Here is an 83,974-nt window from a genome sequence, read left to right as displayed (position 1 = left end):
CCTGATGACCATAGCAAGTTGGTCCCACCCCTTCCCATCCCGAACAGGACCGTGAAACAACTTTGCGCCGATGATAGTGCTGCAACCAGTGTGAAAGTAGGTTATCGTCAGGCTTGTTATTCGAAAAAACCCCCATCGGTGATCCGGTGGGGGTTTTTTTACGTCCGCTGGATTGAGCGATGCCAGCGTTTGCCGGGTTTTTGAAAGGGATATCTTGTCTGCTGTGCATACACTGGAACAATTACACACTGGCCAGCTGGCCGGCGTGCGTCGCCTGACGCTGTCCTGCGGCTTGAGCGACTTCCCCCGTGAGATATTCGACCTGGCCGACAGCCTGGAAATCCTTGATTTGTCGGGCAATGCGCTGTCTTCCCTGCCTGCCGATTTGCCACGGCTGCACAAGCTGCGCATCATTTTTTGCTCGGATAATCTGTTCACCACCTTGCCGACCGTGCTCGGTTCCTGTCCTGCGCTGGAAATGATCGGTTTCAAGGCGAACAGGATCGACCATGTGCCAGCCGCAGCCTTGCCGCCCAGGCTGCGCTGGCTGACCCTGACCGACAATGCCATCGAAGTCTTGCCGGATGAGCTGGGCAAGCGCGGTGCGTTGCAGAAACTCATGCTGGCGGGAAATTGCCTGGCCAGCTTGCCCGCCTCCCTGGCCAATTGCCGCCAGTTGGAACTGGTGCGCATTGCCGCCAACCGTTTCACGGCGCTGCCCGACTGCCTGCTGTCTTTGCCGCGCCTGAGCTGGTTTGCGTACGCGGGTAACCCGTTCACGGAAGTGCGCGAACTGGCGGCCCTGACCGATGCCGGCGCGGCGGGTGTGGCCTGGCCCCGCCTGGCATTGGCGCAGCAGCTGGGCGAGGGCGCATCGGGCGTGATTTACCGTGCCCGCCTCGATGGGCGCGATGATGTCGCTGTCAAAGTGTTCAAGGGGGCGATGACCAGCGACGGCTTGCCGCGCAGCGAAATGGCCGCCTGTGTCGGCGCGGGTGCGCACGCGGGCCTGATTCCCATCCTGGGCACCCTGGACGGGCATCCGCAAGGGGCGCCTGGACTCGTCATGCCGTTCATCGATGCCGCTTTCCGCAACCTGGCGGGACCGCCCAGCCTGGCGTCATGCACGCGCGATGTGTATGCCGATGGCGTGCGCCTTGATGCGCCGCAAGCGCTGGCCATTGCCCATGGCATCGCCTCGGCTGTGTGCCAGTTGCATGCGCGTGGCATCGTGCATGGCGATTTGTATGGCCACAATATCCTGCATGCGGATGGTGGCGCTTGCCTGCTGGGCGACTTTGGTGCGGCGTCCATGTTTGCGCCCGGTACGCCGCAAGGGGACTTGCTGCAGGGTATAGAGGCGCGCGCCTTTGGCGTGCTGCTGGGCGAGTTGATCGCGCATTGCGCGACGCCCTTGCCCGGCCTGCAGGCCATGATGGATGCTTGCCTGCAGGAAGAGGTATTGCGGCGGCCACAGTTCGAGGTGATCGAGCGGGCATTGCGAAACATGCTTCCCGCATAAAAAATGGCGCAGCCTTCGCAGGCTGCGCCATTTTTATTTCAAGCTGAGCATATTCAGCCTTGGACTGCTTTTTCCGGCAGGGCGATCTGGTTGTCGACGCTGAACTGGTAGTCCTTGAAGACGTGTTCGGCCGTCAGGATCTGGTATTCGCCGTTGTCGAGCTTGTGCGTGGTGTCCTTCAGGCGATACGTGTAATGGCCACAGGTCCAGCAGTTGAAGTTGCGCATGTGGGTGCACAGGCACGTCTTGTCCATCACGACGACGGTTTTTTGTTCCGGATGGGCCGCCACTTCGCGGTTGTACGAGTTGATGTACGCGCAATTGCCCGTCGCGTCGAGCAGGTAGCCATACGATTCGCAGCCTGGACGGATGCCGGCGCCGATGGCGGGCGTGTTCTTCAGCATGCGCATCGGGTAGCCCGTCGGCGAGACGCCGTTGACGATGATGTCTTCTTCCGAGGCCTTGTAGTATTCCTGCTTGACCTTGTTTGGCAAGCCGCATTCCTCGGTGACGGTGAAGCGCGTCGCCACTTGCACGCCAGCTGCGCCCGCTTCCAGGAAGGAGACGGCATCGCTGCCCGTGAAAATGCCGCCGGCGGCGATCAGCGGGATATCCAGCTGTTCCGTCTTCAGGTAGGCGAGGATTTCAGCGGTAATCGTGTGCAGGTCGTAATTGGCCCAGTCCATGCCGAAACCCAGGTGGCCGCCGGCCAATGGTCCCTCGACGATGATGAAGTCGGGCAGGCGGTCCAGCTTGGCGTTCTTGCGCAGGAAAATCTGCAGGGCGCGCACGGACGAGACGATGATGCCCAGCTTGGCATCGCGGAAACGCGGATGGTCGGCGATCAGTGCAAACGAGCCGAAGTGCAAGCCGGCCGACAGGGTGATGCCGTCGATGCCCGCATCCAGCGCCGCATTCAGGCGCACGCGCAAGGTTTCACGGGGGCCATTCATGGTCAGCTTTTCCATGCAATTGACGAAAATCAAGCCATCGCCTTTTTTCGCTTCCATGGTGCGGCCGATATGCAGGCGCTGCGCTTCGGCCAGGCGGCCCAGGTCGAACTGCACCACGGCCTTGTCGCTATTATTGATGTTGAACTTGTACAGTTTCGTCTTGTCTTTGACGAAGGTGGTGTCGAAACGGCGATCCGACACGTCTTCCACCATGGCATCGGAGATATGGCCGATACCGTTCAGCCGGGCCGCTTCCAGGGCCAGCTCCGAGGTGGAAATATCCACACCCATTCCGCCTATCATGATGGGCACATATTCTTTTTTGCCAAATCGCAGGCGGAAATCATCAACACGTTTCATTGCTATCCTTAGACTACCGTGGTTATCACTGAGCCAGATGTACGGTCAAGCCCGCTGCCGGTCGGGCGCGCGGGCGCATGTAGCTGTGCGCAGCTTCAATTCTACCCCAAGCGGGCAGGCTCTCCGGGGCGGCTTGCCAGCATGCTGGTGCAAGCGCGGGCCGGATCGCGCGCCGCATCGAAATTAATCGCGGAAATTGTTAAATTCCAGCGGCATGTCGGGCACGTCCTTGCGCAGCATGGTCATGGCCGCCTGCAGGTCGTCGCGCTTGGCGCCCGTGACGCGCACGGCTTCACCCTGGATGCTCGCTTGTACCTTCATCTTGCTGTCCTTGATGACGCGCACGATTTTCTTGGCATCATCCGATTCGATACCATTCTTGATCTTGATGATCTGCTTGACCTTGTCGCCGCCGATCTTCTTGATGTCGCCTTCGTCGAGGAAGCGCACATCGACCTTGCGCTTGGTCAATTTGTTGGTCAGTACGTCGCGCACCTGACTGAGCTGGAATTCCGAGTCCGCAAACGCGGTCAATTCGTTTTCTTTGTGTTCGACGCGGGCGTCGCTGCCCTTGAAGTCGAAGCGGGTCGTGATTTCCTTGTTGGATTGCTCGACGGCATTCTTGACTTCGATCATATCGGCTTCGGAGACTACATCAAATGATGGCATGGTCTGTTCCTTTTCTTGTTAAAGCGAGCGCGCGCTCGGCGCACTGGGCCTTGGCGGCTGATTCTGCGCCATGGGACGGCCCTGTTAAAGATGCGACATTTTAACGGACAACGGGCAAGTCGCCCTTGTCCTGAGGTGGTTTTTTGTCGCTTTCGCTCTATAATCGAGCAAAATTCCCCTATCCCATGCATCCAGAGCTCACCATCGAACATAATTACTCCCTCCAGCGCCTGAATACCTTCGGCATCACGGCCAACGCGGCCGCCTACGTACGCATCACTTCGCAAGCCGAATTGCAGGCCGCGCTGCAAGATCCCGCCTTGTCCGCCATGCCGCGCCTGATACTGGGCGGCGGCAGCAACATCGTCCTCACGGGCGACTTTCCCGGTGCCGTGCTGCACATGGCCACGCGCGGCATGCGCCTGGCGCAGGCGGACTTCGAGACCATCCTCGTCACGGCAGCCGCCGGTGAAAACTGGCACGACTTCGTGCAGTGGACCCTGGCGCAAGGCGTGGGCGGGCTGGAAAACCTGTCGCTGATCCCCGGTACCGTGGGCGCGGCCCCTATCCAGAATATTGGCGCGTATGGCGTTGAAATCAAGGATTATCTGCATAGCGTGAGCGTCATGCACAGCGCCAGCGGCATCGTCTTCGACATGGACCGCGACGCCTGCCGTTTCGCTTACCGCGACAGCATCTTCAAGCAGGCGGACGGGCGCGAGCTGATCGTGCTGGAAGTGACGTTTGCCTTGCCTGCCGAGTGGCAGCCGAACTTGCGCTATGCGGAACTGGCGCAGGCCGTGGCCGAGCGCCATCTTGCCGAACCGACACCGCAACAGGTGGCCGACACGGTGATGGCGATACGCCGGCGTAAATTGCCCGACCCGGCCGTGATCGGCAATGCGGGCAGCTTCTTCAAGAATCCCGTGGTGTCGCGAGAGCAATGTCTTGCCTTGTTGGAACGTTTCCCCACCTTGGTGCACCATGCGCAAGCCGATGGCACGGAAAAACTGGCGGCCGGCTGGCTGATTGATCAGTGTGGCTGGAAGGGAAAAAACCTGGGGCCCGCGGGAGTGTATCCCAAGCAGGCGCTGGTTCTGGTGAATAATGGCGGCGCTCGTGGCGCGGACATTACCCGGCTGGCGGCAGCGATACAGGATGATGTAGAGGCGAAATATGGCGTGCGCCTGTCGCCCGAGCCTGTGTTTGTTTAATTAAGCAAAATGGCAGACGTAATCGAGCGTCTCCAGCGTCTCAATATCAAAATGGCTATTGCCCGGCACCTTGAATTGCGTGCCTGCGGCATAGCTGTTCCACTCCGTCGCGTCGGCCAGGCGGATCTTGCACAGGCCACCGACGATTTCCATCGTTTCCGGCGCGCCCGTGTTGAAGCGCAGCGATGACGGGAAAATCACGCCCACGCTTTTCTTCGTGCCATCGGCCAGGATGACATTGTGCGAGACGCACTTGCCGTCAAAGTAGATATTCGACTTTTTGACGACGCTGACATTGTCCAGTTGTGTGCTCATGCTTCACTTTCCTTCAGTTAAAAATCAGTCTTCGACGTCAGCGGCGCTCAACACGCTGTTGCGTCCGCCGCGCTTGGCCGCGTACAGTGCCTGGTCGGCGCGGTTGATCAGTTGCTCGACCGTCGAGTCCGGGGACGGCACGATGGTGGCCACGCCGATCGAGATGGTGACGATGCCCGAGCTTGTTGCCGGGTTCTCGATCTGCAAGCCCTCCAGGTGACGCCGGCACGCTTCGGCGATCAGCAACGCGCCGGCCGCTTCTGTTTCCGGCAGGATCAGGGCGAATTCCTCGCCGCCATAGCGGGCTGCCAGGTCGGCCGGGCGTTTCAGATGTTCCGTCAGCACGGCGGCGACTTTTTTCAGGCCCAGATCGCCCGCCAGGTGGCCAAAGTGATCGTTATAGCTTTTAAAATGGTCGATATCGCAGAACAGCAAGCTCAGCGGCGTCTTGTCGCGCTGGCCCCGCTGCCATTCGAATTGCAAGGTTTCATCGAAGCGACGGCGGTTGGCGATGCCCGTCAAGCCATCGAGGGCGGCGAGTTTCTGTAATTCAATATTCGCATCGGCCAGGTTTTTTTGGCTTTCGCGCAGGAAGCGAAATGCCTGGTCGCGCTGCAGGCGGCTGATGTGCGCATTGGAATGGTAGCGTATGCGCGCCAGCAATTCCAGGCGGTCCGGCAGTTTCACCACGTAATCATTGGCGCCGACGGCAAAGCTGTGGGCCTTCAGTTTCGGGTCATCCTTGGCCGACAGCACGATCACCGGCACATGCGCCAGCGCCGCGTGTTCGCGGTACAGTTGGATCAGCGCGAAGCCGTCGATGCCCGGCAGCACCAGGTCTTGCAGGATGACGGTCGGTTGCAAGCGCAGCGCCGTGTCCAGCGCCTGCGTGGCGTCGGTCACGTAATGAAACTCGATATCCTGCTGGTCGCTCAGCATGCGCCGGATTGCCTCAGCAATGATCAACTGGTCGTCCACCAGCAGCACGCTGACCTTGAATTCGGTCAATGCGGGCTCATGCAGGGTGAAACTGGAGGAAAATTCTGGCATTGCATTCTTTTCAGATGTTAGGGGAGGACTCCCACCCATTGTTGAGTTTTGCGCCCAGGCGGTTGCGCAGGCTGGCGCCTATTCTATCCAATGGCAGGATTTGCTGCGCTGCATCGAGTTCGGCTGCCGCGCGCGGCATGCCATACACGGCACTGCTGGCCTGGTCTTGCGCTATCGTCGTCTTGCCCGCGCGGCGCATGGCCAGCAAGCCATCGCCGCCATCGCGGCCCATGCCTGTGAGCAACACGCCGATGGCATCGCCGCGCCAGTGCTGTGCCACGCAATGAAAGAAGACATCGACGGAAGGACGGTAAACATAGTCGCGTGGTGCCGCATCGTAACCCAAACGATAATTTTGATCTAGCAGCAGGTGGTCATTGGTCTTGGCGACCAGCACGCTGCCTGCCACCAGTTCGTCGCCCTCGGCGATCACGCGCACCGGCATCTCCAATTGATCGTCCAGCCATTTGGCGAAGTGCGAGGCGAAGGTTTCATCGATATGTTGCACCACCACGATGGCGCAGCCGGGCGGCGCCGTCCAGCCGGACAGCACCTTGGCTACCGCTGACGGCCCGCCCGTCGAGGCGCCGATGGCCAGCAGGGTCGATACCTGGCCGTCGCCCCGTTCGCCGCCATTGCCGTTTGCCTGGCGCGGCGGCGGCGCTTCGGTGCTGTGGCGTATCAGCTTGCCGATGGTCTTGATTTTGGCCAGCAGTTCGCTGTCGCCGCCCACTTCCCCCTGCAGCACGGGCGTGGCCGTGACGTCGAGCGCGCCGGCGCCCAGCGCGCGGAACACCTGGTTGACATTGTCCTGCGGGCGTCCCGTGACCACCAGGATGGCGCACGGGCTTTGCTCCATGATCAGGCGCGTCGCTTCCACGCCATCCATCTCCGGCATGTTCAGGTCCATCAGGATCAGGTCGGGACGGTTGGCCTCGCACATGCGCACGGCCTCCAGTCCCGTGCGGGCGATCCACAGCACCTGGTGCTCCTGCGTGCTGGCCACTACCCGGCGCAGAGCTTCGGCGGCCATGGCGACATCGTTGACAATGGCAATTTTCATGAAGTACGACTCATAAGCGGGCATCTCCTATCAGGTCGGCCACCGCGTCGAGCAAGGTCTCGTCGTGGAAGCTGCCTTTGGTCAGATAATAATCGGCGCCGGCGGACAGGCCGCGCGCGCGGTCTTCCGGGCGGTCCTTGTACGAGACGATCATCACCGGCAGCTTGTGCAGGTGCAGGTCCTTCTTGATCAGCGAGACCAGTTCGATGCCATCCATGCGCGGCATGTCCACGTCGGTGATCACCAGGTCATACTCGCCGCTGCGCACCACGTTCCAGCCGTCGATGCCGTCGATGGCCACGTCGACCTCGAAGCCGCGCGCCAGCAGCAGCTTGCGCTCCATTTCGCGCACCGTCAGCGAATCGTCGACGACGAGGATGCGCTTGGCGCGGCGCTGCTGCGCGTGGCCGGCCTGCGCCAGCTGGTGCAGGCCGCCCTCGTGCAGCAGTTTGTCGATCGATAGCAGCAAATCGGGCACGTCGAGGATCAGCACCGGCTCGCCGTCGTCGAGCAGGGCGGCGGCGGAAATGTCGCGCATCTTGCCAAAGATCGGATCGATGGCCTGCACCGCCAGGCTTTGCTCGCCGCGGATGGCGTCGACCACCAGCGCATAGCTCTGCTTGCCGCGCCCGATCACCACTACTGGCAAATCGTCGGCGCTGCTGGGCGTTTCGCCCAGCTCCAGCACCTGCGCCGCCGACACCAGGCCCAGATGCTCGCCCTTGAGTTCAAAGAATTGCTTGTTTTCCAGGGTATGGATCGCCGCTTGCGGCACGCGCACCACGCTTTCCACCTTGACGATGGGGATGGCGTAGGCCTCGCCCTGGATGTCGATCACCAGCGCGCGCACGATCGACTGCGTCAGCGGCAGGGTAATCAGGGCGCGAAACCCCCGTCCCGGCTCCGATTCCAGGCGCACCGTGCCATTTTGCTGGCGTATCGTCTCGTGCACGATATCGAGGCCCACGCCGCGTCCGGACAACTGGTTGGCCGTCGCTTTCAGGCTGAAGGCGGGCAGGAACAAAAATTCCAGCAGCTCGCCCGGCGACAGCGCGGCGGCCATGGCGGGGCTGGCCATCTTGCGTTCGATGACGGACTGGCGGATTTTTTCCAGGTCGACGCCGCGCCCATCGTCGCTGATCTCGATGCTCAGCATGCCGGCGCGGTGGCGCGCTTCCATGCGTATCGTGCCCATTGCGGCCTTGCCCGCGTCGATGCGCTCGTACGGGCCTTCCATACCATGGTCGATGGCATTCCGGAGCATGTGGTTCAGCGGGCTTTCGATCTTCGCCAGGATGTCGCGGTCGACCAGCGTGTCTTCGCCGTCGATCTCCAGCTGCACTTCCTTGCCCAGGCTGCGCGCCAGGTCGCGCACCATGCGCGGGAACGCGTGGATGCCCTCGCGGAAAGGGCGCATGCGCAGGGCCAGCACTTCGTCGACCATGCCTTGCGAGACGGCCAGCAGGCGCCGCTCATAGGTTTCGATGTCGGCGATGTGCTCGAGCATGAACTGCTTCAGGGGCTGCGTCTTGTGCAGCGCCAGCAGGGATTTTTCCATCAGGCCCGGGTCGCCCGAGCGGGCAATGGCCTCATGCAGCTGTTCGATGGCGGAAAACAGGCTGCTCTGGTTGCGCTTGAAGCGCTGCAGGGCGCCGATGAACGGGTGCATCTGGTGCGCATTGATGCGCGATTCGCTGGCCAGCGACAGCAGTTTGTCGAAGTTTTGCGCCTGGGCCTTGGCTGGTGCGCCGGCACGCGGTGCGGGCGCGGCTGCCGACTCCACTTCCTCGCCCGCCAGGCCGCCGGCCACCGTCGCTTGTAGTTCGGCGGGAAGCGACGGCACAGGCGAAGGCAGCGAGGGCAGGGCCGGCAGCTCCGGCAGCTCGGCGATGCCGGCGATGGCGTTCAGGGTCTGGTCGATCTGCGTCGCATTGGCGGCCAGCCACGCTTCGGCGCCCGCATCGTCCAGGCGTGACAGCTGCACGATCAGGTCGACGCCCGACAGCAACACGTCGACCCGCTCCGGCGTGAGTTTCAAGCGGCCATGCTGGGCGGCGACAAAGCTGTCTTCCATGCCGTGCGCCAGTTGCACCACCACTTGCAGGCCGACGATGGCGGCCGCGCCCTTGATCGAGTGCGCCGCGCGCATCATCGATTCGACGGCGGCCGCGTCGCCCGCATGGCGCTCCATGGCCAGCAAGCCATCGGTGAGAATCTGGGTCTGGCTGTCCGCCTCCATGCGGAACAGGTCCAGCATGGAAAAGGCACTCAGGTCGCCGTGCTGGTCCTGGCTCATCGTAATAGTCTCGCAAGTTGAAAGCCGATCAGCGCCGTGTCCAGGCAGCCGATGCGCATGTCGCCCTCGGTGATGACACCAGACAGATAGCGCGACAGGCCCTTGTTGATGGTGGCCGCAGGCGCTTGCACGGTGCTTGAGGCGTAGCGCACGATGCCGTGCAGGTCGGCCACGGGCAGCGCGTAGGCTTGCTCTTCCCAGCGCATCAGCAGCAGGCGCGCAAAGGTGTGGCGGCCGCGGGCCGGCGGCGCACCCTGTTCGTCGATGCCCAGCAAACTGGCCAGCGACATGCACGGATACAGCTTGCCGCCGATATTGACGATGCCAGACAGGCCGCGCCCGCTGCGGTGCGGCAGCACGTGCGGTTTAGCCTGCGGCGCGACGGCGTCGAACACGCGCGTGGGCAGCGCCAGCCATTCGCGGCCGATGCGAAACACCAGCGCCGAGCTGTCGCGCACTTCGCCGCCCGTATCGATCTGGCGGAAGTGGCTGGCCCAGTCGCGCTGGTAATGTGCGTCCACGGGCCGCTGCAGGTTGCGCTGGGCGGCGCCCGCATACACGTCGCAATTGCGGCAATGCACGTTGGCTGGCAGCTTGGGGCAGCTCTGGTCGCCGACCACGCCGATATGGTTCCAGCAGTCGTCGATGGCGGCGGGGGACTCGGTGGCGATGAGGTTGGTCATGCTTGCCCCTTAGTTGGACGCCTGGCGGCGCTGGTAGATGCGCGCCGCGCGCGCCTTCAGGGTTGCGGCGGCCGTGTGGTTGCCATTGCGTTCGGCCAGCAGGGACAGGTGGCACAGCGCCTCGTAATGGTCCGGCTGCAAATAGATGCAGCGGCGCCAGTAATCGTCGGCCAGGTCCATCTTGCCGGCCAGTTCATTGATCATACCCAGCATGAAATACGCTTCCGCCGCCTCGGGCACGCGCGCCAGGTGGGCGTGGCATTTTTCGCCCGCCTCGCGCAACTGGCCACGGTCGGCCAGCAGGCGCGCTTCGGCCAGCAGATCCGCAGGTGGCTGCGGCGCCTGCACCGGTACGGGGCGCGGACGCGCCACAGGAGCAGGGACGGCGCGCGTCGGCGCGGGCCGTGGCGCGGGCGGCACGCTGCGCAGCGCGCGCGTCGGCGGCAGGGCGGCCACCTGGATCACGGCGGCCGGTGGCGTGGCTTCCTTTTTCAGCGCGAAGGCCTGGCGGAACTGCAGCGGTGCAAAGCCGTTCTGGCAGAACGACGGCACTTCCGCATAGCCGGCCAGCAGCATGCCGTCGTCGGCCAGCAGGGCGGACAGGTTGGCGATGGCCGCGCGCGTGGTCGGCTTGTCGAAGTAGATCAGCAGGTTGCGGCAAAAGATGACGTCGTAGTGGCGGCTATAGGTGGCGGTATCGAACTGCAGCAAATTGCCCTGCCTGAAGGTCACCTGTTCGCGCAAGGCGTCGATGATGCGGTAGGCGTCGTCGGCCACGTGCGTGAAATAGCGCTCGCGGAAGGCCACGTCCTGCGCGCGGAAGGCATTGCGGCCATACACGCCCGCTTGCGCACGCTCGATGCAGCCGGGACTGAGGTCATACGCGTCGATGCTGAACGCCTGTTTCGGCACGCCGCCGTCGCGCAGCGCCATGGCCATCGAATACGGTTCCTCGCCGCCCGCGCACGGGATCGACAGGATGCGCGTGGCGCGTCCCCGCGCCCAGCGTTCCTGCACCAGTTCGACGGTGGCGTAAAACGCCTGCGGGTCGCGGAACAGCCACGATTCCGGTACCACCACCAGTTCGATCAGCTGCGTCATTTCGGCCGGCGTGAGCGCCTGCAGGTAGGCTGCACTATCGCCAAAGCCCGTTTGCTCCATGCGCTGGCCCACGGCCCGCTCGGCCACGGCTTTGGAGACGGACAGGCCGGTCACGCGGCGCAGCAGGGCTTGTGCCGTCATGCCGCGCTCGCGTCTTGAAACAGCAGCGCACGCACGTCGGGCGGCAGCAGGTGTGCCAGCTCGACCAGCTGCACGATGCCGTCGGCGTCGCTGGCCACCTGGCCCAGGAACGGCGCCGTCGCCACGCCGCTGTCTTCAAGCTGTTGCGGGTCGATGTCGGCGATGCCGCGCACCTGCGAGGCCATCAAGCCCAGCGCATGGGTGGCGCCGCCAGGCGCGCGGTAGTCGACGATGACGATGCGCGTGTCGAACTGCGCGGCGGCGGCCGGCAGCCCGGCCAGGCGCGACAGGTCGATCACGGGCACGGGCGTGCCGTGCAAGTCCATCAGGCCGGCCACATAGTCTGGCGTGAGCGGCAACTGTTTCAGTTCCAGCAGCGGCAGCACGCGCACGATGCCGGCCAGGGGCAGGCCATAGCGGTCGCGTCCGATGTGAAAGAGCAGCACTTTCATGGGGTCAGATGTTGACGGCGAAGGTCGACACGCTCGACTGCAGGTCGCCCGCCGCATATTGCAGCTGGTGCACCGCCTCGCTGGTGGCTTTCAATGACTCCACCGTTTGCTGGGTGGCGTCGTTGAGCTGCATCATGGTGTCGGAAATCTGCGAGGCGCCTATCGCTTGCGATTGCATGCCTTGCAGTACGGCATCGAATTGCGGCGTGAGCTTTTGCACCTGGTCCATCACGGACGACAGCTGCTCGGCCACTTGCCGCACTTCGCCCACGCTGCGGCGAATTTCCTCGGAAAATTTATCCATACCCATCACGCTGGCCGACACGGCCGACTGCATTTCCTTGAGCATTTGCTCGATATCCCAGGTGGAAACAGAGGTCTGGTCGGCCAGGCGGCGAATTTCAGTTGCCACCACGGAGAAGCCGCGGCCCGCTTCGCCCGCCTTTTCCGCCTCGATGGCGGCGTTCAGCGAGAGGATATTGGTCTGGTCTGCCACCTTGGTGATGGTGATCAGCACGCTATTGATATTGCTGGCCTTTTCCGACAGGGCGGCCAGCTTGGCGTTGATGGAATCGGTGGCCGAGACCATGTGCTGCATGGTCGAATCCATGCGCTTGAGGTTGTTTTGCGCTTCGGCCGTGGCATTCGTCGTGTAGTCGGCCACGGCCGTGGCGTCTTCCATGGTTTTGAGCAACTGGCTCGTGTTGGCCGAAATTTCCTTGGTGGTGCTGAGGATTTCCACGCTGGTTTGCGCCTGCTCGATGCCGGTCGCTTCCTGCTGGCGTGCCGAGGCGGCGATTTCCGTGGCCGACGTCGTGACCTGGATGCCGGCCTTTTGCACATTGTTGAGCAGGCTGCGCAGGTTCTCGAACATCTTCGCCAGGCCGTTGCCCAGCTGGCCGATGGCATCGCTGCCCGTGATGCCGACCTTGCCCGTCAGGTCGCCCGAGGCCGCTTTTGAGACCACTTCCAGCAGCGAATCGACCTTGGCGCGCAAGGTATTCGTGGCCGCCAGTTCATTGGCCTGGTTGTCCTGGATGGTTTGCGCCATGCGGTTGAATTCTTCCGTGACCTTGCCCAGCTCGTCGCGCGAGAGGATGGCGGCGCGCGCGTTCTGCTCGCCGCCGGCGATGCGCCCGACGGCATCGGTCAGGTTGTTCAGCGGACCGAGGATGGAACGGCCCAACAGGAAGGAAATGCCCAGCGCCAGCACCACGCACAGCAAGCCGCCCAAGGCCAGGGTCAGCATCATGGTTTCCTGCAATTTTGTCGTGTTGGCCGTGCGCTCGGCCAGCAAGCGGGACTCTTCGGCAGCGACTTCATCGAGCAGCTTGTTCGCTTGCGCGACGGCGGGGTAGCCGGTCGGCGGCATGCTGCGCGCCACCGCTTCCGTGGCGCCCGGGCCATTGCCCAGCGCACGGCGTTTTTCGATCAGCGGATTGATCCAGTCCTTGACCCAGGTCGTGGTCAGCTGGTCGATCTTGCGGAAGCGTTCCGACTGCTGCTTGTTGTCGACCGTCATGGCGATGGCTTTTTGCGTGTGCTGGCTCAGCACCTCCGTTTCATCCGTTTCCGGCGTCAGCGAGGCTTCGTTGCCGGTCAGGATGAACCCGCGCACCTCCACCTGGATTTGCAGGATGGAATTGTGGATCTTGTCGATCTCGACCAGCACGTCCATCGTGTGGCGGTCCCATGCATTGGCTTCCGACAGGCGCGAAAAGCTGTTGTAGGCGACGCCCAGCAGGATCAGGATGATGGCCACGATGGAGCCGAAGCCCAGGTACAGTTTATTCTTGATACTCAGGTCTTTGAACATGGTGGCTCCGGAAGCGGGAAGTTTCGACTAAATTGCACTGTAGCATTTTGCCACGGGGACAGCAAAACGGGGGGCAATCCAGGGGGGCGCAGGGGAGTAAATCACGGACGAGTGCGTTCCAGACGTAAAAAAGCCGCCCGTGGGCGGCTTGGGTTGGCGCGGGAGGGGTTGCCTCCCGGCAGGGGATTACTTCTGGCCGCGTTTTTCGCGGGCGATGGCGGCGATGCGCATGCGCAAGGCGTTCAGCTTGATGAAGCCGCCGGCGTCGGCCTGGTTGTAGGCGCCGCCATCTTCGTCGAAGGTGGCGATGTTCATGTCGAACAGCGAATCCGTTTTCGAATCGCGCGAGACGACGATGACATTGCCCTTATACAGCTTGATGCGTACCCAGCCGTTCACGGTTTCCTGCGTGTGGTCGATCAGGGTTTGCAGTGCAACGCGCTCGGGCGCCCACCAGTAACCGTTGTAGATCATCGACGCGTAGCGCGGCATCAGGTCATCTTTCAGGTGGGCCACTTCGCGGTCCAGGGTGATCGATTCGATGGCGCGGTGGGCTTTGAGCATGATGGTGCCGCCCGGGGTTTCATAGCAGCCGCGCGATTTCATGCCGACGTAGCGGTTTTCCACCAGGTCCAGGCGTCCCACGCCATGCTTGCCGCCCACTTTGTTCAGTTCGGCCAGCACGGTGGCGGGCGACATGCGCACGCCGTTGATGGCGACGATGTCGCCTTTTTCGTATTCGATGTCCAGGTATTCCGCTTCGTCCGGCGCCTTTTCAGGGCTGACGGTCCAGCGCCACATGGTCTCTTCCGCTTCGGCGCTCGGGTTTTCCAGGTGACGGCCTTCAAAGCTGATATGCAGCAAGTTGGCGTCCATCGAGTACGGCGCGCCGCCGTTCTTGTGCTTCATGTCGATGTCGATGCCGGCGTCTTCCGCGTACTTCAGCAGTTTTTCGCGCGACAGCAGGTCCCATTCGCGCCATGGGGCGATGATTTTCACGCCAGGTTTGAGCGCGTAGGCGCCCAGTTCGAAACGCACCTGGTCGTTGCCCTTGCCGGTCGCGCCGTGCGAGATGGCGTCGGCGCCGGTGGCGTTGGCGATTTCGATCAGGCGCTTGGCGATCAGCGGACGGGCGATCGAGGTGCCCAGCAGGTATTCGCCTTCGTACACGGTGTTGGCGCGGAACATCGGGAAGACGAAATCGCGCACGAATTCTTCGCGTACGTCTTCGATATGGATGTTTTCCGGCTTGATGCCGAATTTGATGGCCTTGGCGCGCGCCGGTTCCAGTTCTTCGCCCTGGCCCAGGTCGGCCGTGAAGGTGACGATTTCGCACTGGTAGTTATCTTGCAGCCATTTCAGGATGACGGAGGTGTCGAGTCCGCCGGAATAGGCCAGGACTACTTTTTTAATGTCGCTCATATTGCTTCCAGTTGTCGTTGTCGATGTATGTATTGCGATGCTGCCAGAATGGTTGCAGTGCCTGGCGAATTAGTTGATTTTACCCAGTAACAGGTATTCGATCAGCGCTTTTTGCACGTGCAGGCGGTTTTCCGCCTCGTCCCACACCACCGATTGCGGGCCGTCGATCACCTCGGCGGCCACTTCCTCGCCGCGGTGGGCGGGCAGGCAGTGCATGAACAGCGCGTCGGGCGCGGCGCGGGCCATCTTCGCGCCATCGACGATCCAGCCGTCGAAGGCGGCAATGCGGGCCGCGTTTTCCGCTTCGTAACCCATGCTGGTCCACACGTCCGTGTTGACCAGGTGCGCGCCTTCGCAGGCGTCGGATGGATTGGCGAAGAAGGTGTAGCGCTCGGTCTTGACTTGCGCCAGGTCAATGTCGTAGCCCTTCGGCGTCGACACGTTGACGTGGAAGCCGAACACTTCGGCCGCTTGCAGCCACGAGTACAGCATGTTGTTGGCGTCGCCGATCCAGGCGACGACCTTGCCGGTGATCGAGCCGCGGTGTTCGATGTAGGTGAAGATGTCGGCAAACACCTGGCACGGGTGGTGTTCATTGGTCAGTCCATTGATCACCGGCACGCGCGAGTTGGCGGCGAAACGCTCGATGATTTCCTGGCCAAACGTGCGCACCATGATGATGTCGCACATGCGCGACATGACCTGGCCCGCGTCTTCCACCGGCTCGCCGCGCCCCAATTGGGAATCGCGCGTGTTCAGGTAGATGGCGGCGCCGCCCAGCTGGTGCATGCCGGCTTCGAACGACAATCGCGTGCGGGTGGAGTTCTTTTCAAAGACCATCACCAGGGTGCGGTCGATCAGTGGATGGTAGATTTCGTAATTCTTGAACTTGCGCTTGATCAGATGGGCGCGTTCGATCACATATTCATACTCTTCCAACGTGAAATCGGAGAACTGGAGGTAGTGCTTGATCGGTTTTTTTGTCGACATAATGACCACTTGAAGATGCGCAGGCCGCCGGCGGCGTGCCTTTCCCGCCGGGTTGCATCAGCGTACAACATCTCGTCTGATGGCTGCCTCGCCCGGCGCGCTGCTGTGTTGATCGGTGCCCGTGCCTGTTTGTCGCGCGGGTCGATGCGGTTTGCCAAGTTGTAAATCATGCAATGGCAGGGACTTCAGCCATTCAATTATAAGGGTTTTGCTTTTAGATTGGAAAGACTGGCCGGACGGGTACTTGTGTAGACAAGTGGCCGCGTCCAGCCAGGCTCTTGCCGGCTCAATAGATGTTGGCCGGGGTGGCCGCATCGATCTGCGGCGCCAGCAGGGGCAGATCGAGCGTGAAACGCGTACCGGAGGAGCTGCTGGCCACCTGGATGGTGCCGCCCAGCAAGGCCGTGACGATGTTGTAGCTGATCGACAAACCCAGGCCGCTGCCGCCCTGGCCCAGCTTGGTAGTAAAGAAGGGGTCGAAGATGCGCGACAGATGCTGTTCGGCGATGCCGCCGCCATTGTCGGCAAAGACGATCTGCACGCGCGCCCCATCGAGCGTGGCGGACAGGCGCATGCAGCCCGCGCCGGCGCCGCCATTGTTGGGCGCGGGAGCGAACGCGTGCAGCAGGGCGTTGTTGATCAGGTTGGTGACCACCTGGCCGAACGGGCCCGGATAGCTGTCCATGGCGATGCCGAATGCGATGTCCGTCTCGATGCGGTGGCCCGAGCTGCGGATGCGGTTCATGACGGTGGCGATGATTTCATTGCTCACCTGTTGCAGGTCAAACTGGCGCCGCTGTTCGGTGGTGCGGTCGACGGCCACCTGCTTGAAGCTGTTGACCAGGTCGGCCGCACTGTGCAAGCCGCGCATCACCAGCGCCGACGCCTTGCCCGCATCCTCGATGAAGGCGGCCAGGTCCGAGCGGCGCAGGCCGGGACCGTTCATCATGCGTTCCACGTCTTCCGTCTTTTGCTGCATGGTGCTGGCGATCAACAGACTGTTGCCGATCGGGGTATTGAGTTCATGCGCCACGCCGGCCATCAGGGAACCGAGGGCGGCAAGTTTTTCCTGCGACACCAGTTGCGCCTGGGCATCTTGCAGCTGCCGGTAGGCGCTGGCATTGTCGAGCGCGATGGCGCCATACGCGCACAGGGTGCGGAAGATCAGCCGCTCGCGTTCGCCGTAGGCATGGGCATGGCAAGCCTGCACCGTCATCACGCCCAGCACGCGCTCGCCCACCGTCAAGGGCACGTACAGCACGCTCTGGTTATGCAGGGTGCCGGGCACGGTGTAGGCGTGGCGTTTGGGCGGTACCTGGTCGATATACACTTCGCGCCGGCCTAGCAGGCAGCGCACGGAGTAGGCGCGTGGATTGCTCAGTGGAATGGCGTTGTCGGGCAGGGGACGGCCCGCTTCCATGCCGTGCGCGCGGCGCAGCGCCGTGCCTGCCGCATCGAGCATGTAGACGGCGAAGGTGTTAACTGGCAGCAAGGCATGCACGTGGCGGTCCAGCACCTGGAACACGGCGCTGGCGTCCAGGTGGGTGGTGATTTCCTGGCCGATGGCCGACAGCCGTTCCAGGGTGTCGCTGGTCTGTTGCAGCACTTCGGCGCGGCGCGCTTCGGAGGCGGCCAGTTCGCGGTGGTGATAGCCTTCCGAGCGCGCATGTTCCGTCTGGTGGTAGACCTGCATGGCGGTGGCGCGGTTGCTGGCTTGCTGGGTGTGGCTTTTTTCGCGCGCCACGCCCGCAGCGAGGGCGATATCGTAGGCGCGCGCATAGTCGCCTGCATGCGCGTATTCGCGCGCCAGCGCATCGAGCAGTTCGCCGGGCGGCACATAGCCGTCGATGGAAGCGGCTACCTGCAGCGCCTGGTGCAGGAAATGCAGGGCCGGATTGCGTTCCTGCATGCCTGCCGGCGGCGGCAGCTCGTGGCGCGCATGCAGCATGGACAAGACGCGTAGCGCCGCCACCTGGTGCATGGCGTCGCCCTGCGCCGTGGCCAGCTGGCGCGCCCGCTCGGCTGCCTGCAACGCTTCGTCCGGGCGGTCCAGGTAGGACAGCGCGTGGGCGCTGCCGCGCTGCGCCATGCTGCGGAAATCTGCCTGGCCCAGCGCTTCGGCGCGCTGCGCCAGGCGGCTGAAGGCGTCGAGCGCCGTGTCGTAGTCGCCCTTGTCCAGACTCAGTTCGCCCAGGTGGAACAGCGCGTTGGCATACGTGCGCGCACCCGACACGGGCGCCAGGATGTGCAGCGCTTCGCGCAGCAAGTCTTCGGCGGCGGCCAGGCGTCCCAGCTTGCGCATGGTTTCGGCCGTATGCGTCTGGCAGGCGCCGATGCTGCGCGGCCAGCCGGTGGGGCGCGCGAGGTCCAGCGCGCACTGCATCCATTCGAGGGCCGATTCGTTGTCGTTAAGGCTGGAGAAACAGTCCCCGATATTGATGGCGGCCGTGATGGCACCGCGCAGCTGACCGCTTTCCAGCGCCGCTTCATAGCTTTGCATGTAGTGGCCGGCAGCCGCGCCCAGGTCGCGCGACGTATGCGCCAGCAAGCCACGGAAGTCATGCACCCAGGCGGCCAGCGGCGCAGGCAGCTTGCCGCTGGCGCTGTCGGCCTGGAAGTGCTTGCCCCAGCGCGCTTGCGCGGCTGGCGCATCGCGCAAGACGGCCCAGCGCGCCGAGGCCGCGTCGGCCAGGCGGGCGCGCATCGCATCGCCGGCGCCGCGCGCTTGCTCCGCCGCGGCCAGCAGTTCGGCATCGCAACGGGCATGGTCGCCCCGGTCGACGGCGATCGAGGACAGCAGCCAGTGGGCGTCGGCGCAGCCGACGGCGTCGCCGTGCGCGTCGCAGGTGGCGCGTGCCGCCATGGCCAGGCTTTCCGCGGAGTCGAGCGCGCCTTGCAGCCACGCTACTTCCGCCTGCACCAGTTGCAGGCGCGCGCGCGCCTTTTCCAGTGCTGCCGCTTCCTGGCCGCCCAGCGGCAGCAGCAGGTGCGCTTCCTCGCTCAGTTGAATTGCTCTAGTGCAATCACGCTGGCGCAAATGCCAGGACAGCAACAGCAGCAGCGGTACGCGCCCGGCGCCGCGCAACGGCAGCAATGCGCTTTCCCACTGCGCTACGTCATGTTCGAGCGCGAACATTTCCATTCAAGCATTCTCCCCGCCAACAGTAGCGCCAGCCTGCGACCGTACAGGCCATGCGTCATGGCATTGTAAGCTGCATTCAGGGGAATTGTTCAGTGCGCCGGTCAGAATTATTCATCTGGCATGTTGCCACCGGCGGGGGCGATTTGTCCCCGGCGTTCGATGGCTGACCAGGCGCCTGCTGGTGCTGCGCGCGCTATTAATACAGCGTCTGTGCCGATTCGTGCAGCAGCTGGCCATACAGGGTATGGCGCATCTTGGCGATCTTGCCTTCAGACAAGGCTTGCAGGATGGCGCATTGCGGCTCGATCAGGTGGCGGCAGTTGTAGAACTTGCAACCGCCCAGGTAGGGCTGGAATTCGCGGAAGGCCCGTTCCAGCATGCCTTCGGACAAGTGGTACAGGCCGAACTCCTGGAAGCCGGGCGAATCGATGATGGAGCTGTTGGCGCCCAGTTCGTCCAGTTTGTACAGGCGCGTAAAAGTCGTCGTGTGCTTGCCCGTGTCGAGCGCGGCCGAGATTTCGCGCACGGCGATGTCCGCGTCCGGCACCAGCAGGTTGATCAGCGACGACTTGCCCATGCCCGATTGGCCGATCAGGATCGACGACTGGCCCGCCAGCAGCGGCGCCAGGGTGGCCACGGCGTGCTCCGGTTCGGCGCGCGCCGATACCTCATCGACGGGATAGCCCATCGAGGAATACGGCAGCAGGCGTTCGCGCGCGCGCTCCAGCGAGGCCGTCACGTCCGTTTTATTCAGGATGATGCGCGCCGCGATGCCGGCCGCGTCGGCCGCCACCAGCGAGCGCGAGATCAGGTCGTCGGCAAAGCCCGGTTCCGTTGCCACGACGATGAACAGCTGCGTCAAATTGGCGGCCAGCAATTTCGATTTGTACTGGTCCGAGCGGTACAGCAGGGTCTTGCGTTCCTCGATGCGGTCGATGACGGCCTGGTCGTTGGAAGTGCGCGTCAGGTGCACGATGTCACCCACGGCCACATTGGTCTTCTTGCCGCGCGTCACGCATTGCAGCTTGGCGCCATCCACGTCGGCCAGGTAATGGCGGCCGTGGGCGGCGATGATGATACCCGTCAACTTGCCTTCGCTCATGGGGTCACCTGGCTGCTCTGGTAGATGAGGTCAGCCTTGGCGGCGCAGATGAAGTCGTTTTCGGACAGGCCGCCGGCGCCCTGGTTGACCGAGTGCGTATCGTAGCGCACGGCGCAGGTTTTGTAAGTGATGATGAGCTCCGGATGGTGGTCTTGCGTATGGGTCATATAGGCCAGGGCGTTCACGAACGCCAGGGTCTGGTAGTAATTCTTGAAGCCGAAGTCGCGGCACAGCTTGCCATTTTGCACCGTCCATTGCGGCAGCAGGGCGTGCAGGGTGGCGATGTCCGTGTCGCCCAGCGCCTGCTGGCGCGGTGCGCAGGACAGTTGGGCCAGGTCTTGCGAAGTCGATGGCGTATTCATGTCGTAGCCCCTTTCAGGTGGCGGATGCGCACGCTGGCCGGCGGGTGCGAGTCGTAGAAGGCCGAGTGCAGCGGGTCGGGCGTCAGGGTTGACGCATTGTCTTCATACATTTTGACGAGGGCCGAGACCAGGTCGTCCGCCTGCGTGTGCGTGGCGGCAAAGGCGTCGGCTTCGAATTCGTGCTTGCGCGAGCTGAGTGAGGTCAGCGGTCCCAGCAGAAAAGTGAAGACGGGCAAGGCCAGCATGAACAGCAGCAGCGCCAGCGCATCCGTCGGCTGGCCCGTCAGTGCCAGGGTGACGGGATCGATGCCCAGGCCCGCATAAAACCATGGCTGCGTCTTCAGGAAGCCCAGCAGCGCCAAAAAGCCCAGCGAGATGACGAACATCACGGCGATGCGCTTGACGATGTGCTTGAGCTTGAAATGGCCCAGTTCATGCGCCAGCACGGCTTCGATTTCCTGCGGCGCCAGGCGCGACAGCAGGGTGTCGAAGAAGACGATGCGCTTGTTGGCGCCAAAACCCGAGAAATACGCATTGCCATGGGCACTGCGCTTCGAGCCGTCCATCACGAACAAGCCTTTCGAAGCGAAACCCACGCGCTGCATCAAGCCTTCGATGCGGCTTTTCAGCGCTGCATCGGCCAGGGGTGTGAATTTGTTAAACAGCGGTTGAATAAAGTTCGGATAGATGATCATCATCAGCAAGGAGAATGCGCTCCAGACGATCCAGGCATAGAACCACCACAGGTCGCCACTTTTCGCCATCAAGACAAGAATGACCCAGAGCAGCGGCAGGCCAAGTACCGCCGTGATGCCTATGTTCTTGAGCAAATCCGTGAAAAACAGGCTCTTGCTCATCATGTTGAAGCCAAAACGTTGCTCCAGCACAAACTGCTGGTAGTACTCGAAAGGCAGGTCGATCAGGCCGGAAATGGCCGCAAAGGCGGCGATCAGGCCGATCTGGTACAGCATGGGCGAGCCCGCTCCCATCCATTCATTCAGGGACAGCGCCAGCCACTGCAAGCCGCCCAGCAAGGTGAAACCGATCAGCACGGCGTAGTTGACCAGCAAGGTCAGCAAGCCGAACTTGGTTTTCGCCACCGTGTAGTCGGCCGCCTTCTGGTGCGCGGCCAGGGGGATCTTTTCCGCGAATTCGGGCGGGACAGCGGCGCGGTGCGCCAGCACGTGGCGAATCTGCCGCGAAGCGAGCCAGAAGCGCACGGCGAGGGTCAAAACGAGGACGGATACAAACAAAATCGAAAACGCGAGTGAATACATTCTGTGCCTGTGAGAAAATGGCTGATTATTTAGTTTGATTAGGCCAAGAGAGAATTATGTCACAAGCGACCGACTTAACTGCATCCACCCCCGCATCCGTTGTCCCGGCACGTCCAAATGAGATGAACCTGGTCTGGGTCGACATGGAAATGACGGGCCTGGAGCCCGATACCGACCGCATCATCGAAGTGGCGGTGGTGGTGACGGACATGCATTTGAACCTGCTGGCCGAAGGCCCCGTGTTCGTGATCCACCAGTCGGATGAAACCCTGAACAAGATGGATGCCTGGAACAAGGGCACGCACGGCCGCTCGGGCCTGATCGACAAGGTGAAAGCGTCGACCGTGACGGAAGCGCAGGCGGAAGCGGAACTGATCGCGTTCCTGAAGAAATACGTACCGGCAGGCAAGTCGCCCATGTGCGGCAACACCATCGGCCAGGACCGCCGCTTCATGGTGCGCGGCATGCCGAAGCTGGAAGCGTTCTTCCACTATCGCAATGTTGACGTATCGACACTCAAAGAGCTGTGCAAGCGCTGGAAGCCGGAAATCGCCACCGGCTTCAAGAAACACCAGAAGCACACGGCGTTGGCCGATATCCTGGAGTCGATCGAAGAGCTGAAGTACTACCGCGAAAATTTCATCAAGTTATAATTTTTCGCACGATCCAAAGGCGAGGGCGGACCAAGCGCCATCCTCGCCCTGCCATTCCAGCGCAAACGGTCCCGTTTGCCGCAAGTCCGTGATCCACACTGTTTCGCCTGGCTGGCGGAAATATGCCGAGCACTGCCCGAACGGCTGTCCCAGCCGGCACAGCACCAATCCCTCGCCCGCCACGGCGCACCATTGCTCATGGATATCGATCAAGGCCACGGCCGGGTCGCCATAGAACTCGCCCAGACTGGCTTGCCGGCCATCGGCAGCGATCACGCTGGCCTGTTCATACGCATGCTGGACAATGTATTCGGCGCTGCGCGCCAGTTCGCGGCGACTCATGCGCTCTCCACGGTGGGCCAGACGGTTTCCTGGTCGGCGCGCGCCTCGGCGATCAGCCATTCGCAGAATGCATGCACGAGGGGCCGCGTTTCCGCCTGGGGCGAGCGCAGCAGGTAATAGCAGTGGGGACCGCGCACCGCGTGTTCGAACACGCGCACCAGGCGGCCCGCTCTTAAATCGTCGCCGATCAGGGGGCTGGCGGCAATCGCCACGCCTTGGCCGCTGGCGGCCGCGTCCAGGCATAAATACGTGTGCGAAAAGCGCGCGCCGCTGTTGCCGCTATTGCCGCTGTAATGCACGCCGCAGCTGTGCAGCCAGCGCGTCCAGTCGATTTCGCCGGGCAGGTGCACTTCCGGTTCGTCGTGCAGCAGCGGATAGCGCAGCAGGTCGGCGGGCTGGCGCAGGCTGGCCGCGTTGGCGCGAAAGCCGGGGCTGCAGACGGCGGAAAACCATTCTTCCATGAGTAAATCCACTTTCAGGCCCGGATAGCGGCCCGGTCCCAGGCGGATGGCCACATCGACGCCATCACGCGCCAGGTCGACCGGGTGCATCGAGGCCAGCACGCGCAGTTCGATCTGCGGGTAGCGGTCGCGCAGCCGGCCCAGGCGCGGCATCAGCCAGCGTGAGACGAGCGAGCTGGTGGCCGTCACCGTCACCACCTTGTCATCGCCCTGGCGCCGGGCCTGCTCGGAGACGTCGGCCAGTTGGTTGAGGATGGGGCCCAGCGAGGCCGCATAGCGCTGGCCGGCGCTGGTGAGCACCACGCCGCGCGGCAGGCGCTGGAACAGCACGACGCCGAGCCACGCTTCCAGCTGTTTCACGTGGTGGCCGATGGCGCCGGCCGAGACGTGCAATTCTTCGCCCGCGCGCTGGAAGCCTTCATGGCGGGCAGCCGCCTCGAAGGCGTGCAGGGCGGCGAGTGGGGGCAAGGGACGTGACATGGCACTCTTCAAGGGAATTGAGCCTCAGTATTATTCGGTCTATCCGTGAAGAATATTGGTTTGTTTCATTTTGCGCAAGCGAATATGATGCCGTCACTGCGTGAAGTGACCCGCAATAGGATTCACGCATGTATTTCACGTACGCATCACCTTCCAGCCTTGCTTGGCATTAATATTTACAACGCCTGGGAAAACCGTCGCGATACGCAGCAGGTTTGCCCAGGGGTACTCAAAGAGGTTTAGTCATGTCTGATCGCCGCGCCGTTGCGCTGGTGTTGCTGTCGGCCGCCGGTTTCGGCAGTTCCGCAGTGTTTGCCAAGGCGGCCTATGCGTCCGGGGTCAACCCGTCGACCATGCTTGCTTTGCGTTTCGTCATCGCCGCCATGCTGTTGCTGCCGCTCGTGTGGCTCGGTGGCTGGCGCTTGCCGCGCGGCCGCCTGCTGGCCGGCTACATGCTGATGGGCTTGATGTACACGGCCCAGTCGCAAGGCTATTTCAATGCCCTGATGTATGCCAGCAGCGGCCTGTGCGGCATGTTGCTGTACGTGTATCCCGTGCTGGTGACGATCCTGGCGCTGGCGCTGGGCTGGGAAAAGCTGGACCGGCGCATGCTGGTGCTGATGGCGCTGGCGATTGCCGGCATGGCCATCACCCTGGGCGGCAAGCTGCAGGGCCAGCCCATCGGCATCGCGCTGGCATTGATGGCCGCCGGCGTGTACGCCGTGTACATCCTGTTTGGCAACAGCCTGTCGAAAAGCCGCGAGAATATTCACCCATTGGCCGCTTGCGTGGTGATCCTGGGCACGGCTGGCCTGTCGAATACTGCGATTGCCCTGTGGCAAGGTGTGGCCTTTCCGGGCACGCCGACGGGCTGGCTGGCCGTCAGCGCCATTGCCCTGTTCTCGACGGCCATCGCGATTGCCGCCTTCTTTGCCGGCGTGGCGCAAATCGGCGCGGCCAAGGCATCCATTATTTCCACGTTTGAACCTGTGATCACGATGGCGTTCGGCGTGACCATGCTGAAAGAATCCGTCAGCGGCACGCAATTGCTCGGCGGCGCCATGGTGCTGGCCGCCGTCGTCTTGCTGGCGCAGCGGCCCACTGCCAAGCCGGCAGCCATGCCGGGCGTGCAGGCCAGCGCCTGATCCTGTTTTTCCTGAACTGATCGGCTGTATCGATCGGTCTCCTTTGGCGCCGCGACGGGTTTCCTGTCGCGGCGCTTTTTTTTGCACATAAAGTCTTGATTGCGAATGATTCTCATTTATAATTGACTTCAAGATTCCCCCACCACCAGCCAGCCCTCCGCATGCCAGCCAGTGTTCGCCTTGAAAGGAGACACCGTGTCGAGCACGTTCCCCATTTGCAATACCGAACTGGTCGCCAGCGAATTTTCCCGCCTGCGCCGCGAAAAGAAGGCCCGCCACCGCGACATCGCCGAGGAACTGGGCATAGCCGAAGGCGAGCTGATCGCCGCGCATGCGGGCCTGTCGCTGGCCGATGGCGCCTTGCTGGGCGCCGTGCGCCTGCAGGCCGACTGGCCCGCCATCATCGGCGCGCTGGAACCGCTGGGCGAAGTCATGGCGCTGACGCGCAACGCCTCGTGCGTGCATGAAAAGACGGGCGTCTATCGCAAGGCCAGTCACAACAACCATGTGGGCCTGGTGCTCGGTGGCGACATCGACTTGCGCGTGTTTTACCGCCACTGGGCGCATGGCTTTGCCGTTCGGGAGATGGGTGAGAAGGAAGTGCAGCGCAGCCTGCAATTCTTCGATGCGGCCGGCCACGCCGTGCACAAGATTTTCCTCAAGCCGCAAAGCGACCTGGCCGCCTATGACGCGCTGGTGACGCATTTTGCCGACGCGAACCAGGCGGCCGGCATTGCCGTGACGGCACCGGCGGCCCCGCCGGCCGAACTGCCCGACGCGCAGATCGACGTGGCCGGTTTTCGCGCCGCCTGGGCCGATTTGCGCGACACACATGAATTTTTCACCGTGCTGAAAAAATATGCGGTCTCGCGCCTGCAGGGCCTGCGCCTGGCCGAGGCGCGCTTCGTGCAGCAGATCGACAAATCCTGCGTGCTCGACCTGCTCAACGATGCCGCCCTCGAAAAAGTGTCCATCATGGCCTTCGTCGGCAATGCCGGCATGATCCAGATCCATTCGGGTCCCGTGCACAAGATCGCCGTGATGGGGCCATGGATCAATGTCCTCGACACGCGCTTCAACCTGCATTTGCGCGAAGACCATATCGCCAGCGCCTGGGTGGTAAAAAAGCCCACGGTCGATGGCCTGGTGACGTCGGTGGAACTGTTCGACGCCAGGGGCGACACCATCGTCATGTTCTTCGGCGAACGCAAGCCGGGCGTGCATGAGCTGTGCGAATGGCGCCACATCGTCGAGCGCGTCGTGCAGGAGGGCGAACTATGCGCCGCATGATCGCCGCCAGCGTGGCGCGCCGCATCGCGCTGAAAAAAATGGGAGCGGGAGCGCTGGCGCTGGCCGCGCCGATGCAGGTGCTGGCCGCAGTGTCCGACGCGGGTAAACCTGTGGCGAAAGCGCGGCGCATCGTCAGCGTGGGCGGTGCCCTGACGGAAATCGTCTATGCGCTCGAGGCGCAGGGCGAACTGGTGGGCGTCGATACCACCTCGCTGTATCCGGCCGTGGCGCAACAACTGCCGCAGGTGGGTTATGCGCGCACCTTGTCGGCCGAGGGCGTGCTGTCGCTGGCCCCCACGCAGCTGATCGCCACCGAGGAGGCGGGGCCGCAAGCGGTGCTGCGTCAGGTGCGCGACGCGGGCGTGCCGGTGGCGGTGCTGAATGCGAATAACAAATTCGAAGGCTTGCTCGAGCGCGTGAAACAGGTGGGCCAGATCACGGGCCGGCCCGATCCGGCTGCGCGCCTGGCGCAAGCCTTGCAACAGCAGTGGAACGGCGCCTTGGCCAAGGTGCGCCAGCGCAGCCAATCACCGGTACCATCAGCCGTGCGCGTGCTGTTCATCCTCGCCCATGCGCCGAACCAGGTGATGGTGGGCGGGCGCGAGACGGGCGCCGACGCCATGCTCGCGTATGCGGGCGCCGTCAATGTGATGGGCGGGCAGGGCGGATTTTCCGGCTACAAACCGCTCACGCCGGAAGCCGTGATCGCCGCGCGGCCCGACATCGTGCTCGTCACGGACCAGGGCTTGAAGGCTTCGGGCGGCGTGGACGGCATCTTGAAACTGCCAGGACTGGCGCAGACGCCGGCCGGGCGCAAGCACCGCATCGTCTCGCAGGAAGCCATGCTGCTGCTGGGCTTTGGCCCGCGCATGCCGCAGGCGCTGGCCGACCTGGACGCCGCGTTTGCGCAAGCCATGGCGGCATGAACGTGCGCGCGATGACGCCGGCAGAGTCCTGGCGTTTGCCACACTGGAGCGCTGGCGGGCTGCTGGCCGCCGCATTGCTTTGCGGCTTGCTGATCGCCGTGCAGGCGGGTGCCGTGCCGGTGGCCCTGGCCGACTGGCTGGCGCCATTTCAATCTGGCGACGCGGCGCTGTCCGGTGGCGCCTATGTGCTGTGGCATATCCGTTTGCCGCGCGCCCTGTTTGCCATCCTGATCGGCGCCGCGCTGGCGCTGGCCGGCGGCCTGACGCAAGGGTTGTTTCGCAATCCGCTGGCCGACCCGGGGTTGCTGGGCGTGAGCAGCGGCGCCGCCTGCGCGGGCGCGGCCACCATCGTCTTCGCCGCCAGCCTGCACGTGGCGCCCGAGCTGCGCGTGTGGCTGCTGCCGGGGGCCGCGTTTGCCGGCGCCATGCTCATTTGCGTGCTGCTCGACCGGGTTGCCCGCTGGGCCACGCCAGGCTCCATCGTCGGCCTGCTGCTGACGGGCGTGGCGCTGAACGCCATCACGGTGGCCGTCATGGGCCTGTGTATCTACCTGGCCAGCGACGACCAGTTGCGCACCCTGACTTTCTGGACATTGGGTTCGCTGTCGGCGGGCAGCTGGCGCCAGGTGGTGGCTTTGCTGCTGGTGCTGGCCGGCGCGCTGTGGGCCACGCGTTTCCTGATGCGTTCATTGAACGCGCTGGCGCTGGGCGAAGCGCAAGCCCTGCATGTGGGCGTCGACGTGGGCCGCTTGCGCACGCAGGTGATCGTGCTGGTGGCCGTGCTGACGGGCTTTGCCGTCGCATGGTGCGGCGGCATCGGCTTCATCGGCCTGATCGCGCCGCACCTGGTGCGCACCTGGCTGGGCGCCGACCAGCGCAAGGTATTGCCGCTGGCGATGCTGATGGGCGGCTTGCTGTTGCTGTTGGCCGATACCCTGGCGCGCACGGTTGCCATTCCCGCGGAAGTCCCTGTCGGCATCTTCACGGCCTTGCTGGGCGGGCCATTTTTCCTGATGCTGTTGCGGCGTTTCCGCCACGCCAGCGCCTAGAGGTGAACATGACACCCATACTGGAACTATCCTTCGCCACCACGCAACTGGGCCAGCAGTATTTCGGCCCCTTCAACGTGCGCGTGGTGCCGGGCGAGCGCATCGCCATCCTTGGTCCCAGCGGCGCGGGCAAGTCGACCTTGTTGAAACTGATGGCGCGCGAATTGCATCCGCAGGCGGGCCAGGTGATATTCGCGGGCCGGCCGCTGGCGCAGTGGCCGCTGGCCGAACTGGCCCTGCGGCGCGCCGTCCTGCCACAGGCATCGAGCGTGGCCTTCGGATTGCAGTGCGCGCTGGTGATCGGCCTGGGAAGAGTGGCGCGCCTGGTCGACCCGCAACTGGAACGGATCGTGCAGGACGCCGCCGCCCTGGCGCACGCCGCGCATTTGCTGGGCCGCCGCCTGGATACCCTGTCCGGTGGCGAGCAGGCCAGGGTGCAGCTGGCGCGCATCTTCGCGCAGATGTGGGATGTGCGCGATGGCTTGATACTCGTCGACGAACCGCTGGCGGCGCTCGATCCCGGCCTGCAGTTCGATTTGCTCGACAGCTTGCAGCAGTTTTGCGCCGCGCGCGGCCACGCCGTCATCGCCATCCTGCACGACATCAATCACGCCTTGCTGGGCTTCGAGCGCCTGCTGCTGGTGCGTTCGGGCCAGCTGGTGGCCGATATCGCCAGCGATGCCGGTGCCGTGCCCGCCCTGGCCGCGCTGTACGGCATCGCCCTGACGACGGCGACCAGCAGCGATGGCGACGTGTGCGTCATCCCCGCCAGGAGCGCCGTGCGCCGGGCCGCCTAGATTGCTACCACACGTCCGCCGCGCGCGGCCGCGCCATCTGGCCGCTACCGAGCAGCCACACCATCAGGGCCTCGGCCTGTTCGCGCGTGGTCGCCACCTCCTGCAGAATGCCGAAGGCTTTCATGGCGCCGGCTGCCATCGCCTGCAGGCGCGCGCGCTGTTCCGCATCCGCCTCGACCGATACCAGACCCCGGCAAATGGCGGCCAGCGCCACCTTGTTGTGCTTGAGCCACAGGCCGCGCCGCTTGCGGTCGACGTGCGCTTCGTCGCTGCGTTCCGCTTCGAACAGCATGACGAACGGTACACCGTGGCGCAGCAGGGCGTCCATGTCGTTTTCCCACAGCGGGGCATAGCCGGTGACGGCCGTTTCGGGGCGAAAGCGCACAATGGGAAAGTCGCTGACGTCGTGGATGGAAAAATGTGCGGGATTCGGTTTCATGGCGTGCTTCCTTGCGAGGTGGTTGAAAAGGCTTGCCAGCCGCCGCCCAGCGCCTTGTAGACCTGGACCAGCGACAGCGACGCGGTGGCGCGGCTGTCGACCAGCGCCGCTTCGTTGTTCAATAAGGTGTTTTGCACATGCAGCACGTTGAGCAAGTCCGTGCCGCCCTGGCGGTATTGCAGTTCCGCGCTGCCCAGCGCGCGGCGTCCCTGTTTGACGGCTTCATCGAGGCTGGCCTGGCGGCGGGCGTTGGCCTGGTAGCCAGATAGCGCATCCTCCACCTCGTGCCAGGCGGCCAGCACCGTCTGGCGGTAGGCGATGGCCGCTTCCTGCTGCTGCGCCTCGCGCAATTGCAAGTTGCCGCGCAGGCGGCCGCCATCGAACAGGGGCACGCTGAAGCCGGGGCCGAAGGCAAAGCGCCTGGCGTCCCAGCCGATATCGGACAGCTGCATCGCTTGCAGGCCGACGCTGCCCGAGAGCGTGATGCGCGGATAAAAATCGCCTTGCGCCACGCCGATGGCGGCAGTGGCCGCGTGCAGCTGCGCTTCGGCGCGGCGGATGTCGGGCCGCCGCTCGGCAAGGCTGCTGGGCACGCCCAGTTGCACTTGCATCGCCACGGCCGGAATGTCCTTGCCCTCCGCCAGTTCCGCCCGCAGCGACTGCGGCGGCAGCGCCAGCAAGAGGGCGAGGGCATTGCCCAGGCGCGCTTCGCGCTGCTGCAACGGCGGCAGGCGCGATTCGATGGTGGCCACATGGGCCGCCGCCTCGGCTTCGTCGAGCTGCGTCGCCGCGCCTTCGCGCAGGCGGATGCGCGTCAGGTTCAATGTATGGCGGGCGATATCGAGCAGTTGCTGTGTGATGGCCAGGGTCTGCTGCGCGCCGCGCAGCTCGATGTAGTCGCGCGCCGTCTCGGCCAGCACGGCCAGCAGCACGCCGCGCTGCGTTTCCAGCGCCACGTCGACGCGCGCGTCAGCCGCTTCCACTTCGCGCCGCACGCGGCCCCACAGGTCCAGTTCCCAGGCCGCGTCGAGATTGCTTTGCCACAGGCTGTAGGCGGCCTGGCCGTTGTTGCGCGACGGGTCGCTCAAGCCTTGTTCGCTGTTGCGCGCACGGCCATAGCTGCCATTCGCGCCCAGGGACGGGCCTTGCGCGGCGCCGGCCACACCGCGCGCGGCGCGGCTCTGTTCCAGGCGGCTGCTTGCCGCCAGCACGTCGAGGTTGGCGCCGGCGGCGCGCTGCAGCAGGGAGGATAAAGTCGCGTCGCCAAAGCTGTCCCACCAGCGCTGCTCGATGGCGCCATCCTGCTGCGCGGCGAAACGGGCATCCTGCGCCTGGCGCCATTGCTGTCCCAGATCGTTGTTCGGGCGCTGGAAGTCGCTGCCGACGCTGGTGCAGCCAGCCAGGCCCAGGGCTGTGATGAAGATCAGTGCTTTCATCGCGCGCTCACCTGTTGCAGCTGTTGGCGGCGCATGGCCGTATCGATGCGCACTTCGGCCGACATGCCGACGCGCAGGCGATGTTCGCCATCCTGGCCGGGATCGAGCGCGATCCTGACGGGGATGCGCTGCACCACCTTGGTGAAGTTGCCGGTGGCGTTCTCCGGCGCGATGGCGGCAAACGTCACGCCCGTGGCGGGCGCGATGCTGTGCACCGTACCGTGCAGGAGTACGCCCGGATAGGCGTCGACGGCGATGCTGGCGCGCTGGCCCTGGCGCACGTGGGTCAGCTGGGTTTCCTGCAGGTTGGCGACGACGAAGCTGCGGTTCAGGGGCACCACGGCCATCAGGCTGGCGCCGGGAGCCACCAGGGCGCCGACGCGCACGGCGCGGCGTCCCACGATGCCGTCGATGGGGGCGCGCAGCTGCGTATGCGACAGATCCAGTTCGGCGCGTAGCAGGCTGGCGCGGGCGCGCAGCAGGGATGCTTCGGCCGCGCCTTGCTGCGCCTGCAAAATGTCCGTCTGCTTGCGGGTGGAGACCAGGGCGGCGCGGTTTTGCGCCAGGCGCGCGCGGCTCACATCGAAGCGCGATTGCGCCTGCTGCGCGTTCTGCACGCTGCCCGCACCCTGGCCGGCCAGGTGCGTTGAGCGGGCCAGTTCCTGCTGCGCCAGTTTGTCTTCCGCCTGGTTGGCGTCGACCAGGGTGCTGGCCTGCTCGATCACCGATTGCTGGCGCTGCAAGGTGGCGCGGGCATTCGCCAGCTGCGCTTCGGCGCCGGCGACGTCGGCGCGGGCCGAGGCGGCGGCGGCCTGGTAATCGCGGTCGTCGATGCGCGCCAGCAGCTGGCCCGCCTTGACAGTCTGGTTGTCTTCCACCAGCACTTCCCGCACGATGCCACCCACCTTGGGGGAGAGCACGGTGTAGTCGGCGCTGACAAAGGCGTCGTCGGTGGTTTGTTCGTCGTCACGGGCGAACAGCAGTTGCCAGGCGCAAAAGGCGAGGGCGCAGGCCAGCAAGGCCAGGCCGAGAAGAAAGGCGCGCGAGCGCAGTATGGGTTTTTGCATGGTGAAGCTCTTTCGTGAAGTAAAAGTCAGGCGGCGCGCGGCGGATAGACGCGCGTCGGCAGAATGGGAATGATCAGGATCATGGCCAGCGCGATGGCGGCCACCGTGAGGTACAGGTCGGACGAGGTCAGGGTGACGACTTGCGCATGCATGCGCTGCGCCAGGCCAGGATCCAAACCTGCCATGTCCACGCTGGCCGGCAGGTTGCCCAGGCGTTCGCTGAGCACCGTCGAATGAAAATGGTTGCGGCGCGTGATCAGCGCATCGAGCACGCCTGTGGCGACGACGGCCGACATGCCCTTGATGGTGTTAAACCAGGCCGAGGCGAAAGGGCCATCCTGCGGCGCCAGGCCCGTGGTGGCCAGCAGCAGCAAGGGAATCACGGCCATCGGTTGCGCAAAGATCTGCACCGCTTGCAGCAGGTAGAAATGCGTGCGGATCCAGTCCGGTGACATGCGCGCACCGAGCACGCAGGACAGGGCCAGCAGGGCCAGGCCGATGGCCAGCACCCAGCGGCAGTCGACGGCGCGCAGATTGCACAGGGCGGCCACCAGCGGCAGGGCGATCAACTGCGGCAGCGCCACCATCAGCATCACGGGTGCCGTCTGCAGGGGGCGGTAAGCGTGCACCTGCGCCAGGTAGGACGAGGGAATCAGGATCACGGCCAGCAGCACGAACAGCACGCCGCCCAGGGTCAGCAGGGCATGGCTGAGGTTGCGCTGCGACAGCAGCTGCAGCTTGAAAAACGGCAGTGGGTGCGACCACTCGTTGATGAGGAACAGCACCAGCAGCAGCAGGCCGCCGCCCAGCAGCACGCAGATCAGCGGCGAGGCGAACCACGCCAGGCGCTCGCCCTGCAGCATGCCGACCACCAGCATGCTGATGGCGGGCAGGCCAAGCAGCAGGCCGCGCCAGTCGAACTGGCGCAAGCGCTCCAGACGCAGCGGGTCTTGCGGCAAGCCCCAGGACACCATCAGCAGGGCGACGATGCTGCCCGGGACGACTTGCCAGAAGGCCCATTGCCAGCCCAGGTACTCGGTCCAGAAGGCGGCCAGCGGCGTGCCCAGGCTGGGACCGAAGGTGGCGCTCAGCGCATAGCCGCCCAGGCCATACAGCTTGATGTCCGGCGGCAGGAAGCGCAGCGCCACCGTCATCAGCATGGGCGGCAGGGCGCCGCCGGCCGCGCCCTGCACCACGCGCAGGAACATCAGAACGGACAGGTTTGGCGCGAATGGGCACAGCACGCCGGCGGCCATGCAGACGATGATGGCGCTGGCCGTCAGGCGGCGCAGCGAGAAGGTGACGGAGCACCATGGCGCAAACGCCATGGCCGATACCGAGGCGGCCGCATACAGGGCCACGAGCCAGCTGGCGTCGTCGCGCGCGATGCCCATGGCGCCGCGGATGTCGGCCAGCGCGACCTTGGTGATGTTTTCATTCAGGCCGGACACCAGCACGGCCAGCAGCACGCCGGCCAGGCCCGTGGCCAGGCGCAGGCCGAAAATGGGAGGTGCGGGTGGCGCGGCCGCAGGGGCGGCGCCGGGAAGGGGTACAGCGGACACAGGGAACTCCGTGGATGAGAATCAGTCCACGCAGTATAGGTAGCCGTTAATCTTGTGAAAATTGATCATTGATGAAGTCTGAGTTGCGTCTGGCGCAATGATGATGGGGGTCGGACCCTATGGGTCTGACCCCGGTCTTTGTCGTTGGGTTTGGCGTCTGGCGGGTGAGTTCAAATCAAACTCCCCCAAATCAAATGCTGGGGTCAGACCCGCAAGGGTCTGACCCCGTGCACAAATCCTTGATCATGCGGCGCAGCCAGCGGTGCGCATGGTCGTGGTCGAGGCGCGGGTGCCAGGCCTGGAACACTTCCACGCTGTCGACGGGAATCGGCAGTTCGAACGTGCGCAGCTTCAGGCCCAGGCGCTCGACGATGGGCAGCAGCGGCGTGGGCATCAGCGGCAGCAGCAGGCGCGAATCGGCCACGGCGAAAATGGCCGACTGGAAGTTGGGGCTGATCAGCGAGACCCGGCGCGTGTAGCCCCGCTCGGCCAGGATGGTGTCGAACGGGCCGCGCGCCAGGCCGCGCCGCGAGACGCTGATATGTTCGTACTCGGTAAAGCTGTCGAGATTGATGGGGCCGTTGAAGATCGGGTGGTCGCTGCGGGCGATGCCGACAAAGCCGCTGCTAAACAGCTGCTGCAGCTTGATGTCGGGCGCAAAGGCGCGCCGCGCGCTGATGTACAGGTCGATGCGGCCCGCGTGCAGGGCATCGTTTTCCGTGGCGCCATCGCCTTCGGGTACGAAGCGCAGCACCGTGTGCGGCGCATGGCTGGCCAGCAGGTCGCGCAGCTTGCCGCCATACGCGCCGACAAACACGTCGTTGGCGCACAGGCTGAAAGTGCGTTCCAGCGTGCGCAGGTCGACTTCGCGGCCGGAAGTGAAGATGGCGTGCGCCTGCTCCACCACGCCGCGCACCTGCTCGCGCAGTTCCAGCGCGCGCGGAGTCGGCGCCAGGCCGCGCCCGGAGCGTACGAAGACGGGGTCGCCGATGGCGTCGCGGATGCGCGCCAGGGTGCGGCTCATGGCCGGCGCGCTCAGATGCATGCGCCGCGCGGCGGCCACGGCGCTGCCTTCCTCGAGCAGGATGTCGAGGGCAACGAGCAGGTTCAGGTCGGGGAGTTTCATGCGGCAATTATAGCGCCAAGCAAGGAGCTTCCTGCGGTGGCAATGCCGTTCTTAAGGCCGGACAGACGCCAGGAAAATTACTCTTTTGCCTGCATGTCCATGCATGCCGGTGTCGGCGCCAGCTCTGCCTTGGCGCATTGCAGGGCGATGCAATGGCTTTTGCTCTCATCATCGGTACTGTCGCCGCAGGCCTGCAATGCAAGCAAACTTTCGGCTAATACTTTTTTGGATAGCATAAGCTCACCCTCGGTGACAACGCGTTCATTTTCTGCCATGGGGAGTGGTTGAACCGAGATTGTTTGTGGTGGCGCTATTTCCTCGTTCGTCGCGACGAAATTCTTCAAACGTGGAGCTGCGGACGGGGAAAGCTCCGTGCCGCTCGCAGCAGGCTCCGTCTCTGTAACCAGGCTCTTTGTCGAGGGGGCTTCCTTTTCCGCTCGTGGACCAAACGCAACAAAGCCGATGATAACAACGCCGATAATCATCAGGCCTTTGGAGAGGAGCCTGCGGATGGAGTAGCCCATGCCGGAGCGGCCTATACTTGAGAAGCCAATATTACGGTTCCCGCAGTTGGGACACTTTATGGATAGGTCTTTCCCTCTTGGGAACCACGTATATTCGCAATCCATGCACTTGTTCTCTATCCGCTTTGTAGTACTCATTTTCTACTGAGTCCCCCGAGTAATAGTAAAACAGGCTGGAATTTCCATGATGTGAAGAGGACCGGCCAGGACATGTGGCGGTCTGGCATGCGCTGTCTTGGAGCACAAATGAATGCACCGATTATTCTTGATTATAGGCAAGTAAAAAGACTGGCGCAATCGCCTGGCAACAACAGTGGCGGCGAGCGAATGGGGAGGGCTGCGAGGTAGAGAAATGCGCCAGGACAGCGCCCGGCGCAGGGTAACGCGATGGTATTACTCGGCTGCCGGCTCGGCGCCGCAGCATTTCTTGAACTTCTTGCCGCTGCCGCAAGGGCAGTCGTCGTTGCGGCCCACTTTCGGCTCTTCGCGCTTCATGGTTTGCACCGGTGCCTTGCGGCGCGGTACCCAGAAACGGTGGATGGCGGGCAGGTTCGCTTCCAGTTCCTGCGCCAGCTTGTGCGCCTTGACCGGGTCTTCCACCAGTTTCAGTTCTTCTTCCTTGATTTCGTCGGCGCCCAGCAGGTAGATCGGCTGCATCAGCTCGGCCACTTCGGAATCCCAGATCTCGTTCCACGAACCAGGACGCAGTTCCATGCCGTCCCAGAAGCCCCAGCACCAGGCTTCGGCGTCGATCAGGGTCTGGCCTTCGTAGTCGTGTTCGACGAACAGGGCTTCGAATTCCTTCGGCGCCACTTCAAACGTCACCAGTACTTCGTTCATGAAGCGCATGATCAGGTTGACGATGCGTTCTTCTTCCTTGCTGTTCTTGAATTTCGGTGCATCTTCGGCATCTTCGCCCCACACGCGCGGCAACCACTCGGCCGGCATGATCGGTTCCGGGCCGATGGCGACGGCCGTCAGATAGCCGTGCAGCATATCCATGGTCATCGCGTCTTCGGAGCAGCGCTCCGACAACAGGAATTGGTCTAGTTCGTCGAATTCTTTTTCTGATAATGGCTGTTCGAGTTGCATGGCTTGCTCTTTGATTGAATGTAAGGCGCCAGTATACGCCTAGCGGCGTTTCATCACCGAAGTGTTTGCACCGGCGGCCCGCGCGCGCCTTACAATGTCGCCTATGCACAATGAAAACCAGCCGCACGAGGACGACCGGCCCGTCCACCCCTTTTCCGCCCTGAGCCCCGATTGCGTGCTCGACGCCCTCGACAGCGTGGGCTTGCGCGGCGACGGCCGCCTGCTGGCCCTGAACAGCTATGAAAACCGCGTCTACCAGGTGGGCATCGAAGACGGCGCGCCGCTGGTGGCCAAGTTTTACCGTCCCGCACGCTGGAGCGATGCGGCCATCCTGGAAGAACACGCGTTCGTGTCCGAACTGGTCGAGCGCGAAATCCAGGTGGTGCCGGCGCTGGAGATCAATGGCAGCACCTTGCACCAGTACCAGGGCTTCCGCTTTGCCGTCTTTCCCCGCCACGGCGGCCGCGCGCCCGAGCTGGACGACCCGGCGACGCTGGAATGGATAGGGCGCTTCATCGGCCGCATCCACGCCGTCGGTGGGTTGTCCACCTACCAGGAGCGGCCAGCGCTCGATCACCAGACGTTTGGCGTCGAGCCGCGCGAGTTTTTACTGGAAGGCAATTTCCTGCCGCCCGAACTGCTGGCCGCGTATTCCAGCGTGGCGCAGCAGGCGCTCGATGGCGTCAAGCGCTGCTATGACCGCGCGGGCGACGTGGCCGTGCTGCGCACGCATGGCGATTGCCATGGCGGCAACGTGCTGTGGACGGATGCCGGCCCCCATTTCGTCGATTTCGACGATAGCCGCATGGGCCCGGCCATCCAGGACCTGTGGATGATGTTGTCGGGCGAGCGCGGCGACCAGGTGCGCCAGATGAGTGACATCCTGGCCGGCTATGAAGACTTTTGCGATTTCGACCCGCGCCAGCTGTACCTGGTCGAAGCGCTGCGCACCCTGCGCCTGATCCATTATTCGGCCTGGCTGGCGCGCCGCTGGGACGACCCCGCCTTCCCCGTCGCCTTCCCGTGGTTTAACACGCAGCGCTACTGGCAGGACCGTATCCTGGAATTGCGTGAACAGGTAGCGCTGATGGATGAAGCGCCATTGTGGCCTGTTTGACCTAAACGCGGGAAAAGGGCGGTAAACGCCCCTCTTCTTGCCGCGCTGATTTGCGCATGCCTGCTCGATAATGGTGGTAATAAATTCCCATAAGCAATGGAATTCACCCGAATAAGCGAGAAATCATGCAAGCACAGCAAAATCAGCGCCAGGCCGCCTCCCTCACCGTCGCGTATTCCGCTGACGACGAGTTCGACCAGGACAGCATGGTCTCGCTGCATGATTTCAAGGACCTGGAGCGCAAGGCCGATGCGCCAGCGCCGCTTCCTGCCGCTCTTGCCGCTCCCGTCACCGCGATGCCCGAGCCGCAAGCCGAGCCGGCAGCCGACGTTGATGGCAAGGCACCGGCCGCCGAACGCCAGAAAATGGAATTGAAGGCCATCCACGAGGCGATTGCCCGCGTGGAAGCGGAAGCGAAGGCCACCTGCGCCGCCGAAAGCCGCGCGCTGGCCGAGGCGCGCGTGCGCTCGCTGGCCGAGGACCGCGCCGCCATCGACGCCGCCGCCGCCGCCGCCGCACAGCAAAATGCGCAGGCAGCCGAAGAATCGATTGCCGCCAACCGCGAACGGCTCGATACCATGCGCGCCGCCGCGCAGGCCAGCGTAGCCCGCCTGGAAGCGGTCAAGCAGGAGACGGCCGAACTGCGCGCGCGCGTGGAGTCCGACAATGCCATCCGCCTGGCCGCCGAACAGCGTTCGCGCGCCGAACAGGAGAGCCGCTTGCGCGCCTGCGAGCAAGTGGCGGTGCAGTCGGAACTGGCCGAGCAGGCCGCCCGCGCCGCCGAAGAATTGCAGGTGCAGACGGAGCAGGCGCGCCTGCAAGCCGTCGAGCGCGTCGCCGCCGTGCAGGCGGCCAAGGAAGAAATGGTGGGCATCGCTTCGGCCGACGCCAGAGTCGCCGTGCTGGCGCGTGAACGCGAGCGCCATGCGCACGGTGCGCGCCAGACGGCGCAGATGCTGGCTGAAGCGGAAAGCGAAGCGCTGGACTTGACGGTGCAGCGCGAGCGCGCCGACCAGATCGCGCTGGAATCGGCCTTCAACCGCGCCGCCGCCGAAGTGCGCGCCCTGGAAGAAGCGCGCGCGCTGGCGCACCTGGAGCAGGAACGCGAAGCCATCGCGCTGGCGCAGGCGGAATCGGAACGCCATGCGGCGCAGTCCCTGCGTTTGCGCCTGCAGACGGAAAAGGAATTGCGCGACGCGGCCATCCACCGCGAGCGCCTGGAAATGGTCGCCGTCGCCAGCGCGCAGGCGCGCCGCGATGCCGATGTGCGCATCCTGGCCGCCACCGAGGCGCGCATCGAGGTGGACCGCCAGCTGCGCGCCGTGGCGCTGGCCCGCGTGACCGCCGAACAGGATGCGGAAATCGCCGGCCACGCCAAGCTGGAAGCGGAAACGGCCGCACTGGAACAGACCAAGGCACGCGAAGCGGCCGAGCAGGCCGCCGCCGTGGCAGCGGCCCGCGAACTGGAAGAGCAGCAGCGCGCCGCCAGCCTGGCGCAGGAACGCGCCGAACTGGCGCGCCAGGCGGCGGAACTGGCCGCCAGCCAGAATGACGCCGAGCAGGCCGAGATCGATGCAGGCAAGGCGACACTGGCTGCGCAGGCGCAGGCGTCGCAACTGGCGCAGGAAAAAGCCCGGCAGGCAGAGCGCCTGCTGCAGGCGGAACAGGAACGCCTGGCCTCCGAACAAGCCGCCCTGGCCGCCTTGAAAGAGAAACTGGAAGCGGAAGCGCTGGCGTTCAACGCGGCGCAGGAACGCATCGCCGCCGAAGGCGCGCAAGCCGAACTGCTGCGCGGCCAGCACGCGGCCGAACAGGCCTTGCGGGAAGCGGCGCAAAAGGAAGCCGACGCCATTCGCATCCTGATGGACCAGGCGCTGGTCGAGGGCGAGCAGAAAGCGGCTGCCGCGCAAGCCGTGCAGGCGCAGGCGCGCCTGGCCGTGGAACTGGGACAAGTGCATAGCGAGCGCGCCCGCGTGGAAGAAGACAAGGCGCAGGCGGCCGATGCGCTGCTGGCATCCGAGCGCGATTTCGTCGCGGCCGAACGCGAGTCGCTGGCCTTGATCGCGCAAAAACTGGTGCAGCAACGCCAGACCAGCGGTGCCGAAGAGCGCGCCTCGCAAGCCATCGCCGGTCGCCTGGAAGCGGAAAAGCAGGCGACGGCGGCCGCCGAAACGCGCGCCGCCATGGAACAGCAGGCGCTCGACGCCATGCGCCAACGCGAGCAGCTGGAACGGGCCGCGCAGCAGGCGGCCAGCGAGAAACTCGACGCGCAGCAAGCCTTGCTGGCCAGCGCCCAGGCGCATGCGGCCCTGCAGCGCAAGGCCGCCGAGACCACGCGCGCGATGGCCGCCGCCAGGCAGCAATTGCTGGAGCAGGACACGGCGCGCGCGCAGCAGCAAGAGCGCGAACTGGCCGCGCTGCGCGCCAGCCTGGAGCAACCGCAAACGGTCTTTTCCAGCTCGCTGACCGCCGCCCGCGCAAAAGCCGAACAAGTGAGCTCGGCCAGTTTGACGCGCGAAGTGATCGAGCGGTTAACGCAGCCGAATGACGCGGGAGCCGTGTGGCGTTCGCGCTGAGAGTCTGAGAACCCGATAACAGCCGGGGTCGGACCCTGAGGGTCCGACCCCAGTCCTGGGTTTGGGTTACGTCTGTAACTTCCTCAAAACTTCCGTCCCACCCCCAGCAAAATCACATCCGCATCGCGGTGATAGTCGGTGATGACCCGGTTCCACGCCACTTGCGCCACCCAGCGGCGGTCGAGGTGGTAGCGGGCTGTGGCCGATAGCAAGCCTGTCAGGCGCGTGCTGTGGCCCTGGGTGTCGCGCGCATCCCACGCCAGGTAGGGACCGCCACCCATGCCGAATTCCACCTTTTCATTGAGCGAACGGATCAGCCACAGCTGGGCGGCCACGCCGCGCCGGTGCGCCAGGTCGGCATTGCCTTCATCGAGGGCGGTGACCGTCCAATCCACGTATTTTCCCGCCGCGCGCCGGTATTCCAGGGTGAACGGACGCGCGCTTTCCGAGCGCAAGCTGTTGACGATGGTGTGGCCCGTCGATAGCGTCAATGTGTCGTCGTGGGCCCAGTTCTGCAGGTGCAGCTTGGCGCCCGGCACGCCGTCATAGCGGTAGCCGGCGCCGATCAGCAGGTGCGTGGTGTTGTCCTTGCCATCGGGCTTGATGCGGTTGAGCTGCGCTTGCGCATACCAGCGATTGTCGAACTGCCAGCGCGCCTGCAGGCTGACGATGGAGCCCCAGCCATGGTCATTGTCGAAGTTGTGCAGGCCGTCGTCGGTCCTGGCCGTGTCGAAGAAGAAGTAGCGGCCCGCGCCGGCGCCCAGCATCAGGCCCTGCTCCACTTTTTTCGTGCGCAGCCAGAACTGGCCCGCCATGCCGTCGCGGTGATGGTCTTCCGGGTGGCCTTCGTTGATATACGACAGGCTGACGGCGTTGTAGTTTCCCACCGGCTGCGTGTAGCTGACGGCGGCGACAAAGGTGCGCTCATTGGTCGAACTGACTTTCAGGGCGCCGGCCATGCCGGAGATATCCTGTGCCTGGGTGGAGAGGGAAAGCGAGACGGCCAGCAAGGCCAGGACAGGGTGGCAGATGCGCATGAAATTTCCGGTGATGATGCAGGCTGAAGGTTGGCTGGCTGGGCATCATGCGACGGCGCAATCATCACGCACATTTACTACATTAGTAAAATGTCTCAGTCAGAACTAATTGTCCTAGTGTATAAGAAAGTGAGAATGTGTGCGGCGCGCCAATGATGCGGCGGGAGGGGAGGCGCCGGCCTGGAAGGGCTGGCCGGCGCGATGCTGCTGGAGTTGCTGGACTTGCGGTCGTATTACTGTCTCTATTACTGGCTCAATACGACTTTGTCGGCAAAATATTCCGTCTCGCCGAAGCATTGCGTCGGCACGCCCTTGTGCTGGCTGTAGGTGACGAGGATGCGCTTGCCGGCGGCAGCCGACAATTGCTTCGCCACTTCCTCGTCGCGCACGCTGAACTGGAATTTTTCCGGGATGGTGCCCGGCAGCGCCGTCAGCAGCAATTCACCTTCCCATGTCTTGCAGATCCAGCCCCGCTTGGAGAACTTTTGCAGGTAGCCCGCCCGTTCGCCTTCCGAGTACGAGAAGCTGAGGGCCATCCAGGTGTAGGCGGCCAGCAGCAGGAAGCCGGCCACGAGGAAGATGACGAAGGCGAAGGTGACTTTTTTGGTCGTAGGGGTCATGGTAGGGTTGTTTAGGTAAAAGGATCAGTCCTTGCGGCCGGCTTTCCAGTTGAGGCCAAAGTTATATCTTTCGTCCATGGCCTGGTGCGCCGTGATTTTACCTTGGCCGCCGAAGTATTCCACCAATTTTGTTACCTGCAGGTTGCCGCCGTGGTTTTCCAGCATGGCGATGGCGCACATGGCGTGCGAGCTGTCTGTGTCGAGGCGCACTTCCACCGTCGGCTGGCCGGGGATCTCAATCGTCACGACGCCATCCGTGGCGGCCCAGTTCGGCACGCCTTCGTAGATGAAGGCGTAGACGAGCACGCGCTTGATCTGGTCGAAATGGGTGCCGTTGATGAAGATGTTTTCACCGCTGCTGACGCTGCCCGTGCGGTCGTCGCCTTCCAGGTGGATGTACGGCGGCCTGTCATAGGCGCCCCAGCTGTTGCCCAGCGCTTGCACGGCGCTCTTGCTGCCATTGCTCATTTCGAACAGGCAGCCGATGTCGAGGTCGATGCCGCCCGAACGGCTGGCCGGCTTGTTGAACAGCTTGCCGAGGAAGCCCGTGTCCAGTTTTGATGCGGGCGCCTGGCCTTGCGACGCGTTCTGGTTCCAGTTCAGGTTGACCCGGATGCGACCGTAACCGCCGCTGTCGCGCTTGTCGAGCGAAATCTTGTCGCCGCGTTTTTCCAGGCGGATCTTCGACAGCGAGATTTTATTCGCCGCTGGTGGCGGTGGCGCTGCTGGCGTGGACACGGGAGCCGGGGACGAAGAAGCCGCCTCGCTGCCGCCAAAGTGCTTCAGCAGCGCCGCCAGGCCGCCCGCGAAACCCTGGCCCACGGCGCCGAAGCGCCAGCTGCCGTCGCGGCGATACAGTTCGCCGATGATGACGGCTTTTTCGTCCTGGAAGTCATTGCCCGTGAAAGCGAAGGTGGCCGCCTGGCCCAGCGCCATGCTGGAGTTGCCCAGCGCGCGCATGCTGCCCTGTTCCGTCGCCGCCGTAAATACCAGCTTGTCGATCGAGGCGGGCAGACGGGAAAGGTCGACCTGGAAGGTGGAGCGGGGGCCGTTCAAGTCCACCGTGATGGCGTTGTCCGGCGCGCTTTTCTGGTTGAAGAACACCATGTAGCGGTCGTCCGACAGCTTGCCGGCCGCATCGACGCCGAAGCAGCTGACGTCCACTTCCATCGAGCCCGAAACGATATCGAGCGTGACGGCAAACGGGCCATTCAAGCCCAGGTCAGCCAGTTTGCCTTTTTGTCCGCGTGTGAAATTGGTCATGGTCGTGCAATCCCTTCGTCGCTTGAGAGTTGAGTCAATGAGGTAATTGGATGGTGCGCCGCGGCGCCATCGGCCGCATGGCGGATGCCGAACAGGCGCGCCTGTTCAATGATGCGCTGCGCCCAGCTGGAGTGGGTCGCCACTTCGCACATCGATTCCTGCATGCGGAACACGGCGGGACTATCCGGGTCGATGATGCGCAGCGCCAGTTCGATGTCCGACTGCGCCACCTGGTAGTGGCGCTCGATCTGCGGCACCTGGTCCGGGTGGATGGCCGTCTTGGCGATCATGCCGTGCGCCATGTCCTGCGCCACTTCGGCATCGAGCCAGCCGCCCTGCGACAGGTGCTCGAAGACGGGCGCCGTCAGCTGGAAGCCGTGCGGCTTGAAGATGGTCACCAAGCGGCCGATGACCTGGCCCAGCGGGGTCTGATAGATGGTGCCGCTGGTGGGGCGGCGCAGGCCCAGCAGGGCCAACAAATCATTGCCGCCGATGCGCAGGGCCAGGATGCGGCGCCGCACTTCCGGCGCCGATAAAATGATGCGGAACTGCTTCATTTCCTCGTCGTCGAACACTTCCGCCGTTTCCAGCGTCGGCATCAGCAAGTGATGCGTGTGGCGCACCAGCTCGAAATATGCGGCGAAGTTGTGGCGCGTGGATTTCGGCAGCACGAAGCCGCTCAATTTCTCGGCGCCTGGCATGCCCAGCACGCGCGCCAGTACCTCGAGATTACGCACGCGCACGAAGCGCAAGGTATCCGATTCGTCGCACATGTTTTGCAGCGCCAGCGACAGGTTGAACAGCGCGTAACTGAGATCGCGCTCGGCGATGGCGTCTTCGGTGCAAAGAATGACCGAACGCAAATGGCTGAATTTGTCGCCATTGGCGATCGCCAGCAAGTCCTTGTGCGTGGTCGGCACATACATGGAAGCGCCCAGCGCCGCCTTGTGTTCACTTTGTGGGTGTAGGGAGTTGTTATCCATCGACTGCGCTCCTGATAAGGGCGACCGCCTGGTAAGGCAGCGCCGGTTCTACTGTGACGGGTATGGCTTTTTCCTGCGCCAGAAGCAGTAAATGTGCCACGTCCGGCGCATTCGTGTCGCGCACGATCAGGCGTTCGGGCACGCGGCGCAGCAGCACGCGCGTCGCTTCGCCGATGCCTGGCTTGATCAGGTTGATGTCGCTGATGCCGTATTCCTGCTGCGCAGCGGCCATGTAGGCTTGCGAGCGCACCGCCATGGCTGGCGCATCGCTCGCTTCGGCCAGCGGGATGCCGCTGCTGGCGGCAATGGCCATGGCGTCGGCCACCAGGCCGTCGGCGAAATCGCGCGACTGGTCGTGCTGCTCGAACTGCGCGTAGTACACGCAGCCGTGGAAGTCGTCGGGGCCGATGGCTTCATTGAGCACGGATCGGCTGACCAGGCCCGAGACGGTGGCGTTCAAAATACTCGACGGGATCAGGTAGTCGCCCGACGACGCGGCGCAGGCGGCCGTGCCGGCCAGGTCGGACAGCACGAACAGGCCGCCGTCGATCGCCGTGCCGTGCGCCGCATTGAAATCGTTGACCGTCTGGCGCAGTTCGCGTGAAATCACGCCCTTGCCCGTCCAGCCGTCGACGAAGACGATGGAGGCGTCACTGTGGCCCTGCGCCAGGATGTACTTGAGGGCATTGGCATCGATGCCGCGGTCGCGGATGATGGAGACGGAATAATGGCTGCACTCGCGCTGGAACACCTGGCGCAGCAAGTGCCCCAGGATGACGCCCACGGGCGTGCCGGCGCGCGCCAGCGACACCAGCGTGACGGGGCCAGTGCGGCGCGCCGCGATCAGGGCTGCCAGGCGCAGGCAGTCGCGCGCCATCTGCAGGCGGTTGGCGGCAAATGCGCTCTGGAACAGGGCCAGGTAGGCTGGCGAGGGCAAGGATTCCGGCGACAGCATCTCGCTGTAGTGGCGCTGGCCGGACTGGATCAGCCGCTCTTTTTCGGCCAGGTCGAGGATGGGTTCGAGCGCCATCGGCGTGAGCAAAAACTCCACGTCTTCCTGGCGGTAGCTGCCGCTGAAATGCTGCGTGCTGTCGGTCATAGCGCCGCCACCGTGAGTGCCGCCAGCTGGGTGCCATTGGGGATGATGGCGTAGTCGCAGGCGGCCATGAAGCGCGCGTCCGAACGGCTGTCGCCCATGCCGAAGCTGAGAATGGGGCCATGTTCGGCTTCCAGCTCCGCGCGCAGGTAAGCCACGGCGCGCGCCTTGTTCAAGGTCTTCGGCAGCACGGCCAGGTTGTTGCCGTTGCGGTGGATGAAGTAGTCCGAACCTTCGGTGGCGATCCACTGCCGCAGCACTTGCTCTTCGATGTCGGCCAGGCGTTCGCCGCGCGCTTCATGGTCCTTGACGACGATGTAGAACGGCGTGTTGTAATCTTCGATCAGGCGCGCGCGCGAGGGCATGCCTGTCTTGACCTGGAAATCGTCGATGATGCGCATGGCGTCCTGCAGGCCGGGCAGCGCCGTCTGCATGTCGCTTTGCATCAGTGCCAGCCAGCCCGCGTCGAGCGCGCCGCCCGGCTGCAGCACGATGCCGCCGTAATCGAGCACGCTGTAGCTGGTAAACGGCAGGTCGACTCTGCGAAACGCGTCGCCATTTCTCGCCGTGGCGGGGATCAGGGTCATGCCGCTTTGTGCGAATTCAAAGAAGGCGCGCTGGCGCGCCGTCGTAAACGAACAGGCGTCGCCATTTTTCAAATAGGCGGCCGCTTGCAGGTCGGTCTCGCCCGGGCATTTTTTCGGGGTCTGGAACAGTGTGTCGTCCAGATCAACAAACAGGAATTTCTTCAATTTTGGTCTCTGACTGAAAGTGGAACAGGCGGCCATTCAACTGGCCGGCGAGTTGCATGAGGGCCGGGCTGGCCGGGGTTTCATGGCAGATGAAAACGTGCTGGTACTGGCCAGGCGCCACGTTGTACAGATAGTTGACGATGCCTTCACCGTAATTGTCGTCGCAGTGGACGATATGGCCGACGGAGCCCCACGACAGGATGGGCGAGCGCGTGGTCGATTGCACCACCACGTTCTTGCCCAGGCTTTCCAGCTCGCGCGCGAGCAGGAACGACGGGTGCATGAATTCGCCCGTGCCCAGCACCAGCACGGAGTCGCCGGCGCCGATTTCCTGCGCCAGTTGCACCGCCAGGCCTTGCGGCGGGGTCAAGGCGCGTCCCACGCCGATGCGCCCGAAGGCGGGGCTGGCGCCACGGTCCGCGTTCGCTTCGAAGCGCTGCGCGCTGGCCGCTACCGGAGCCGGCGCATCGCCGGCCTGGAAGGCGTAGTGGCCGGACAGCGCCGCGCCGACGGTGGTTGGCAGGCCGAAACGCTCACTCAAGCCCGCATTGGCGGCCTGGCCCATGAAATTGGTGATCACGCCCAGGTGCAGCTTTTCCAGCTGCGGATAGCGCGCGCGGCACACTTGCACCAGGTTGGCGAAGGTGTTGCCGGTCGACGCTTCATCGTCGATCAGCACCAGGCTGCGCGCGGTGGAAAACAGCGCGCTGGCCGCGTCCGACAAATGCAGGAACTGGCGTGGTGCGTGGCTGTGCGATTCCTCGAATTCGAAGAAGGGCACTGTACCCACGCGGTAGCGCGAGCTGTGCAAAAACAGCGCTTTTCCATTCGGATTGGCGCGCAACCAGGCTTCGAACACGCCCTGGCCCAGGCCGACGGCCGTTTCCGCCATGGCGATGAAGACCACGGGGCCGGGCAGGCTGGGGGGGATCTGCGCGGCCAGGTCGTCGTGGATGGCTTGCATGGCGCGCGGCGTGACGGGCCAGTGCTTGCCCAGCACTTTTGACAGGAACAGGAAGCCGCGCTTGGCGTTGGCGCGCGCGGCAAAGCCGATCAGCCAGTCCAGCGGAAAGCGCGCCTCGTCCACCTTCAGGGTCAGCTCGCCCGTGGGCATCTGCTGCTTGACGACGTTCATGGCAGCTCCACGGCGTAGGCGGCCTCGCCCACGCGCATGCCTTCGTGGATGGCGGGCATGCTGAGCTTGTCGAAGCCCTGGTCGAAACCGGCCAGCGCCAGGTAGGGCAGGTTGGGGCCGGCCGCGCACGCCATGCCGATGCCGCCCGACATGCGCGGGTTGATCTCCAACAAGGCCAGGCCATTCGCGCCCTCGCGGAACTGGATGTTGAACACGCCATTGAGGCGGTAGTCGCGCGCCAGTTTGTCGCAGGCGGCCAGCAAGTCGGCGCGCAGTTCGATCAGCTGGCCGCTGCCGGCCCCATGCAGCTTCTTGCGCGGCACGGCGCAAACGAGCTTGCCCTGGTCGGCGACGCAGTCGGCGCTGTACTCATGGCCATCGAGGTATTCCATCAGCAGCAGGGTCTTGAACGATGCCATCTGCGCCAGGCCCGTGCGCAGCTCCTGCGCATTGATCTGGTAGGCGGCGCCGGCCAGCAGCAGCTGGGCGCTGCTGCGCTCTTCATCGAGTATGGCAAAGCCCAGGGCATACACGGATTCGGACGGCTTGATGCACAGCTTGCGGTGCAGGGGGCGCAGTTCGGCGTAGGCGGCGTCGTATTGCGCGATGGTGGTCACGGCGCGGTAGTCGGCCGGGCGCGCCATGGGCAGGTCGAGGCCGTCGCAGAAGCGCGCCTTGTCGTGCATCAGGTCCAGTACCTCTTCGGTGGCCACGCTGAGCACGCGCGTGCCGAGGGCGGCGAAGCGCGCGCTGGCGCTGCCGATCAGGCCCGCTTCCTTGCCGGGCCAGAAAATCGTGATACCCCGCTCGCGGCAAAATTCCAGGCACCACTCGACATAGTTGTGGCCCGTCAGTCCAGACGGTTCGACCGCATATTCGTGTGCCGACAGGAAGGCTGCCGCGTGCGCGTTCGTATTGCTGCACACGATGTGATAGCGGGGCACACCGCCTGTGGCGGCCATGTCGGCCTCGCGGATCAAACGCATGGCCGTGCCGACCGAGGAAAATGTTTTGTTGAACCAGACTCTTTGCATGTACGGGGGACCGGGTAAAGAAAGGGGAAGCCGCGCGCAGGTGCGCGCGCGGGCAGTGTAGCTAGAAAAACTTAACCTGGCCTTAGAAAAACGCCAGCCCAAACCTGCTGCGCGTCGTGGACGCGGCCTGCGATGCTCACTGTGCCTCTGCACAGTTGCGCTTCTCGGCCACGTCCCCATCCGCTCGCGACGGTTTTGGCGGGCGTTTGGGAATCAGCCAGCTTTGCCGCTGGCTGTCCATTTCAGGAAGGCATCGCGGTTGCGCGAGCAGATGAACACCTTGCCCGAGCCGGAAAAGCGCAGCACGATGCCTTCGCCGCTGGTCACGCTATTGACGATATTGCCGAGGAAGCCGCCGATGCCGCCGCCGCTGGCGCCGCCGCCCGTGGTCACGGAAATCTCGTATTTCAGGCTATTGTCCCAGCACACCACGTGGGAATTGTCGATCACGACATCCTTGCCCGGCTCGACGTCGAGCTGGAACATGGAGCCGAAGCCCGACACCACCACCTGTCCCGTGCCGGCCGTCTCCATGACGAAGAAGCCGCCCGACTGGGCGAACAGCGCGTTGCCGAGGCTTTGCGTGCGCACCTTCATTTCCGTGCCCGAGGTGGCGGCGACAAAGGCGCCGTCGTTGAGCAGGTACTGGCGCGCGCCCACGTCGACCACTTCGATGGCGCCCGGCAGGGTAGGCGAGAGCAGGCAGTCGCCGCTGCCGCGCACCGCTTCGATGTGCTGCTGGAAGAACGATTCGCCGTTGGCGAAGCGGCGCATGATGGCGCTGCCCAGGCCGCCCGTCATCTTGCCCTTCAAGTCCAGCGCCGTTTCCATCATCACCATCGCATCCGATTCGCAATAGATGGTTTCGCCCTGCTTCATGCTGACGTGGAGGAAAGGATCGACGTCACCCGTGACACTAAATACTGGCATGATAAATCTCCAAAAAAAAGCCGCCTGATCTGTGCAGGCGGCAGTAATGATATGACATTAAGATAATTCACCTCGGAAAACCGTAGCGAGCAAGCTCGATTTCGGGTTAAGTCGCGCAGCTGTACGGAGGTACAGCGAGCAACGCAGGCCCGAAAGTGAGCGGCGCAGTAGGTTTAACGAGCGTGAATTTTAGGCATTGACGCCGAACGAGCGGGCCAGAGGACCGAGGCCGCCGTTGAAGCCCTGGCCGATGGCCTTGAACTTCCATTCGCCGTTGTAGCGGTAGATTTCGCCAAAGATCATCGCCGTTTCCGTCGAGCTGTCTTCGGACAGGTCGTAGCGGGCGATTTCTTTTTCGCCTTCCGCGTTCAGGCAGCGGATGAAGGCTTTCGAGACCATGCCGAAGTTCTGGCGGCGTGCGTCGGCGTCGTGAATGGTGACGGTGATGCTGATGCGGTCGATGTCGTTTGGCACGCGGGTCAGGTCGATTTCGATGCGCTCATCGTCGCCTTCGCCTTCGCCCGTGGTGTTGTCGCCCGTGTGGACGACGGAACCGTCGGTCGACTTCAGGTTGTTGTAGAAGATGAAGTCAGAGTCGCCACGGACTTTGCCGTCGCTTTTCAGGAGGAAAGCACTACCGTCAAGGTCGAAGGTGGCGCCGTCCGTCGAACGAGGATCCCAGCCGAGGCCGACGATGATCTTCTTCAGGTTAGGTGCTTCCTTGCTCAGGTTGACGTTGCCGCCTTTTTGCAAACTGATTGCCATGTGGTGCTCCTTAAAAAAATTAAACTCGATCATGCCTTCATGGGATGAGCGCAAGGCGCTCGTGCCATTACTCTCTCAACTGGGGGCGGAACCCCCGATTTCAAGCTTGTGCCGCGTGCCGTTTGCGATAGCGCAGGGACGACCACAGCGAGACCAGGATGAATGCCACGCCCGACAGGCCCGTGAACCACTCCGGAATATGGTACTTGACGGACGCCAGCATGATCAAGGCCAGGATGCCGATCGCATAATGGGCGCCGTGCTCGAGGTAGACGAATTCGTCCAGGGTGCCCTTGTGCACCAGGTATACCGTCATCGAGCGCACGAACATGGCGCCGATGGCCAGGCCCAGCATGATGATGACGACGTCGTTGGTGATGGCGAACGCGCCGATCACGCCGTCAAAGCTGAACGAGGCGTCCAGCACTTCCAGGTACAGGAAGCCGCCGATGCTGCCGCGCGCCACCGTTTTTACCAGGTCACCATTGCCGCTTTTGGCTGGCGCGGCGCCTTCTTCCGCGTCATCCTGCAAGTCCGGTTCGCCTTCTTCCAGCAAGCCGCTGATCCAGTTCACACCGATGTAGACGGCGATGCCGACGACGCCCGAAGCGAGCACGCTGTATTTTTCTTCCGCAGGGCCCATCGCCACGCAGGCGGCCACGGCGCCCATGGTGATCAGCACGGCCAGGCTTTCGGTGCCCAGCGCATTGACTTTTTCCTCGGCCCAGCCCAGCCAGTGCAATTCTTTCTCGTCGTCGAACAGGAAGTTCAGGAACACCAGCAGCAGGAAGGCGCCACCGAAGGCTGCCACTTGCGCATGGTTGTCCGTCAGGTGCTTGGCATACACGTCCGGCGTGGTGGTGGCCATGGTCCATACGTCGACCAGACCCAGGCCCGTGGCGACGGAAACGATGACCAGCGGAAACAGCAGCCGCATGCCGAAGACGGCCACGAGGATACCGACCGTGAGGAACAGTTTTTGCCAGAATTCATTCCAGTGACGCAAGACCGAGGCATTCACCACGGCATTGTCGAACGACAGCGACACTTCCATGACACCCAGCACGCCTGTGATCCACAGGGCATTGATCAGGCCGGGCATGCCGCCATGGCTGTAACCCCACCAGCCCGACACCGCCATCAGGATAAAAGTGACTAAAAAGGAAATTCTGAAATGCCGCATGAGGACCCCGTTGCAAGTATGAAAGACGTTTGATTATCCGCGCCGCTGTGCGCGCCGCGCTCAGTGTTGATATACGTCAATTGTTGTATATGCCATGATTTTATATTAGTTGCCGCCGGGGGCCGCGTTTTATAGGTTGACGCCAGACAGTTCTGCTGGCGCGGATGATCTGCGATAATTGCGGCGCGCCCATCCGGCTGCCGCAGTTTCTTGCACACTCTATACATATATATAAGAAGGAATACCCCGTGGATATCGCTTACCTCGTCACGCCCCTGATCGCCTGGATCCTGGTCGGACCGATCAAATTCCTGATCAACAGTGTCCGCACGCGGCAATGGGCGTTCGGCCTGGTCGGCAATGGCGGCTTTCCCAGCAACCACAGCGCCGTCGTGTCCAGCATGGCAACCCTGATCGCCTTGCGCGAAGGCATAGGCCACCCCGCCTTCGGCGTGGCCGTGACCCTGGCCTTCATCGTCATCATCGACGCCAACAGCCTGCGCCAGCACGTGGGCAAGCAGGCGGCGGCCATCAACCGCCTGGCCGGGGAGGCGGCCAGCGCCGCGCACAAGACCTTGCGCGAGCGCATGGGCCATACCCTGGTGGAAATCGCCGGCGGCCTGTGCACGGGCGTGGCGATCGGTTTCCTGATCAACTACGTGTTTGCCCGCTAAGCGCTCTTTCCCCTGAAACGCAAAACCCCGCCTTAGGCGGGGTTTTGCGTTTCAGGGCGTAAAAACTACGTTTCATCCATTGATTAAAGCATTACAGGAAACCGCCGATTGACATGCCCGGACACGCTCATGGATACTTTGGCGCTTGTGGTTTTAATAAAAATAAATGTCTGCTAACGCCTGCAGCCCTATCCGGGCCGCAGGACCGTCGCGGTGCTATCTATCCGGAGAATTACCCATGTTGCGCAAAACCCTGTTTGTTCTGGCAATCGCTTCTGCCCTGACCGCTTGCGGCAAAGAGTCCAAGGATCCCGGCAAGGGCGGCAAGGGCGCCAAGGAACAGGCGGGCGCCGCTGTCAATTTGCTCGTCTCCCCGGAGGACTTGCTGACCATCCAGAGCAATGCGCTGGCGTCGGGGCCCGTCATCACCGGTTCCGTGCAGCCCGAGCGCAACGCGGACTTGCGCGCCGAAGTGTCGGCCGTGGTGATCCAGGTCATGAAGGAAAACGGCGAAGTCGTCAAGCGGGGCGACGTGCTGGTGCGCCTGGATGAAACGTCCATCCGCGACAGCCTCAATTCGGCCGAGGAAGCCAGCCGTGCCGCCAGCCAGGTGCTGGAACAGTCCGAACGCATGTTCCAGCGCATGAAAACCCTGCGCGCCTCGGGCATGACCTCGACGCAGGCGCTGGAAGACGCGGAAATTCGCCGCAACAATGCGCAAAGCGATTTGTCCGCCGCGAAGAGCCGCGCCGCGCAAGCCCGCCAGCAGTTGCAGCGCACCCTCGTGCGTGCGCCGTTCGACGGCATCGTGAGCGAGCGCAAGGTATCGAATGGCGATACGGCGCAAATCGGCAAGGAATTGATCAAGGTTATCGATCCGACCAGCATGCGTTTGGAAGGCCTGGTGTCGGCCGACAAGATCGGCGTCGTCAAGGTGGGCCAGCCCGTGCTGTTCCGCATCAATGGGTATCCGGGCCAGGATTTCGCGGGCAAGGTGCGCCGCGTCGATCCTGCCGCCAACGCCGTCACGCGCCAGGTGGCCGTGCTGGTCGATTTCAACGACAAGGAACAACCGCGCGTGGCCGGCCTGTATGCGGAAGGGCGCATCGAGACCGACAGCATCAGCGCGCTGATGATACCCGACTCGGCTTTGGTGAAGGCGGGCGACGTCACGTACACGTGGAAGGTCAAGGACAAGGCCTTGCATAAAGTCACACTGCGCATCGGCGCGCGCGACGTGCGCACGGGCCAGTGGGAAGTGCAAAGCGGCCTGGCCAGCGGCGACACCGTGCTGCGCACGCCGGGTTCGACCTTCAAGGATGGGCAGAAAGTGGAATTGACGGCCGGCAAAGCCTTGCCCGCTGCCGCCGTGGCCAGCAGCAGCACCGCCGTTGCCGGTAAAGGAAACTAAGCCATGTTCCTTTCCGATTTCAGTATCAAGCGGCCCACCGCCACCATCGTCCTGATCCTGGCGATGATGTGCGTCGGCTTGCTGGCGCTCAAGAAACTGCGCGTCAACCAGAACCCGGACGTCGAAGTGCCCTTCATCGTCGTCAGCATTCCTTACCCTGGCGCATCGCCCGATACGGTCGAGCGCGAAGTGGTGAACCGCCTGGAAAAATCGTTGCAAAGCATTTCCGGCGTGACCGAGGTCAACAGCGATTCGAATGAAGGTTCGGCTACCATCTTCCTGAAGTTTTCCTTCAATACCAATTTGATCGAGGCGTCCGACAATATCCGCAATGCGATTGCCGCCGTGCGCTACAAGTTGCCGACGGAAATGCGCGAGCCTATCCTGCAGCGCATCGACCCGGCCGCCGAGCCGATCATGCAGCTGGCGCTGTCGTCGAATACGCAAAGCCACGCGGAAATTTCGCGCCTGGCCGAAGATGTGCTGTCGGACCGCTTCCGCACCGTCGATGGCGTGGCGCTGGTCAACGTGGGCGGTTCGCTGAAGCGCGAGCTGTCCGTGCTGCTGCGGGCGGAAAAATTGCGTGAATACAATGTGTCCGTCAGCGACGTCGTCACCGCCTTGCGCAACCAGAACACGAATGCCCCGGTGGGCAAGGTGCGCGGCATCCTGGACGAGAAAAGCATCCGCCTGGTGGGCCGCATCGAGTCGCCTAGCGACTTCGAGAAAGTGGTGATCAAGCGCCGCGGCGAGGAAATCGTGCGCCTGGCGCAAGTGGCCACCATCGAGGATGGCTTTGCCGAAGTCAACAGCCTGAGCATGCGCAGCGGCAAGCCCAACGTGGGCATATCGATTACCCGCGTGCGCGACGCTTCCACCGTCAGCGTGGCCAACAAGATCCGCGACATGGTGGCGGAAATCAACAAGACCTTGCCGAAAGGCACGATCCTGCAAGTGACGCGCGACGGCGGCGAAAACGCCCAGCATAGCCTGAACAATGTGATCGAATCGCTGGTGCTGGGCGCCGTGCTGACGATTTTCGTCGTCTACGCCTTCCTGAATTCGTGGCGTTCGACCCTGATCACGGCGCTGAGCCTGCCCACGTCCGTGATTGCCGCCTTCATCGCCGTGTGGCTGTGCGGCTTTACCCTGAACTTCATGACACTGCTGGGCCTGTCGCTGGCCATCGGCGTGCTGATCGATGATGCCATCGTGGTGCGCGAAAACATCGTGCGCCACATGCAGATGGGCAAGGACCGCCGCACGGCCGCGCTGGAAGGCACGGCCGAGATCGGCATGGCCGTGGCTGCCACGACGTTCTCCATCATCGCCGTCTTCATTCCCGTGGCCTTCATGCCGGGTATCTCCGGCGAATGGTTCCGTCCGTTTGCCTTGACGGTGACGTGCTCGGTGCTCGTCAGCCTGGGCATCTCGTTTACGCTCGACCCGATGCTGTCGGCCTACTGGGGCGACCCGGTCGAGGAACATGCGGCGCCGAAAAAGGGCATCGGCCGCGTGCTGGAAAAATTCAACCACTGGTTCGACCACCAGGCCGATCGCTATGGCCGCGTGATCGCCTGGGCCCTGCATCACCGCCGCTGGATGGCCGTCATCGCCTTCGGCAGCCTGGTGGGCGCCATCGCCCTGCACTACACGCATGGCGGCACGAGTTTCCTGCCGGCATCCGATTCGGGTAATCTGATGATCAATGTGCGCACGCCATCGTCGAGCAGCATCGAGTATTCGCGTCTGAAACTCGAAGCGGCGGCCGTGCTGGCGCGCACCTTGCCTGAAACCAAGGATACCAACAGCTCCATCAATGCGGGCGGCGGAAGAGTGTATGTCGACATCGGCAAGCGCAACACCCGCAAGCGTTCGGCCAAGGAAATCGCGGTCGAGCTGCGCGAGAAGATGTCGCGTCTGGTGGGCGCCGAATACGTGGTGCAGGATGACTTGAGCAATGGTTCGCAAAAACCGATCCAGGTGGAATTCACGGGTCCGGATTCGCGTAAACTCATGGAAATTACCAATGCCTACATGGACAAGCTGCGCGCCATTCCCGGCGCCGTCGACGTGGGCCTGTCCGAGCAAGACCCGAAGAACGAGCTGCAGATTGAGCTCAACCGTGGCCTGGCCAACTCGATGGGCATTTCCGTCAATGATGCGGCGCAATCGTTGCGCGTGGCGTTTGCCGGCGTGGAAGTGGGCGACTGGGTCGATCCGACGGGCGAAACGCGCGACGTGGCCGTGCGCCTGCATCCCGATGACCGCGTGGCATCGGAAAACATCGAGCGCCTGCCGATCAGCGTGACGGGCACGTCGCAAATGGTGCCGCTCGACCAGATCGCCACCATTACCATGGGCAAGGGCCCGTCCGGCATCGAGCACAAGAATGGCAAGCGCACGATCACCGTGTCGGCCAATGCACAGGGCCGCTCGAACGGTGAAGTGACGAGCGACGCCATGAAGCTGGCCAACTCCATCGACTTCCCGCCCGGCTACGGCCTGGCGCTCGGTGGCGCCGGCCAGGACCAGCAAGAGCTGTTCACGGAAATGTTGATCGCGCTGGTGATGGGTATCGGCCTGATGTATTTGATCCTGGTGATGCAGTTCGGTTCCTTCACGGCGCCGGTGGCCGTGATGATGTCCTTGCCGCTGAGTCTGATCGGCGTGGTGGTGGCGCTGGTGATCACCAACAACACCCTCAACCTGATGAGCTTTATCGGCATCATCATGCTGATGGGCCTGGTCGCCAAGAACGCCATCCTGCTGCTCGACGCGGCGCGCAAGCGCGAGGAAGAGGGCCATGGCCGCGAGGACGCGCTGATGTATGCGGGCCGCATGCGCTTGCGTCCCATCCTGATGACGACGTTCGCGCTGATCGCCGGCATGTTCCCCGTGGCGCTGGGCCTGGGCGAGGGCGGCGAGTTCTACCGTCCATTGGCGATCGCCATCATCGGCGGCACCATCACCTCGACGATTCTGACCCTGCTGGTCGTGCCGACCTTCTATGACAGCATCGAGATCGCCCGCGATGGCGCCGTGGCCAAGTTCCACCGCCGCGCCGCGCGCATGCCCGTGGCCGTGGCCATGATATTGACCTTGCTCGAATGCGTGCTGACCTTGCTGCTGGTGCGCTTCGTCTACCGCATGCTGAAAAAGGCCGTGCTGTTCCTGATGGGCCGCCGTACGCCGAAAGCGGCGTCGGTCAGCCTGCAAAAGTAATTCAGGCAGCCTCGGCTGCGCAATCCTTGTGCCAGGTCAAAGAGCCTTCTTCGGAAGGCTCTTTTTACGTCTGGTGCTCTACAATCGTAGAACGGGTGGGCGGCTTCGTCAGCCTGGTATCGGGATATTTTTGCGATATTTTTCAACGGCAATGTGGCACGGCAACGTATCGGACAAGCACCATGTTCTCCAGTATCCGGCAGCCCAGTCTGGGCATCCTCATGGCATGCCTGCTGGCCGCTTGTGCCGTCGGGCCGGATTTCCAGCGTCCTGCCGCCCCCGGCGGCGGTGACAGCTACACGCCGGCGCCCTTGCCGGCGCAAACGGCGGCTGCGCCCGGTCCCGCTGGCCAGGCGCAGCGCTTTGTACCCGGCCAGGATATCCCCGCGCAATGGTGGTCGCTATTCCAGTCACCGGCGCTGGACCAGCTCGTGCGCGGGGCCCTCGCGCGCAGTCCCGGCCTGGCATCGGCCCAGGCGGCGTTGCGCCAGTCCGATGAAAACTACCGCGCCCTGTCCGGCAGCCTGCTGTATCCCGAGGTGGGTGCGCAGCTGGGCGTGAGTCGTGAAAAAAACAGCAGCCTGGAAGGCAAGGGCGGCGTTTTCAATTTGTACAATGCCTCGGTGAATGTATCGTATGCCCTGGATGTATTTGGCGGCAACAAGCGCCAGCTGGAGGGGCTGCAAGCCCTGGTTGACTATCGGCAATACCAGCTGGAAGCGGCGTACCTGGCCCTGACGGCCAACCTGGTGACGGCGGCCATCCGCGAAGCATCCCTGCGCGGACAGCTGCAGGCCACCAGCGACATACTCGACGCGCAGCAGAAACAGCTGGACGTGATCGAGCAGCAATTGCGCTTCGGCGCCATCGGCCGTGCCACGGTACTGCTCCAGCGCAACACGGTGGCGCAGACGCGGGCCAGCGTGCCGCCGCTGGAAAAAGCCCTGGCCCTGACGCGCCACCAGCTATCCGTGTATGCGGGCAAGCTGCCCAGCGAGCCCGGCATGCCTGAATTCGACCTGGCGTCGCTGCACTTGCCGCAGGACTTGCCCGTTTCCCTGCCGTCTGCCCTGGTGCGCCAGCGCCCCGACATCCGCGCCAGCGAAGCGCTGCTGCAGCAGGCCAGCGCGCAGATCGGTGTCGCCACGGCAGCCATGTATCCCCAATTTACCTTGACGGGCAATCTTGGCGCCTTGGCGACCAGCTTTCCCGCGTTGCTGCATGGCGGTTCTTCCGTGTGGGGCGTGGCGGCCGGGCTGGCCCAGCCTGTTTTTAATGGCGGCGCGCTGCGCGCCAGGCGGCGGGCCGCCATCGCCGCCTACGAGGGCGCGGCGGCCGATTACCGCGCCACCGTGCTGGCCGCCTTCCAGAATGTGGCCGATAGCTTGCGGGCCATCGAGGCTGATGCTGCCGCCTTGCAGCAGCAAGCCGAGGTGGAGGCGCTGGCCAGCGAATCGCTGGCGCTGAGTACGCAGCAATTCAAGCTCGGTGCCATCAGTTATCTAACCTTGCTGGATGTCCAACGCACGTACCAGCAGGCCAGGGTGGGCCTGGTGCAGGCGCAGGCGGCCCGTCATGCCGATAGCGCCGCGCTGTTCCAGGCGCTGGGCGGCGGCTGGTGGAACCGGCCCGCGCTGGACAACGTTCCCGCCACGACCACCTTGCCGGTGGCGGCGGGCAGGAACTGAGGGGCGTGCAATACGACACCGCAATGGCAGCCGGAAGGAATGACAAGGAGCGCATCCATGACGAAACGCAATAAGCGCATGCTCATCATGCTGGGAGCGGTGGTGCTGTTGATTGCCCTGCTGGCGCTGGGATTTTTCCTGCACATCCGCCAGCTCATGGCCAGTTCGCCCAAGCCCACGCGGCAGACGGTGTCGGCGACCATCATCCGCAAGGTCGAGTGGCAGCCGCACCTGTCTTCCGTGGGCACCATGGTGGCCGTGCGCGGGGTCGACGTGACGAGCGAAATTGCCGGCCTTGTCAGGACGATCAACTTCAAGTCGGGCCAGGAGGTGGCGGCAGGGCAATTACTGGTGCAACTCAATGCCGATGCGGATATTGCGCAGCTGCGCGCCCTGGAGGCGGCGGCCGAACTTGCCGCGTCCGTGCTGGCGCGCGACCAGCAGCAATTTGCCGTGCAAGCGATCAGCCAGGCACAGATCGACAGCGACCTGGCCGACGTGAAAAGCCGCAAGGCCCTGGCCGCCCAGCAGGCGGCGCTGGTGGCAAAGAAAACCATCCGCGCGCCGTTTGCGGGAAAACTGGGCATCACCACCGTCAATCCGGGCCAGTACCTCAATCCCGGCGACAGGATCGTCACCTTGCAAACCATCGATCCCATCTATGTCGACTTCTATATTCCGCAAAAGCAGCTGAGCGGCCTGCAAGTGGGGCAAGCCCTGAACCTGTCCAGCGATGCACATGCGAACACGGCCTTTGCGGGCAAGGTCAGCGCCATCAGTTCCAAGGTCGACCCCGCCACGCGCAATGTGCAGGTGGAGGCCACGGTGGCCAATCCGCAACGGCAGTTGCTGCCGGGTATGTTTGCCAACGTCAACGTGGAAGTGGGGGCCAAGAAACAGTATCTGACTTTGCCGCAGACGGCGATCACCTACAACCCGTATGGTTCCACCGTCTTCGTCGTGCATCCGGCGCAGGCGCCCAAGGTCACGGCCCCCGGCGCGCCGCCGCCCAGGGCGGGTGAGCTGGTGGTGCGTCAGGTATTCGTGACGACGGGTGAAACACGCGGCGACCAGGTAGCCGTGCTGACGGGGCTCACCGAGGGGCAGCAAGTCGTCACCAGCGGGCAGATCAAGCTCAAGAACGGCAGCCCCGTGGTGATCAGCAACGTCGTCGAGCCGGGTAACAATCCGCAACCCACGCCGCAGGAACACTGAGGCGCCGCCATGAACTTCACCGATCTCTTTATCCGCAGGCCCGTGCTGGCCATGGTGGTGAGTTTGTTGCTGGTGGTGCTGGGGCTGCGCTCCCTGTTCAGTTTGCCCATCAACCAGTATCCGAAGACGCAGAATGCCGTCGTGACGATTTCCACCACCTACTATGGCGCAGACGCGCAGACGGTGGCCGGTTTCATTACGCAACCGCTGGAATCGGCCATCGCCCAGGCGCAGGGCATCGATTACCTGTCCTCGTCCAGCAGCAGCGGCATGTCGACCATCACGGCTACCTTGCGCCTCAATTACGACGCGAACCGGGCTTTGACGGAAATCAATACCCAAGTCAGTTCCGTGAAGAATCAGCTACCCGCCCAGGCGCAAACGCCCGTGCTGACGGTACAGATGGGGCAGACGACGGACGCCATGTACCTGGGCTTTTACAGCAAGTCCTTGCCGACGAATAATGTGACGGATTACCTGAGCCGCGTGGTCAAGCCCAAGCTCGACTCCGTCAGCGGCGTGCAGACGGCGGAACTGCTGGGCGCGCGTCTGTTTGCCCTGCGCGCCTGGCTGGACGCGGACAAGATGGCCGCGTTCGGCGTGACGGCGGCCGAGGTGAGCACCGCCCTGGGCAATAACAATTACCTGGCTGCGCTGGGGTCCAGCAAGGGCCAGATGGTGACCGTTCCCCTGACGGCCGGCACGGATCTGCATTCGGTGGAGGAGTTCAGGCAACTTGTCGTCAAGCGCAGCGGTGACTCCATTGTGAGGCTGGAAGACCTGGCCACCGTCGTGCTGGGTTCTGAAAACTATGATTTCAACGTGGCCTTCAGCGGCGTGCGCTCCGTCTTCATCGGCATCAAGGTGGCGCCGGAAGCCAATATCCTCGACGTGGCCGAGCGCGTGCGCGCCGTCTTCCCCGATATCCAGTCTCAGCTGCCGGCCGGCTTGACGGGCGACATCGTGTACGACTCCACGTTCTTCATCAATACCTCCATCCACGAAGTCATCAAGACCCTGGTCGAGGCGCTGCTGATCGTCACCATCGTCATCTATTTGTTCCTGGGCAGCTTGCGGGCCGTGATCGTGCCCGTGATCGCCATGCCGCTATCACTGATCGGCACGTTTACGGCCATGCTGGCGCTCGGCTATTCCATCAACTTGCTGACTCTGCTGGCCATCGTGCTGGCCATCGGCCTGGTGGTCGACGACGCCATCATCGTGGTGGAAAACGTGGACCGCCACATGAAGCAGGGCCAGCCGCCGCTGGAGGCCAGCCTGCTGGCGGCGCGCGAACTGGGCAGCCCGATTTTGGCCATGACGGTGGTGCTCATCGCCGTGTATGTGCCCATCGGCTTCCAGGGCGGCCTGACGGGCGCGTTGTTCACGGAATTCGCCTTCACCCTGGCCGGCGCCGTGGCCGTGTCGGGCGTGGTGGCCCTGACCTTGTCGCCCATGATGTGTTCGCGCTTCTTCCGCCCGGAACAGGATAGTGGCCGCTTCGTGCAAGCCATCGACCGCGTCTTCGGCAAGGTGCACGACTCGTATCTGCGCCTGCTGCACGCGCTGCTCGATACCTGGCCCGTGCTCATTGTCATGGCGGCGATTTTGATGCTGGTGCTGGGGTTGATGTTCAAGATGTCGCAGTCCGAGCTGGCGCCCGAGGAAGACCAGGGCGTCGTGCTGTCGCAGGTGGTGGGCGACCCGACGGCCACCTCGGACCAGATGCAAGTGTATGCCGAGCAAATCTACCAGGTGGCCAAGGCCATGCCCGAATACAGCCAGATGTTCCAGATCACGGGCGTACCGACTGTCAACTCGGGTTTTGGCGGCATGCTGATGACGCCGTGGAACGAGCGTGCGCGCAGCGCCCAGCAGGTGCAGCAGGACTTGCAGGCGGGCTGGAACAGGATAGCCGGCGCCCGCGTGGCCGCCTTCCAGTTCCCCGCCTTGCCCGGTTCCTCGGGTTTACCCGTGCAGTTCGTCATCGCTACCACGGAGCCGTTTGAAAACCTCGATACCATCGCGCAGCAGGTGCTGGAGAAGGCGCGCGCATCGGGCAAATTTTATTTCGTGGATACGGACTTGAAGATTGACAAACCGCAAGCCACCGTGGTGGTCGACCGCGACAGCGTCGCCGCGCTGGGCATGACGCAGCAGGATGTGGGGCAGGCCTTGGGCGCGGCCCTGGGCGGTGGCTACGTCAATTACTTTTCCATCGCCGGGCGTTCCTATAAAGTGATCCCGCAGGTATTGCAGGTCGACCGCCTGAATCCATCGGCCGTGCTGGACTTCCATATCAAGACGCCCAACGGCACGATGATACCGGCCAGTACCGTCGCGCATATCCGATACGACATCGTGCCCGAGTCGATCAACCGCTTCCAGCAACTCAACGCCGTCACGCTTTCCGGCGTGTCCGGCGCCTCGCAGGGCGAGGTGCTGGCCTTCATGCGCGATGCGCTGGCCCAGGTGGCGCCCAGTGGCTACACGGTTGATTATTCGGGCCAGTCGCGCCAGTTCGTGCAGGAATCGGGCGGCTTTATCGTCACCATGCTGTTTGCCGTGGTGATCGTCTTCCTGGCGCTGGCGGCACAGTTCGAGAGTTTCCGCGACCCCGTCGTGATCCTCATCTCCGTGCCGCTGGCCCTGTTTGGCGCGACCATGTTCATCTTCCTCGGCTTTGCGTCGATCAACATCTACACGGAGGTGGGCCTGGTGACCCTGATGGGACTGATCAGCAAGCATGGCATCCTGATCGTGGAAGTGGCGAATCAGCTGCAAAGGACGGGCAAGAGCAAGCGCGAGGCGGTGGAGGAAGCGGCCGCCGTGCGCCTGCGTCCCATTCTGATGACGACGGCCGCCATGGTGTTTGGCGTGCTGCCCCTGGTGATCGCTTCGGGCGCGGGGGCGGCCGGGCGGCACGCGATGGGGCTGGTGATTTTCACGGGTTTGTCCATCGGCACCTTGTTTACCCTGTTCGTGGTGCCGGCCATGTATCTGTTCCTGGCGGCGGACCACCAGGCGTTGAGTGCACGGGGCGCGGTGAAGGCGGCGCCAGCCCATTGATGCGCTGCAGCGGGGGCAATTGCTGCGCCGTGCAAGACAAAGAGCCTTCGTTGGAAGGCTCTTTGTTGCTGATTCCCTTGTTTGTTGCCGGGCTGCAGGGCCGGCCGCCGCAGCGGAGCGGGCGTCGCCTTTAGCTGCTGCGTGGCGGTGGCGTGGTGGTACCAGTCCCGGTGCCGGGCGTGGCGCCATTGCCAGGCGGGGTGGCCGGCGGCGTGGTCGTGCCGTCGGGGTTGGTAGTTGTGCCCGGTGCAACGGATGGAGTGGCGGGCGTGGTGGCGTCCGGCGTGGTGGTGCCGCTGGTGCCCGAGGTGCCGCTGCCGCCCGCGCCGGGCGTGGTGGCGGGCGTAGCTGGCTTGGCCGTGGTGGTGGACTCATTGTGCTTGTTGCAGCCGCCCAGCAGCGCGCACACGATGGCGGTGCCGAGGACAAGCTTGCTGGTGCTAGGGAGTGGAGCCGTCATGATTGTTCCTTTCTCGTTGGAAAGCTGTCGTGGTGATCCTACCTGCCAGACGGCCTGCCACAGCGCAGGCAGGCTGTCGTAGCAAGGCTGGCATCGCTTGCAACATTTAGAGTAGACAGGTGCGCGCAGGTTCACCGGATTTACAAATCAGCGGCCATTGGCGGGAGCAGAGGTGATCCGTTTTGATATGGCGCAAACGCGCCACGTGAACGGAATGGGCCGGGACAGGACGTCCCGGCCGCGGGCGAGAGCTTCTTATTTGGCGCCAGGGGCCTTGCTCACTTCCACTTCCCAATCCACGCCCGAGGCGACGTGGTGTTGGGCGGCAAAGTCACCCTGGCTGATGGCCACGGCCACGTCGAGCAGACTGTTCAGGTAGACCAGGGGCTTGCCCTTGGCGACGCCGCCAAACGTGTGCTCGAATGGCGCCGTGACCTTGGCCACTTGCTTGCCCTTGTGCAAAATACGCACTTGCAGCGGGTCATGCAGTTTCACCTGTAATTCGTCGAGCAGCGATTTCGGAATATTCGTCCACACATTGCCATATTTCACATCCAGCACGGGCACGATGCCGCGGATGGTATTGCCGTCGCGCACAGGTTTTTGATACGCGATCTTCACCACGGATTCGCTCGGCAAGGGTGGCCCCACCTGTTCATAGCTGATGGCACCGGACGCCAGGCGCGCACCCACATACGCGTATACGTCGCGGCCATGGAAGGTGTACGACTCGCTCGATCCCGCCAGGCGGTTGACCTTTTCATCGATTTCACGCAATTCGGCCACGCCGTCGCGCTCGGCGATCAGGGTGAACAGGCCATTGTCCGGCCCCACGAAGTAGCGGCCACCCTTGGTTTTCAGCACCACCGACTTGCGGTTGGTACCCACGCCCGGGTCGATGACGGAAACAAACACCGTGCCTTGCGGCCAGTAATTGGCCGTCTGGTACAGGCGGTAGGCGCCCAGCCAGATGTCGTAATCGGGAATCTGGTGCGTCAGGTCCGAGATGGTCAGCTTGGGATCGACGCCATAGGCGACGCCATGCATGGCCGACACGGCGCCGTCGGCCGTGCCGAAGTCCGTCATCAGCACCAGCGGTGCGGCAGCCTGGGCGGGCGACAGCAGGAGGGCGCTCAGGCAGGCGCCGGCGACGAGATGGGAGATTCGTTTGATGATCATGATTTATCCTTGTTCGTGTCAGAACGTGTAGCTTAATTTAGCGTAAAAGTAGGCGCCATTGACGCCGATGGGGTTGATGAAATTGTAGGGCTGGGCACCGCCATACGTGGCGTTATTCGTCTGGCGCACGCGCTGCGGATAGCGGTCGAGGATATTGTTGCCACCCACGCTCACCGTCAGTTGCTTGCTCAGTTTCAACTGGCCTTCCAGGTCCAGCGACCAGACGGCGCCGAAGCGCTGTGCGGGGATGCCGTCGATCAGGGGCGCATCGCCGTCATATGAAAAATCTTTCAGCTCGCCAAAGCGCGTGGCGCGCGCCTGCACGCCCCAGCCGGTTGCCTGCCAGTCGGCACCGAGGATCAATTTGCTGGTGGGGGACGCATGTTTGATGCGGAACAAACTCGTCTCTGTCAGCAAGGTCAGACTGGGATCGATGGCGCTCAATGCAGCGGAACTCTGGCGTACCTTGTCGAGGCTGGTCTTGTTCAGGTTCAGTGCCGCGTTCAGGTTCAGCTTGCCGGACGTGAAGGCCAGGTCGTGATTCAGCACCACGTCCAGGCCTTTTGTGCGCGTGTCGAGCAGGTTGGCCAGGTAGGCCACGGACTGGATGTCGCTGCGGCCATTCGCGCCCAGGTAGGCGGTGACGGCGTCGCTTTGCAAATCGCTCGAACGTGTGATGCGGTCGCGGATGCGGATCACGTAGGCATCCACCGTCACGCTGGTGGCGGCCGCCGGTTTCCAGGCCAGGCCCAGGGAGACGTTGGTCGATTTTTCCGGTTTCAGCTGTTGCGCGCCGAAGCTGCGCGCCAGCGGGTCGCTGGCCGGCAGCAGGGCCGATGTTTGCAGGGCCGTGCCATCGGCGTTGAAGTTCAGTGTGGCGAAGCGGAAGCCCGTTTGCACGAGGGCTGGTGCGCGGAAACTGTTCGATAGCGAACCGCGCACGAGGAAATGCTCCGTCACTTTATAGCGCGTGGACAGCTTGCCCGTGCTGGCGCTGCCGAAGTCGCTGTAGCGGGAATAGCGAGCGGCGGCGCCTACCAGCAGGCGCGGCGTAAGATCGCTTTCCACGTCCGCATACACGGAGCGGATTTGCCGGCTGCCGTCGTAGGCGTCCGATGGGCGCAAGCCCGGTCCCGCCTGCGCGCCCGGTGGCGCGTCGGTAAAATTGCCGGCCGCATACGAAGCGGGGTCGCCGGCCGAGCTGGTGTAGGTTTCGCGCATCCATTCGGCGCCTACCGCCAGGCTCAACGGGGCGGGCAAACCGATGTCGATGCTGCGCGTGGCATCCAGGTTCAAGGCGTTTTGGCGAAAGTCGAAGCCGGCGAGGTTGAAACGCGTGGGGCTGGCCGCGCCCAGCGAAGCGTTGACGGAGTGGCTCACGCCGTAGTCAAAGTGGTCGCTGCCGTGGCGCGCGCTGGCGTCCCAGTTCCACTCTCCGGTGCTGCCGCGCACGCCGGCCACGATGCTGAGGTCGCGCTTGTCGCCGTTGGTGACGGGGCGGTAGCCGTTCGGATACAGGGCCGGCACATTCGACGGGTCGCCCGGATAACGGAAGTAGGCGCTGCCGTCGGACTTGCGCTCGTTCAAGGTGGCAAACGAGTACAGGTCCAGGCCATTCGCCAGGGTGAGCTGGGTGTTGTAGAACAGGTAGTTGTTGTGCTGGCGCGAGTCGCCCGACTTGAACACCACCTTGCCATCGAGCGCCTGGTCGGCCGGCGTGAAGTTGTAGGAAGTCCAGCCCGCGTCGCTGGGGCCGGCCCGTTCCGTGGGCGAGCGGCGCCGCGTTTCCGCACCGAAGCGGAAGAACCCCGCTTCGCCCAGCGGCACGCCATAGTCGGCGTTGACGATGACGGTCTGGCCATCCGTCAAGGTTTGATTGGTCGGGTCGAAATGCGTGTGGTTGGCGCCATAGCTGACGGAGGCGGCGCCGCCCGTGCGCGCCTTTTTCAACACGATGTTGATCACGCCCGCGACGGCATCGCTGCCGTACTGGGCACCCGCGCCGTCGCGCAGGATTTCGATGTGGTCGATGGCGTTGGGGGGAATGGCATTGATGTCGACCGGTACGGTGCCGGCGAAGCTGCTTTCCGTGTCCAGCACGGCGCTCGTGTGGCGGCGCTTGCCGTTGATCAGCACCAGTACCTGGTCGGGCGCCAGGCCCCGCAACTGGATGCCGCGCACGGAGTCCGACGCGCCGCTCGACTCGATGCGGGGGAAGTTGATCGACGGCGACAGGTTTTGCAGGGCCGCGCCCACGTCGCCCGACGCCAGCGCATTGCTCACTTCGCGCGCGCCGAAACGGTCGATGGGCACGCTGCTGTCGAACACCGTGCGGTTGCGCGCGCGCGAGCCGACGACGGTGACCTGGTCGATGCTGGCGCCGGCCGTTTCATTGGCGCTGCCGGTGGTGGCTTGCGCTTCTTGTGCCCAGGCGGAGGGTACGCCCAGCATGGCGCAGGCCAGCACGATGGCGCGCAGCGGCGTGGCGGGAAGGGAAAGGGGGACGTATGAGTGGCGCAGGTGCACGGCGGTATCCTTTAAGCTTGTTCATCTGAAAACAATGGATGGAGCTTAAGGGAGGTTGTTGCCCAGGCGAACGATTCTTTATGGATATGCTTATGGCTATTGTTTCCATGCCGCGCGGCTCAGGGCGCCAGCTCAGGGTGCCAGATTACGCAGCAGTGCGGGAATCTCGGCCGGGATTTCGCGCGCCAGGTAGCCGAGGGTGCCGAAGCGCAGGGCCAGCTGTTCGCCCGCCAGCGCATGCAGGGCGATGCCCCAGGCGCAGGCCTGTTCCAATGGCGCGCCGCGCGCGGCCAGGCCCGTGATGATGCCGGCCAGGGTGTCGCCGGAACCCGAAATGGCCAGGCCGATATTGCCGCCAGCGTGCGCCCCGTGCATCCAGCTGGTGCCGTCGGGCATGGCGAGGATGGTCAGCGCGCCTTTCAGGGCGACGATGGCATTCCAGCGCCGCGCCGCGTCCACGGCGCAGGCATGTGGGTCGCCCAGCACGGCGTCTTTCGACAGGCCCATCAGCTGGGCCAGCTCGCCTGCATGCGGCGTCAGCAGCACCGCCTGGTCAAAGCGAAAGTGCGCGGGCTTGCGCACGACTTGCATGGTGCGTGCGTCGAGGATCAAGCGGCTGCCGGCAAACAGGGGCAGCAGGTGGCGCATCAGTTCGCAGCTGGCCGCCGTGTCGCACATGCCTGGCCCCACGAGCACGGCGTCCACCTTGCCGGCCAGCGGCGCCAGCTGGTGTTGCGCCTCGGGCCGGAAGCCGCCCAGCGCAGTCTCATCGAGACCGATGACCCGCGCCTCGGGCATGGCGATGGCCACCTGCGCCGCTACCGATGCGCCCGTCGCCAGGGTCAGCTTGCCCGCGCCCGCGCGCAGGGCGGCCGTGGCCGCCAGCAGGATGGCGCCCGGCATCTCTTCGGAGCCGGCGACGATCAGCAGGTGGCCGCGCACCTCTTTGTCGCCATCGGGCTGGGGCATGGGCAGGGGCCAGGAGCGCAGCAGGGAAGGGGTAATGGCGGTGGCGTCCATGCATGACCTCCGAAGATCAGGATTTGGGCGCGGCCGGCATGTCGGGCTGGGCCGTGACTTGTGTGCCGGCCGCTTCCAGCGGCGCGACGAAGTTGCACAGGTCCAGCTGCAGCTTGCCGTACCTGCCCAGGGCGGGGTTGAAGGCGTACGAAGTGATGCCGCAGTTGGGCACGTCGGCGGCCTTGTCGATGGCCAGGATGGCGTGTTCGTCGCAGCGTTCCAGCAGGTAGCGGAAGCAGTTGACGATGACCTGGTGGCCGACGATCAGCACGCGTTCGCCCCGGTATTCGCGGGTGATGGTGTCGAGCACGCTGCGCAGTCTCAGGATGACGTCGCACCAGCTTTCGCCGCCCGGTGGGCGGAAATAAAACTTGCCCACATGCTGGCGCTGTTCGTAGAGTTCCGGGTACTTGCTGGCGATGCCGTGCACGGTCAGGCGGTCGAGGATGCCGAATTCCTTTTCGCGCAGGCGCTCGTCGGCCACCATGGAAGCGAGGCTGTCCGCATCGATGCGCGCCAGCACGGCTTGCGCCGTCTGCTGCGCCCGCACGTAGGGCGAATACAGCACGACGGTCGGTTGTTGTTCAGGGGGGAGGGTGGCGAACCAGTCGCCCAGGGCGTGCGCCTGGCGCGCGCCAAGCTCGGACAGGGGGACGTCGACATCGCGCTCGGCGATGGCGATCAATAACTGTTTTTCCGCTTCGGCGGCATCGCGCGCCACGTTGCCGGCACTTTGGCCGTGACGCACGATCCAGATTTGCTGCGGCCATTTCTGTTCCATCGCCTTGCGCCTTCCTCTGTATTTATTGTGAATAAATATAGACGAAAGCGGCAAGGCGCGGCGCGCCGCTGCGGGCAGCCTTGCAACGCCTAACAAAACCGTAGCGAGCGGAAGGGAGGCTCGGCGCCCCCGTTGGCTTGAGAAGCGGAACTGTGCAAAGGTACGGGGGCGCCGAGCCAGTGAGCATCGGAAACCGCAACCCGCGACGCGCAGTAGGTTTGGTTATGCGTTTTAAGCGGCGTGTTCCGCCTCGTCCAGGTCCGGCGCGTCGTCGCTGTTGTAGACGGCCAGGTCGGTCTGTCCCATGACCCTGCTGGTGACGGTGCCGGCCGTAATCGAGCCGCTCACGTTCAGGGCCGTGCGGCCCATGTCGATCAGCGGTTCGACGGAGATCAGCAAGCCGGCCAGGGCGACGGGCAAGTCCATCGCCGACAGCACGATCAGCGCGGCAAACGTGGCGCCGCCGCCCACGCCGGCCACACCGACGGAACCGATGGTGATGATGGCCAGCAAGGGCAGCAGGAAGCTGACGGTGAACGGGTCGACGCCGACCGTGGGCGCGATCATCACGGCCAGCATGGCAGGGTAAATGCCGGCGCAGCCGTTCTGGCCGATGGTCGAGCCGAACGAGGCGGCGAAGTTGGCGATGCCTTCCGGCGTACCCAGGCGCTGTGTTTGCGTCTGCACGCTCATCGGTATCGAACCGGCGCTCGTGCGCGAGGTAAACGCGAAGGCCAGCACGGGGAAGACTTTTTTCACGAAGCGCAGCGGGTTCAGGCCCACGCCGGCGATGATGGCCAGGTGCACGAGGAACATCAGGATCAGCGCGCTGTACGAGGCGACGACGAAGTTGATCAGTTTCAAGATGTCCGTGTAGCTCGACGAGGCCACTACTTCAAACATCAGCGCGAACACGCCGTACGGCGTCAGGCGCAGCACCAGCGTGACCATGCGCATGACGATGGCGTGCGCCACTTTCATGAAGTGCTCGAAGGAAGCGAAGATTTCCGGCTTTTTCGCCGCGATGCCCGTGGCCGAGATGCCGATGAAGATGGAGAACACCACCACGGCGATGGTCGACGTCTTGCGCGCCCCCGTCATGTCGAGGAAGGGGTTGGTCGGCACGAAGCTGACCAGCAGTTTCGGCAGGGACAGGGCTTTTGCCGTTTCCAGCGAGCCTTGCAGCTGCACGCCGCGCGCCACTTCGGCGGCGCTCGAGGTCAGGCCGACAGCCGTCAAGCCGAACAGCTTGGCCATCAGGATGCCCAGCGCGGCGGCGATCGTGGTGGTAATGAGCAGGGTGCCGATGGTCAGCGCGCTGATCTTGCCCAGCGAGCTCGCATCCTTGAGTTTCAGGATGGCGGAAATGATGGAGACCATGATCAGCGGCATGATGATCATTTGCAGCAGCTTGACGTAGCCGCTGCCGACGATGTCGATGTATTCATTGGTGCCCGCGATGATGGGCGAGCCGGCGCCGTACAGCCACTGCACGGCCGCACCGAGCAGCACGCCCAGGCCCAGGCCCGTGAAGACGCGCACGGTAAACGTCGCGTGTTTGCGTTGCTGCTGGAACATGAAAGCGAAGACGAGCAACGCAACGAGCAGGTTCAGGATGATGTTAATTGCCATGAAGGGGCCTTATCTTGGTTTTATTCGAGACTGCACGCAGCACATAAAACTGTACTACCACTGACAGCTGCCCCAGCCCGGGGCGGAAGGGCAAGCACTGTACAGTACTATGGTGGCGTTTTGCGCCATACCGCTGCGAATATTACGCTATATAAATATGCTTCACAGGCATAAGCGCAGGAATAGGTCTGCCGGATGATTGTGAAAAGGAAGATTTCATGCCAGCATTGCACGTTTGTTCGTTTGCTAATCTGGCGCACTATTTTTTAAGGAAAAAGATGAATGCTTTAACGGAAGCCCAAGTACTCGATGCGGAAGAGCGCTTGCGCCTGGCCATGATGGCCTCCGACGTGGCTGTACTGAATGATTTGCTGGCCGATGACTTGTTGTTTACGAATCACCTGGGGCACTTGCTGAGCAAGCATGCGGACCTGGCGGCGCACGAGCAGCGCCTGCTGACCATCACGGACTTGCGCGCCTCCGAGCGCCATGTGCGTATTAACGACAACGTGGCCGTGGTCTCCGTGCGCATGCAGCTGACGGGCAGTTATCACGATGTGGAAACGCATGGCGACTTCCGTTTTACGCGCGTCTGGACGCAGGATGCTGCCGGCGCGCTGCAAGTGATCGCCGCCCATTCGGGCGTCGTGGCATAGGGGTGATGTAGTGGATCATCGTTCCAAAGGGCAGCTGTTTGAGGCTGTCATCGCCGCCGGTCCGGCCACTCTGGCCATCACGGCCGGCTATCCCGTGCTGGTGTACAACCTGGTGCGCACCTATGCCGACGCACCCGGCGCCAATGCCCTGGCCGCGCTGCTGCTGACGGGCGGCCTGTGGGCCTTGCTGGAATTCTGGCGCATCGCCCTGGCGACGGTGGCGCGCAAGGCATATGCGTTCAACTGGCGCTTCTGGCTGGCCATCGCCGGTTTTCTCGCCTGCTTCGTGCGCTTCGTGCCGGACATGCCAGCCGGACTGATGCTGCTGTTGCTGGTGTTGCCGGCACTGGCGTGGACGCATTTCATCTTGTTGCAGATCAAGCGTCCGCGCAAGGCTTGATTGCTGGAAGTGGCGTAGCGGGAGCGATATAGCATGAGTGAGATCAAAAAACTGGGCGAGCAATTCCACGAGATAGCGTCGAAATCCGATTCTTTCATGGCGACTTATTTGGATGCCGTCAAGCTGCGCGTGGAGCGAACGTTGATCGGCAAAGGGCCGTTGTGTAACGTCAGGCCATTCGAAGCCCAAAGGGCCGGTTTCAAGCCGGGAAAAGAGTTAAAGTCGCTGCCCGCGAAGTTTAAAGATACTCATGTGTACCATCTCGATGGGGAGGGCAGGGTTATTTTGGTGGAAAGCTATGGCGGATCTGCTGCTGTCCTCAACAGGAGCTTCTATTTTCATGAGCGCGGCGAGCTTAAAAGCGTGCACTTCAATGCCGGCGGAAGCTTGAGGAATGTCATGCTCAGTTTTCTTGACGGGGCACGCATCACGCAGGACATTAATTTCGGGAAATTTGGCGAAGCCAGTTACGATTATCTGTATGAGGATGATCGCCTCCAGTCCATCATGGTCCGGCAGAGAGAGCATGGCCAGGAAAACCATACCGGATATCAGATTCTATTCGGCTATGTGGACGGACAGATGGACAATATTTTCCACGTATTTCCGAATGGATATCAGGAGCAGCGCTATCCATGACGGTGGCGGTTTTTAAGGCAAGGCCATGAAAAGATACATGTGGCATCTGTATTATGGTGGAACAGATGTGGTGGACGCCAATGAAGCGTGGACGAGCGGGCATGTCGGTGCGGGCATCTGTACAGACTGCGGAAATTATATGCCTGGGAATGAAGGCGATTTCGCCGTGGTCGTGGATCAGCGCATTCCTGCAAAAGCAGATATGTTTTCAATGGGGCGCTTATCGCCGTCCATCATGTCCGCCAGACTGCGGAAATTGCTGCCGGAGAGCATCAACGAATTCTTGAGGTTCGGTGACCTCTATCTCGGTGATCTTTCGAGGAAGATGGAGAGCCACTTCGCCTTTGTTGGCGGAACGCCATGGGTTCTGCTCTTTGGTGATCAGCCGGCAATCATGGATGGTGAAATAGTAGTGGACGCAAAAATTGCGACTTGCCCTGCCTGTGGTGTGATATTCGGCTTTGGGCGTGGGAAGAGGCATGCCGATACCAGCGTCAACGTGATCCGTGAAATTTCGTGGACGGAATTTGGCGGAATGTTAATTTCTGACGAAATCATGCAATCCTTGACTGGCATTAAATTGAACAATGTCAGAGTTGAAAAAATAGAAATCCGCTAGGCGCGCCTCGGGTACGCATAAATGCCCGATTGTGACTGATAGTGGCCGGCGGCAATGCACCTGCTGACTATGACTGGCCGTCGCCATCCTGCACGTCGAGCCACTGTATCCGTCCATTGCCCGCCTCATGCAGATGGGCCAGCAGGGCGGTGGCGGCCGCTTCCGCAAGGCTGAAGTCGAACAGTACATGCTCGCCGTGCGCCACGTTCAGCAAGGTGGCGCCGGCGCCATCGAGTTCGCGGCGCAGCATGCCTTCCATCGCATACGGCACCGTGCAGCGCAGGGTACGCTGGCGCACGATGGCTGTCTTTTCCGCCTGCAGCAGCGCTTGCGCCACGCTATCCGTGTAGGCGCGCACCAGGCCGCCCGCGCCCAGCTTGATCCCGCCAAAGTAACGCACCACGGTCGCCAGCACGCCTTCCAGGTCCTGGTGGCGCAGCACGTCGAGCATGGGCCGCCCGGCCGTGCCGCTAGGTTCGCCATCATCGACGGCCGCCGACTGCCCGCCCGCCAGCAGGGCCCAGCACACATGGCAGGCGCCCGGATGCTGCGCCTTCAAGTCATTGACCACCTGCTGCGCGCTGGCGCGGTCCGTCATCGGCTGCACGCAACCAATGAAACGGCTTTTCTTGATGATCAGTTCGCTGTGGACGGGGGTGGCAATGGTAAACGGCATGGCGGGTGCGAAGGCGGGCAAAGCAGCATCATAGAGGAAATGCGCGCCGGGGACGAGTCAGCCGAGTCAAGCGGCGGACGCGGATACCAGTTCGCGCAGCGCAAGGTCGCGCACTTGCAGGATGTCGAACAGGCCCAGCGCGTGCAGGGCGGGCAAGGCGTCGAGGATGTCGCGCTCGGCGATGCTTCGTTCGGCGTCGCTGGTGGTCTCGTCCAGCCACAGCCGGGCATTGGCGAGGAAGGCGCCCACCGTTCCCTTGCGCACGGTGACGCCATTGAACTGGCCCTGGTTTTGTTGATCGGCTAATACGTCTTCTGCACGCATGGTGAACTCCTGAAGGTTGGAAAGACTTCACTGTATGATGGGCGGATTGTCTTGCCTGCGTTGTTTATGTCATTCGATACGTCAAATCCGCCAATTTTTCCAGCGTCGCCGCCGCCGCCGCTGCGCGCCATGCGCATTGCCCAGCCGCAAGAACGGGTGACGGCGGCGCACCGCCATGCCAGCGGCCAGCTGTTCGGCGCCATGCGGGGCTTGCTTTCCGTTGCAGCCGACAGCGGACAGTGGGTGGTGCCGGCCAGCCACTGCGTGTGGATGCCGTCCCATCACGTGCATGCGCTGCGTTCGCATGGCCCGTTTGCGGGCTGGAGCGTGTATGTGGACGAGGCCAGTTGCGCCGGCTTGCCCGCCGCGCCTTGCGTGATGCGCGTCTCGGGCTTGCTGCGCGAGGCGGTGGGCCGCGCCAGCGCCTGGGACGGGGGCGCGCTGTACGCGCGGCAGATCAGGGTAGCGGGCGTGATCCTCGACGAGATCGCCGCCGCGCCGCACGAATCCTTCGGCTTGCCCCTGCCCACGGACCCGCGCCTGCTGCGCGTGGCGCGCGCCGTGCTCGATGACCTGGCCGACGAGCGGGGCGTGGAAGCGCTGGCCGCCTGGGCCGGCCTGTCGCCGCGCACCCTGGCGCGCCGTTTCACGATCGAGACGGGCTTTACGCCCTCCGTCTGGCGCCAGCGCGCCCGCATCCTGCGCGCCTTGGAATTATTGGCCACCGGCCAGCCCGTCACGACGATTGCGCTGGACCTGGGCTACGACAACGTCAGCGCCTTCATCGCCATGTTCAAGCGCGTGATGGGCGTGACGCCGGGCAGGTATGGGGAAGGGAATTACAGTGAATCGAGCAATATCGGCGTTTGATAAAGCGCAACTTGCTGCAGATAGAGACGGCCAAGGCTGAAATCGTGTATGAATGCCGGACTGGACCCTGGCCCCGTTACTTGCCGCCTTACAGTCCGGAACTGAATCGCATCGAGATCCTGTGGAAACAGGCCAAGTATTTCTGGCGCCGTTTTGTCGGTCTGAAAGGAAGCGAGTTGCTGAGCGAGGCGGCATCCTTGATGAAAGGTTTTGGAACTGCATTCACGAATAAATTTCGCCTGACTACTTGGTTCTCTTTCGCTGCGATGCGAATATTTCTGATATCACTGATGTGATTGGTTTTAAGGTTGGTGGGTTAGTGATCCAGGTTTCAGGCGGCACCCTTGATGCCGTAATGGGTTTTGGGGATAGCTCATAACCAGCCATAATTTTCAGGGCAGCTTCTTTTGTGAAGTAACGGAGCGTGTGTTGTTGCATAACAATTTTGGTTGGACTTAGGGATCTGGCGAGCAGAAGTTCATAGGTTTCTTTTTTTTCGCTAGTATTTAAATAATCGATTTCATCTATTTTCAGAAAAGCTTTTGCAATATGTTCCCAGATTCGTATTTCTGTTTCTGGATTCTTGTCGCGTGAGAAAGACTCATGCCATCCTTCCTCACATTCTGGAAAAACTTCATGCAGAATATGGCTGACGACAGATATTCTTTCTTTTTGGGTGTTACTTAAAGTGCTGGTGCCAATAGGTAGCTGTATTATTTCTTTAAGGGGAATTGAGATAATTTCACCATACTTCTCTTGGTATTGATCATTTATTGGAGGTTCTGGTTCTTGGGTTGTTATTAGATCAACCGAAATAATAGGCCGGTCATGCTGACGCTCAGTATTTAAATTGGAGCAGACCTCAAGAACAATATGTCGCGCTATTTTTTCCGGAATTCGGAAAAATTCTCGGGAATTATTTACGCGGAAAGCGGCAAGCCGGTGATGCACTATGCGTTCTGCAATTCTACAGTCCGCAACACTGCAAGCAAATAGAACATCAAACGGTTCTGGTACTCCAGTTGCACCTGAGTACAGTTGTTTTGCTCGGGAGTTGGTTTGTTTTTTTGTCATTCCAATCTTTAAAATGTTTCTTTGGAAAGACTTGTTCTTTAGAATGTATAGCTGGCTCGAGTCCATGTTTTAACGTGTTGGAATGGCTGAAAAACGGAGTATATCAGCTAACGTTGCTTATTTTTTTACTTTACTTGCTATGTTAATTTTTTCTTGATAAGGCGCAAGTTGGCCAAAAAAAAGCCAACCGCGAACGGTTGGCTTCTCTGAAGTATTTGGTAGGCCGTGCGGGATTCGAACCTGCGACCAACGGATTAAAAGTCCGCTGCTCTACCAGCTGAGCTAACGACCCAAAAACTTTACAACTGAACTGCGGTAACACTGTGCGGTACGCGCTTGCCATGGCGGCAAGTCAGCATGCTGCAAATTCTTGGTAGGCCGTGCGGGATTCGAACCTGCGACCAACGGATTAAAAGTCCGCTGCTCTACCAGCTGAGCTAACGACCCAAGGGCGGCTATTATGACGGCCAACGGCGGTTTTGGGAAGGGCAGGGATGGAAAAAAGCCTTGCGTGGTGTCCGGGTACGGCATAATATAGGTAGATAGACTACCTACTTATATGTGCCCATGCCCAATACTGAAGACTTCCCCATTCCCGCACGCGCGCTGGCGCTGTCCGATGACTTGCGCCTGGCGTTCAAGCGCCTGCTGCGCTCCATGCAGCGCGAAGGGGGCGAGCTGGAAGGTAGTGTGTCGATGATGCAATACATGCTGCTGGCGCTGATCCACGAGCAGCCCGGCGTCGGCGTGGCCGCGCTGGCGCGCCTGCAGAATGTGCGCGGGCCGACCGTCAGCGCGCAGGTCAAGTCGCTCGAAGTAGCGGGCCTGGTCGAGCGCAGCGCGCCCGATCCGCAAGACCGCCGCCGTTCGGGCTTGCAGGTGTCCGCGCAAGGCTTGAGCATGCTCGAAACCTTGCGCGCGCGCCGTCGCGATGCGCTGGCGCGGCGCATCGCCCGCTTGTCGCCGCAGCAGATCGATGCACTGGCCGCCGCCATGCAGCCGCTGCTTGAGATTGGCCAGGCATGAGCGGCCACGATCACGCCGCAGGTGCTGAAAAAGACGCCGCGAAGCCCGTCACCGAGCGCGAAGTGCGCGCCATCTACCTGGGCCTGATGGCCGTGCTGGGCCTCGGTGCGCTGGATCAGAGCATCGTCGCCACGGCCTTGCCGCGCATCGTCGATGATCTGGGAGGCATGGCGCATTTGTCGTGGGTGGTGACGGCGTACGTGCTGGCCTCGACGGCCACCATGCCCCTGTACGGCAAGCTGGCCGACCAGTACGGCCGCCGTCCCATGATCTTCACGGCCCTGCTGACCTTTTTGCTCGGTTCCGTGCTGTGTGGATTGGCGCAGAACATGACGGAGCTGATCATCTTCCGCGCCATCCAGGGCCTCGGTGCGGGCGGCTTCATGCCGCTGGCGCAAATCATCATCGGCGACATCGTGCCGCCGGCCGAACGGGGCAAGCGGCAAGGCATGGTGCCCATCGTGTATGCCGTCACCAGCGTGCTGGGCCCCGTGTTGGGCGGCGTCATCACGGATGCCTTGTCGTGGCACTGGATTTTCTATGTCAACCTGCCCATCGGCGCGGCCGCCTTTGTCATCATTGCGCGCGCCATGCGCAAACCCGTGCGCACGCATGCGCACAAGATCGATTACCTGGGGTCCGCCTTGCTGACGGGCGCCATCACGGCGGCCCTGCTGGTGCTGGCGCTGGGCGGCACGGAGTGGCCGTGGGATTCCTTGGCCATCAAGGTGTGCGGCGGCATTGCCGTGCTGCTGGGCGCCTGGCTGGCGTTTCACGTGAGCCGCGTGGATGAACCGGTGCTGCCGCCCGACCTGTTCGAGAACCGCACCTTCAATATCGCCAGCCTGGTGATGGCCATGACTTTCATGGGCTTGATGGGCGCCAGCGTCTTCTTTCCCCTGTTCTTCCAGCTGGTGATGGGCACCAGCCCGGCGGAGTCTGGCGTGATGACGGTGGCGATGATGGTGGGGCTGGTGGCGTCGTCGATGTTCAACGGCCGCGTGCTGTCGCGCTCGGGCAAATACAAGATGGTGCAGGTGGTGGGGCTGGGCGTGGCGGTGCTGGCGTTTGCCGTGCTGGCCTGGGCCATGGCAACGTCGCGCGGGTACTGGATCATCGAGCCGGCCATCTTCTTCCTCGGCACGGGGCTGGGATTGGTGATGCCGAACATGACGATTGCCGTGCAAAATGCCTTGCCTCTGGCGCGCCGGGGCGTGGGCACGGCCATGCTGGCCTTTTTCCGCTCATTGGGTGGCTTGCTGGGCGTGACGGCGTCCGGCGCCATCCTGGCGCATCAGCTGCACCAGCATGGCGTGGAAGCCGTCTCGGCACTGGGCGCGCAGGCGGCGGTACAGACGGTGGAGGTCTACCGCCATGCGATCGCCAGCGTGTTTGGCGCCGGCGCCGTGCTGCTGCTATTGGGACTGGTCTTCCTGCTGTTCCTGCCGGAACTGCCCCTGGAGGGGCATCCGGCAACGGTCAAGGATGATCAATAGCGCTCGAGCCAGTGCGCGTACGGCGCCGGCAGGGTCCACGAGGCGCGTTCCACGCCGAGTTCCTTGGCGGCAAAGTATGCCCAGTGCGGATTGGCCAGGTGCGCCTTGCCGACCATCACCACGTCCAGTTGCTCTTCCTTGACGACGCGCTCGGCAATGGCCGGCGTGCCGAAGCCCCAGGCGGACGAGACGGGTACGCCCGCCTCGCGGCGCACGCGCTCGGCAATCGGGCCCATGAAGGCGGGGCCCCATGGAATCGACACGTCGGGAATCGTGAAGCCCATGCTGACGCTGAGCATATCCATGCCCGCATCCTTGAACTGGCGCACGAGGCCGATCGATTCAAGCAGGGTTTGCTCGTCGCGGCCGTCGAATTCCAGCACGCCGAAGCGGATCGTCAGCGGCAGGTGCTCGGGCCATACGGCACGCACGGCTTTCAACGTTTCCAGCAGGAAGCGGCTGCGGTTTTCCAGGCTGCCGCCGTAGATGTCGTCGCGCTGGTTCGCGTGGGTGGAAAAGAAGCTTTGCGCCAGGTAACCGTGGGCGAAGTGCAGTTCCAGCCATTCGAAGCCCACTTCGCGGGCGCGAATAGCCGCGTCGACGAAGTTCTGTTGCACGCGGGCGATATCGTCGAGATCCATGGCATGCGGCACTTTCGGCAGGCCGCCGCCAAAGGCGATGGCGGACGGGGCGATGGTTTGCCAGCCGCGTGCGTCGCCTTCAGCGATATGGTCGTCGCCTTCCCATGGACGGTTGGCGCTGGCCTTGCGGCCCGCGTGGGCGATCTGGATGCCGGGCACGGAGCCGGCCGCCTTGATGGCTTTGACGACAGGCACGAACGCTTGCGCCAGGTCATCGTTCCAGATACCCGTGCATCCGGGCGTGATGCGGCCTTCCGGCGCCACGGCCGTCGCTTCGACGATCACCAGACCCGCGCCGCCTCGGGCCATGCCCGCATAGTGCGACAGATGCCAGTCGTTGGCCTGGCCATCGACAGCCATGTACTGGCACATGGGCGGCACGGCGATGCGGTTGCGCAGGGTGATGTCTTTGAGGGTGTAGGGCTGAAAGAGGGCGGACATGGTGGCCTTTGTGTATGTTGATGGAAAAGTAGGGAAATGTTGATTCGGTAGTTCGTAAATATTCGAAGAATGGAATTAGTATAGCGCATGCTGTATGATTCTGCTCATGCGTCCACACAAACATCCTTCCGCCAGCGAATTCGTCCTCGAGCGCGTACTCTACGCCTTGAGCGATTCCATCCGCCTCGACATCGTGCGCCACCTGGCCAGAGTGGACGCGGCCGCCTGCGGCGACCTCGATGGCGGGCGGCCGAAGTCGACTGTCTCCCACCATTTCAAGGTCTTGCGCGAAGCGGGCCTCGTCTACACGGAAAACGCGGGCACGACGCACATGAACACCCTGCGCCGCGCCGATATCGACAGCCGCTTCCCCGGCTTGCTCGACGCCATCCTGGCGCAGCAGACCTTGGCGTCCGGGCCGCCGGAGGCGGAAAAACCGGTGGCTTAGCCGCCTGCCGTGCCCCGCCATTTGCCAGGCTCGGCTATCATGTCGGCCTTTCGGTAAATCCTCGGCCGCGCGCCAGTTGCGCGATGGGCTGGCGACACTACCTGGCATGGCAAGGGATGGGAATGACGGCAGTAGCAGCGGTATCAGGGGCGGACCTGGCAAGTCGTCCGCAGTTTGGCTGGATCAATGGTTTAAAGGCGGGCGCGGCGCAGTTGATCGTGTTGCACCACCTGGCGTTTTACGGCCCCATGTCCGACTATGTGCGGCCCCTGTGGCCCGAGTTGCTCGACTGGCTGGGCGGCAGCGCGCGCATCGCCGTGCAAGTGTTTCTCGTCATCGGCGGCTTCCTGGTCGCCAAATCCCTTTCTCCCGCCGGCCGTCCCGGCATCGCCACCCCCTTGCAAGCCGTCTGGCGCCGCTATGCCAAGCTGGCACCGCCTTTCCTGGCCGCCACCTTGCTCGCCGCCGTCATCACGCCCGTGGCTGGCATCTGGATGCTGCACGATTCCATGTCGGCCGCCGTCACCCTGGGACAGCTGAGCGCCCATGCCTTGCTGCTGCACGGCGTGCTTGGCTATGAATCGCTGTCGGCCGGCGCCTGGTACGTGGCCATCGATTTCCAGCTGTACCTGCTGACGGTATCGCTGCTGTGGCTGGGCGGCCGCCTGGCGGGCCAGCGGCGCGGACACTGGCTGATGCCGCTGGCCGTCACCGTGGGCATCACCTTTTCCCTGCTGTATTTCAACCTGGACGCGGGCTGGGACAATTGGGCGCCGTATTTCTTCGGCAGCTATGGCCTGGGACTCATGGCCTGGTGGGCCAGCGACCCCAGGCGCAAGCCCGGTGCCATGGCCGCGCTCATGGCCATGGCCGCCGTGCCCGTCCTGCTGGCCCTGGCCGTCGATTACCGCAGCCGCATCGCCCTGGCCCTGATCGTCGCTTGCGCGCTGTTCCTGTTCGGCCGCGCCCGCACGCCTGCGCAGGGCCGCGCCTGGCGCATCGTCAACGCCCTGGGGCGCATCTCGTATGCGGTGTTCCTCGTCCACTTCCCTGTCAGCCTGATGGTGAATGCGCTGTTTATCAGCTATGTCCCGCTCGAACCGGCCTGGCAGGCGCTGGGCATGCTGACCGCCTGGGGCGCCAGTCTGGCGGCCGGGGCGGCGTTTCACCGCTGGGTGGAGGTGCCGCTGGGGCGAGTGATGCAGGCGTGGGTGGCGAAGGCCGGCATGCGGACCGTTTCGGTTTGAATTCCGCCATGGGCGCGGCGGTGGTTGCTATACGGAAATGTTAATCTCTGCTAGTCTTCTTGCTTATTCGAAATATAACGATAGCAAGGAGATGCATGCATTCCACCATCACTTTCATGAAAATAACGGCAGTCGTGCTGGCGGCCACCTTCGGCTTGGGCGCCTGCTCCTGGAGCAGAGTGACAAAAGAGGCGCACCTGAAGCAGGTAGGGCAGTTCAATATCATGGGTATCGACAAGGATGAGGCGATCAAGCGGATCAGTGATGCTGGATTTACTTGCACAGAGGGCCTGTATTATCGCAAGGGAGAGGTGCTTGTCATCTCTGGCTATGTAAAAGACAGTGGGAAGATGCCCATCGTCGTGGAGAAGGTGAGTTGCGGCAAGCGAAATCTGGAACTGATGTGTCCGCAACGCCGCTATATCGATTTCGAATACGCAAAAGCCGACAATAAAGTGGTGTACATGCGCCCATGGATCATGGAGCAGAGCTGTTTTTAGGCCGAGCCAAAACGGCGACGTAAAACAAAAAAGCCAACCGCGAACGGTTGGCTTCTTCATAGTATTTGGTAGGCCGTGCGGGATTCGAACCTGCGACCAACGGATTAAAAGTCCGCTGCTCTACCAGCTGAGCTAACGACCCAAAAACTTTTTACAACAACTTCGGTAACACTGTGCTGTAAAAAAATGCTTGCTAGTACAACTCGCAAGCAGATCAGTACTGCGTATTCGTGGTAGGCCGTGCGGGATTCGAACCTGCGACCAACGGATTAAAAGTCCGCTGCTCTACCAGCTGAGCTAACGACCCGAAGAAGGAAGATTATAGGGGGTGCCCGGGATTCTGTCAAACCTAACGGGCAACTTTTTCCCCGGTTTTACTTTTTGCCGGCCCGTTCCTTGGCCGCTTGCGCCGCGCTGGAGTCCGGGTAGCGCGAGATCAGGGCGTTCAGGGTCTTGGTCGCGTTCGGCTTGTCTTTCAGCTCCGTGTAGCAGCTGGCGATGTTGAGCATGGCGTCGGGCGCCTTCGGGCTGTCCGGGTAGTGTTTCAGCACTGCCTGCTGGGCCGTGATGGCGCTCTTGCAGTCGCGCTGGGCGTAATAGGCGTTGCCCAGCCAGTATTGTGCGTTGGCCGCGTAGGCCGATTCCGGATAGCGTTTCACGAAGGCGTCCAGGGCCGTGACGGCGCCCTTGTAGTCGCCCGACTTGAACAGGCCGAATGCCGACTCGTACGCGCTTTGCTCGGAGACGCCGACGGCCGCTTCCTGGCCATCGATGGTGACCTGGCGGGGCTCGAGCTTGCGCAGGCGCGCGTCGATGTCGGTGTAGAAATCCTTCTGGCGCTTTTGCACATTCGTCAGGTCGTTGCCCAGCACTTCGATCTGGCCGCGCAGGCGGGCGATCTCTTGCATGGTCTGGTCGTGCTGGTTGAGCAGGCTCAAGGTGCTGGTCTTGTCCGCCTTGGCGTCGATGCGGCTGTTCAAGTCGCGCGCCATGGCGTCCACCTTGGCGCGCAGCTCGAGGATGGCCTTGCGCGCTTCGTCGTCATCGAACAGGGCGGCGTTGGCGTGCAGGGGCAGGTAGGCAAACGCGGCCATCAAGGCGGCGGCGACGCCGGCTTTCGAGAATGTCATCATGAGTCGGGCTTTCAAAAGTTACGCAAACATGCAAACGGGGCGCCGGGCGGTGAACCACCGCGCTGCGCCCCATTATTATGCCTATGACTGGCCAGTTAGGTAAGCGTCAATGCTGCGGCGCTCACCCGTGAACATCAATAAACGATGTCAGCGCGGCGGTTTTCTGCCCATGCTGCTTCGTTGCTGCCTTGTGCTTTAGGCTTTTCTTTGCCCAGCGACACGGCTTCCATTTGGCCTTCTGGCACGCCCAGGGCGGCCATCGACTTGCGCACGGCTTCAGCACGTTTCTGACCCAGGGCCAGGTTGTACTCAGCGCCACCGCGTTCATCGGTGTTACCTTGGATCAGGATCTTGCGGCTAGGCGTTTTCACCAGGTAGCCAGCGTGGTTTTGCACGACTGCGGTGTCCGCTTCGCGCACGACGTATTTGTCGAAGTCGAAGTAGATGCTGCGGTTAGCCAGCACGCCTTTTGGATCGTCCAGTGGATCGACCGATGCGGTCGTTACTGGCTGAACTTGACGGGTGTCAACTGGAGCGACGACTTTTTCAGGAGCGCGCTCAACCACTGGGGTTTCTGCGACTTTGACTGGGGTGCTGCAGGCGGACAGCAGGGCTGCGGTAGCGGCGATGAAAGCCAAACTTTTAAAGTTACTCATTTTTATTCTCCGGGTCATGGTTAAAGGTGAAACTGTACAGCATTTACTTCATGAAAGGACCCCAGGTGGGCTCCTTGATATTGCCAGCTTGCGTAGTCAAACGCTGTTTGACGCGGCCATCCACCGATACCACTGCCAGCGACTTGCGTCGTCCGGATTCGGTCGCGTACATGATATATTTCCCGTTGGGCGAAAAGCTCGGTGATTCGTCGTTGGCGGTGTCCGACAGGCGCAGTTCCTGGCCACTAGCCAGGTCGAGCGCGTAGAGCTGGAAATTGCCGTCGCGACGGGAAATATAAGCAAGAGTCTTCCCGTCGGACGAAATCCGCGGGCTGATATTGTAGGAGCCGCCAAACGTCACGCGCTTGGCTTCGCCGCCGCCGACCGACATGCGGTAGATTTGTGGTCCGCCGCTGCGATCGCTGGTGAAGTAAATGCTTTGGCCATCGGCCGAGAATTGGGGTTCCGTATCGATGCCGCTGCTGTTGCTGACGCGGCGCAAGCCGCTGCCGTCGGCATTGACGGTGTAGACCTGGGTATGGCCATCGCGCGACAGGGCCACGGCCAAGCGCGAGCCGTCCGGGCTCCAGCTGGGCGCCGAATTGCTGCCTTTTTCATTCGATACGATGGTGCGCTGGCGCGTCACCAGGTTTTGCACGTAAACGATGGGCTTTTTCTTTTCGAACGAGACATACGCCACCTTGGTGCCATCCGGCGACCACGACGGCGAAATGATCGGCTCGTTCGAGCGCAGGGCAACCTGGATGCCTTCGCCATCGGCGTCGGCGATTTCCAGCCGGTATTCGCGGCCCGATTGCGTGACGTAGGCGATGCGCGTGGCGAACGCGCCTTTCGTGCCGGTCAGCTTCTCATAGATGTCATCGGCGATCTTGTGCGCCAGCAGGCGGTTGAACTGCGGCGCGGCCGCATTGTTCATGCTGGAAATCTGCGCGCCCTTGATGGTGTCGAACAGCTTGTAGCGCACGTCCAGGCGGCCATCGGCCATGCTTTGCACAGTGCCGGCCGCCAGCGCGTCGGCGCCGCGCGACTTCCATTGGTCGTAGCTGACGGGGGCCGTTTCCGACACGGGCGCATCGGCGTCGATCAGCTTGAACACGCCGCTGCGCGCCAGGTCGGCCTTGATGATGCCGGACAGCGATTGCGGCGCCGCCGATTCATTGACAAAGCTGGCGACAGCCACCGGGATCTGGTTGCTGCCGATCCCCGTAATCTCCACGCGCAGCTGTGCCTGGGCGCCGGAGGCTCCCAGCATCAGGCCGGCACAGAGCACGACATAGCTCATTTTTTTCATGGTCATCATTTAGGCAAATCCTTCATCTCGAATATGAGTTCAATCTCGCGTTCCACGGTGCCGTCTTTTTTCTTCGGCAGTGGCGACGATTTATTAATGGCGTTTTCCACCGAGCTGTCATACGCC

Annotated in this window: 77 protein-coding genes, 4 tRNA genes and 1 rRNA gene (1 of these 82 cut by a window edge); 28 read left to right on the top strand and 54 right to left on the bottom strand. The window is 63.1% G+C overall.

What is annotated here, in order from left to right; translation table 11 throughout:
• Positions 1–113: ribosomal RNA gene (rrf, locus tag O0882_RS24310) — 5S ribosomal RNA — on the top strand.
• 110 nt (positions 114–223) lie between these two features.
• Positions 224–1,522, top strand: coding sequence for a leucine-rich repeat-containing protein kinase family protein (locus O0882_RS24305; protein WP_289952249.1), 1,299 nt, complete (start codon positions 224–226; stop codon positions 1,520–1,522).
• A 53-nt stretch (positions 1,523–1,575) separates the two neighbouring features.
• Here the strand turns inward: O0882_RS24305 and O0882_RS24300 are convergent, their stop codons facing one another.
• Both O0882_RS24300 and O0882_RS24295 read right to left on the bottom strand, forming a co-directional pair.
• The gene (locus O0882_RS24300; RefSeq protein ID WP_071078790.1) at positions 1,576–2,835 is read right to left on the bottom strand and encodes a nitronate monooxygenase; all 1,260 of its coding nucleotides are present in this window, start codon (positions 2,833–2,835) and stop codon (positions 1,576–1,578) included.
• A gap of 183 nt (positions 2,836–3,018) precedes the next feature.
• On the bottom strand, positions 3,019–3,504 hold the full coding sequence (locus O0882_RS24295) for a YajQ family cyclic di-GMP-binding protein (RefSeq protein ID WP_010396032.1): 486 nt from the start codon (positions 3,502–3,504) through the stop codon (positions 3,019–3,021).
• A 185-nt stretch (positions 3,505–3,689) separates the two neighbouring features.
• Between O0882_RS24295 and murB the strand changes: the two genes are divergently transcribed.
• A complete protein-coding gene (murB, locus tag O0882_RS24290; protein ID WP_289952242.1) occupies positions 3,690–4,718 on the top strand; it encodes a UDP-N-acetylmuramate dehydrogenase in 1,029 nt (342 codons plus the stop codon).
• Here the strand turns inward: murB and O0882_RS24285 are convergent, their stop codons facing one another.
• The 14 genes from O0882_RS24285 to O0882_RS24220 form a co-directional block, all read right to left on the bottom strand.
• On the bottom strand, positions 4,719–5,033 hold the full coding sequence (locus tag O0882_RS24285; RefSeq protein ID WP_289952241.1) for a pyrimidine/purine nucleoside phosphorylase: 315 nt from the start codon (positions 5,031–5,033) through the stop codon (positions 4,719–4,721). It lies immediately after the preceding gene.
• A 24-nt stretch (positions 5,034–5,057) separates the two neighbouring features.
• Entirely contained in the window at positions 5,058–6,083 is a 1,026-nt protein-coding gene (locus O0882_RS24280; RefSeq protein WP_289952238.1) for a diguanylate cyclase, read from the bottom strand.
• 10 nt (positions 6,084–6,093) lie between these two features.
• The gene (gene cheB, locus O0882_RS24275) at positions 6,094–7,146 is read right to left on the bottom strand and encodes a chemotaxis-specific protein-glutamate methyltransferase CheB (RefSeq protein WP_289952237.1); all 1,053 of its coding nucleotides are present in this window, start codon (positions 7,144–7,146) and stop codon (positions 6,094–6,096) included.
• A gap of 10 nt (positions 7,147–7,156) precedes the next feature.
• Positions 7,157–9,442, bottom strand: a complete 2,286-nt coding sequence (locus O0882_RS24270; RefSeq protein ID WP_289952236.1) for a hybrid sensor histidine kinase/response regulator — start codon at positions 9,440–9,442, stop codon at positions 7,157–7,159.
• On the bottom strand, positions 9,439–10,125 hold the full coding sequence (locus O0882_RS24265) for a chemotaxis protein CheW (protein WP_289952233.1): 687 nt from the start codon (positions 10,123–10,125) through the stop codon (positions 9,439–9,441). Before O0882_RS24265 ends, O0882_RS24270 begins: the two co-directional genes overlap by 4 nt.
• Before the next feature lie 9 nt (positions 10,126–10,134).
• Positions 10,135–11,367: a protein-glutamate O-methyltransferase CheR gene (locus O0882_RS24260; protein WP_289952231.1), complete on the bottom strand. Its 1,233-nt coding sequence runs from the start codon at positions 11,365–11,367 to the stop codon at positions 10,135–10,137.
• Positions 11,364–11,819 (bottom strand): chemotaxis protein CheW, encoded by a 456-nt coding sequence (locus O0882_RS24255; RefSeq protein ID WP_289952229.1) that lies wholly within the window; start codon positions 11,817–11,819, stop codon positions 11,364–11,366. Before O0882_RS24255 ends, O0882_RS24260 begins: the two co-directional genes overlap by 4 nt.
• A 4-nt stretch (positions 11,820–11,823) precedes the next feature.
• Positions 11,824–13,635: a methyl-accepting chemotaxis protein gene (locus O0882_RS24250; protein ID WP_289952227.1), complete on the bottom strand. Its 1,812-nt coding sequence runs from the start codon at positions 13,633–13,635 to the stop codon at positions 11,824–11,826.
• Positions 13,636–13,821: 186 nt separating this feature from the next.
• Entirely contained in the window at positions 13,822–15,057 is a 1,236-nt protein-coding gene (locus tag O0882_RS24245) for an argininosuccinate synthase (RefSeq protein ID WP_100876093.1), read from the bottom strand.
• 69 nt (positions 15,058–15,126) lie between these two features.
• The gene (argF, locus tag O0882_RS24240) at positions 15,127–16,047 is read right to left on the bottom strand and encodes an ornithine carbamoyltransferase (RefSeq protein ID WP_289952225.1); all 921 of its coding nucleotides are present in this window, start codon (positions 16,045–16,047) and stop codon (positions 15,127–15,129) included.
• Between the two features lie 286 nt (positions 16,048–16,333).
• The gene (locus tag O0882_RS24235; protein ID WP_289952223.1) at positions 16,334–19,189 is read right to left on the bottom strand and encodes an ATP-binding protein; all 2,856 of its coding nucleotides are present in this window, start codon (positions 19,187–19,189) and stop codon (positions 16,334–16,336) included.
• A 196-nt stretch (positions 19,190–19,385) separates the two neighbouring features.
• The gene (rsgA, locus tag O0882_RS24230) at positions 19,386–20,291 is read right to left on the bottom strand and encodes a ribosome small subunit-dependent GTPase A (protein ID WP_096234426.1); all 906 of its coding nucleotides are present in this window, start codon (positions 20,289–20,291) and stop codon (positions 19,386–19,388) included.
• A complete protein-coding gene (locus O0882_RS24225; RefSeq protein WP_289952219.1) occupies positions 20,288–20,653 on the bottom strand; it encodes a 4a-hydroxytetrahydrobiopterin dehydratase in 366 nt (121 codons plus the stop codon). Before O0882_RS24225 ends, rsgA begins: the two co-directional genes overlap by 4 nt.
• Positions 20,650–21,930: a M48 family metallopeptidase gene (locus O0882_RS24220; RefSeq protein WP_289952215.1), complete on the bottom strand. Its 1,281-nt coding sequence runs from the start codon at positions 21,928–21,930 to the stop codon at positions 20,650–20,652. Before O0882_RS24220 ends, O0882_RS24225 begins: the two co-directional genes overlap by 4 nt.
• A 56-nt stretch (positions 21,931–21,986) precedes the next feature.
• Between O0882_RS24220 and orn the strand changes: the two genes are divergently transcribed.
• Positions 21,987–22,583 carry an oligoribonuclease gene (gene orn, locus O0882_RS24215; protein ID WP_289952213.1) on the top strand — a complete coding sequence of 199 codons (597 nt, stop codon included), beginning with the start codon at positions 21,987–21,989 and terminating at the stop codon, positions 22,581–22,583.
• On the opposite strand, the gene O0882_RS24210 is transcribed toward orn, so the two are convergent.
• Entirely contained in the window at positions 22,578–22,925 is a 348-nt protein-coding gene (locus O0882_RS24210) for a hypothetical protein (RefSeq protein ID WP_289952212.1), read from the bottom strand. The two genes, orn and O0882_RS24210, sit on opposite strands and share 6 nt — an antisense overlap.
• A complete protein-coding gene (gene gcvA, locus O0882_RS24205) occupies positions 22,922–23,866 on the bottom strand; it encodes a transcriptional regulator GcvA (RefSeq protein WP_289952210.1) in 945 nt (314 codons plus the stop codon). The genes O0882_RS24210 and gcvA overlap by 4 nt, the downstream gene beginning before the upstream one ends.
• 245 nt (positions 23,867–24,111) lie before the next feature.
• Here gcvA and O0882_RS24200 point away from each other — a divergent pair, with 245 nt between their 5' ends.
• The 5 genes from O0882_RS24200 (at position 24,112) to O0882_RS24180 (ending at position 29,073) form a co-directional block, all read left to right on the top strand.
• Positions 24,112–25,011 (top strand): DMT family transporter, encoded by a 900-nt coding sequence (locus O0882_RS24200; RefSeq protein WP_289952207.1) that lies wholly within the window; start codon positions 24,112–24,114, stop codon positions 25,009–25,011.
• Positions 25,012–25,206: 195 nt separating this feature from the next.
• A complete protein-coding gene (locus O0882_RS24195) occupies positions 25,207–26,301 on the top strand; it encodes a ChuX/HutX family heme-like substrate-binding protein (protein ID WP_289952205.1) in 1,095 nt (364 codons plus the stop codon).
• Positions 26,289–27,227 carry an ABC transporter substrate-binding protein gene (locus O0882_RS24190; protein WP_289952201.1) on the top strand — a complete coding sequence of 313 codons (939 nt, stop codon included), beginning with the start codon at positions 26,289–26,291 and terminating at the stop codon, positions 27,225–27,227. Before O0882_RS24195 ends, O0882_RS24190 begins: the two co-directional genes overlap by 13 nt.
• Entirely contained in the window at positions 27,224–28,276 is a 1,053-nt protein-coding gene (locus tag O0882_RS24185; protein WP_289952199.1) for an iron ABC transporter permease, read from the top strand. The genes O0882_RS24190 and O0882_RS24185 overlap by 4 nt, the downstream gene beginning before the upstream one ends.
• An 8-nt stretch (positions 28,277–28,284) precedes the next feature.
• Positions 28,285–29,073 carry an ATP-binding cassette domain-containing protein gene (locus O0882_RS24180; protein WP_289952196.1) on the top strand — a complete coding sequence of 263 codons (789 nt, stop codon included), beginning with the start codon at positions 28,285–28,287 and terminating at the stop codon, positions 29,071–29,073.
• A gap of 4 nt (positions 29,074–29,077) precedes the next feature.
• Here O0882_RS24180 and O0882_RS24175 read toward each other — a convergent pair whose 3' ends face one another.
• The 7 genes from O0882_RS24175 to O0882_RS24145 form a co-directional block, all read right to left on the bottom strand.
• Positions 29,078–29,512, bottom strand: coding sequence for a hypothetical protein (locus tag O0882_RS24175; RefSeq protein WP_289952195.1), 435 nt, complete (start codon positions 29,510–29,512; stop codon positions 29,078–29,080).
• Positions 29,509–30,948: an efflux transporter outer membrane subunit gene (locus O0882_RS24170; protein ID WP_289952194.1), complete on the bottom strand. Its 1,440-nt coding sequence runs from the start codon at positions 30,946–30,948 to the stop codon at positions 29,509–29,511. The genes O0882_RS24175 and O0882_RS24170 overlap by 4 nt, the downstream gene beginning before the upstream one ends.
• On the bottom strand, positions 30,945–32,015 hold the full coding sequence (locus O0882_RS24165; protein WP_289952192.1) for an HlyD family secretion protein: 1,071 nt from the start codon (positions 32,013–32,015) through the stop codon (positions 30,945–30,947). The genes O0882_RS24170 and O0882_RS24165 overlap by 4 nt, the downstream gene beginning before the upstream one ends.
• Positions 32,016–32,041: 26 nt before the next feature.
• A complete protein-coding gene (locus O0882_RS24160) occupies positions 32,042–33,577 on the bottom strand; it encodes an MFS transporter (RefSeq protein ID WP_289952190.1) in 1,536 nt (511 codons plus the stop codon).
• A gap of 190 nt (positions 33,578–33,767) precedes the next feature.
• On the bottom strand, positions 33,768–34,703 hold the full coding sequence (locus O0882_RS24155; RefSeq protein WP_289952187.1) for a LysR family transcriptional regulator: 936 nt from the start codon (positions 34,701–34,703) through the stop codon (positions 33,768–33,770).
• Between the two features lie 77 nt (positions 34,704–34,780).
• Positions 34,781–35,227, bottom strand: a complete 447-nt coding sequence (locus O0882_RS24150) for a hypothetical protein (RefSeq protein WP_289952186.1) — start codon at positions 35,225–35,227, stop codon at positions 34,781–34,783.
• Positions 35,228–35,620: 393 nt separating this feature from the next.
• Positions 35,621–36,319: a UPF0149 family protein gene (locus O0882_RS24145; protein WP_034785080.1), complete on the bottom strand. Its 699-nt coding sequence runs from the start codon at positions 36,317–36,319 to the stop codon at positions 35,621–35,623.
• Positions 36,320–36,422: 103 nt separating this feature from the next.
• Between O0882_RS24145 and O0882_RS24140 the strand changes: the two genes are divergently transcribed.
• Positions 36,423–37,436 carry a serine/threonine protein kinase gene (locus O0882_RS24140; RefSeq protein WP_289952184.1) on the top strand — a complete coding sequence of 338 codons (1,014 nt, stop codon included), beginning with the start codon at positions 36,423–36,425 and terminating at the stop codon, positions 37,434–37,436.
• A 125-nt stretch (positions 37,437–37,561) separates the two neighbouring features.
• On the top strand, positions 37,562–40,012 hold the full coding sequence (locus O0882_RS24135; RefSeq protein WP_289952183.1) for a hypothetical protein: 2,451 nt from the start codon (positions 37,562–37,564) through the stop codon (positions 40,010–40,012).
• A gap of 83 nt (positions 40,013–40,095) precedes the next feature.
• Here the strand turns inward: O0882_RS24135 and O0882_RS24130 are convergent, their stop codons facing one another.
• The 11 genes from O0882_RS24130 to O0882_RS24080 all read right to left on the bottom strand — a co-directional run bounded on the left by O0882_RS24130 (position 40,096) and on the right by O0882_RS24080 (position 50,810).
• Entirely contained in the window at positions 40,096–41,049 is a 954-nt protein-coding gene (locus O0882_RS24130; RefSeq protein ID WP_289952182.1) for a hypothetical protein, read from the bottom strand.
• Positions 41,050–41,294: 245 nt separating this feature from the next.
• Positions 41,295–41,669: a hypothetical protein gene (locus O0882_RS24125; protein ID WP_096234439.1), complete on the bottom strand. Its 375-nt coding sequence runs from the start codon at positions 41,667–41,669 to the stop codon at positions 41,295–41,297.
• Between the two features lie 24 nt (positions 41,670–41,693).
• Positions 41,694–42,932: a TerD family protein gene (locus O0882_RS24120; protein ID WP_289952178.1), complete on the bottom strand. Its 1,239-nt coding sequence runs from the start codon at positions 42,930–42,932 to the stop codon at positions 41,694–41,696.
• Positions 42,929–43,915: an HpcH/HpaI aldolase/citrate lyase family protein gene (locus O0882_RS24115; protein ID WP_289952177.1), complete on the bottom strand. Its 987-nt coding sequence runs from the start codon at positions 43,913–43,915 to the stop codon at positions 42,929–42,931. The genes O0882_RS24120 and O0882_RS24115 overlap by 4 nt, the downstream gene beginning before the upstream one ends.
• Positions 43,908–45,014 carry a cysteine protease StiP family protein gene (locus O0882_RS24110; RefSeq protein WP_289952175.1) on the bottom strand — a complete coding sequence of 369 codons (1,107 nt, stop codon included), beginning with the start codon at positions 45,012–45,014 and terminating at the stop codon, positions 43,908–43,910. Before O0882_RS24110 ends, O0882_RS24115 begins: the two co-directional genes overlap by 8 nt.
• Positions 45,011–45,763 carry an HAD family hydrolase gene (locus O0882_RS24105; protein WP_289952174.1) on the bottom strand — a complete coding sequence of 251 codons (753 nt, stop codon included), beginning with the start codon at positions 45,761–45,763 and terminating at the stop codon, positions 45,011–45,013. The genes O0882_RS24110 and O0882_RS24105 overlap by 4 nt, the downstream gene beginning before the upstream one ends.
• A complete protein-coding gene (locus O0882_RS24100; RefSeq protein WP_289952173.1) occupies positions 45,741–46,898 on the bottom strand; it encodes a phosphoribosyltransferase domain-containing protein in 1,158 nt (385 codons plus the stop codon). Before O0882_RS24100 ends, O0882_RS24105 begins: the two co-directional genes overlap by 23 nt.
• Positions 46,895–47,932 (bottom strand): ATP-grasp domain-containing protein, encoded by a 1,038-nt coding sequence (locus O0882_RS24095; RefSeq protein ID WP_289952172.1) that lies wholly within the window; start codon positions 47,930–47,932, stop codon positions 46,895–46,897. Before O0882_RS24095 ends, O0882_RS24100 begins: the two co-directional genes overlap by 4 nt.
• Before the next feature lie 213 nt (positions 47,933–48,145).
• Positions 48,146–48,862: a TIGR00266 family protein gene (locus tag O0882_RS24090; protein ID WP_289952171.1), complete on the bottom strand. Its 717-nt coding sequence runs from the start codon at positions 48,860–48,862 to the stop codon at positions 48,146–48,148.
• A 189-nt stretch (positions 48,863–49,051) separates the two neighbouring features.
• On the bottom strand, positions 49,052–49,627 hold the full coding sequence (locus O0882_RS24085) for a TerD family protein (protein ID WP_086146096.1): 576 nt from the start codon (positions 49,625–49,627) through the stop codon (positions 49,052–49,054).
• 100 nt (positions 49,628–49,727) lie between these two features.
• Positions 49,728–50,810 (bottom strand): DUF475 domain-containing protein, encoded by a 1,083-nt coding sequence (locus O0882_RS24080; protein ID WP_289952170.1) that lies wholly within the window; start codon positions 50,808–50,810, stop codon positions 49,728–49,730.
• A gap of 248 nt (positions 50,811–51,058) precedes the next feature.
• On the opposite strand from O0882_RS24080, the gene O0882_RS24075 reads away from it, so the two are divergent.
• From O0882_RS24075 to O0882_RS24050, 6 genes are all read left to right on the top strand, one after another.
• Entirely contained in the window at positions 51,059–51,484 is a 426-nt protein-coding gene (locus tag O0882_RS24075) for a divergent PAP2 family protein (RefSeq protein ID WP_289952168.1), read from the top strand.
• A gap of 238 nt (positions 51,485–51,722) precedes the next feature.
• Positions 51,723–52,895 (top strand): efflux RND transporter periplasmic adaptor subunit, encoded by a 1,173-nt coding sequence (locus O0882_RS24070; RefSeq protein ID WP_289952166.1) that lies wholly within the window; start codon positions 51,723–51,725, stop codon positions 52,893–52,895.
• Between the two features lie 3 nt (positions 52,896–52,898).
• Positions 52,899–56,120, top strand: a complete 3,222-nt coding sequence (locus O0882_RS24065) for an efflux RND transporter permease subunit (RefSeq protein WP_289952163.1) — start codon at positions 52,899–52,901, stop codon at positions 56,118–56,120.
• Between the two features lie 182 nt (positions 56,121–56,302).
• Complete coding sequence (locus O0882_RS24060; protein WP_289952161.1) at positions 56,303–57,808, top strand: efflux transporter outer membrane subunit; 1,506 nt, start codon at positions 56,303–56,305, stop codon at positions 57,806–57,808.
• Positions 57,809–57,865: 57 nt separating this feature from the next.
• Positions 57,866–59,023: an efflux RND transporter periplasmic adaptor subunit gene (locus tag O0882_RS24055; RefSeq protein ID WP_289952159.1), complete on the top strand. Its 1,158-nt coding sequence runs from the start codon at positions 57,866–57,868 to the stop codon at positions 59,021–59,023.
• Between the two features lie 9 nt (positions 59,024–59,032).
• Positions 59,033–62,092 (top strand): efflux RND transporter permease subunit, encoded by a 3,060-nt coding sequence (locus O0882_RS24050; RefSeq protein ID WP_289952157.1) that lies wholly within the window; start codon positions 59,033–59,035, stop codon positions 62,090–62,092.
• Positions 62,093–62,222: 130 nt separating this feature from the next.
• Here O0882_RS24050 and O0882_RS24045 read toward each other — a convergent pair whose 3' ends face one another.
• From O0882_RS24045 to O0882_RS24020, 6 genes are all read right to left on the bottom strand, one after another.
• The gene (locus tag O0882_RS24045) at positions 62,223–62,552 is read right to left on the bottom strand and encodes a hypothetical protein (protein ID WP_289952155.1); all 330 of its coding nucleotides are present in this window, start codon (positions 62,550–62,552) and stop codon (positions 62,223–62,225) included.
• 255 nt (positions 62,553–62,807) lie between these two features.
• Positions 62,808–63,731, bottom strand: a complete 924-nt coding sequence (locus O0882_RS24040) for an S-adenosyl-l-methionine hydroxide adenosyltransferase family protein (protein ID WP_289952153.1) — start codon at positions 63,729–63,731, stop codon at positions 62,808–62,810.
• 18 nt (positions 63,732–63,749) lie between these two features.
• Complete coding sequence (locus O0882_RS24035) at positions 63,750–66,257, bottom strand: TonB-dependent receptor (RefSeq protein ID WP_289952150.1); 2,508 nt, start codon at positions 66,255–66,257, stop codon at positions 63,750–63,752.
• Between the two features lie 132 nt (positions 66,258–66,389).
• A complete protein-coding gene (locus O0882_RS24030) occupies positions 66,390–67,277 on the bottom strand; it encodes an NAD(P)H-hydrate dehydratase (RefSeq protein WP_289952148.1) in 888 nt (295 codons plus the stop codon).
• A 16-nt stretch (positions 67,278–67,293) separates the two neighbouring features.
• Positions 67,294–68,058 (bottom strand): histidine phosphatase family protein, encoded by a 765-nt coding sequence (locus O0882_RS24025; protein WP_289952147.1) that lies wholly within the window; start codon positions 68,056–68,058, stop codon positions 67,294–67,296.
• Positions 68,059–68,289: 231 nt separating this feature from the next.
• On the bottom strand, positions 68,290–69,690 hold the full coding sequence (locus tag O0882_RS24020; RefSeq protein ID WP_289952145.1) for a cation:dicarboxylase symporter family transporter: 1,401 nt from the start codon (positions 69,688–69,690) through the stop codon (positions 68,290–68,292).
• 278 nt (positions 69,691–69,968) lie between these two features.
• Here O0882_RS24020 and O0882_RS24015 point away from each other — a divergent pair, with 278 nt between their 5' ends.
• The 4 genes from O0882_RS24015 to O0882_RS24000 are packed head-to-tail and all read left to right on the top strand — an operon-like array spanning position 69,969 to position 72,004.
• Positions 69,969–70,346 carry a nuclear transport factor 2 family protein gene (locus O0882_RS24015; RefSeq protein WP_289952143.1) on the top strand — a complete coding sequence of 126 codons (378 nt, stop codon included), beginning with the start codon at positions 69,969–69,971 and terminating at the stop codon, positions 70,344–70,346.
• Between the two features lie 10 nt (positions 70,347–70,356).
• The gene (locus O0882_RS24010; RefSeq protein WP_289952141.1) at positions 70,357–70,746 is read left to right on the top strand and encodes a hypothetical protein; all 390 of its coding nucleotides are present in this window, start codon (positions 70,357–70,359) and stop codon (positions 70,744–70,746) included.
• A gap of 33 nt (positions 70,747–70,779) precedes the next feature.
• Positions 70,780–71,385 (top strand): hypothetical protein, encoded by a 606-nt coding sequence (locus O0882_RS24005; RefSeq protein WP_289952139.1) that lies wholly within the window; start codon positions 70,780–70,782, stop codon positions 71,383–71,385.
• 25 nt (positions 71,386–71,410) lie between these two features.
• Positions 71,411–72,004, top strand: coding sequence for a hypothetical protein (locus O0882_RS24000; protein ID WP_289952137.1), 594 nt, complete (start codon positions 71,411–71,413; stop codon positions 72,002–72,004).
• Positions 72,005–72,071: 67 nt separating this feature from the next.
• Here the strand turns inward: O0882_RS24000 and O0882_RS23995 are convergent, their stop codons facing one another.
• Together O0882_RS23995 and O0882_RS23990 are read right to left on the bottom strand one after the other, a co-directional pair.
• Positions 72,072–72,680 (bottom strand): YigZ family protein, encoded by a 609-nt coding sequence (locus O0882_RS23995; protein ID WP_289952135.1) that lies wholly within the window; start codon positions 72,678–72,680, stop codon positions 72,072–72,074.
• 66 nt (positions 72,681–72,746) lie between these two features.
• Positions 72,747–73,004 (bottom strand): hypothetical protein, encoded by a 258-nt coding sequence (locus O0882_RS23990; RefSeq protein ID WP_289952132.1) that lies wholly within the window; start codon positions 73,002–73,004, stop codon positions 72,747–72,749.
• A 129-nt stretch (positions 73,005–73,133) separates the two neighbouring features.
• On the opposite strand from O0882_RS23990, the gene O0882_RS23985 reads away from it, so the two are divergent.
• Positions 73,134–73,874, top strand: coding sequence for a helix-turn-helix transcriptional regulator (locus O0882_RS23985; RefSeq protein ID WP_289952130.1), 741 nt, complete (start codon positions 73,134–73,136; stop codon positions 73,872–73,874).
• 44 nt (positions 73,875–73,918) lie between these two features.
• On the top strand, positions 73,919–74,170 hold the full coding sequence (locus tag O0882_RS29135; RefSeq protein WP_354670289.1) for a transposase: 252 nt from the start codon (positions 73,919–73,921) through the stop codon (positions 74,168–74,170).
• Here the strand turns inward: O0882_RS29135 and O0882_RS23980 are convergent.
• The 3 genes from O0882_RS23980 to O0882_RS23970 all read right to left on the bottom strand — a co-directional run bounded on the left by O0882_RS23980 (position 74,118) and on the right by O0882_RS23970 (position 75,395).
• Entirely contained in the window at positions 74,118–75,014 is an 897-nt protein-coding gene (locus O0882_RS23980; protein WP_289952126.1) for a GIY-YIG nuclease family protein, read from the bottom strand. The genes O0882_RS29135 and O0882_RS23980 overlap by 53 nt on opposite strands.
• 150 nt (positions 75,015–75,164) lie before the next feature.
• Positions 75,165–75,240, bottom strand: a tRNA-Lys gene (locus O0882_RS23975).
• A gap of 79 nt (positions 75,241–75,319) precedes the next feature.
• Positions 75,320–75,395, bottom strand: a tRNA-Lys gene (locus O0882_RS23970).
• Positions 75,396–75,515: 120 nt separating this feature from the next.
• Between O0882_RS23970 and O0882_RS23965 the strand changes: the two genes are divergently transcribed.
• Both O0882_RS23965 and O0882_RS23960 read left to right on the top strand, forming a co-directional pair.
• A complete protein-coding gene (locus O0882_RS23965) occupies positions 75,516–75,974 on the top strand; it encodes a MarR family transcriptional regulator (RefSeq protein ID WP_289952125.1) in 459 nt (152 codons plus the stop codon).
• Positions 75,971–77,470 carry an MDR family MFS transporter gene (locus tag O0882_RS23960; protein ID WP_289952124.1) on the top strand — a complete coding sequence of 500 codons (1,500 nt, stop codon included), beginning with the start codon at positions 75,971–75,973 and terminating at the stop codon, positions 77,468–77,470. The genes O0882_RS23965 and O0882_RS23960 overlap by 4 nt, the downstream gene beginning before the upstream one ends.
• On the opposite strand, the gene O0882_RS23955 is transcribed toward O0882_RS23960, so the two are convergent.
• Positions 77,464–78,552 carry an NADH:flavin oxidoreductase/NADH oxidase gene (locus O0882_RS23955; protein WP_289952123.1) on the bottom strand — a complete coding sequence of 363 codons (1,089 nt, stop codon included), beginning with the start codon at positions 78,550–78,552 and terminating at the stop codon, positions 77,464–77,466. The genes O0882_RS23960 and O0882_RS23955 overlap by 7 nt on opposite strands.
• 106 nt (positions 78,553–78,658) lie before the next feature.
• Here O0882_RS23955 and O0882_RS23950 point away from each other — a divergent pair, with 106 nt between their 5' ends.
• The 3 genes from O0882_RS23950 to O0882_RS23940 all read left to right on the top strand — a co-directional run bounded on the left by O0882_RS23950 (position 78,659) and on the right by O0882_RS23940 (position 80,747).
• Entirely contained in the window at positions 78,659–79,000 is a 342-nt protein-coding gene (locus O0882_RS23950; protein ID WP_289952122.1) for a helix-turn-helix domain-containing protein, read from the top strand.
• A gap of 122 nt (positions 79,001–79,122) precedes the next feature.
• Positions 79,123–80,247, top strand: a complete 1,125-nt coding sequence (locus O0882_RS23945; RefSeq protein ID WP_289952121.1) for an acyltransferase — start codon at positions 79,123–79,125, stop codon at positions 80,245–80,247.
• A 95-nt stretch (positions 80,248–80,342) separates the two neighbouring features.
• Positions 80,343–80,747, top strand: a complete 405-nt coding sequence (locus O0882_RS23940; protein WP_289952120.1) for a hypothetical protein — start codon at positions 80,343–80,345, stop codon at positions 80,745–80,747.
• Between the two features lie 66 nt (positions 80,748–80,813).
• Here O0882_RS23940 and O0882_RS23935 read toward each other — a convergent pair.
• The 6 genes from O0882_RS23935 to tolA form a co-directional block, all read right to left on the bottom strand.
• Positions 80,814–80,889, bottom strand: a tRNA-Lys gene (locus tag O0882_RS23935).
• 89 nt (positions 80,890–80,978) lie between these two features.
• A tRNA-Lys gene (locus tag O0882_RS23930) sits at positions 80,979–81,054 on the bottom strand.
• Between the two features lie 67 nt (positions 81,055–81,121).
• Positions 81,122–81,880, bottom strand: a complete 759-nt coding sequence (gene ybgF, locus O0882_RS23925; protein ID WP_289952119.1) for a tol-pal system protein YbgF — start codon at positions 81,878–81,880, stop codon at positions 81,122–81,124.
• 134 nt (positions 81,881–82,014) lie between these two features.
• The gene (gene pal, locus O0882_RS23920; RefSeq protein ID WP_096234468.1) at positions 82,015–82,536 is read right to left on the bottom strand and encodes a peptidoglycan-associated lipoprotein Pal; all 522 of its coding nucleotides are present in this window, start codon (positions 82,534–82,536) and stop codon (positions 82,015–82,017) included.
• A gap of 43 nt (positions 82,537–82,579) precedes the next feature.
• Positions 82,580–83,857 carry a Tol-Pal system beta propeller repeat protein TolB gene (gene tolB / locus O0882_RS23915; RefSeq protein WP_289952116.1) on the bottom strand — a complete coding sequence of 426 codons (1,278 nt, stop codon included), beginning with the start codon at positions 83,855–83,857 and terminating at the stop codon, positions 82,580–82,582.
• Positions 83,854–83,974 carry the final stretch of a cell envelope integrity protein TolA gene (gene tolA / locus O0882_RS23910; protein ID WP_289952114.1) on the bottom strand. 893 nt of this gene lie beyond the right edge of the window, so the window shows 121 of its 1,014 coding nt (coding positions 894–1,014); its start codon lies beyond the right edge, outside the window; its stop codon occupies positions 83,854–83,856. Before tolA ends, tolB begins: the two co-directional genes overlap by 4 nt.

It is taken from the genome of Janthinobacterium sp. SUN073, from assembly GCF_030397665.1.
Classification (GTDB): Bacteria; Pseudomonadota; Gammaproteobacteria; order Burkholderiales; family Burkholderiaceae_D; genus Janthinobacterium.
This window is presented reverse-complemented; position numbering and strand designations above follow the sequence as displayed.

Coding starts and splice junctions, on each gene's coding strand:
- O0882_RS23950 (WP_289952122.1), top strand. CDS start 78,659: ATGCGTCCACACAAACATCCTTCCGCCAGCGAATTCGTCCTCGAGCGC.
- O0882_RS24045 (WP_289952155.1), bottom strand. CDS start 62,552: ATGACGGCTCCACTCCCTAGCACCAGCAAGCTTGTCCTCGGCACCGCC.
- O0882_RS24245 (WP_100876093.1), bottom strand. CDS start 15,057: ATGAGCGACATTAAAAAAGTAGTCCTGGCCTATTCCGGCGGACTCGAC.
- O0882_RS24150 (WP_289952186.1), bottom strand. CDS start 35,227: ATGGGCTACTCCATCCGCAGGCTCCTCTCCAAAGGCCTGATGATTATC.
- O0882_RS24300 (WP_071078790.1), bottom strand. CDS start 2,835: ATGAAACGTGTTGATGATTTCCGCCTGCGATTTGGCAAAAAAGAATAT.
- O0882_RS24155 (WP_289952187.1), bottom strand. CDS start 34,703: ATGAAACTCCCCGACCTGAACCTGCTCGTTGCCCTCGACATCCTGCTC.
- O0882_RS24180 (WP_289952196.1), top strand. CDS start 28,285: ATGACACCCATACTGGAACTATCCTTCGCCACCACGCAACTGGGCCAG.
- O0882_RS23960 (WP_289952124.1), top strand. CDS start 75,971: ATGAGCGGCCACGATCACGCCGCAGGTGCTGAAAAAGACGCCGCGAAG.
- O0882_RS24235 (WP_289952223.1), bottom strand. CDS start 19,189: ATGGAAATGTTCGCGCTCGAACATGACGTAGCGCAGTGGGAAAGCGCA.
- O0882_RS24060 (WP_289952161.1), top strand. CDS start 56,303: ATGTTCTCCAGTATCCGGCAGCCCAGTCTGGGCATCCTCATGGCATGC.
- O0882_RS24185 (WP_289952199.1), top strand. CDS start 27,224: ATGAACGTGCGCGCGATGACGCCGGCAGAGTCCTGGCGTTTGCCACAC.
- O0882_RS24250 (WP_289952227.1), bottom strand. CDS start 13,635: ATGTTCAAAGACCTGAGTATCAAGAATAAACTGTACCTGGGCTTCGGC.
- O0882_RS24125 (WP_096234439.1), bottom strand. CDS start 41,669: ATGACCCCTACGACCAAAAAAGTCACCTTCGCCTTCGTCATCTTCCTC.
- O0882_RS24285 (WP_289952241.1), bottom strand. CDS start 5,033: ATGAGCACACAACTGGACAATGTCAGCGTCGTCAAAAAGTCGAATATC.
- O0882_RS24025 (WP_289952147.1), bottom strand. CDS start 68,058: ATGGAACAGAAATGGCCGCAGCAAATCTGGATCGTGCGTCACGGCCAA.
- O0882_RS23965 (WP_289952125.1), top strand. CDS start 75,516: ATGCCCAATACTGAAGACTTCCCCATTCCCGCACGCGCGCTGGCGCTG.
- O0882_RS23955 (WP_289952123.1), bottom strand. CDS start 78,552: ATGTCCGCCCTCTTTCAGCCCTACACCCTCAAAGACATCACCCTGCGC.
- O0882_RS24085 (WP_086146096.1), bottom strand. CDS start 49,627: ATGGCAATCAGTTTGCAAAAAGGCGGCAACGTCAACCTGAGCAAGGAA.
- O0882_RS24200 (WP_289952207.1), top strand. CDS start 24,112: ATGTCTGATCGCCGCGCCGTTGCGCTGGTGTTGCTGTCGGCCGCCGGT.
- O0882_RS24005 (WP_289952139.1), top strand. CDS start 70,780: ATGAGTGAGATCAAAAAACTGGGCGAGCAATTCCACGAGATAGCGTCG.
- ybgF (WP_289952119.1), bottom strand. CDS start 81,880: ATGATGACATTCTCGAAAGCCGGCGTCGCCGCCGCCTTGATGGCCGCG.
- murB (WP_289952242.1), top strand. CDS start 3,690: ATGCATCCAGAGCTCACCATCGAACATAATTACTCCCTCCAGCGCCTG.
- O0882_RS24100 (WP_289952173.1), bottom strand. CDS start 46,898: ATGAACGTCGTCAAGCAGCAGATGCCCACGGGCGAGCTGACCCTGAAG.
- O0882_RS24260 (WP_289952231.1), bottom strand. CDS start 11,367: ATGACGGCACAAGCCCTGCTGCGCCGCGTGACCGGCCTGTCCGTCTCC.
- O0882_RS24210 (WP_289952212.1), bottom strand. CDS start 22,925: ATGAGTCGCCGCGAACTGGCGCGCAGCGCCGAATACATTGTCCAGCAT.
- O0882_RS24015 (WP_289952143.1), top strand. CDS start 69,969: ATGAATGCTTTAACGGAAGCCCAAGTACTCGATGCGGAAGAGCGCTTG.
- O0882_RS24130 (WP_289952182.1), bottom strand. CDS start 41,049: ATGCGCATCTGCCACCCTGTCCTGGCCTTGCTGGCCGTCTCGCTTTCC.
- O0882_RS24030 (WP_289952148.1), bottom strand. CDS start 67,277: ATGGACGCCACCGCCATTACCCCTTCCCTGCTGCGCTCCTGGCCCCTG.
- argF (WP_289952225.1), bottom strand. CDS start 16,047: ATGTCGACAAAAAAACCGATCAAGCACTACCTCCAGTTCTCCGATTTC.
- tolB (WP_289952116.1), bottom strand. CDS start 83,857: ATGATGACCATGAAAAAAATGAGCTATGTCGTGCTCTGTGCCGGCCTG.
- O0882_RS24220 (WP_289952215.1), bottom strand. CDS start 21,930: ATGTATTCACTCGCGTTTTCGATTTTGTTTGTATCCGTCCTCGTTTTG.
- rsgA (WP_096234426.1), bottom strand. CDS start 20,291: ATGAGCGAAGGCAAGTTGACGGGTATCATCATCGCCGCCCACGGCCGC.
- gcvA (WP_289952210.1), bottom strand. CDS start 23,866: ATGTCACGTCCCTTGCCCCCACTCGCCGCCCTGCACGCCTTCGAGGCG.
- O0882_RS24040 (WP_289952153.1), bottom strand. CDS start 63,731: ATGATCATCAAACGAATCTCCCATCTCGTCGCCGGCGCCTGCCTGAGC.
- O0882_RS24090 (WP_289952171.1), bottom strand. CDS start 48,862: ATGCCAGTATTTAGTGTCACGGGTGACGTCGATCCTTTCCTCCACGTC.
- O0882_RS24190 (WP_289952201.1), top strand. CDS start 26,289: ATGCGCCGCATGATCGCCGCCAGCGTGGCGCGCCGCATCGCGCTGAAA.
- O0882_RS24170 (WP_289952194.1), bottom strand. CDS start 30,948: ATGAAAGCACTGATCTTCATCACAGCCCTGGGCCTGGCTGGCTGCACC.
- O0882_RS24095 (WP_289952172.1), bottom strand. CDS start 47,932: ATGCAAAGAGTCTGGTTCAACAAAACATTTTCCTCGGTCGGCACGGCC.
- O0882_RS23985 (WP_289952130.1), top strand. CDS start 73,134: ATGCGCATTGCCCAGCCGCAAGAACGGGTGACGGCGGCGCACCGCCAT.
- O0882_RS24270 (WP_289952236.1), bottom strand. CDS start 9,442: ATGAGCCAGGACCAGCACGGCGACCTGAGTGCCTTTTCCATGCTGGAC.
- O0882_RS24050 (WP_289952157.1), top strand. CDS start 59,033: ATGAACTTCACCGATCTCTTTATCCGCAGGCCCGTGCTGGCCATGGTG.
- O0882_RS24175 (WP_289952195.1), bottom strand. CDS start 29,512: ATGAAACCGAATCCCGCACATTTTTCCATCCACGACGTCAGCGACTTT.
- O0882_RS24020 (WP_289952145.1), bottom strand. CDS start 69,690: ATGGCAATTAACATCATCCTGAACCTGCTCGTTGCGTTGCTCGTCTTC.
- O0882_RS24135 (WP_289952183.1), top strand. CDS start 37,562: ATGCAAGCACAGCAAAATCAGCGCCAGGCCGCCTCCCTCACCGTCGCG.
- orn (WP_289952213.1), top strand. CDS start 21,987: ATGTCACAAGCGACCGACTTAACTGCATCCACCCCCGCATCCGTTGTC.
- pal (WP_096234468.1), bottom strand. CDS start 82,536: ATGAGTAACTTTAAAAGTTTGGCTTTCATCGCCGCTACCGCAGCCCTG.
- O0882_RS23990 (WP_289952132.1), bottom strand. CDS start 73,004: ATGCGTGCAGAAGACGTATTAGCCGATCAACAAAACCAGGGCCAGTTC.
- O0882_RS23980 (WP_289952126.1), bottom strand. CDS start 75,014: ATGGACTCGAGCCAGCTATACATTCTAAAGAACAAGTCTTTCCAAAGA.
- O0882_RS24280 (WP_289952238.1), bottom strand. CDS start 6,083: ATGCCAGAATTTTCCTCCAGTTTCACCCTGCATGAGCCCGCATTGACC.
- O0882_RS23995 (WP_289952135.1), bottom strand. CDS start 72,680: ATGCCGTTTACCATTGCCACCCCCGTCCACAGCGAACTGATCATCAAG.
- O0882_RS24225 (WP_289952219.1), bottom strand. CDS start 20,653: ATGAATACGCCATCGACTTCGCAAGACCTGGCCCAACTGTCCTGCGCA.
- O0882_RS24120 (WP_289952178.1), bottom strand. CDS start 42,932: ATGACCAATTTCACACGCGGACAAAAAGGCAAACTGGCTGACCTGGGC.
- O0882_RS24055 (WP_289952159.1), top strand. CDS start 57,866: ATGACGAAACGCAATAAGCGCATGCTCATCATGCTGGGAGCGGTGGTG.
- O0882_RS24115 (WP_289952177.1), bottom strand. CDS start 43,915: ATGGATAACAACTCCCTACACCCACAAAGTGAACACAAGGCGGCGCTG.
- O0882_RS24070 (WP_289952166.1), top strand. CDS start 51,723: ATGTTGCGCAAAACCCTGTTTGTTCTGGCAATCGCTTCTGCCCTGACC.
- O0882_RS24255 (WP_289952229.1), bottom strand. CDS start 11,819: ATGAAAGTGCTGCTCTTTCACATCGGACGCGACCGCTATGGCCTGCCC.
- O0882_RS24140 (WP_289952184.1), top strand. CDS start 36,423: ATGCACAATGAAAACCAGCCGCACGAGGACGACCGGCCCGTCCACCCC.
- O0882_RS23945 (WP_289952121.1), top strand. CDS start 79,123: ATGACGGCAGTAGCAGCGGTATCAGGGGCGGACCTGGCAAGTCGTCCG.
- O0882_RS24080 (WP_289952170.1), bottom strand. CDS start 50,810: ATGCGGCATTTCAGAATTTCCTTTTTAGTCACTTTTATCCTGATGGCG.
- O0882_RS24145 (WP_034785080.1), bottom strand. CDS start 36,319: ATGCAACTCGAACAGCCATTATCAGAAAAAGAATTCGACGAACTAGAC.
- cheB (WP_289952237.1), bottom strand. CDS start 7,146: ATGAAAATTGCCATTGTCAACGATGTCGCCATGGCCGCCGAAGCTCTG.
- O0882_RS24295 (WP_010396032.1), bottom strand. CDS start 3,504: ATGCCATCATTTGATGTAGTCTCCGAAGCCGATATGATCGAAGTCAAG.
- O0882_RS23940 (WP_289952120.1), top strand. CDS start 80,343: ATGCATTCCACCATCACTTTCATGAAAATAACGGCAGTCGTGCTGGCG.
- O0882_RS24000 (WP_289952137.1), top strand. CDS start 71,411: ATGAAAAGATACATGTGGCATCTGTATTATGGTGGAACAGATGTGGTG.
- O0882_RS24065 (WP_289952163.1), top strand. CDS start 52,899: ATGTTCCTTTCCGATTTCAGTATCAAGCGGCCCACCGCCACCATCGTC.
- O0882_RS24165 (WP_289952192.1), bottom strand. CDS start 32,015: ATGCAAAAACCCATACTGCGCTCGCGCGCCTTTCTTCTCGGCCTGGCC.
- O0882_RS24110 (WP_289952175.1), bottom strand. CDS start 45,014: ATGACCGACAGCACGCAGCATTTCAGCGGCAGCTACCGCCAGGAAGAC.
- O0882_RS24265 (WP_289952233.1), bottom strand. CDS start 10,125: ATGACCAACCTCATCGCCACCGAGTCCCCCGCCGCCATCGACGACTGC.